General features: G+C 61.7%; 135 protein-coding genes and 2 tRNA genes (2 of these 137 running past the window's edge). 44 read left to right on the forward strand and 93 right to left on the reverse strand.

Annotated features, from left to right (window positions below):
• Both HY247_03085 and HY247_03090 read right to left on the reverse strand, forming a co-directional pair.
• Positions 1-784: the beginning of a hypothetical protein gene (locus tag HY247_03085; protein ID QQG49309.1), read on the reverse strand. 5,240 nt of this gene lie to the left of the window's left edge; 784 of the gene's 6,024 nt are visible here — the first part of the coding sequence; it begins with the start codon at positions 782-784; its stop codon lies beyond the left edge, outside the window.
• 4 nt (positions 785-788) lie between these two features.
• Positions 789-1,418: a hypothetical protein gene (locus HY247_03090; protein ID QQG49310.1), complete on the reverse strand. Its 630-nt coding sequence runs from the start codon at positions 1,416-1,418 to the stop codon at positions 789-791.
• A gap of 169 nt (positions 1,419-1,587) precedes the next feature.
• Between HY247_03090 and HY247_03095 the strand changes: the two genes are divergently transcribed.
• From HY247_03095 to HY247_03130, 8 genes are all read left to right on the forward strand, one after another.
• Positions 1,588-2,037: a hypothetical protein gene (locus tag HY247_03095; protein ID QQG49311.1), complete on the forward strand. Its 450-nt coding sequence runs from the start codon at positions 1,588-1,590 to the stop codon at positions 2,035-2,037.
• A 142-nt stretch (positions 2,038-2,179) separates the two neighbouring features.
• A complete protein-coding gene (locus tag HY247_03100) occupies positions 2,180-2,611 on the forward strand; it encodes a type IV pilin N-terminal domain-containing protein (GenBank protein QQG49312.1) in 432 nt (143 codons plus the stop codon).
• 177 nt (positions 2,612-2,788) lie between these two features.
• Positions 2,789-3,334 carry a hypothetical protein gene (locus tag HY247_03105; GenBank protein QQG49313.1) on the forward strand — a complete coding sequence of 182 codons (546 nt, stop codon included), beginning with the start codon at positions 2,789-2,791 and terminating at the stop codon, positions 3,332-3,334.
• A gap of 79 nt (positions 3,335-3,413) precedes the next feature.
• A complete protein-coding gene (locus HY247_03110; GenBank protein ID QQG49314.1) occupies positions 3,414-4,058 on the forward strand; it encodes a hypothetical protein in 645 nt (214 codons plus the stop codon).
• Between the two features lie 54 nt (positions 4,059-4,112).
• On the forward strand, positions 4,113-4,550 hold the full coding sequence (locus HY247_03115) for a hypothetical protein (GenBank protein ID QQG49315.1): 438 nt from the start codon (positions 4,113-4,115) through the stop codon (positions 4,548-4,550).
• Positions 4,551-4,605: 55 nt separating this feature from the next.
• On the forward strand, positions 4,606-5,070 hold the full coding sequence (locus HY247_03120; GenBank protein ID QQG49316.1) for a hypothetical protein: 465 nt from the start codon (positions 4,606-4,608) through the stop codon (positions 5,068-5,070).
• 118 nt (positions 5,071-5,188) lie between these two features.
• On the forward strand, positions 5,189-5,557 hold the full coding sequence (locus HY247_03125) for a hypothetical protein (protein ID QQG49317.1): 369 nt from the start codon (positions 5,189-5,191) through the stop codon (positions 5,555-5,557).
• 79 nt (positions 5,558-5,636) lie between these two features.
• Complete coding sequence (locus tag HY247_03130; GenBank protein QQG49318.1) at positions 5,637-5,978, forward strand: hypothetical protein; 342 nt, start codon at positions 5,637-5,639, stop codon at positions 5,976-5,978.
• A 14-nt stretch (positions 5,979-5,992) separates the two neighbouring features.
• Here the strand turns inward: HY247_03130 and HY247_03135 are convergent, their stop codons facing one another.
• Positions 5,993-6,526, reverse strand: a complete 534-nt coding sequence (locus HY247_03135) for a hypothetical protein (GenBank protein QQG49319.1) — start codon at positions 6,524-6,526, stop codon at positions 5,993-5,995.
• Positions 6,527-6,684: 158 nt separating this feature from the next.
• Here HY247_03135 and HY247_03140 point away from each other — a divergent pair, with 158 nt between their 5' ends.
• From HY247_03140 to HY247_03150, 3 genes are all read left to right on the forward strand, one after another.
• The gene (locus tag HY247_03140) at positions 6,685-7,188 is read left to right on the forward strand and encodes a hypothetical protein (GenBank protein QQG49320.1); all 504 of its coding nucleotides are present in this window, start codon (positions 6,685-6,687) and stop codon (positions 7,186-7,188) included.
• Between the two features lie 78 nt (positions 7,189-7,266).
• A complete protein-coding gene (locus tag HY247_03145; protein ID QQG49321.1) occupies positions 7,267-8,049 on the forward strand; it encodes a 4-vinyl reductase in 783 nt (260 codons plus the stop codon).
• 51 nt (positions 8,050-8,100) lie between these two features.
• Positions 8,101-8,895, forward strand: coding sequence for a hypothetical protein (locus tag HY247_03150; protein QQG49322.1), 795 nt, complete (start codon positions 8,101-8,103; stop codon positions 8,893-8,895).
• Positions 8,896-8,942: 47 nt separating this feature from the next.
• On the opposite strand, the gene HY247_03155 is transcribed toward HY247_03150, so the two are convergent.
• Positions 8,943-10,337 (reverse strand): S53 family peptidase, encoded by a 1,395-nt coding sequence (locus HY247_03155; GenBank protein ID QQG49323.1) that lies wholly within the window; start codon positions 10,335-10,337, stop codon positions 8,943-8,945.
• A gap of 150 nt (positions 10,338-10,487) precedes the next feature.
• Between HY247_03155 and HY247_03160 the strand changes: the two genes are divergently transcribed.
• From HY247_03160 to HY247_03190, 7 genes are all read left to right on the forward strand, one after another.
• On the forward strand, positions 10,488-11,723 hold the full coding sequence (locus HY247_03160) for a translation initiation factor IF-2 subunit gamma (protein QQG49534.1): 1,236 nt from the start codon (positions 10,488-10,490) through the stop codon (positions 11,721-11,723).
• Positions 11,724-11,726: 3 nt separating this feature from the next.
• Complete coding sequence (locus tag HY247_03165) at positions 11,727-12,098, forward strand: hypothetical protein (protein ID QQG49324.1); 372 nt, start codon at positions 11,727-11,729, stop codon at positions 12,096-12,098.
• Between the two features lie 65 nt (positions 12,099-12,163).
• Entirely contained in the window at positions 12,164-13,672 is a 1,509-nt protein-coding gene (locus HY247_03170; protein QQG49325.1) for a right-handed parallel beta-helix repeat-containing protein, read from the forward strand.
• Positions 13,673-13,709: 37 nt separating this feature from the next.
• The gene (locus HY247_03175; GenBank protein QQG49326.1) at positions 13,710-14,525 is read left to right on the forward strand and encodes an NAD+ synthase; all 816 of its coding nucleotides are present in this window, start codon (positions 13,710-13,712) and stop codon (positions 14,523-14,525) included.
• A gap of 40 nt (positions 14,526-14,565) precedes the next feature.
• On the forward strand, positions 14,566-15,147 hold the full coding sequence (locus HY247_03180; protein QQG49327.1) for a DNA-directed RNA polymerase: 582 nt from the start codon (positions 14,566-14,568) through the stop codon (positions 15,145-15,147).
• Between the two features lie 3 nt (positions 15,148-15,150).
• The gene (locus HY247_03185) at positions 15,151-15,336 is read left to right on the forward strand and encodes a DNA-directed RNA polymerase, subunit E'' (GenBank protein ID QQG49328.1); all 186 of its coding nucleotides are present in this window, start codon (positions 15,151-15,153) and stop codon (positions 15,334-15,336) included.
• A 4-nt stretch (positions 15,337-15,340) separates the two neighbouring features.
• A complete protein-coding gene (locus tag HY247_03190; protein QQG49329.1) occupies positions 15,341-15,862 on the forward strand; it encodes a DUF359 domain-containing protein in 522 nt (173 codons plus the stop codon).
• Here HY247_03190 and HY247_03195 read toward each other — a convergent pair.
• Positions 15,848-16,114, reverse strand: coding sequence for a hypothetical protein (locus HY247_03195; protein ID QQG49330.1), 267 nt, complete (start codon positions 16,112-16,114; stop codon positions 15,848-15,850). The two genes, HY247_03190 and HY247_03195, sit on opposite strands and share 15 nt — an antisense overlap.
• Positions 16,115-16,126: 12 nt before the next feature.
• Positions 16,127-16,459, reverse strand: a complete 333-nt coding sequence (locus tag HY247_03200; GenBank protein ID QQG49331.1) for a hypothetical protein — start codon at positions 16,457-16,459, stop codon at positions 16,127-16,129.
• A gap of 109 nt (positions 16,460-16,568) precedes the next feature.
• Between HY247_03200 and HY247_03205 the strand changes: the two genes are divergently transcribed.
• Positions 16,569-16,907, forward strand: coding sequence for a hypothetical protein (locus HY247_03205; protein ID QQG49332.1), 339 nt, complete (start codon positions 16,569-16,571; stop codon positions 16,905-16,907).
• A 122-nt stretch (positions 16,908-17,029) separates the two neighbouring features.
• Complete coding sequence (locus HY247_03210) at positions 17,030-17,185, forward strand: 30S ribosomal protein S27ae (GenBank protein ID QQG49535.1); 156 nt, start codon at positions 17,030-17,032, stop codon at positions 17,183-17,185.
• Here the strand turns inward: HY247_03210 and HY247_03215 are convergent.
• From HY247_03215 to HY247_03245, 7 genes are all read right to left on the reverse strand, one after another.
• A complete protein-coding gene (locus HY247_03215; protein QQG49333.1) occupies positions 17,167-18,807 on the reverse strand; it encodes a hypothetical protein in 1,641 nt (546 codons plus the stop codon). The two genes, HY247_03210 and HY247_03215, sit on opposite strands and share 19 nt — an antisense overlap.
• Positions 18,804-19,490: a hypothetical protein gene (locus HY247_03220; GenBank protein QQG49334.1), complete on the reverse strand. Its 687-nt coding sequence runs from the start codon at positions 19,488-19,490 to the stop codon at positions 18,804-18,806. The genes HY247_03215 and HY247_03220 overlap by 4 nt, the downstream gene beginning before the upstream one ends.
• A gap of 41 nt (positions 19,491-19,531) precedes the next feature.
• Positions 19,532-19,990, reverse strand: a complete 459-nt coding sequence (locus tag HY247_03225; protein QQG49335.1) for an Lrp/AsnC family transcriptional regulator — start codon at positions 19,988-19,990, stop codon at positions 19,532-19,534.
• Positions 19,991-20,073: 83 nt separating this feature from the next.
• Positions 20,074-20,433, reverse strand: a complete 360-nt coding sequence (locus HY247_03230) for a 30S ribosomal protein S6e (GenBank protein ID QQG49336.1) — start codon at positions 20,431-20,433, stop codon at positions 20,074-20,076.
• 62 nt (positions 20,434-20,495) lie between these two features.
• Positions 20,496-22,289 carry a translation initiation factor IF-2 gene (infB, locus tag HY247_03235; GenBank protein QQG49337.1) on the reverse strand — a complete coding sequence of 598 codons (1,794 nt, stop codon included), beginning with the start codon at positions 22,287-22,289 and terminating at the stop codon, positions 20,496-20,498.
• Between the two features lie 29 nt (positions 22,290-22,318).
• On the reverse strand, positions 22,319-22,738 hold the full coding sequence (gene ndk / locus HY247_03240) for a nucleoside-diphosphate kinase (GenBank protein ID QQG49338.1): 420 nt from the start codon (positions 22,736-22,738) through the stop codon (positions 22,319-22,321).
• Positions 22,735-22,917, reverse strand: coding sequence for a 50S ribosomal protein L24 (locus tag HY247_03245; protein ID QQG49339.1), 183 nt, complete (start codon positions 22,915-22,917; stop codon positions 22,735-22,737). Before HY247_03245 ends, ndk begins: the two co-directional genes overlap by 4 nt.
• A gap of 138 nt (positions 22,918-23,055) precedes the next feature.
• On the opposite strand from HY247_03245, the gene HY247_03250 reads away from it, so the two are divergent.
• The gene (locus HY247_03250; protein QQG49340.1) at positions 23,056-23,784 is read left to right on the forward strand and encodes a hypothetical protein; all 729 of its coding nucleotides are present in this window, start codon (positions 23,056-23,058) and stop codon (positions 23,782-23,784) included.
• 123 nt (positions 23,785-23,907) lie between these two features.
• On the opposite strand, the gene HY247_03255 is transcribed toward HY247_03250, so the two are convergent.
• The 13 genes from HY247_03255 to HY247_03315 form a co-directional block, all read right to left on the reverse strand.
• Entirely contained in the window at positions 23,908-24,126 is a 219-nt protein-coding gene (locus HY247_03255) for a 30S ribosomal protein S28e (protein QQG49341.1), read from the reverse strand.
• Entirely contained in the window at positions 24,123-24,503 is a 381-nt protein-coding gene (locus HY247_03260) for a 50S ribosomal protein L7ae (protein QQG49342.1), read from the reverse strand. Before HY247_03260 ends, HY247_03255 begins: the two co-directional genes overlap by 4 nt.
• A gap of 90 nt (positions 24,504-24,593) precedes the next feature.
• The gene (gltX, locus tag HY247_03265) at positions 24,594-26,315 is read right to left on the reverse strand and encodes a glutamate--tRNA ligase (GenBank protein ID QQG49343.1); all 1,722 of its coding nucleotides are present in this window, start codon (positions 26,313-26,315) and stop codon (positions 24,594-24,596) included.
• Positions 26,309-27,310 carry a polyprenyl synthetase family protein gene (locus HY247_03270; GenBank protein QQG49536.1) on the reverse strand — a complete coding sequence of 334 codons (1,002 nt, stop codon included), beginning with the start codon at positions 27,308-27,310 and terminating at the stop codon, positions 26,309-26,311. The genes gltX and HY247_03270 overlap by 7 nt, the downstream gene beginning before the upstream one ends.
• Before the next feature lie 55 nt (positions 27,311-27,365).
• A complete protein-coding gene (locus HY247_03275) occupies positions 27,366-28,076 on the reverse strand; it encodes an isopentenyl phosphate kinase family protein (protein ID QQG49344.1) in 711 nt (236 codons plus the stop codon).
• A 20-nt stretch (positions 28,077-28,096) separates the two neighbouring features.
• Positions 28,097-29,026 (reverse strand): mevalonate kinase, encoded by a 930-nt coding sequence (gene mvk / locus HY247_03280; protein QQG49345.1) that lies wholly within the window; start codon positions 29,024-29,026, stop codon positions 28,097-28,099.
• Positions 29,023-29,871 carry an AmmeMemoRadiSam system protein B gene (amrB, locus tag HY247_03285; GenBank protein ID QQG49346.1) on the reverse strand — a complete coding sequence of 283 codons (849 nt, stop codon included), beginning with the start codon at positions 29,869-29,871 and terminating at the stop codon, positions 29,023-29,025. The genes mvk and amrB overlap by 4 nt, the downstream gene beginning before the upstream one ends.
• Positions 29,872-29,880: 9 nt before the next feature.
• The gene (locus tag HY247_03290; GenBank protein ID QQG49347.1) at positions 29,881-30,573 is read right to left on the reverse strand and encodes a 30S ribosomal protein S2; all 693 of its coding nucleotides are present in this window, start codon (positions 30,571-30,573) and stop codon (positions 29,881-29,883) included.
• Positions 30,574-30,585: 12 nt separating this feature from the next.
• Positions 30,586-30,798 carry a DNA-directed RNA polymerase subunit N gene (locus HY247_03295; GenBank protein QQG49348.1) on the reverse strand — a complete coding sequence of 71 codons (213 nt, stop codon included), beginning with the start codon at positions 30,796-30,798 and terminating at the stop codon, positions 30,586-30,588.
• A 9-nt stretch (positions 30,799-30,807) separates the two neighbouring features.
• Positions 30,808-31,236 (reverse strand): 30S ribosomal protein S9, encoded by a 429-nt coding sequence (rpsI, locus tag HY247_03300; GenBank protein ID QQG49537.1) that lies wholly within the window; start codon positions 31,234-31,236, stop codon positions 30,808-30,810.
• Positions 31,236-31,676, reverse strand: coding sequence for a 50S ribosomal protein L13 (locus HY247_03305; GenBank protein ID QQG49349.1), 441 nt, complete (start codon positions 31,674-31,676; stop codon positions 31,236-31,238). Before HY247_03305 ends, rpsI begins: the two co-directional genes overlap by 1 nt.
• Positions 31,666-32,019 (reverse strand): 50S ribosomal protein L18e, encoded by a 354-nt coding sequence (locus HY247_03310; GenBank protein QQG49350.1) that lies wholly within the window; start codon positions 32,017-32,019, stop codon positions 31,666-31,668. Before HY247_03310 ends, HY247_03305 begins: the two co-directional genes overlap by 11 nt.
• Positions 32,016-32,654, reverse strand: a complete 639-nt coding sequence (locus HY247_03315; GenBank protein QQG49351.1) for a DNA-directed RNA polymerase subunit D — start codon at positions 32,652-32,654, stop codon at positions 32,016-32,018. Before HY247_03315 ends, HY247_03310 begins: the two co-directional genes overlap by 4 nt.
• A gap of 173 nt (positions 32,655-32,827) precedes the next feature.
• On the opposite strand from HY247_03315, the gene HY247_03320 reads away from it, so the two are divergent.
• From HY247_03320 to HY247_03335, 4 genes are all read left to right on the forward strand, one after another.
• Positions 32,828-33,529 carry a hypothetical protein gene (locus HY247_03320; GenBank protein ID QQG49352.1) on the forward strand — a complete coding sequence of 234 codons (702 nt, stop codon included), beginning with the start codon at positions 32,828-32,830 and terminating at the stop codon, positions 33,527-33,529.
• 288 nt (positions 33,530-33,817) lie between these two features.
• Positions 33,818-34,366, forward strand: coding sequence for a 30S ribosomal protein S13 (locus tag HY247_03325; protein ID QQG49353.1), 549 nt, complete (start codon positions 33,818-33,820; stop codon positions 34,364-34,366).
• 3 nt (positions 34,367-34,369) lie between these two features.
• Positions 34,370-34,945 (forward strand): 30S ribosomal protein S4, encoded by a 576-nt coding sequence (locus HY247_03330; protein QQG49354.1) that lies wholly within the window; start codon positions 34,370-34,372, stop codon positions 34,943-34,945.
• The gene (locus tag HY247_03335) at positions 34,946-35,353 is read left to right on the forward strand and encodes a 30S ribosomal protein S11 (protein ID QQG49355.1); all 408 of its coding nucleotides are present in this window, start codon (positions 34,946-34,948) and stop codon (positions 35,351-35,353) included.
• On the opposite strand, the gene HY247_03340 is transcribed toward HY247_03335, so the two are convergent.
• A complete protein-coding gene (locus HY247_03340; protein QQG49356.1) occupies positions 35,350-36,306 on the reverse strand; it encodes a winged helix-turn-helix transcriptional regulator in 957 nt (318 codons plus the stop codon). The two genes, HY247_03335 and HY247_03340, sit on opposite strands and share 4 nt — an antisense overlap.
• A 94-nt stretch (positions 36,307-36,400) precedes the next feature.
• On the opposite strand from HY247_03340, the gene glmS reads away from it, so the two are divergent.
• Positions 36,401-38,224, forward strand: a complete 1,824-nt coding sequence (gene glmS / locus HY247_03345; GenBank protein ID QQG49357.1) for a glutamine--fructose-6-phosphate transaminase (isomerizing) — start codon at positions 36,401-36,403, stop codon at positions 38,222-38,224.
• A gap of 33 nt (positions 38,225-38,257) precedes the next feature.
• Entirely contained in the window at positions 38,258-39,277 is a 1,020-nt protein-coding gene (locus HY247_03350) for a deoxyhypusine synthase (GenBank protein ID QQG49358.1), read from the forward strand.
• Here HY247_03350 and HY247_03355 read toward each other — a convergent pair whose 3' ends face one another.
• The 28 genes from HY247_03355 to HY247_03490 form a co-directional block, all read right to left on the reverse strand.
• Complete coding sequence (locus HY247_03355; GenBank protein ID QQG49359.1) at positions 39,278-40,483, reverse strand: adenylosuccinate synthetase; 1,206 nt, start codon at positions 40,481-40,483, stop codon at positions 39,278-39,280.
• Between the two features lie 10 nt (positions 40,484-40,493).
• On the reverse strand, positions 40,494-41,963 hold the full coding sequence (guaB, locus tag HY247_03360) for an IMP dehydrogenase (GenBank protein QQG49360.1): 1,470 nt from the start codon (positions 41,961-41,963) through the stop codon (positions 40,494-40,496).
• Positions 41,964-42,018: 55 nt separating this feature from the next.
• Complete coding sequence (locus HY247_03365) at positions 42,019-48,693, reverse strand: hypothetical protein (GenBank protein ID QQG49361.1); 6,675 nt, start codon at positions 48,691-48,693, stop codon at positions 42,019-42,021.
• Positions 48,694-48,968: 275 nt separating this feature from the next.
• Positions 48,969-49,637, reverse strand: coding sequence for a rhomboid family intramembrane serine protease (locus tag HY247_03370; protein ID QQG49362.1), 669 nt, complete (start codon positions 49,635-49,637; stop codon positions 48,969-48,971).
• Between the two features lie 85 nt (positions 49,638-49,722).
• Positions 49,723-49,835: transfer RNA gene (locus HY247_03375), tRNA-Ser, on the reverse strand.
• A gap of 35 nt (positions 49,836-49,870) precedes the next feature.
• On the reverse strand, positions 49,871-50,851 hold the full coding sequence (locus HY247_03380) for an RNA-guided pseudouridylation complex pseudouridine synthase subunit Cbf5 (GenBank protein QQG49538.1): 981 nt from the start codon (positions 50,849-50,851) through the stop codon (positions 49,871-49,873).
• A gap of 20 nt (positions 50,852-50,871) precedes the next feature.
• Positions 50,872-51,408, reverse strand: a complete 537-nt coding sequence (locus tag HY247_03385; protein QQG49539.1) for a cytidylate kinase family protein — start codon at positions 51,406-51,408, stop codon at positions 50,872-50,874.
• Between the two features lie 32 nt (positions 51,409-51,440).
• Positions 51,441-52,295 carry a DUF106 domain-containing protein gene (locus HY247_03390; protein QQG49363.1) on the reverse strand — a complete coding sequence of 285 codons (855 nt, stop codon included), beginning with the start codon at positions 52,293-52,295 and terminating at the stop codon, positions 51,441-51,443.
• Complete coding sequence (locus tag HY247_03395; GenBank protein QQG49364.1) at positions 52,292-52,897, reverse strand: adenylate kinase; 606 nt, start codon at positions 52,895-52,897, stop codon at positions 52,292-52,294. The genes HY247_03390 and HY247_03395 overlap by 4 nt, the downstream gene beginning before the upstream one ends.
• The gene (secY, locus tag HY247_03400; GenBank protein QQG49540.1) at positions 52,872-54,320 is read right to left on the reverse strand and encodes a preprotein translocase subunit SecY; all 1,449 of its coding nucleotides are present in this window, start codon (positions 54,318-54,320) and stop codon (positions 52,872-52,874) included. Before secY ends, HY247_03395 begins: the two co-directional genes overlap by 26 nt.
• 19 nt (positions 54,321-54,339) lie before the next feature.
• Positions 54,340-54,744, reverse strand: coding sequence for an uL15 family ribosomal protein (locus HY247_03405; protein QQG49365.1), 405 nt, complete (start codon positions 54,742-54,744; stop codon positions 54,340-54,342).
• Entirely contained in the window at positions 54,745-55,209 is a 465-nt protein-coding gene (locus HY247_03410; GenBank protein ID QQG49366.1) for a hypothetical protein, read from the reverse strand.
• 11 nt (positions 55,210-55,220) lie between these two features.
• Positions 55,221-55,847, reverse strand: coding sequence for a 30S ribosomal protein S5 (locus HY247_03415; GenBank protein ID QQG49367.1), 627 nt, complete (start codon positions 55,845-55,847; stop codon positions 55,221-55,223).
• Positions 55,847-56,425 carry a 50S ribosomal protein L18 gene (locus HY247_03420; GenBank protein QQG49368.1) on the reverse strand — a complete coding sequence of 193 codons (579 nt, stop codon included), beginning with the start codon at positions 56,423-56,425 and terminating at the stop codon, positions 55,847-55,849. The genes HY247_03415 and HY247_03420 overlap by 1 nt, the downstream gene beginning before the upstream one ends.
• Positions 56,425-56,859, reverse strand: a complete 435-nt coding sequence (locus HY247_03425) for a 50S ribosomal protein L19e (GenBank protein ID QQG49369.1) — start codon at positions 56,857-56,859, stop codon at positions 56,425-56,427. The genes HY247_03420 and HY247_03425 overlap by 1 nt, the downstream gene beginning before the upstream one ends.
• Complete coding sequence (locus tag HY247_03430) at positions 56,843-57,271, reverse strand: 50S ribosomal protein L32e (GenBank protein QQG49370.1); 429 nt, start codon at positions 57,269-57,271, stop codon at positions 56,843-56,845. Before HY247_03430 ends, HY247_03425 begins: the two co-directional genes overlap by 17 nt.
• A 3-nt stretch (positions 57,272-57,274) precedes the next feature.
• Positions 57,275-57,820 (reverse strand): 50S ribosomal protein L6, encoded by a 546-nt coding sequence (locus tag HY247_03435; protein QQG49371.1) that lies wholly within the window; start codon positions 57,818-57,820, stop codon positions 57,275-57,277.
• Positions 57,810-58,202: a 30S ribosomal protein S8 gene (locus HY247_03440; protein QQG49372.1), complete on the reverse strand. Its 393-nt coding sequence runs from the start codon at positions 58,200-58,202 to the stop codon at positions 57,810-57,812. Before HY247_03440 ends, HY247_03435 begins: the two co-directional genes overlap by 11 nt.
• Before the next feature lie 11 nt (positions 58,203-58,213).
• A complete protein-coding gene (locus tag HY247_03445; protein QQG49373.1) occupies positions 58,214-58,375 on the reverse strand; it encodes a 30S ribosomal protein S14 in 162 nt (53 codons plus the stop codon).
• Positions 58,372-58,899, reverse strand: coding sequence for a 50S ribosomal protein L5 (locus HY247_03450; protein QQG49374.1), 528 nt, complete (start codon positions 58,897-58,899; stop codon positions 58,372-58,374). The genes HY247_03445 and HY247_03450 overlap by 4 nt, the downstream gene beginning before the upstream one ends.
• Positions 58,896-59,621 (reverse strand): 30S ribosomal protein S4e, encoded by a 726-nt coding sequence (locus tag HY247_03455; GenBank protein QQG49375.1) that lies wholly within the window; start codon positions 59,619-59,621, stop codon positions 58,896-58,898. Before HY247_03455 ends, HY247_03450 begins: the two co-directional genes overlap by 4 nt.
• Positions 59,622-59,912, reverse strand: a complete 291-nt coding sequence (gene rplX / locus HY247_03460; GenBank protein ID QQG49376.1) for a 50S ribosomal protein L24 — start codon at positions 59,910-59,912, stop codon at positions 59,622-59,624.
• An 11-nt stretch (positions 59,913-59,923) separates the two neighbouring features.
• Complete coding sequence (locus HY247_03465) at positions 59,924-60,358, reverse strand: 50S ribosomal protein L14 (GenBank protein ID QQG49377.1); 435 nt, start codon at positions 60,356-60,358, stop codon at positions 59,924-59,926.
• On the reverse strand, positions 60,358-60,684 hold the full coding sequence (locus HY247_03470) for a 30S ribosomal protein S17 (protein QQG49378.1): 327 nt from the start codon (positions 60,682-60,684) through the stop codon (positions 60,358-60,360). Before HY247_03470 ends, HY247_03465 begins: the two co-directional genes overlap by 1 nt.
• Positions 60,681-60,914: a ribonuclease P protein subunit gene (locus HY247_03475; protein ID QQG49379.1), complete on the reverse strand. Its 234-nt coding sequence runs from the start codon at positions 60,912-60,914 to the stop codon at positions 60,681-60,683. The genes HY247_03470 and HY247_03475 overlap by 4 nt, the downstream gene beginning before the upstream one ends.
• On the reverse strand, positions 60,911-61,117 hold the full coding sequence (rpmC, locus tag HY247_03480) for a 50S ribosomal protein L29 (GenBank protein ID QQG49380.1): 207 nt from the start codon (positions 61,115-61,117) through the stop codon (positions 60,911-60,913). The genes HY247_03475 and rpmC overlap by 4 nt, the downstream gene beginning before the upstream one ends.
• Positions 61,074-61,748, reverse strand: a complete 675-nt coding sequence (locus tag HY247_03485; GenBank protein QQG49381.1) for a 30S ribosomal protein S3 — start codon at positions 61,746-61,748, stop codon at positions 61,074-61,076. The genes rpmC and HY247_03485 overlap by 44 nt, the downstream gene beginning before the upstream one ends.
• A 1-nt stretch (position 61,749) precedes the next feature.
• On the reverse strand, positions 61,750-62,211 hold the full coding sequence (locus tag HY247_03490) for a 50S ribosomal protein L22 (protein QQG49382.1): 462 nt from the start codon (positions 62,209-62,211) through the stop codon (positions 61,750-61,752).
• Positions 62,212-62,437: 226 nt separating this feature from the next.
• On the opposite strand from HY247_03490, the gene HY247_03495 reads away from it, so the two are divergent.
• Both HY247_03495 and HY247_03500 read left to right on the forward strand, forming a co-directional pair.
• Positions 62,438-64,165 carry an FAD-binding protein gene (locus HY247_03495; protein QQG49541.1) on the forward strand — a complete coding sequence of 576 codons (1,728 nt, stop codon included), beginning with the start codon at positions 62,438-62,440 and terminating at the stop codon, positions 64,163-64,165.
• A gap of 47 nt (positions 64,166-64,212) precedes the next feature.
• Positions 64,213-65,052: a succinate dehydrogenase/fumarate reductase iron-sulfur subunit gene (locus tag HY247_03500; protein ID QQG49542.1), complete on the forward strand. Its 840-nt coding sequence runs from the start codon at positions 64,213-64,215 to the stop codon at positions 65,050-65,052.
• 11 nt (positions 65,053-65,063) lie between these two features.
• On the opposite strand, the gene HY247_03505 is transcribed toward HY247_03500, so the two are convergent.
• The 11 genes from HY247_03505 to HY247_03555 form a co-directional block, all read right to left on the reverse strand.
• The gene (locus tag HY247_03505; protein QQG49383.1) at positions 65,064-65,243 is read right to left on the reverse strand and encodes a hypothetical protein; all 180 of its coding nucleotides are present in this window, start codon (positions 65,241-65,243) and stop codon (positions 65,064-65,066) included.
• 10 nt (positions 65,244-65,253) lie between these two features.
• On the reverse strand, positions 65,254-65,943 hold the full coding sequence (locus tag HY247_03510) for a hypothetical protein (protein ID QQG49384.1): 690 nt from the start codon (positions 65,941-65,943) through the stop codon (positions 65,254-65,256).
• Positions 65,944-66,004: 61 nt separating this feature from the next.
• Positions 66,005-66,427, reverse strand: a complete 423-nt coding sequence (locus tag HY247_03515) for an SUF system NifU family Fe-S cluster assembly protein (protein ID QQG49385.1) — start codon at positions 66,425-66,427, stop codon at positions 66,005-66,007.
• On the reverse strand, positions 66,424-67,638 hold the full coding sequence (locus HY247_03520; GenBank protein QQG49543.1) for a cysteine desulfurase: 1,215 nt from the start codon (positions 67,636-67,638) through the stop codon (positions 66,424-66,426). The genes HY247_03515 and HY247_03520 overlap by 4 nt, the downstream gene beginning before the upstream one ends.
• 39 nt (positions 67,639-67,677) lie before the next feature.
• Entirely contained in the window at positions 67,678-67,986 is a 309-nt protein-coding gene (locus HY247_03525; GenBank protein ID QQG49386.1) for a Rieske 2Fe-2S domain-containing protein, read from the reverse strand.
• Positions 67,987-67,990: 4 nt separating this feature from the next.
• Positions 67,991-69,406 carry a Fe-S cluster assembly protein SufD gene (gene sufD / locus HY247_03530; GenBank protein QQG49387.1) on the reverse strand — a complete coding sequence of 472 codons (1,416 nt, stop codon included), beginning with the start codon at positions 69,404-69,406 and terminating at the stop codon, positions 67,991-67,993.
• A gap of 20 nt (positions 69,407-69,426) precedes the next feature.
• Positions 69,427-70,839, reverse strand: a complete 1,413-nt coding sequence (sufB, locus tag HY247_03535; GenBank protein QQG49388.1) for a Fe-S cluster assembly protein SufB — start codon at positions 70,837-70,839, stop codon at positions 69,427-69,429.
• Between the two features lie 47 nt (positions 70,840-70,886).
• The gene (gene sufC / locus HY247_03540) at positions 70,887-71,663 is read right to left on the reverse strand and encodes a Fe-S cluster assembly ATPase SufC (protein ID QQG49389.1); all 777 of its coding nucleotides are present in this window, start codon (positions 71,661-71,663) and stop codon (positions 70,887-70,889) included.
• 137 nt (positions 71,664-71,800) lie between these two features.
• Positions 71,801-74,368 (reverse strand): hypothetical protein, encoded by a 2,568-nt coding sequence (locus HY247_03545; GenBank protein QQG49390.1) that lies wholly within the window; start codon positions 74,366-74,368, stop codon positions 71,801-71,803.
• A gap of 111 nt (positions 74,369-74,479) precedes the next feature.
• Positions 74,480-74,884, reverse strand: a complete 405-nt coding sequence (locus HY247_03550; protein QQG49544.1) for a GAF domain-containing protein — start codon at positions 74,882-74,884, stop codon at positions 74,480-74,482.
• 112 nt (positions 74,885-74,996) lie between these two features.
• Positions 74,997-75,692 carry an aquaporin gene (locus tag HY247_03555; GenBank protein QQG49391.1) on the reverse strand — a complete coding sequence of 232 codons (696 nt, stop codon included), beginning with the start codon at positions 75,690-75,692 and terminating at the stop codon, positions 74,997-74,999.
• 105 nt (positions 75,693-75,797) lie between these two features.
• Here HY247_03555 and HY247_03560 point away from each other — a divergent pair, with 105 nt between their 5' ends.
• Positions 75,798-77,432 (forward strand): TCP-1/cpn60 chaperonin family protein, encoded by a 1,635-nt coding sequence (locus HY247_03560; protein QQG49392.1) that lies wholly within the window; start codon positions 75,798-75,800, stop codon positions 77,430-77,432.
• Here the strand turns inward: HY247_03560 and HY247_03565 are convergent.
• Both HY247_03565 and HY247_03570 read right to left on the reverse strand, forming a co-directional pair.
• Positions 77,429-78,382, reverse strand: a complete 954-nt coding sequence (locus HY247_03565) for an ornithine cyclodeaminase family protein (protein QQG49393.1) — start codon at positions 78,380-78,382, stop codon at positions 77,429-77,431. The genes HY247_03560 and HY247_03565 overlap by 4 nt on opposite strands.
• Before the next feature lie 6 nt (positions 78,383-78,388).
• A complete protein-coding gene (locus HY247_03570) occupies positions 78,389-78,631 on the reverse strand; it encodes a hypothetical protein (protein QQG49394.1) in 243 nt (80 codons plus the stop codon).
• A gap of 56 nt (positions 78,632-78,687) precedes the next feature.
• Between HY247_03570 and HY247_03575 the strand changes: the two genes are divergently transcribed.
• The 4 genes from HY247_03575 (at position 78,688) to HY247_03590 (ending at position 80,615) form a co-directional block, all read left to right on the forward strand.
• Positions 78,688-78,960 (forward strand): hypothetical protein, encoded by a 273-nt coding sequence (locus HY247_03575; GenBank protein ID QQG49395.1) that lies wholly within the window; start codon positions 78,688-78,690, stop codon positions 78,958-78,960.
• 72 nt (positions 78,961-79,032) lie between these two features.
• On the forward strand, positions 79,033-79,416 hold the full coding sequence (locus HY247_03580; GenBank protein ID QQG49545.1) for a DUF371 domain-containing protein: 384 nt from the start codon (positions 79,033-79,035) through the stop codon (positions 79,414-79,416).
• Between the two features lie 2 nt (positions 79,417-79,418).
• The gene (locus HY247_03585) at positions 79,419-80,363 is read left to right on the forward strand and encodes a hypothetical protein (protein ID QQG49396.1); all 945 of its coding nucleotides are present in this window, start codon (positions 79,419-79,421) and stop codon (positions 80,361-80,363) included.
• Positions 80,364-80,387: 24 nt separating this feature from the next.
• Positions 80,388-80,615 (forward strand): hypothetical protein, encoded by a 228-nt coding sequence (locus tag HY247_03590; GenBank protein ID QQG49397.1) that lies wholly within the window; start codon positions 80,388-80,390, stop codon positions 80,613-80,615.
• Here HY247_03590 and HY247_03595 read toward each other — a convergent pair.
• The 5 genes from HY247_03595 to HY247_03615 are packed head-to-tail and all read right to left on the reverse strand — an operon-like array spanning position 80,605 to position 86,384.
• Entirely contained in the window at positions 80,605-81,381 is a 777-nt protein-coding gene (locus tag HY247_03595; protein ID QQG49398.1) for a glucose 1-dehydrogenase, read from the reverse strand. The two genes, HY247_03590 and HY247_03595, sit on opposite strands and share 11 nt — an antisense overlap.
• A 4-nt stretch (positions 81,382-81,385) precedes the next feature.
• Positions 81,386-81,895 carry a HEAT repeat domain-containing protein gene (locus tag HY247_03600; GenBank protein ID QQG49399.1) on the reverse strand — a complete coding sequence of 170 codons (510 nt, stop codon included), beginning with the start codon at positions 81,893-81,895 and terminating at the stop codon, positions 81,386-81,388.
• Between the two features lie 44 nt (positions 81,896-81,939).
• Positions 81,940-83,085, reverse strand: coding sequence for a PLP-dependent transferase (locus tag HY247_03605; protein QQG49400.1), 1,146 nt, complete (start codon positions 83,083-83,085; stop codon positions 81,940-81,942).
• An 8-nt stretch (positions 83,086-83,093) separates the two neighbouring features.
• Positions 83,094-84,167 carry a cysteine synthase family protein gene (locus HY247_03610; protein ID QQG49401.1) on the reverse strand — a complete coding sequence of 358 codons (1,074 nt, stop codon included), beginning with the start codon at positions 84,165-84,167 and terminating at the stop codon, positions 83,094-83,096.
• A gap of 42 nt (positions 84,168-84,209) precedes the next feature.
• Positions 84,210-86,384 (reverse strand): hypothetical protein, encoded by a 2,175-nt coding sequence (locus HY247_03615; protein QQG49402.1) that lies wholly within the window; start codon positions 86,382-86,384, stop codon positions 84,210-84,212.
• 127 nt (positions 86,385-86,511) lie between these two features.
• Between HY247_03615 and HY247_03620 the strand changes: the two genes are divergently transcribed.
• Positions 86,512-87,099, forward strand: a complete 588-nt coding sequence (locus HY247_03620; GenBank protein QQG49403.1) for a hypothetical protein — start codon at positions 86,512-86,514, stop codon at positions 87,097-87,099.
• On the opposite strand, the gene HY247_03625 is transcribed toward HY247_03620, so the two are convergent.
• The 3 genes from HY247_03625 to HY247_03635 all read right to left on the reverse strand — a co-directional run bounded on the left by HY247_03625 (position 87,028) and on the right by HY247_03635 (position 89,341).
• On the reverse strand, positions 87,028-88,500 hold the full coding sequence (locus HY247_03625; GenBank protein QQG49404.1) for a glycosyltransferase family 39 protein: 1,473 nt from the start codon (positions 88,498-88,500) through the stop codon (positions 87,028-87,030). The genes HY247_03620 and HY247_03625 overlap by 72 nt on opposite strands.
• 50 nt (positions 88,501-88,550) lie before the next feature.
• Positions 88,551-88,676, reverse strand: a tRNA-Lys gene (locus HY247_03630).
• A 26-nt stretch (positions 88,677-88,702) separates the two neighbouring features.
• The gene (locus HY247_03635; GenBank protein QQG49405.1) at positions 88,703-89,341 is read right to left on the reverse strand and encodes a hypothetical protein; all 639 of its coding nucleotides are present in this window, start codon (positions 89,339-89,341) and stop codon (positions 88,703-88,705) included.
• Between the two features lie 119 nt (positions 89,342-89,460).
• On the opposite strand from HY247_03635, the gene dph5 reads away from it, so the two are divergent.
• Both dph5 and HY247_03645 read left to right on the forward strand, forming a co-directional pair.
• Positions 89,461-90,501, forward strand: coding sequence for a diphthine synthase (gene dph5 / locus HY247_03640; GenBank protein ID QQG49406.1), 1,041 nt, complete (start codon positions 89,461-89,463; stop codon positions 90,499-90,501).
• Entirely contained in the window at positions 90,501-91,100 is a 600-nt protein-coding gene (locus tag HY247_03645) for an FAD synthase (GenBank protein QQG49407.1), read from the forward strand. Before dph5 ends, HY247_03645 begins: the two co-directional genes overlap by 1 nt.
• Here HY247_03645 and HY247_03650 read toward each other — a convergent pair.
• A complete protein-coding gene (locus HY247_03650) occupies positions 91,097-91,723 on the reverse strand; it encodes an RNA-binding protein (GenBank protein QQG49408.1) in 627 nt (208 codons plus the stop codon). The two genes, HY247_03645 and HY247_03650, sit on opposite strands and share 4 nt — an antisense overlap.
• Positions 91,724-91,807: 84 nt before the next feature.
• On the opposite strand from HY247_03650, the gene HY247_03655 reads away from it, so the two are divergent.
• Genes HY247_03655 through HY247_03665 form a run of 3 tightly spaced genes read left to right on the forward strand, consistent with a single transcriptional unit; the run spans position 91,808 to position 93,195 of the window.
• Positions 91,808-92,737: a DMT family transporter gene (locus HY247_03655; GenBank protein ID QQG49409.1), complete on the forward strand. Its 930-nt coding sequence runs from the start codon at positions 91,808-91,810 to the stop codon at positions 92,735-92,737.
• Positions 92,738-92,788: 51 nt separating this feature from the next.
• Positions 92,789-93,049 carry a hypothetical protein gene (locus tag HY247_03660; protein QQG49410.1) on the forward strand — a complete coding sequence of 87 codons (261 nt, stop codon included), beginning with the start codon at positions 92,789-92,791 and terminating at the stop codon, positions 93,047-93,049.
• The gene (locus tag HY247_03665) at positions 93,046-93,195 is read left to right on the forward strand and encodes a hypothetical protein (protein ID QQG49411.1); all 150 of its coding nucleotides are present in this window, start codon (positions 93,046-93,048) and stop codon (positions 93,193-93,195) included. The genes HY247_03660 and HY247_03665 overlap by 4 nt, the downstream gene beginning before the upstream one ends.
• Here the strand turns inward: HY247_03665 and HY247_03670 are convergent.
• The 11 genes from HY247_03670 to HY247_03720 form a co-directional block, all read right to left on the reverse strand.
• The gene (locus tag HY247_03670; protein QQG49412.1) at positions 93,187-93,546 is read right to left on the reverse strand and encodes a hypothetical protein; all 360 of its coding nucleotides are present in this window, start codon (positions 93,544-93,546) and stop codon (positions 93,187-93,189) included. The two genes, HY247_03665 and HY247_03670, sit on opposite strands and share 9 nt — an antisense overlap.
• Before the next feature lie 68 nt (positions 93,547-93,614).
• Positions 93,615-94,097, reverse strand: coding sequence for an acyl-CoA thioesterase (locus HY247_03675; protein ID QQG49413.1), 483 nt, complete (start codon positions 94,095-94,097; stop codon positions 93,615-93,617).
• A gap of 75 nt (positions 94,098-94,172) precedes the next feature.
• Positions 94,173-95,165, reverse strand: a complete 993-nt coding sequence (locus HY247_03680) for a threonine/serine dehydratase (GenBank protein QQG49414.1) — start codon at positions 95,163-95,165, stop codon at positions 94,173-94,175.
• Positions 95,153-96,178: a flap endonuclease-1 gene (locus HY247_03685; GenBank protein ID QQG49415.1), complete on the reverse strand. Its 1,026-nt coding sequence runs from the start codon at positions 96,176-96,178 to the stop codon at positions 95,153-95,155. The genes HY247_03680 and HY247_03685 overlap by 13 nt, the downstream gene beginning before the upstream one ends.
• 40 nt (positions 96,179-96,218) lie before the next feature.
• Positions 96,219-96,464, reverse strand: a complete 246-nt coding sequence (locus HY247_03690) for a hypothetical protein (GenBank protein QQG49416.1) — start codon at positions 96,462-96,464, stop codon at positions 96,219-96,221.
• 75 nt (positions 96,465-96,539) lie between these two features.
• Positions 96,540-96,824 carry a hypothetical protein gene (locus HY247_03695; GenBank protein QQG49417.1) on the reverse strand — a complete coding sequence of 95 codons (285 nt, stop codon included), beginning with the start codon at positions 96,822-96,824 and terminating at the stop codon, positions 96,540-96,542.
• A 9-nt stretch (positions 96,825-96,833) separates the two neighbouring features.
• Entirely contained in the window at positions 96,834-97,016 is a 183-nt protein-coding gene (locus tag HY247_03700) for a DUF1610 domain-containing protein (protein ID QQG49418.1), read from the reverse strand.
• 111 nt (positions 97,017-97,127) lie between these two features.
• Positions 97,128-97,778: an AbiV family abortive infection protein gene (locus tag HY247_03705; GenBank protein QQG49419.1), complete on the reverse strand. Its 651-nt coding sequence runs from the start codon at positions 97,776-97,778 to the stop codon at positions 97,128-97,130.
• Entirely contained in the window at positions 97,775-98,845 is a 1,071-nt protein-coding gene (locus HY247_03710; GenBank protein QQG49546.1) for an IS1/IS6 family transposase, read from the reverse strand. The genes HY247_03705 and HY247_03710 overlap by 4 nt, the downstream gene beginning before the upstream one ends.
• 598 nt (positions 98,846-99,443) lie before the next feature.
• Entirely contained in the window at positions 99,444-99,902 is a 459-nt protein-coding gene (locus HY247_03715) for a hypothetical protein (GenBank protein ID QQG49420.1), read from the reverse strand.
• Between the two features lie 193 nt (positions 99,903-100,095).
• Positions 100,096-101,235, reverse strand: coding sequence for an NAD(P)/FAD-dependent oxidoreductase (locus HY247_03720; protein QQG49421.1), 1,140 nt, complete (start codon positions 101,233-101,235; stop codon positions 100,096-100,098).
• 51 nt (positions 101,236-101,286) lie between these two features.
• On the opposite strand from HY247_03720, the gene HY247_03725 reads away from it, so the two are divergent.
• From HY247_03725 to HY247_03735, 3 genes are read left to right on the forward strand one after another with little or no spacing between them, the layout of a single operon-like run.
• The gene (locus HY247_03725) at positions 101,287-101,634 is read left to right on the forward strand and encodes a peptidyl-tRNA hydrolase (protein ID QQG49422.1); all 348 of its coding nucleotides are present in this window, start codon (positions 101,287-101,289) and stop codon (positions 101,632-101,634) included.
• Entirely contained in the window at positions 101,631-102,899 is a 1,269-nt protein-coding gene (gene truD, locus HY247_03730) for a tRNA pseudouridine(13) synthase TruD (GenBank protein ID QQG49423.1), read from the forward strand. Before HY247_03725 ends, truD begins: the two co-directional genes overlap by 4 nt.
• Before the next feature lie 38 nt (positions 102,900-102,937).
• Positions 102,938-103,933, forward strand: a complete 996-nt coding sequence (locus HY247_03735; GenBank protein ID QQG49424.1) for an NAD(P)/FAD-dependent oxidoreductase — start codon at positions 102,938-102,940, stop codon at positions 103,931-103,933.
• 3 nt (positions 103,934-103,936) lie between these two features.
• Here HY247_03735 and HY247_03740 read toward each other — a convergent pair whose 3' ends face one another.
• The 3 genes from HY247_03740 to HY247_03750 are packed head-to-tail and all read right to left on the reverse strand — an operon-like array spanning position 103,937 to position 106,525.
• Positions 103,937-104,398, reverse strand: a complete 462-nt coding sequence (locus HY247_03740) for a 50S ribosomal protein L15e (GenBank protein QQG49425.1) — start codon at positions 104,396-104,398, stop codon at positions 103,937-103,939.
• 41 nt (positions 104,399-104,439) lie between these two features.
• Entirely contained in the window at positions 104,440-105,351 is a 912-nt protein-coding gene (locus HY247_03745) for a hydroxyacid dehydrogenase (GenBank protein QQG49426.1), read from the reverse strand.
• Positions 105,352-105,355: 4 nt separating this feature from the next.
• Complete coding sequence (locus tag HY247_03750; protein ID QQG49427.1) at positions 105,356-106,525, reverse strand: FAD-dependent oxidoreductase; 1,170 nt, start codon at positions 106,523-106,525, stop codon at positions 105,356-105,358.
• Between the two features lie 53 nt (positions 106,526-106,578).
• Between HY247_03750 and HY247_03755 the strand changes: the two genes are divergently transcribed.
• On the forward strand, positions 106,579-107,784 hold the full coding sequence (locus tag HY247_03755; protein ID QQG49428.1) for a redox-regulated ATPase YchF: 1,206 nt from the start codon (positions 106,579-106,581) through the stop codon (positions 107,782-107,784).
• Here HY247_03755 and HY247_03760 read toward each other — a convergent pair.
• Both HY247_03760 and serS read right to left on the reverse strand, forming a co-directional pair.
• Positions 107,764-108,387, reverse strand: coding sequence for a 30S ribosomal protein S3ae (locus HY247_03760; protein ID QQG49429.1), 624 nt, complete (start codon positions 108,385-108,387; stop codon positions 107,764-107,766). The genes HY247_03755 and HY247_03760 overlap by 21 nt on opposite strands.
• Before the next feature lie 34 nt (positions 108,388-108,421).
• Positions 108,422-109,213: the 3' portion of a serine--tRNA ligase gene (gene serS / locus HY247_03765; protein QQG49430.1), read on the reverse strand. The gene runs 489 nt beyond the window's last position; the window shows 792 of its 1,281 coding nt (coding positions 490-1,281); its start codon lies beyond the right edge, outside the window — the gene reads right to left on this strand; the stop codon is at positions 108,422-108,424.

Below are 109,213 nucleotides of genomic sequence, written 5' to 3' on the forward strand. Positions count from 1 at the left end.
AGGCGACCGCCGCAGAGTCAGGCACGATTCCGTTGACAACAGTGACCGAGCTTACGATTATGGGGGTCCCGGTGCAAATGGGGCTCGAGGGATTGAAGTATTCGTAGGTTACTGTGCCGCTCGCGGTCGGCGTGACGCCAGCGAGGACCGATTGGTCGAAGATCGCATTTCCGGGGAACGCGTAGCTGGCGTTCAGGGTCCCGATTATCCCAGGGAGGACCGGCGAGTGCTCGGAGAAGTTCGAGCCGACCCCCTGAGTCGTTGTGAATACGTTTCCGGTCTTAGTGATGACCCCCAGCGTGTAGCGACCATCAGCGAGGGGCGCATAGTTGGTGTCGAAGAGTATCTGAGAGCCGGCCCCGCTGACGTCCAGCGCGAGCGGTATGGAACCATTGAAAGCAGGCGCAGAGTTCGAGCTGAATGGGCTCATGATAGTCTGCGTGGTCAGCATTGCGGTAGCGTTCGGGACCAGGTTTCCGTTCGGGTCTGCCACGAAAGCTGCTATCAGGTCGAGGGGTGCGCCGCCGGTGTTGTTCACCCAGACCTTGAAGGTGTTGGACCCGGTCCCGTTGAGCCCGAGCTGTCCCGACACGGAGACGGACTCTCTGCTCTTGTCCTGGTTGAATATCTGATTTCTCTCTTCGGCCTGGCTGAACTGGCCATTGAGTGTGTTCGAGAAGAGGAGGAAGCCGAGGCCTGCGGTGAAGATCAGCGCGAACATGATTATCGCCGCGATGATCCCCGAGATTGCCTTCTGCCTGCGCCTGCCCCTTAAGAGTCTCAATTTCTTAGACCTTCAATTTCGGAAAGCTCAGGACGTATCCGTAGCCCCCGCTGATGGTGACAGTGAAGGAACTTCCGCTGTCGAAAGCGTAGTCGTTCGGGCATCCTGCGGCAATCCCTGGAATGTCAAATTTGAAGTCGGTCAGAACGTTGATCGGGAACGTGGTCACCGCAAGAGGTGTACGCGATATGGGAAATGCGGGAGGCGATATCCAGGTCTCGTAGAGCGAAAGGTCGCTGATAGGCGCGCTGGTTTCACAAAGGACGACGTTGTTGGCGTTCGTGACGATGATGCTCTTCTGGCCAAAGTTGACGACCGACTGCACACCGGAGAGCTTGCCCGAGATTAGGACGCTCGTGATGTTGAGGGCGACTTTTCCGTTGTTGTAGATCCAGAGGTTCAGGGAGTTCCCGGCGGTCGTGTTGGGGAATGAGGAGAACGGCACGACGAACTTCTCGCGGAGCGCGTTTATGTTACTCCCTACGCTGGCGCCGAGCTGGCTCCCGCTGGTTGCCAACTGGCCGTTGACGAACCCGATGGCTGCGACGCCGCCAATCAGAGTTATCGCGATGGTGATGAGGGAGGCGAACAGTTCGGAGAGCGCCCTCCTCTCGGAGGAGTGACCTAGCTTCAATACAGTCTGTTTTTTCTTCTGCCGCCCTTTTATCTATTTAATCGTTATGAGTTGATGTTAGTGTTTAGTGTTCCATCAGAGGGTAAGTTCGCCCCGATATCATGGCAATTTATGCGAAATCTGATTCGAGTTCAGCTTAAAAATCGCAACTCAGCTGCATGATACGTCGATGCAACTCCGGCGGGGCAATAAGAGGCGAGGAGTCGCCGAGCTGCTGTCTGAAGTGATTCTGATAGCAATCACTATGATTTCGGCCGCCGCAGTTTCTGGTTACTTCTACACAAGCCTGAATTCTTACCAGAACGCCGCCCAGGTCAGCGCGCTCGTATCGTCGTGCAACTGGATGACTGGCGTCTGTAGTCTGAGTCTGACAAACACCGGCACGATCGACACCAATGTGATTTCTGGCTCCGGGTGCGCGAGCCTCGACTTCTCGGGGGTCAAGGTGATGGCGAGTTCGTGCGCCGCGACAGGAGGGTCCATCAAGAGCGCGAAGACCACCATGGTAGCGGCGAATTTCGGAGGTCCGCTGAGTCCGATACCTCACGCAGGGCAGAGGTTGACCGGGTCGATCAGCCTGACGAACGGCGCAGTCTTGTACTTCGCCGGCACTTTCTAGGATTGTGGCCGGTCGCCCGGCTTCCGGGGTCGAGGGTCAAAGTTGCCATGGTGAACTTTTGTAGACCCCCAAAATCGTATCATGTGAAGATTTGTCATCCATAATGGTTATTAGGAACTTTTCAGGCCCCTTTTTTCATAAGATGAACATACGCAACAACAGCGACAGAAAAGCCATCTCACCAGTCCTAGCAACAGTCATCCTCATTGCAATCACCCTCGTGGCTGCAGTGGCGATCGCAGGTTTCGTCTTCGGGCTCTTCGGCTCGTTCACGAACACCGCACAAGTCTCAGCGAGCAATGTCTCATGCGATGCCGCATCGGGACGCTGCACAGTGGGGCTTCTGAACACAGGAACATCCAACACATCAACTACAGGCTCTTGCAGTGAAACGTACAGCGGAGCCACTCAGACCTCGAACAACAGCACACAAGCAGTCGTAACGGCGGGTGCCGGAGCGGTATCCTTCACCTGCTCGTTCGCATGGGTGCCCGGAACCTCCGGTTCTCAAGTGACAGGGTCGATTTCCCTAACTAACGGCGGAAACGTCCTGTTCTCGGGATCGTTCTCCTAGACACACAATAGATGGTAATTGGCGCACAGCCTAAACAGGCATGTGCGCACTTTCTTATTTTGAAGGAAAAAGAAGAATGTTCTCACTCCCCCTCTTGACCATCGAACTTCCCCCGAGCCCGAGTTAGGACTTCGAATAGAGTAAAATACGCCTCCCATTCACGCGGACAGACTATTCATGGGAAAAGACGACCTACCAGGTTCTCCTATAGAAATCGACTCGGAGGCGGGCGTGATTCAGGAGAAGCCGCTGGAGTCCAGGGTGATGACGATTAGCGCCCAGGGGTGGGCCAACGTCAAGGTCGAGCTGGACAGCACCTTCATGTCGGGAGCCGCGATCATCATGCAACGCATGGGCTACAGCTATGGCAGGTACATCGCCAGGATTGCCAAGCAGAAGGCCCAGAAGACCAAGAAGGAGGTCAACTCGAAATCGGTCTTTCAGGTAATCCTTGACGCGGCGAAGGCCCATGGGTGGGGACAGTTCAGTCTGAACAGCGGCAACTTCGAGACGGGGGTGGCCTCCATCGTGGTGAAAGACTGCTTCTTCTGCCTGTTTGACAAGAAAGGAACTGTCCCTCGGTGCAACTATCTGGTTGGAGTGGTAGGGGGAGTTGCCGACGAATTGACTGGGTTCTCGCACCGCGTGGGAGAGGGGCGGTGCGCAGCCAAGGACGACGGGCTCTGTGAAGTGAAGGTCGAGCGAGTCACTGCGGCGAGCTAGCGCACTGTTGGCCTTCGAAACCCAAACACGGATTCCTGGTTCATAACCCATTATAACGCCGGAGAGCTCTCGTGCTCTCATGATTCAGGAGCAAAGAGGAGAGGCGCCGGAGCCCCCCGACGCTTTTCCCGAGACCCTGGGCCAGATACAAGGCGAGTATCTGCACCTGAGGGAGCTGATGGAGAAGGAGAGGAAGTACACGCAGAGCCTCGCGGAGCTGATAGGCGCGGTCCAGCAGGAGGTCGACGCCCCGATCCCGCTGAGCAGGGGCGCGTTCGCCAGCGTCCCGATCGACGTGAAGTCGGCGTTCCTACTTCCCGACGCGAACGTCCTCGTCGTCGACTCGTCGGGTGGTAAGGCTTCCAGGCCTCTGAAGGCGATGCCAGTGGAGGTTATCATGGCAGTCGCTCACGAGAGCACGGCCGAGCTCAAGAGGCTCCTTGGAGACCGGCGGAGGGCGCTCGCGAAGAGAGTTCAGATGCTGGAGAAGGTACTGGACGAGCTCGGGAAGATCAAAGAAACGATGAGGCCGGAGACAGCCGCCCGAGCGGAGCCGGAACCCGAAGTGCATCACGATGCAGTGCAAGAGGAAGCCCCGGTGGTCAAGACAGACGCGAAAGAGAAGCAAGTGGCAGGGGCCGACTACAGCTACACCGGGTCCTTCGAGGAGAAGCGGCAGGCGCTAAACGGCAAGCAGTTCCCGTTCACAAACTCGACAACCTAGGACTCCGCGAGGTAGGTATATCTTGGAGCAGGTCGCGTCAGTGACCGCACCCCGTTGAGTTCAGTCAAACAGCGCTGGTCCCGCAGGTACCACGAAGTAAAGGAGAGGGACGAGCGCTGGATCAGTAGCATCGACATCAGGATGATGAACAGGGCCCTCGGAGTCTTGTTCGTCGCGTTCGTCTCCCTCAACTTCGTCGACGTCCTCACGACCCTTGCTGCCATCTCGAACGGGGGGGCCTATGCGGAGATGAACCCGATCGCCGCGGGGTTGTTCAGGCTCGGGTTCGGAGGATTCGTGCTCGCCCTCGGCCTGAAGTACTTCCCAATCGTTCCTCTTGCGTACGGGGTCTTCATCAAAGAGACCGCGGCCCGCTCCGTGCAGGTCCGCACTGTCAAGCTGGCCACGCTCTGCGTCCTCGGGGCTGCGGATGTGTTCTATCTGGCGGTCGCGATAAACAACCTGCTGAACCTGGCGATAGCCCTGGGCTGAACGCGTACACACAGAGGAAAAACCGTTATTAGGGAAGGACAGCCTAAACACGACTGTGATCCCTGAGATCTCTTTCGACACGTCCACCTCCATGCTGAAGTTCCATGCGACGGCCGACTTGAGGAGGTACCTGAAGAGGGCGCTGGAGGCGAACTTGAGAGAGATGGACAAAGTCAGCGACGTCATCGCGCTCGTGATGCGGGATGACAGGATCGACTCCGAGAGCCCGAGCGTCAAGGGCTGGGTCAAGGCCGGCACGGTCTTTGTCAACAAGAGCGACCCCGAGAAAGCGACTCTCGACGTTCTCTTCGCGCTGACCAGGGAGATCAAGCCGAGGATCGCCCAGATACAGGAAGCGTTGAAGGCGACGGAGAAACTGGAGTCCCTGGGCGTCGATGCGGAGGACGCCCTGCTCCTGTACACAAAGTTCGGCATGCCGGAGAGGTTCATCGTGATCAAGACTGATGCGCCCGAAGAACAACAGACTTTCGAGCTCAAAGCAAGCTACATCACGCAGTGATTGGCTCCCATCCGCTCAGTTGTTGCGAGATTGAACGGAAAACTGGCGCAGGCCTTGTTGATTTTTCTACGCGCTTCTCTCAGTTATTAACCGAACACCGAGATGAGTGAGGCGGGCATTGGTAGAGCTCAGGGTCCGATTGGAGAAGATCGAGGCCTCGAAGCTCGTCCCTGAGTCGACGCCCGACCAGGAAGTCGTGTACAAGGTCAACGTGTCTTTGAAGGAGGTCGAGAGGAATCCGGGCGATGTCCGGTTGGCCTTCTCTCTGGACGTGACGGCGCAACCTGCTGTGGCCAGGATCACCATGGTCGGCTCGGTCGAGATCGTAGGAACAAAGCAGGAGACTCAACAGCTCCTAACATCTGAGAACCCTAAGCTGGCCCCACCGATCCTTACGAAGGTGTATGAGAGGACCTATGGAACCCTGTACCTCATCTGCGATGCGCTTGAAGTGCCTCATCCGTTGCCCACCCTGCTGAGGGAGTGAGAGGCTAACCTGCCCTACTATTCCGATTTTACATGAACAAGCCTTAACTACCCCTATGTGCTTTCGTAAGGGTGCGAGCATGGCGACAATCCAGGAACTTTTCGAGGTGATTCCCCAGGGACCGCAGAGCAGGAGGTCCTCCATGGAGATCTTGTGTGACATACTCGAGGTCGTCTCCTCGGGAATGGAGAAGCCTACCCACATCATTTACAAGGCGAACATCAGCTGGAAGGTTCTCAACAACAGCCTGAAGACTCTGTTGTCGAATGGACTGGTATTCAGGTCGAACGAGGGGAAGCGCGACGTGTACAAGCTGACTGACAAGGGCTACGCGGCCCTGGGCTTGTACAAAGACCTCAAGACGAGGCTGGCCCATTCCGAAGGAGTCCTCCCCTCGCACACTTTCCATCACGTCTTCTGAGCAGCGGCAGGAACTCATCGCTTGCGGTAGAGTCCGTCTATCCTGTCCAGCCTGGGCTTTACGAAGGTGTTGACGCTGCTCTGAATGAAAGAAAGAGCCTCGGCCCTAAGGTCGGCTGCCATGGGAGAGGTGGCTGCAGGCCCGATCGCTAGGTCCTCTTCTCTGTCGCAGGCCGCGTGCACTCGGTCGATCGCCATGTAGATCTCCGCGAGGTCCTGGGAGAGCTCCGGCTTGAGCCTGAAGAGCATGCCCTGGTTCCTCAAGTTGTCGTAAGCGGTGGTGTAGAACCTTGGGATGGGGATGGCATAGGGACTTCCCACCTTCTGCTTCTCTGTGTATTCGACGATGGACTTCGAGAGCTGGATGTTGAGCCTCACCTCGCCCATCATCGCCGCCCTTGCGGTCCTGAACCTCCTGGAGCTCGAAGCCGAGAGCCCGGCCCAGAGCAGGAGTCCGAGAATCGCGATGATCGCGAGGTAGGGGACGACGTAAGTGTACAGATAGTTGATGACGAGGGAGATGAGCGAGTCCAGCGAGAGTGCCGCCAACGGACCCAACTCGCAAGAAGCGGTTAAAATGCTAGATGGAGCCGCAATCTACCTGGGGTCGCCTCCGTGTGACTATGTCCACATTGTATCATGAGCCGCGAGTTTCAAACGAAGGTAAAACGTTCATTAAAGGCCCTCCTTCGGCGGGGGCCAAGGCATTGGGTTTCAGCGTCCACAGCGTGGCGCTCTTCGCGAGCTTGCTCGTGGTAGAGCTGGCCCTGGTAGTGAGCGGAAACCTCTTCCTCCTTTCGATTGTCGTGACAGCCTCGGTCTTCGTCATGGGCACAAGGGCGGACTTCGAGACTTTGGCGAAGAAGTACGAGGATGCCGGACATCCGGCCGGTCCTTCAGGCTCCGTGGTGGGAGCCTCTGGAGTGAGCCACAGCTTCGCGTTCGTGGTCTCCTCCACGACGGGAGGTGTCGATGTGGTCTCCGATACGGCTCTTTCGGTGTCGGAAGTGGACGAGACGAAGGTCTTGGGGTTCTTCGCGAAGGTCTACGACGTGAAACCGAGGGCCGCGGTCCTCTGCGTGTCTCCGCGCCTCAATCCTGGAGCTGCCGACCTAGCAAGGCAGTACGGCCTGACTGTCATTGAGAACGACAAGCCGAGGGAGCTGGTCGGGATGCTGGGGAAGACGATCGACAAGATCCTTGGGCTCTAGGCCTGGTTCCGCTGAAAACTGCTTTTTCGGAAAGCGACAACCTTAGTTCTTAAATAACTTGGTCTCTCGCGAATGGTAGTGCCCATGAAAGGGGTGGAAAAGAGGGCTTTTCCTTACCACTACGCGCCCGGGAAGAGGCTCTTCCACATTGTAGCGAGGATGAGTGACGAACCTGGATCCTTCAGCTCGATCTTAGACCTGCTCGCGTCCCAGGTCGACCTGATAGGGACCGAGACCTACGGAGTCGATGAGGGGTCGGCTGTCTTCAGCGGGTTCGCAGAGCCGCTCTCGCCGACCCAGACGCCGTCCGAACTCGAGAAGGTCATCATGGGCTCCAAAGCCGCCCGGGAGGCAATGGTGACCGAGGGAAGCGATGGGATGCTCGTCGACAAGTTCCACACTGGTCTGGAGGTGGGGCCCCAGTCCCTGATGTACTTCCGCAGGGGCGCGATGTCCAAAGTCTTCGACAAGGTCGTCGAGCTCTTCGGGAGCGGCGGAGAGACGCTCCTCTACAACGAGGGAAACGCGATGGGCAGGGACAATGCGGCGGTCATGATCAATCTGATCGGGAAGGAAATGGTCAGAAGGCAATCCGACCAGCTGAGGTTCGTCCTCCAGGCCCAGGGTTGGGGCTCGCTCTCGGTCCCCCAGAGAGACCCCGCAGGGTGGTCGAAGGTCCAGGTGAACGACTGCTTCGAGTGCAGCGAGAGCGGCGGGAAGAGGCACAGCTGCAACTTCCTCCGAGGGTACCTCGAGGGCTCGGGCACGACCGTCTACGACGTCGAGATGCGGTCAGAGGAGACGAAGTGCATTCTCCGCGGTGATCCCGTTTGCGAGTTCGCTCTGGGCCCGAAGCGCTGAGGTTTCGTCCAATGAGCATAGGGGCGAGGAGCTCATGGGGGTACGATCTTCGTGACTGACCCTAGGCTGAAGGAGAGGCGCGCGGAGGTCTTTCCGTACCACTATGAGCCAAAGAAGCGGCTGGTACACATCGTCGTCAGGATATCGAACGAGCCCGGGTCGCTGGGAGCGATACTGGACCTGCTTGCCCACAAGGTCGACCTGGTGGGAACGAGCACGTACCTGACCCCGGAGGGAAGCGCGGTCTTCAGCGGGTTCGCGGCCGTGCTCGACAAGGGCGAGAGCGTAGAGAAGTTGAGAGAGATGCTGATGTCGTCTTCCAGGGCAATCGACGCGTATGTCGCGGAGGGAAGCGAGGGGATGCTTGTCGACAGCTTCCACACTGGAATCCGGATCGCGGACCAGGCTTACATGCGGTTCAGGCGCGAGGGCCTCTCAAAAGTCTTCGACAGGGTGGTCGAACTGTTCGGGACCGGCGGGGACACTCTGATTCACAGCGAGGGCGTGACGCTGGGGAAGGACAACGCGAAGGGAATCATCAAGCTGGTGGGGGCGGACATGGCGGTCAAGAAGACAGAGGACCTCAGGCTGGTTCTCAGGGCGATGGGCTGGGGTCACATCACCGTACCGGAGCTGGACGAAGATGTCAGAGGGGTGGTGCAGGTGGCAGACTGCTTCGAGTGCTGCTCGGGCTCAAAGGTCAGGGGCGGGTGCCACTTCTTCCGCGGTTACCTGGAGGGCTATGCCTCGACTCTCTACGGCCTCGACCTCACTTCCGAGGAGACGAGATGTACCTTGAGGGACGAACAAGTCTGCGAGTTCGTCATAAAACCGAGAGAGCCTTAGGCACCGGAAAATCAGGGAGGAGGGGGTTCGAACCCCCTCTGAATCTTCTATGATAGGTCTGATGTGAGGTTGGCGACGACTGGAGTGCCCCAGCCCGTCGTCTTGTCGTATCCTGCCCCAGCACTGAAGCCAGGTAGGACGCCGCCGAGCATGTTGTTGCCCAGCAGGATGTCATGGAAGTCGTTTGTCTTCTGCCCAGCGGTCAGCCCGTAGAGGGTCGGGTTCGCGAACCCGATGGACCCGAGCGATGCGATCGCCCTTGCCTGGTTCACTAACGCGAAGATGGCCGCCCACTGTGGGGAGCCTGCGCTGGTCCCGCCGACCACGAAGTAGCCCGCTGCGCTGAGGAAGGAGGCCTTGACCAGGACTCCGCCGTCGATTGCCGCATTGTACGCGACGTCTGGGGTCGTCCTGCTAGTGAGGCCTAGTCCGGACTGGTAGCCCGGCACTGAAGTGAAGAGTATGCTTGGAGCTCCGCCCGTGGCTGCCCCGAAGGAGATCTCGTTCCAGACCTGCTCACCGCCGTAGCCGACTGGTGTGCAGTTGGGAAGGGCCAACCTCGGGTTGGTGCATGGGCCGAGGTAGGTCGAGAGGCCTGAGGTGCAGGTCATGTTCGCCGCGCAAGGCGATAGGGTGCCAGTGGCGTTGTATGGATTGCCCATTGTGCCGCCCACGCCCGTGACGTATGGGTCGGAGGCTGGGAATAGGGCGTTGGTGAAGCCGAAGCCGTTGGAGCCGCCGCTGTCGCCCGCCGATGCAAGGACAGTGTCGTTCGCCGCCGCGGCTGCGATGTAGTTGAGGTGGGCCTGCATCACCTGTGCGTTGTTGTTGTGGACGTAGGGCTCCGGGATGCCGAAGCTCTGGGATATGATTGACCCTGGGTAGAGGGCGATCGCTGCCGCCTCGGCGTCATTGATGGCGTTGCCAGAAGAGGAAGAAGCGACGACCAGTACGATGTCGGCCTGAGGTGCCATGGCGTGGGCCCACTCGACGTCGAGCGAGGTCTCTACGCCCCAGCCGATGACGTCGTGCTTATAGTCACCTGGCGTAAATGCAGGACATCCGCCGTTTCCGCAGAAGACTGTGAACGACGGAGGTGCGGGAAGCCCGAAGTACGCGTCGAAGGTCGCCAGGTCGGCGGCTATCGTGGGACTTCCGTACGCATCTACGATGAGGATGGTCTGGCCGGACCCGTTGAGGCTAGAGGGGAAGTCGTAGGCCTTGCTGATGAAACTGGGAGAGTAGCAGACTATCTTGCCTCCGCCGGAGCCGCAGAGCGGTATTCCCTGAGGCGAGGTGCCGTCGGGGGTCGCTGCGGTCCACGTGACAAGGGGTTTGTAGTAGAAGGTGGAGCTTGATGAGCTCCCTGCCGCGAAGGCGAAGGGGCTCAGGAAGAGGGTGAAAGCGAAGATGAAACTTGCGATTGCAGATACTTTCTTCAAGTGTTTTTCGTCGACGGAACGAATCCAATTTCCTATATAAGAAAAGTGGAGCCTGTCTACTCAAAGCGGGCGCCGCGAATCGTGTCCAATGTTGCGCATCGGTTTAAATGCCGGCGCCATCGGGTCCGGAACAAGTTGTCTCAGACTGCAATTCAGCGACCCCTGATCCCGAGGCAGCCGGAGGTCAACATCGGGAGCGCGGGCCACGTGGACCACGGGAAGACAAGCACGCTGCAGAGCATCACAGGGGTTTGGGCGAGCGCCCACAGTGAGGAGCTGAAGAGAGGGATCACGATCAAGGTGGGATACGCGGACGCCGCATTCTACAAGTGCGCGCACACTCCAGCGCCAGCAGCGTACTCGACGAGCCCAAAGTGCCCGGTCTGCGGGAAGGACACCAAGCTCCTGAGGGCGGTCAGCTTCGTGGACTGCCCGGGGCACGAGAGCCTCATGACCAACATGCTCGCCGGGGCCTTCCTCATGGACGGGGCTTTGCTGCTGATAGCGGCCAACGAGCCGGTCCCCAGGCCCCAGACGAGGGAGCACCTCCAAGCCCTACAGATGCTGGGGATGAACAAGATAGTCATCGCCCAGAACAAGGTCGACCTAGTCACCGACCAGGAGGCGAAGAAGAATTACCAGCAGATAGAGAAGTTTGTGGAGGGGACGGTCGCGGAGAAGGCGCCCATAGTGCCGATATCAGCGCAGCAGAGGCTCAACATCGACGCGCTCATCGAGGCCCTGGAGGAGGTCATACCCACCCCGAAGAGAGAGGCGAGGGCCGACTCGCTGATGTATGTCGTCAGGAGCTTTGATGTGAACAGGCCGGGGGCGGACGTCTCGGGGCTTTCTGGAGGCGTCCTCGGCGGGAGCCTCACCAGAGGAGAGCTGGAAGTGGGAGATGAAGTAGAACTGAAGCCGGGGATGGTAGACGAGAGGAGCGGCAAGTTCGTTCCCGTGGTCACCAAGGTCTCCGGGCTGCAGACGGGCGCTGGGACCACGGAGAAGGTCGGCCCTGGAGGACTCGTGGCGGTCGGGACATACCTGGACCCCACGTTCACGAAGGGAGACCAGATGGTAGGGAGCGTCATAGGAAAGCCCGGGACCCTGCCGCCTACATGGGAACACGTTACACTGGACCTGGACCTGCTCGAGACGGCGGTCGGGTCCGCCGAGCTTGTCAAGGTGGAGAAGGTCAAGCCAGGAGAGGTCCTCAGGCTCAATCTGGGGACAGCCTCCGCTCAGGCCTCTGTGACCTCCGCGAGGAGCGATGTAATAGAGCTGGACCTCAAGAAGCCGGTCGCGGTCGAGGCCGGGATGAGAGCTGCGATCAGCAGGCGCATCGCGGAGAGGTGGCGCCTGATCGGCTCGGGCGTCCTGAAGTAGCGAATGCCGAAGGTCATCTTCGACAGCAGCTTCCTGATGGCAGTCATGGAGCGCCCCACGACATGGTACGAGGACCTTGGCACCATCTTGGGCAAGGTCGAACCGGTCATGCTCGACTGCGTCAGGGAGGAACTCCTCAAGATCTCCAACGGCGAAGGAAAGAGAGCAAGGTTCGCCTCGCTTGCCCTGGAAGTCTCACGTGGCTTCGCTCCCTTGCCCTGTGGGGGCGCGGAGGTCGACGACGAGATAGTCTCAGCCGCCCTCTCCCACGGGGCGGCGGTGGCGACCGTGGATGGGACCTTGATTCAGTCTCTGAGAAGCGCCAAAGTCAAGGTCATGAGCCTTGGCGGAGGCAGAGTCATCGAAAGGTCCTGACCGCGTGCCACTGTCGGAGACGTCGAAGGCACGCGTAAATAGCCCCAAGCGATACCTTCTGAAAGTTGTTAGGAAGGAGAACATTCGGGAACAGCCTGCCCGGACTGCTCTTGCTGACACTCCTCTTCGTCTCGGTGCTGGGCGTCTCCCCCGTGAGAGCAGTTGCGATCTCTCCACCTTGCGGGGCTACGCTCACAGGCTCCAACACCCTCGGTTCTGATGTCGGGCCGTGTTTCGGGAACGGTCTGATCATAGGCGGGAGCGGGACGACCTTGAACTGCGCGGGCCACACCATTTCGGGGGCAGGCTCGGGAGCTGGCGTCTGGATCGCGGACGTCGACCACGTCATGGTGAAGAATTGCGTCGTCACCGGGTTCTACACAGGGTACTATCTCTTCGATGTGTCCGCGAGTTCGCTGACCAAGGACAACGCGACCCGGAACGCCCAGGTGGGCTTTTCCACCTACTCTTCCCTTCAGAACGTCTTCAAGAGGACCGCTGCGACCAACAACGGAGGAGAAGGTTATTTGCTGTCCGGGTCCTCGAACGGCAACCAGCTGACGCAGAACTACGCCATCAACAACACTTGGTGGGGATTCTACTTCCAGACCTCTCACGGCAACGTGTTGAAGTCGAACTACGCGGTAGGCAACGGCCTTGACGGATTCATCTTCGACAACGCCCCGGAGATCGTAAAGAGCAACACGGCGATTGCAAACGGTGCGAGCGGGTTCCTGTTCTACAACGGAGGCGACAACTCCTTCCTCTCGGGGAACAGGGCCTTCAACAACTCAGAGGCCGGCTTCAAGGTCGTCGGCTCGGGCAACGTCACGCTGAGGAACAACTGGGCGAGCGGCAGCGCTGTGGGATACCGCCTCCAGAACTCTCCTGCGGCGACTCTGGCCAGGAACTCGGCGTCGAACAACACCAACGAGGGATACTGGCTCGACTCCGGCTCGGGCGGAGCGACGTTGGTGAAGAACACAGCGAGGACGACAGCTGGCTACGGCTTTGCAATCGGGAGTAGCTCGAACACTCTGGACTGGAACGTGGCAGAGAGGAACGGAGCAGCTGGGTTCTACCTCTATGGAACCGCAGTCAACAACACCCTCGAGAGGAACCTTGCAAGGTGGAACCTGGGCGACGGGTACTGGGTGGAGGGATCCTCGAATTCCTTCAGGATGAACATCGGCAGCGCCAACGGGGGCGCAGGGTTCTACCTCTTCAACGCAAGCTCCAACTATTTCTTCAGGAACACGGCGAACACCAACGCCGGCGCGGGGAACGTCACGGGGTGGGGATACTTCCTCGTCGGTTCTAGTGGGAACACACTCATCAAGAACACGGCTTACAACGACGGGTATGGGTTCTGGCTGGACCCCAACTCCCTGGGCAACAACGTCACGAGGAACAGCGTCAAGAGCTCGGGCCAGCTCCAGCTGAGGGGATTCTACGACCTCTCCACGGGCGCTGCGACCCTGGGCACGGCGAACTTCTATTCGATGAATGTCTGCAACAACGGCAAGCAGGCGACTTGGACCCCGAGCCTGCCGGACGTCTCTTCACCGTTCTAACAAGCTTAGTAGCCACCGAAATCTCGGGGCTGAGAGGATGATCATCGGCCCGCTTGCGTTCGACGCCGACAGCGAGAAAGAAAGGATAGCCTCGTTCGTTCGTCGAATCGTGCGCGGGGCCGCGGCGAAGGGAGTGGTCTTGGGTCTGAGCGGAGGGGTGGACTCGGCCGTAGCAGGGGCAATAGCGGTCGAAGCCTTGGGGAAGAAACGAGTCACCGGGCTCCTCATGCCCTCGGCGAGCACGCCGAAGGCGGACGTGGAAGACGCGAGGAAGCTGGCCAGGGGCTGGGGGATAAGATCCCACGAGATCCCAATTGGAGGGATTGTCGCCGCTCTGGAGGGGGCGTCAGACTTTGAAGGAACCAAACTCGCCAAGGCGAACCTGCAGGCGAGGGCCAGGATGACTGTCCTCTACTACTACTCGAACTCGAAAAACCTGCTCGTCTTGGGGACCGGAGACCGCTCTGAGGTGGAGTCGGGGTTTTTTACAAAGTGGGGTGACGGAGGCGTAGACCTCCTCCCGATCGCCCATCTCTACAAGACTCAAGTCAGGGCCCTCGGGAAGTCTATGGGCCTCCCGAAGAGGGTGGTCGAAAAGCCCGCGTCCCCTCAGCTGTGGACGGGACACAAGGCGGAGGACGAACTGCCGGCGCCCTACGAAAAGCTGGACCTCGTACTGTACTGCCTCTTTGATGAAGACTTGTCAAAGTCGAGAGTAGCCAAGAAGGCCGAGGTCCCCGTAGCCGTGGTGGAGGAAGCGCTTCGGATGAACAAGAGGTCCGAGCACAAGAGGCGGATGCCACCCTCCCTCTCCCCGGCCCAGAATTTTCGTCTCATCTCTACCAAAGATTAATATCTCCTACTCGAAGCGAGGTGCCGAATCCTGAGCATTCATGTTTGAGCTAGTCAACCTAGAGGATGTTGTGCGCGTTCCGCCCGACAAGTTCGGCTCGCCTCTCGAGAAGGTCGCCCTGGAGCTCCTGAAACTGAAGTACGAGAGCACAATCAACCCGGACCACGGATACCTGATCCTGGTGACCAAGGTCGAGGTCGACAAGGTCGGGAAGATCATAGCAGGAGACGGGGCAACCTACCACAGGGTCAGGTTCGAGGTCCTCAGCTTCTTCCCGCTGAAGCAGGAGCTCGTAGAAGGCGAGATTGTAGAGGTGACCGACTTCGGGGCCTTCGTCAGGATCGGCCCGGCTGACGCCCTCCTTCACCTGAGCCAGATCATGGACGACTATCTGACGAGCGACGTGAAGTCTGGCATCATCACCGCCTCCCAGAGCAAGAAGACCCTCAGGGTCGGGAGCAAGGTCAGGGTGAGGATCACGGCGGTGAGCCTGGGGCACGGGATCTCGATGGGGAAGATCGGAGTGACGTGCAGGCAGCCGTTCCTGGGCGCCCTGGAGTGGATCGACGAAGAGATCGTAAAGGCGGCAAAGGCGCGCAAGGTCGAGGAAAGGGCGAAGTAGGGCTTGAAGGAGCTGGCCTGCCGCAAGTGCAGGATGCTGACCAACGAGAAGGCCTGCCCCAACGACGGTTCCACGGAGCTGAGTAACGAGTGGTCCGGCCTCATCATAATCATCAACGCCGAGAAGTCCCAGGTCGCGAAGACCCTGGGCATAGCGAAGGCCGGCAGGTACGCCCTCAAGGTCAGCTGACCTCTTGCCGAAGGTCTACAAGCTCCCCAAGAGCCTCAGGTCGTCGCTCGCGAAGCCCCTGGGCCGACTCTTTGAGGCCGACGAGCTGACTGGGACCGCCTTCAAGAGAGCCGTGGAAGAGCCGGCGATGGTCATCACCGTGGGCGACAGGGTGACCGAGACCGTCTGGGGGATGGGCCGGGCGCCCGACCTCCAGGTCGTGGACTCGAAGGAGAACAGGGTAAACAGGGAGCCCCCGGAAGTCCCCTTCGCCAGGCAGGTCAATGTGAAGAACCCGGCCGGCTCGCTGTCGCAGGAGGCCATCGAGGGAGTCAGAGATGCCCTAGGAGGGAAGAAGCCCGCTCGCCTGTTTGTGGACGGGGAGGAGGACCTGCTCGCGATCCCAGTCATCGCGCTTGCGCCGGTCTCTGCGGTCGTGTTCTACGGCCAGCCGGGAGAGGGGATAGTCGCGGTGAGGGCAGACTCACTGTCGAAGTCGAGGAACAGGCGGATCCTGTCCGAGATGGGCGTCTCAGACCTTCGCTGAGCTGCTCGTCTCTCCGTCGGAGGGAAGTCGCCCCTCGGAGAGCGGGAGGCGTGCCCGTAGCTCTTTCATTATGAGCCAAGTTCCATCGCCGAAGATTGCCCTGAGCTTCTCCTCAAAAGAAGGGAGCTCAGGGGTCCCAGTGTAGAAGAGGACGCTTGCCATGCCTCCCCTTCCGAAGAGGTGCTCCAGAGCCGCCCGTGCTGCGGGCGCAAAAGCGTCCTTCTGGTCAGATTCTTGCCTTTTAGCGGCCAAGCCTCGCGCTCATCACTCTTGGCTCCCCTTCGGATTCCAGACCGAGTAGAACTCGAAGAAGCCGTAGAGGAGCAGGAAGACGAATCCGGCGTAGAACAGGAAGTCGACGGTGTCGAGCAAGGGGTCGCTTCCCGCCAGCCTGGCGATCTGACCCACCTGTCCTGCGGCGTAAAACAGGGGCGCCAACGCGATATCCCGCCATGGCTTCGCCATCAGGCCCCCGCTGAACTTCGCCCTCACCTGAAGCGCGAAGAATGAGGCACCCAGGGCCAAGACCACCAAGAGTATGTCCAAGAGCGCCGCGAAGGCGTCGAACACGGGGACGCATGGCTCATGCTTTTTCATAAGCTTTGGGGCCTTGCCGAAGGAGGAAGTCTGAGCTGAGGCCCTCGCAGTAACTGGACACCGTCTGGTCGAGCAAGTTAATATCCCCGAACAAAGCGGGGCGACCAAGGTGCAGGCACAGAAGAAATGGGACTCCAAGGTGCTCGACAGGTCGTACGTAGAGATGCCCATGGAGGGGAAGGCCGGAAGTGTCTCAAGAAAGGAGGCGATCGAGGCGCTCGCAAAGGAGATGGGCGTCCCCGCCGAGAACGTCGCTCTGGTGCGGATGGACGGGCAGTCGGGGACTACCGACGTGGTGGCGAAGTTCTACGTCTACGGTTCTGCTGATTCGAAGAAGAAGCTGCATCGCGGTTACCTTGACGAGAGGATGCTGACCAAGGAAGAACGAGAGAAGCTCAAGCAGGAGAGGAAGAAGGCGGCGGCCCCCGCCCCTGAGGCGAAGAAGTAGTGTCGAAGCAGCAGCCGGCTCCTCCGCCCGCGCCAGCGCCCGCCCCCGCGGCGGCCCCGGAAGCCCCCGTAGAGGAGAAGAAGCCTGAGAAGAAGGTCAAGCCGAAGGCGCCCAAGAGGAGGATCCAGGTCTACAAGCTCTACAAGGTCGACGGGGAGAACCTGTCGCGCCTGAGGAAGGAGTGCCCTAGGTGCGGCCGCGGCTACTTCATGGCACAGCACGAGAGCAGGCACACGTGCGGGCACTGCGGGTACACGACTTACTCGACCAAGGCATAGGCATAGGCGCCCATCGTCTCCCTGAGCATCTTCGCCATCCCGGGCGTCAGAAAGGGCTGGAAGGGCCTGTAGTACTTCGAGCTCATCGCCTTGGCCACGCTGGGTCTGTCGCCCCCCTTGACGTAGGCCTGGAGGAAGGACTCGGCGACCTTCCTCATCGCATCCTCCTTGACCGAGAGCTTGGAGGTGTAGTACAAGAACTCGGCAAGGTCCCAGGCCTTGTCGCCTGAGGGCTGGGCCTGCTCCAGGTCGGTGAGGTAGAGGCCCTTCTCGGACACGACCACGTTGCTCGCCTTCGCGTCACCAATCGCGAGCCCCTTCTCATGGGCGGACGCAAGGAGGGCCCCGTACGCAGAGACGTGGGCGAGCCCGTCCTCCTTTCCTTTGAAGACCGAGTCGATGACGGAGGCGAGGGTAGGGCCGGATACGAACTCCTTGACCAGTACTCGCTCTTCCGGTGCGACCGCCAGCACCGATGGAACGGAGAGGCCCGCGGCCTTGAGCCTGAGGGACATCCCATACTCCCTGTCCAGCCTCGCCATCGGAGCCATGCTGAACCGTTGCGTCGCGGAGGCCCAGATCCCGAGGAGGGCCCACTTCAAGGACCTCACGTCCGTGTAGGTCTTGACCACGACCGAAGCCTCGCGCCCCGAGTCCCTGAAGGTAAGGACCCGCGTGGTCGAGTAGGGCTCTCCGATGAACCTCTCCTTGGTAGAGTACCTGTCAAAGCCCAGGAGGCCCGCGAGCTGCTTCTCGAGGAGCGACGCGTCAGGGATGACCTTGCCCTCTTCAAGTCGGAGGAGAGACCGGGGACGCTCCAGCTCGAGCAGGGGCGGCGGATTCTCGCGCATTCTCTTGAGTTTGGACTGGGCCTCCCTCCTGAAGACTCCGAGCCCGACCCGACCTGCGTAACCGTGAATGGCGTATTGCGTCACGCCCCGCGTAGTGCCCGTGAAGATCGACTGCGCCTTCGTGAAGGCATCTCCACGGAGCTTCTCCGGGACAACCCGCACGCCGTCGGGCCCGACTTTCAGGAAAGCCCTCCCACTCAAAGAGGCCGCGGCCCCAGCGAAGCCGGCCATCGACTGGGCCCTGTTCTCGCTCCCGAGAGGGCAGGTGTAGGTCTGCACGTAGCTGTAGGTAGCGGGCGGGTAGAGGGCTGCCCGCCTGCTCAGCTTGTAGAAGAGGAAGTAGTCATAGGGGACGAGGAGGTGACGGGAGAAGTCGCCGTAGTCGGATGAGAGCTCCAGCAGGGCCTCCATCAGCACCCGCTTCTTGTACTCCAGCTCGACCGCCCTGAAGAGCTGTTCGTTGGAGATCGGCTCGTAGGCGTTGAGGAACCTTCCGGCCACGAACTCTCCCATGTAGGAGGTGCGTGCGTCCTCCCAGAGCAGCTCCTCGTCGACGATGAGCGCTGAAACGGGGACGGGGGAGTCCACGTACTTGTACCTGACACCCTCGCGGAACCTCTTGCAGACTAGTATCAGGTCGTAGTCGGAGTCTCCTCGCGCGTAGCCGGCGACCTTCGAGCCGTAGGCGCAGATGCCCGAGATCGAGGACTTGCCGACCAGGGCAGTGCCCAGCTTCGAGAGGGTCTCGCGCTCTTCTTCGGAGAGCCTCAATTCTTCATCTTCTCTTCGATGAGCGCAACCCTTGCCAGGACGGCGGGGTCGAAGCGGGCGCCGGACACGGACTCCATCGAGAGCCTGACGACGTTCTCCTCGGGGCCTACCCAGCGCAGGGGGAGGTTCTTCGAGATCCACATGTCGCCCGCCTTCTTGTTGAGGCTCTTGTCGTAGAGCCCGTCTTTGAACTTCCTGGTGACGAGGCCGACGAGGGCCTTTTCGGTGAAGACGAGCTTAGCCGGGACCGTCCGCTCGGAGTCGGCGAAGGAAGCCTCGTAGAGTGTCGTGGCGCGCGCGTCGCTGACCACGTTGGACCTGCTAAGCTTGCGGACGAGGTCCACATAGTGAGTGAACTCGTGCGCCGCCACGGCGTCGATCGTGCCCTTCGTCCCGAAGGCGACCAGCGCGGCGGCGAACTGGACCAGTATCGTGAGACCCCCCATGCCGGTGGTGGGAATGACCCTCGCGAACATGACTCCCATCTGGCCGTACTCGGCGCCGCCCTTCGAGACTGGCAGAGTCGGCTCGATGTAGTACGGAGGATACTTGATGCCGCTCGCTTTCTCCACCCTCGCGACCGCGGAGGCGACCAGCTTGAGCCTCAGGCGGACCTTCTTCGCCATCGGCTGAGGGACCTTCCCCTGGGCCACGGCCTGGTCGAAGAGGATCAGAGGGTCCAACTGGGCGCGACGGCCCCCAGATGCTTATGAGTCTTAGTCCGTCACTCTTTGATCTTGAAGGTCACGGGCGGAATCCGCTGGGAGACCTCCATGAATATCTCCGCGTGCATGACCCCTGGGATCTTTCCTATCACGTCGTAGACGGCCCGGTGGAGTTCGTCCAGGGACTGCCCCTTCAGGTTGGCGATAATGTCGAAACGCCCCGTCACCTCGCGGATGAGCCTGACCCCCTCGGTCTTCTCGATGTCCTTGAGGATGTTGTCCCTCTGCTTGGGGTCGATGTTTAGCCCCGCAAGGGCCCCGGCCCTCATACCGAGGGTGTCCTCGTTGACTATCACTGTGAACTTCTCTATGATCCCCCTGTTCCTTAGCCGCTTGATCCTGCTGTACATCACCGAAAGGTTGACCCCCATCTGCTTGCTCAGTCGGGGGACCGAGATCGAGGCGTCCGCGTACAGGGCTGAGAGAATCTTCATGTCCAAATCGTCGAGGCGGGCCATGTTTTTGACTTGGCTGTAGGGTTTCTTGGATATATTTCTACTTTCTTGAAGGAGTTCGAGGAATTGAGGTAGAGGGAACCGCTCTACGCGGTCTTGGCCGCTTGCTCGGTCCGCATCGCGTTGACCTGATAGACTTCCTCGGTCACCGTGTTTCCCCTCACCAGGCGCCTCTTCTTCGAGCCGCCCTCCTTTGATTTGTACCCCACGCCTGCGCTCATGAGGACGTAGTTCTTCCCGCCTCCGAGGACGTCGGAGCGCATCGGGAAGCCGGCCTTGTCGCTGCCGCCGGTGATCTTGATCATCCCGGTCAGACCCAGGAGGGTCGCGTCCACGACCTCCCCTATCTTGCGCCCCATGAGAGGCTGGGCGGTCGCGTCCTTGAGCTCTGCGACTTCAGACTTGCCCGTCTTCGGGTCGGAGAGCACCAGCTTGAACGAAGCCATTCCGGGCCCTCCGAATCCCGACCGGATATAAGCACTACCCGCCGCGACCGACTCGGGGGCGCCTAGAACCCGAACATCGGGTCCGAGGGGGACTTTATCCTCATGATCTCGTCCAGGGCCTCGCGCTCGTCCTCCGTGAGCGAACCCAGGAGCTTGGTCCTCAGGAGTCGGGCTTCGTGGCTCCGCGGGAGGGTGAAGATGGTGTCGTTCTCCTTGACCTGCCTTCCGAGGGTCGGCCCGTCGACGGAGATTGCTACCTTGTCCCCCATCTTCGCCTCGAGGATGCTCTTCCCCGAGTCCTGAATCTGTTCGACGGTCCCAAGCTCGACGCCCTCGGCCGACATCAGCTTGACCTTGGGCCTGAGGCGCCCGGCGAGGATTTCCACCCCGAAGACGGCAGGGTCGTTGCGCCTGAAGAACGATCCAGGGAGGGCCTTCAGCTTGCACGGGCGGGTCAGGTTTGAGAGGGCCGCGCGCTCGTCCGTCTCCTTCTTCGCCACCGACCAGTTGACGTAGTTGTCGATGACCTCGTAGATGATGCCCGAGACGAAGATCGGGACAGCGCCCACGAACTCCTTCGCTTCGGGGAGGACCTTGGCGTCGAACCCGAGGATCGCCCCGAGGTACGGGTCGTGGTCGCCGACGACCTGGGCGTCCACGATGTCGTTCTTCGAGATGTCCCCGATGTCTGCCTGCCTGACGGGGACGCCCCTCTCCTCCAGCATCCTCAGGACCGCCTCGAGGCCGCCCACGCTGCCCGCCTTCACTATGACCCCCATGTTGTCGGTCCTGACCACGATGTTCGAGAGCTCCTTCTCCATCTCCGACCTCAGGGCCTTGAACTGGCCGTCGGTCTTGAACGAGGCGACGGTGGTCCCGGCGACGACGCCTGCGAGGTCGACGCAGACCAGCTTGACCCCGGCCGCCGCGGTGACGGAGTCGACCTGGGTGAACCTGTCCCTCGGGTCGCGCATCTCGTCGAGGGGCTTGGGCATGAAGAGGCCCTTCACCTTCGACTTGAAGGCGCCGTCCTTCCTGACGAGTGCGATCGAGTCCCCTACTTTGAGCCTCCCCTCGGTGAGGATCACGTTCGCGGTCTCGCCGATTCCCACCTCCTCCTGCATCTCGAGTATGATCCCCCGGGCGCCCCTCGACTCCTCGGCCAGCTGGAGCTTTCCCTTCAGGAACTGCTGGGAGAGGCCGATGAGGACCGCGAGGAGTTCTGGGATTCCCAGCTTGCTGCGCGCGGAGATGGGGACGATCGTGACCTGCTGCTTGAAGTCCTTGACCCTGTAGTAGGCGTCTGACTGGAAGCCCAGCCTCGAAAGGCCCCCGACGACGTTGTAGAGCCTCTCCTCCAGCTCGTCGTTCCAGGAGGGTGGCTGCTCCTTGAAGACTGGGAGGAGCGCGCCCTGGCTCCCCTTCTTCCACCCCACTATCATGTCGACCTTGTTCAGAGCCACGAGGAAGGGCACTTTCCGCTGCTTGAGGATGTCGATGCTCTCGAGGGTCTGGTTCTCGAGGCCCTTGAGGACGTCCACTACCACGATGGCAAAGTCCGCGGCCGAGCCCCCGCGGAGGCGCAGGTTGGAGAAGACGGCGTGCCCGGGCGTGTCAATCATCAGGAGCCCGGGGATCTCCAGCTCCCCCCCCGCAAGGTCGAGGAGGGGCCCGCAGATCTGCTTGAGCGTCTCCAGGGGGAAGAAGGACGCGCCTATCTCCTGAGTAATCCCGCCCACTTCGCGCGCCTGGACGGCTGTGCCCCTAAGTCCGTCAAGCAAAGTCGTTTTCCCGGCGTCAACGTGACCCAGGACGACTACTACGGGCTGCCGCAGGTGCTGCTTCGAATCTGGCATGTAGGGCCAGGCCTCTTAGAATTGCGTCCTCACCCGGCTGTCCCGAAGAAAGCGGCCTGCTCCTTGGAGAAGCTCTCTGCGGAGTCTGAGGCGTGGATGACGTTGTCGGTCAGGCCAAGGCCCAGGTCCCCACGGACCGTCCCGGCTGCAGCCTCCCAGCTCTTGGTCGCACCGACCATGCGCCTCACAGTCGCGACCGCGTCCCGCCCCGAGAGGACGGCCCCCACGACAGGACCGGAGGAGATGAAGCTGACGAGCTCGCCGAAGAAGGGCTTGTCCTTGTGGACGCCGTAGAAGTTCTCCGCCTGAGACTTTGACATGGTCGTCATGTGAAGGCGCTTGATCAAGAAACCCTTGGCCTCGAACCTACCCAAGACTTCGCCGACCAATCCCCGCCTGACTGCGTCCGGCTTTACTACCACGAGTGTGTCTTCAGACCCAGAGCTCACTGGCCCTTCTGCCTCCTCGCCCACTTCAGTTTGCGAGAGTCCCTGCCAAGCTTGATGTCGTTGACCTTGCACTTGGAGGAGCAGTAGGAGCGGGTGGAGCCGTCGTTCTTCACGAAAAGGATGCCGGAGCCGAGACGGACCTCTTTGCCGCAGAAAGCGCATCTCTTTGGAACGTACAATTCAAACAACCTACCCCGTGTTTCTTTTCAACCCCTTTGGGCGTTCATATAAAAACTGTGAGAGGCCTAAGCGCCCAGACGAGTCTCACAATTTCGTCGTGCAGGGGCGTTAAGAATTCTCCTCTCTTCAGTCAACGATTGGTAATAGAGCTAGATTCTACACTATACGACAAGCCTGCTGGGGTCCTCGTCGACACCAAGCTCGCAAGATTCGCAGGCCTGGCCTACGGAGATGGCTATCCGCAGTGGGGCGAAATCAGGGTCGTCACTTCGAACCAAGAATTCAAGGACTCGCTGGTCGACCTTGTGAAGCGAATTGCTCTGGAGAACAGGATTGGCTGGCGAGCGTACACGAGACCTCGAAACATATCTGACAACCCCCAACATACGGTTGCTCTGGATTCTACGCTCATAAGGCGAGCCTTCTTCGATGACATGATGCAGCCAAGGTATGACTCGATGCATTCTGTTGCGATGGAAGAGGATCTGGCGCCACACTTCCAGTCCGGAATCAGCGATGCCGAAGGAAGCCTACTTCCGCCTGTCCCAATCGAGTCACCCCACGGTAGGATTTTCGCGATGGTCAACTCGGACAGGCGGCTCCTGGGCATATCCAGACTCTCCTTGGTTTCCCAGATCAGGCTAGAGCCCAGTTCGGTGAGGACTCGACTGAGCAGCCACAGAGGACGCAAGCATGAAACTCACGGCGTGACCATCGTTACGAGGAAGAACTCCTACTTGATTGAGATCCTCTCTGGAGGGAAGAAGAAATGGCTCGAAAGGGTCGGCACTTTGTTGAAGCATCCGCAGAAGTCAAGGGTCGCCGCGGATCTTCTGAGGACGTATGATCAAGGAGCAGGTAGATAGCTAGTATTGAGACTTCGCGGAGACACCAAAACTGAAAATCAGCTTTTTGTCGTCTCTTGGGAGCCTTCCGGTCCTTGAAAGTCAGGATGAGGCCTATTCTAGCCTTAGATTAGCGAAATAAGCTCATTTCAGCTTCCGAGCTTCGCGTTCAGTTTCTCTTAAAACTAGCACGTCCGCGAGCCGAATGGGTCCTTTTACGTTCCTAGTGAGAATCCGGCCCTTCTCCTTCCCTTCCAGAATCTTGACCCTGACCTGAGTAATCTCCCCAGCGACCCCCGTCCTTCCGACGATCTGGACGACCTCAGCCGGGGTTAGGCTCTCGACTTCTTTCTTGCTGCTCATGCGGCCTTGTTCAGCCTCGCCAGCTCCTGGGTCACCTGCTCGAGGATCTGGGCTCCTTCGCCAGCTTCGATGACCGCTGCTGAGGCGGTCGAGACGTCAATCCCGATGGCTGGGCCTATCTGGTCCTTGGAGGGAACGAACACGTAGGGAATCTTGCGCTCTTCGCAGAGTATCGGAAGGTGGGCAACGACCTCGGGCGGCGTGACGTCCTCGGCGATGACTACCAGCTTAGCGAGCCCGCGCTCGATTGCCTTCGTGGCCTCGTTTGTCCCTCTCCGAACCTTTCCGGAACGAGATGCCTGTCGAAGGACCTCGTAGGCTGCCTCAGAGACTTCCTTAGGGGTGTCGACCTTGATGTAGTACGGCTTGGGGGTCATCTTGCATATCTCCCAAAAGTCGGGGTCTTTGGGGCGTAGATAAACCTTGACCGGGTCTGATGGCGGTTGGGCCTCTGTGAGCTGGATTCCCTAGCCGCTGAGGACCAAGACCCCGGGCGAGTCGACCCTGGCGAACCCGATGCGGGGGAGCTGCACCACTTCACCGACCTTGAGGCTGGAGTAGGCTTCCTCCGCGAAGCCTCCAAGTACCTTGAGGCTCTCCTTGTCGAAGTTTCCAGCGTCGTCGAATAGGGCGCCGGGCGAAAGAGCCCTGACCTCCTCGTGGTCGGGCGTCACCCATTGGAACTTCCTGGTGCCGTCGATGAGCTCGTCGCCTGCGTAATCCCCTGTGGCTTTCGCTCCCGAAGATTTCAGCTTGACGTTGTAGAGGTCCATGAGCCTGAAGAGAGTCCCCTCCTTGATGGCCGCGAGGTCGGGCTTGGCGACGAAGAAGACCCCACGAGTGGGTATAGTCCTGGACCCGAGGTCGTTCTGCGGGTGGAAAGAGATGTTGGCGTCGCGCTCGGGAGCCCCTTGGACGGTGAGCTCCACCGGGTCTGGGACGAAGAAGATTCTCTTCGAGACTGGGTCGAGGAGTTTCCTGTTGAGGGACAGCAGGATGCTCCAGTCGTACTCGTGCTCGGACTTCGTGTACCCGACGAGCAGCGTGAACTGCCTGATCGCCTCGGGGATGATACCCCTCCTCTTGACCCCCTCCACGGTGGGCATGCGGGGGTCGTCCCAGCCCGTGACGAGTTTCTGCTCGACCAGGGGGCGGAGGAGGCGCTTCGACACGGGCGTCCCCTTGAAGTTGAACCTCGAGAACTGTATGACCTCCGGCGTCCTGAGTCCGAGGGCCTCCCTGAGGAGCTGCTGCAGCTCTGTCCTGAACTCCGAGCTCCTGAGGATGTGAGTGATCCCGCAGACTTCATCCTCCACTGCGTTGGCGAGGTCGTAGGTGGGCCACAGGGAGTACTTTGTCCCCGTCAGAGGGTGAGGATGGTCGATGGTCCTGAAGAGGTTGGTGTCCCTGAGGGAGAAGTTGAGGCTCTGCATGTCGCCCTTGAAGCGGATCACGTACTCTCCCTCTTTGTGCTTCTTGGCGAGGAGCTCGTCCCAGGTTCTCAGGCTCGCTTCGGGGGGAGTCTCGCGGTGCTCGCATGCCTTGCCCTCGAAGCGTAGCTGCTTGACTCTCTCGGGCGGACAGGAGCAGGCATAGGCGTGCCCTGATTCGATTAGCTTCTTGCCGTGCGAGTAGACGATCTCGAGGTCGTCGGAGACGTTCTTCTCGTGGTCCCACTCGATTCCGAGCCACTTCGCGCCCGACCTGAAGCTGTCGTAGTAGAGAGGCTGGACCTTCCGGGGGTTGGTGTCCTCGAAGCGGAGCCAGAGCTGTCCGCCGTACATCTCCTTGTAGAGGAAATTAATGGTGAAAGCCATGGCGTGCCCGATCGTCATGAACCCGGATGGCTCGGGGGGGAGGCGGAAGGCGGTCTTCCCCTTGACCGCGTTGGGGAGGGGGTCGAGGCCCGACCTGGTCTCCCTCTGGGCAGGCTTGTCCGCTTCCGGGTACTTCCGTGCGAGGAGCTCGGCCTGCTGGGCCGAGGACATCGAGTTGACCTGCTGCACCGAGGCCTGGGCGGCCTTCGCCACTGCCCCAGAGTTGGACCTCAGGTCTGGGAACTCTGCGAGGACGCGCCCGATGACGGCTCCCACCTCGGCCTTGCCGGCGTGCTTGGTTGCGTTGAGGAGGGCCCCCTTCTCGAGGGCCGCGAGGACTTCTTCCCGCAGCTCGGACTGGCCCTTTACCATTCCCGATCGACCGCGAACCTCGCGAAGGAGCCGAGGAGGGCGGCCGCCTCCCTGTCCGCCGACCAGTCGACCGTCCCTAGCGACGCCGTCGCCTCCTTCATCAGCTCTGTGGCGCGCTTCCTGGCGTAGCCTACGGCGTCGTGGCTCTCGATCAGCTGCAGAACATAGGAGACCTCCTCGGGGGTCTTGTCAGCCCTCTCCTTGTTCATGATCTCGGTCAGCCGAGCCCTCTCTGACGGGGAGGCGACCTTGAGGAGGTGCAGGAGTATGAGGGTCCGCTTCCCCTCGAGGAGGTCGTCGGAGGTCGCCTTGCCATACTTCTTCTGGTCGCCGACTATGTTCAGCGCGTCGTCCTGGATCTGGAAGGCGACCCCGAGCTTGATCCCAAAGTCCTCCAGCGCCTCAAGGGCCTCGGGGCCCGCGCCTGCGACTATCGCGCCGAGCCTGCAAGGAGAGGCGACGGTGTACCACGAGGTCTTTTTCCTGCACATCTGGAAGTAGTCGGCCTCGGTCAGGTCCCAGCGGCGGTTCCTCACCCAGCCCAGCTCCATGTGCTGTCCCTCTGTCGTCTCGTTGACCATCCTCGCGAACTCCTCCATGACCCTGAGAGTCGTCTCCATCCCGACCCTGTCCTTGTTGAGGAGGAGGGCCCCCCACATGCGTGCGTGGAGTGCGTCCCCGGCGTTTATTGCTAGGGCGTCGCCGAACTTGCGGTGGAGGGAGGGCTCGCCCCTGCGGAGTTCGGAGCCGTCCTCGATGTCGTCGTGTATGAGTATCCAGTGCTGGAAGAGCTCGATGCAGGCAGCTGTGAGGAGTGCGGAGTCCTCGGTCCCACCCGCGGCGCGGCAGGTCGTCACGCAGAGGAAGGGGCGCATCCCCTTGGCCGGCCGGGCAGGGTAGTCGCGCATCATTCCGTAGAGGAGGTCCACCTCCTTGACCGGGCTCGACTTTGGAAGAAGGTCGGTGAGGATGAGCTGGTCCACCCGCCCCTTCACTCGCTTCATCTCTGATTGGAGGTCGCTCATGAGGGAGGCACCGGTCGGCTCGGGGTCAGGATCGGACCACTGTCCCGTAGAACTCGAGCCCCTTCAGGGCCTTCGAGAACTCGTTCCTGCGATAGCCTGAGACGAAGCAGACCTTGGACCCAAGCGTCGCGAGGCGGGCCGCCACGTCAAGCTTCAACTTCATCCCTCCGGTCGCGTCGTCGCCCGCGTCGACCTTCATCTTCCGGATCTTGGAGGGGGAGAGCTCGGGTATGATCACGCTCGTGTTCTCCTCGTAGACTCCGTCCACGTCGAGGGCGAAGACGCACCTCTCAGGGAGGAGGCTCTTGGCCAGCTCGAGGACGATTAGGTCCCCCGACAGGATCCTGAACCCGTTCCCCGAGGTCGTCACGTCCCCGAAGGTAAGGGGGGTCATCTTCTTCTTGAGGAGGTCCCTCAGCCACTTGGCCAGCTCCGCCTTCCCGGCCCTGCCGGCGGCGTCGAAGGGGGAGAAGGGGTAGGGGTTGACCTTGAACTCCATCATCGTCCTGCAGACCAACTGGTTGAGCTCGTACATCGCAGCCCTGGTCCTGGCCACGCCATGGGGCGAGGCCTCCGAAGGGGTCGAGGAGATCCCGTGCTGGTGGGCTAGGACGTGCCCGAAGGAGCCGCCTCCGTGGACCACTACGACGTTCTCGTCGGAGGAAGCTATCTCCTCGGAGAGGGCCGAGACGACGTCCGAGCGGTAGGAGTAGGGCTTGGACTTGTCGGTTATCACCGAGCCACCCAGCTTGGCGACTACCGTCTTAGCCAGCTCTGGACACCCCTGACCGGAATCTCCGTCTTGAACGCGTCAAATCCTCGCGCGGTGAGGCCCGAGATTATGCTTTTTTCCTTTCCTTTGGGCGCGACCGCGACCGCGCTCCCGCCCCCTCCGGCGCCGGTCAGCTTGGCGCCGTAGGACCCGAGGGAGAGGAAGAGGTCCACGAGCCGGTCGAGCGAGGCGTTCGAGACCCCCATGGTGGAGAGGACAGCGTGGTTGAAGGAGAGGAGCCGGCCGAGGGACTTGATGTCTCCTTCGCGGAGCTTCTGGGCGGCCAGGAGGCTGATCTCCCCGGCTGACTCTGTGAGGCCTGCGAAGAGGGCAGGGAACATCTCCCTGACTGCGGAGACCCTGCTGATCTGGCGCTTCGTGCTCCTTGTTACGCCAGTATAGGCAACGAGGAGAGACCTGGGGGAGTCCAGACGGACCGGCCTCGGCTTCTCGCCCGGCCTGAAGAGGAGGACGCCTCCCCGCGAGCAGATCGCGGGGTCAATGCCCGAGGGCTTGCCGTGCACCTCCTTCTCGCCTATCATCGACCAGCGGGCGGCTTCGTCGGGGGTGAGCCTGATTCCCTGGAGCTTCGCCACCGCCGCTGCGACGGAGACCAGCGTCGAGGCTGAGGAGCCCAGGCCCGCGCCCTCGGGGATCTCTGAAGAGATCGACACCGAGAGGCCCGTGGGGAAAGAGTGCTCGCGCGCCATGGCCTCGACGACCTTGTACGCGGGAAGGAGAGGGGCGCGGCGGGGGCCCGGGAACCTTGTCGAGTGGATGTGGAGCCTGTCAGCCTTCGAGACCTCGACATGAGAGCGCCTTGAGACCGCGGCTGCGAGTGCCCAGGCGCCGTGGACTACGAAGTGCTCGCCGGTGAGGATGACCTTGGCGGGAGCTTCGGCGATGGCCATCATGATGCTACGAATCTCAATGAACCGTACCCCACGACCTGATGCTTGTCGCCGGTCGTGTCGCCGCTGGTCGCGTACTTGAGGAGCTCCCCCCTCTTGAGGCCTAGGGCCCGGGCCAGGGAGACGACGGTCGCGATCGGGCCATACCCGCAGGCGGTCACCTGGAGCTCGGCGAGGGTGGAGTAGAAGCCGTCGAGGTCCAGCGCGCAAGCCTCCTCGAGGAGGGCACCGTCCTTTCGCCTCGCGGACTCGTCCGGCTCGTAGTGCGTCAGGTCGGAGGAGGCGACGATCACAGGCCTCCGCCCTTCGACAGCTGCTTGGAGGCCCCTGGCGACCGACTCGGCCGTGGCCTGGTCCTGGAGGAGCATGGAAACGGGGAGTAAGCTCACCGCGTCCCCGAAGATGTGCTGCAGGAACGGAAGCTGTACCTCCAGCGAGTGCTCCATCCTTTGCGACTCCGGCTCGAAGGAGACGAGGTCGCAGGCGTCGGCGAGCTTGGAGGCGGCCTCGGTGTCGACCCGAAGGGCCCCCAGGGGCGTCTCCCAGAGACCGGACTCGAAGGTCGAGACCCCGCTCCCCACTCCGTAGTGGTTTGGCGCGACGACCACTAGGAGGTCTGGGTCCCTCAGAGAAGAGGCGTGCAGGTAGCTGTGCGCCGCGATCGCGCCCGAGTACTGGTATCCGGCGTGCGGCGATACGACGGCGACCGCGTCAATCTTGGCAGGATCGTCCGGCGGGAGCCTTCCGGGCCCTAGAGGGGAGAGGTATGACTCCTTGATCATCGTGGTCAGCTCGGAGGGGTCGGAGGGATAGAATGAACCGGCGACCGCAGGCTTCCGGGTGGGCAAGCGTGGCCGCTAGTCGCGGCGTTCGGATATACGTTCCTCTAGGATCTCGGCCTTCTGCTCTTCGTCGATCTTGGTCTCGAAGTCCTCTATCGAGTACTTCATCGGCGCGTCAGGGGCCAGCTGGCCCGCGTTGACGAGAGTCGACCTTGCGAGCAGCCAGAAGATGGCCGCGATGGCCTTTCGTCCCCTGTTGTTTCCCGGTATGACCAGGTCGACGTCGTCGGTGATGTTGTCAGTGTCGCAGACTGCGATGACCGGGACTCCCAGCTTGCCGGCTTCTACTATCGCCTGCGTGTCGGACATCGGGTCGGCGACCAGCACCAGCTCCGCGTCGAGATGGCCGGGGTAGAGCGGGTTCGTGAAAGTCCCTGGCATGAACCTCCCGATCCTCTTCATCGCGCCAGTCGCCTCGCAGAACTTCTCGACCGCCATGGTGCCGTGCTCCCGGCTGGTGTAGACGACAGTGTTCTGGGCGCCGATCTTCGCGATGAACTTCCCCGCGACCTCTATGCGGTCGAGGGTCTGAGGGTAGTCGATCATGTGGAGCCCGTCGGGCCTCGGCTTCGCTGTGAATTTCTCCATGCTCTTCGTCCGGACCGGGGTCCCGATCCTGATGCCGGTGGCAAGCAGGGCCTTCTCTGAGAGGTTCCCCGCAACGATGGTGTCTTCGGAGCCCGCCTCGTCGTCTTCGAACTGGGACATCGACAGATCGCCCTACTGGACGTCCGCCTTGCGGCTGAAGAAGGGCAGGACCTGGTCGATGACGTCCACTGATGAGATGAGCATCCTTCGGCAGCAGTATCGTTTGAGCCCGAGGTCGTCGAGTACCTTGGCCGGATCTTCGCCCGACTTGGTCCTGGATTGGAAGGTCACGAACTTCTCGCCGATAAGGCGCCCGCAGGTGAAGCAGCGGATAGGGATCATCATGCTCTCAAATCACCTGTAGCTCTTCTGTCTCTTGCGGCGCGCTCCCGGTCCGCCGAACTTCTTGGGCTCCGCCTGTCGCGGGTCCCCGGAGAGGAGATACTTGTTGAACGCGTTCATCCTGTCCTTGTACTCACTGCCCCTGACTTGGTCTACGTAGGCCCTCGCTATCGCCATGGCCGCTGCGTCGGCCTGGCCCATGAAGCCTCCGCCAGAGACGCTGACGTCGATATCGTACTTCTCCCTGAGCTCCGAGACGACGGCGATCGGCCCGAGGAGGTGGAGGCGCGCAGGCTCGGGTTCCCACAGTTCGACCGGGGTGCCGTTGACTCGGACCCTTCCGGCCCCGAGGGTGATTGCGGCCGTGGCCCTTGCGGTCTTGCGGGCACCTGAGTAGAGCTTGGGGGCCTTCTTAACCGCGGGCTTCGCTGAGGCGACCACTAGTCGTTCCACCCCAGGCTCTTGGAGAGCTCCTGCATGGTGACGTACACTGGGATCGGGCGCGACGCCGTGGAGTCGGGGAACTGCATCAGCTTCGCCGCGTCGACTCCCTGCGGGACGCCGATGTATACCCTGAGCCTCTTCATGGCCAGGCTGCCCTTCGGCTTCTTGCGGGGGACCATGCCCCTGACCATCCTACGTAGGATGTTGTCAGGCCTTCGGGGGTGGATGGGGCCGTAGATCGGGTTGACCCTGCTTGCGATCTCGAGCTTCTCCTTCCACTCGTTGATAACCGCGGTCCTGGAACCGGAGAGGAGCGACTTCTCTGCGTTCACGACCACCACTCTCTTCCCCGAGAGGATCAGCTTGGCCACCTTGGAGGAGAGGCGCCCCGCGATCTGGTTGGTCGCGTCGACGTAGGTCGTGCCACTACTTGACAAGCTTGACTCCGCTGCCCTTCGGGTACTTCTTGATGAACTGCTCAACAGTGAGGGCCGTCCCTCCCGCCGACTCGATCTTTGACTTCGCGCTGGAGGAGAAGGAAAAAGCGCCCACGACCACCTTCTTGTCGATGCTGCCGAAACCGAGGACTTTGCCGGGGACGAACAGAGCGCCGTCCTGGGCGGCGATACGAGAGAGGCGTCCGAGGTTGATCGCTACGCGGTTCTCCGTCGGTCCTGAGAGGAGGCGAGATGCTACGCCCCAGATCGGGGCCTTCTGTTCCTTGGCCGCGCGCTCGAGCATCACCGAGGCGTATCGCAGAAGCGGGTTTGCCGAGGTCATGACGAGCCTGCCGCGACCGAGACCTGTATCTGTTTTAGCTTCTTCTCGAGCAGGTCGATTGCCTTTAGGACTATCTTGCCCGCGGGGAGACCCCCGGCTGACTCTACCATCAGGTTGTAGGTGCCTTCGTTCTTGCCGTCGGTGAGGACTGCGACCGTGCACGGCTGCCACTTCGCGTGCTCCTTGCCTCTTCCGAGGCGCGCGTAAGCTTCGAGCTTGACAGACTGCCCCACGGCGAGCTTCACGAGGGGTATGCTCTCGCTGACGGGCCTGACTTCCCTGTCCTCTGAGACCAGGTCGCCCGAGGTTACTATCGTGATCTTCTCCTTGCCCTTGGCGTCGAGGACGAAGAGGACCCGGCACTTGTGGCACCCGAGGGGGTTGCCGCAGTCGCAGTCCTCTGGAAGGTTGTATCTTTCGAGGTCGGTCCTGATCGGGACCATGCCGAGGCGGTGGGCGAGTATCTCGTCGTAGAGCACTGAGGAGTTCTCCAGGATCACCACGTCGTCTATCGCCATCGCGGGTACCTCTGCGATGCAAAAGCGCCTAACGGCGTTGGCATAAGAGCGGTCGATTCCTTCCAGTTGGAGGGTTACAGAGTCCGTAGTCTCTTCTAGGAGCTTGACCTTAACCATCGACCACACCTGCTAGGTTGCAATATTTGCCCATGAGACGTACCGCTTCTAGCTTGCGGTTTCTTTTCTGGTTAAAAAGGTTTGGAAGGCGATTGGGGCGTTTCAACCCCCCGTCTGCCCCCAGACCGTCGTCCGCCCAACCCTTAACACAAGGCAAGCATCCTCGGGGGCCGATGAAGCGAAGGGGCATCTCCAAGGGGAGGGCGGCCCTTGCAGGGCTCGCAGTCGTGGCAGTTGTGGTCGCGACTACGGCTTACCTGGGATACTACTATGGCCTCGGCGGCGGACCTGCGGCATCGGGCGATAGGTTCCAATCCCTTCAGGGCAAGTACTTGGAGTACAACTTCTCTTCCGGGCAGGGCGGGTCGATGAGATGGGAGTTCAGGTTCTCGCAGGTCTCCGCGGACAGCGTCAACCTGACGAACAAAGTGACCGGGCTCTTCCACGCAGGCACTTCTGACAATTCAGTGAATGCGACCAACTGGTTCGTTGTCGGGACGGACTCGCGGCTGGTCGAGAAGGCGGACGTGAGGTACAGCGGACCGTGGTTCTTGGATCCCTCTTCCCCGGACTTCATCAACAGCTCCTTCTTCCTGTGGATTCCGAAGGGCCTGGGGATCTCTTCCAGCGTGCCCATCGGCTTTGGATACGATACTGGGCAAAAGTCAGAGAGCGTCCCGATTGTCGCGCGCGACACGTTCGTCGTCGCAGGGCACCAGTGTGTGACCCTGAGGGCGGAGTTGGACCGGACCGGCGCCTTTGGAAGCGAGAGATGGATCTTCTGGTACGATGAGTCCTCCGGGTTCCTGGTCAAGTTCCAGTTTGGGACGCAGTCGCTCGAACTGGTCGGCGGGAATGCGATCTCCAACCCCTAGGCCGGAGGCGCCATCAGCCCCGACGGGTCGGAGAGGCTGCAACAGAAACGGCTTGACTGACCTTGTGTGACGCAAGTCCGAGTACAGCCTCCGAGAGGACCATGATGAGGGTCCCAGCGACGAGTAGCGGTATCGTCAGCTGCGGATGCAACAGCGACCGACGTAGGGCGAGCAACTGGTTAGGCACTCTTGAACAAGCCCTAACCCCACAACGAAGGCCCCAACAAGAATGAACAAGGCCGCGGCGGTCTGGACCGTCGACCAATTTGGCATCTCCGCCGTCCCATGATGAGAGCCCTTCAAAACTTATATCCCAAAGCGGTCGGGCAGGTTTGGAAATTGTCGACCGCGGCTGAGTTCAGGCATCTCGTGAGGATCGCAGGGAAGGACCTCGAAGGTGGAAAGAAGCTAATCATAGCGCTCTCGGACCTGAGAGGCGTAGGGTACAATTTCGCGAACGTTATCACCAAGAGTCTCAGCCTCGACCCACGGGTAAGGCTCGGGACGCTCTCAGACGAGCAGATCAAGGACGTGGAACGCGCGATTCAGGCCTCTTCGCAGGGGCAGCTGCCGCAGTGGTATTACAACAGGAGGAACGACCCGGAGACCGGGGAGACGAAGCAGCTCCTGGGGTCCGACCTCGACTTCATCCAGAGGAACGACATCGAGGACGAGAGGAACATCCAGAGTTGGAAGGGAGTAAGGCACAGCCTGGGTCTGAAGGTCAGGGGCCAGAGGACGAGGACGACCGGCAGGAAGGGAAGGACCGTCGGGGTCAGGAAGGCCACGCTGGTCGCGGCCGCAAAGGCTGCGGCGACGGCTAAGGAAGAGAAGTAATTCTTGGGAGACCCGAAGAAGGCGAGGAAGCAGTACAACAGGCCGCGCAGCCCTTGGCGGGCTGACCAGTTGGCCCAGGAGCTGTACCTCGTCGGAACCTTCGGACTCAGAAACAAGAGGGAACTTTGGAAGGCTCAGACGCAGCTAAGCTCCGCCAGGAAGCAGGCGAGGACCCTCCTTGCGGCGACCGAGGCCGTCAGGCTGCGCGAAGAGAAGAAGCTCCTCGACAGTCTTTACAAGCGCGGGCTCGTGACCGAGGGGGCTTCGCTGGACGACATACTCAGCCTGACGGTGGAAGATATGCTCGCCAGAAGGCTCCAGACGCTCGTGTTCAAGAATGGGATGGCCCTATCGCCCCTGCACTCCAGGCAGCTGATAGTCCACGGGCATGTCGCCCTGGGGAAGAGGACGATCACCATCCCCGGGTATGAAGTTCGGCACAAGGAGGAGGCGACGCTCATGTTGCTTATGCCGAAGAAGGAGGCGCCCGCGGCACCGGCACCCGCCCCGTCCGAGGGACCCGCTCCCAATCCCGAAGCGGAGCCGCAGGCGGCGGAGCAGAAGGCAGAGGCGAGCTAGTTGGCCACCGAGGAAGAGGTCCTGACCGAGAGGTGGGGCGTAGTGCACGTCTACTCCTCCTACAACAACACGATAGTACACATCACCGACCTGACCGGGGCGGAGACGATCGCGTTCTCCTCCGGCGGCAGGCACGTGAAGGCTGACAGGTTCGAGTCGTCCCCCTACGCTGCGATGCGAAGCGCCTCGGCCGCATCAGAGGTGGCCAAGGGCAAGGGGATTACTTCGGTCCACATCAAAGTCAGGGCCGTCGGGGGGACCGGGCCCAGGACGCCGGGGCCTGGAGCCCAGGCAGCGATCAGAGCCATCGCGAGGGCCGGGTTCAAGATAGGCAGGATTGAGGACGCGACCCCAATTCCGCACGACACAACAAGGAAGAAGGGCGGCCGAAGAGGAAGAAGGGCCTAGGCCCGAGCCTGCCTCAAGATCTCGACTGAATCGACCTTTCCGTCGCCGTCTCTGTCGGCTCCCCTGAGCACAGAAGCGTAGTCTCCGTCCCTGTACTTTTGGAAGAGCGAATCGGCGAAGTTGCAGATCCCGATGATGGCCGCCTTTGTCCCCGCGCCCGTGAGGCCAGCCGCCAGGATGCATGTCCGTTGGCTATCCCACGGGTTCTTGACCTTGGCCACGACGCAGTCGAGCTCTGAGGAGTATGTGGCGCCCCTGTCATCGACTATCGAGCCCCAGAAGCCGCCCGCCTTGAATCGTATCGGCAGGCTGGGGTTCAGCTCCTCGGCCACCACGTTCGTCCTCGGGCCTCCGACGATTACGAGGTTGTGCCCCAGGAGCTTCTCCGCCCTGAGGTCGACGTCGAGCTTCACTGGAAAGGTCTGGGGGAGCGAGACGAACTGGCCGAGTGCGAACCCGAGCTGCACGGCGTAGTGCCCGTCCCTCGCCTGGGTGCCGGTCGCCCCGTGCTGGAGGGGGGAGCCGACGACGATCCATCCGTCGAAGACCCCGGAGGAGAAGAACTCCCTGAAGAACCGGCCCAGCGACTTGGACCTCGAGGACGACTGCAGGGTCGGCATCGACTCCCCCTCCACAGGGAATTCGACCGCGTACCCGTCCGCGGAGAGGGCGTAGTGGTTGGCCTCTCCCCCGCGGATCGACTCGCTCTTCACCCGGGCGATCAGGCCCGCCTTCTCGAGCCTGCCGATGTGGTAGTACACCGTCTGGTGGTGGACGCCCAGGGCGCGGGCGACCTCCGCCGGGTACTTTGGCCCGCCCGCCAGGAGCTCGAGAATCTTCTGACCCACCTTACTGGAGGCGGGACGGAAGCCGTCAGGCCTGTCTGCGACCAGGACTCTCTTGGCGAGGCCGTCTCCTCCCTTGGGGTCGAAGAGTAGTTTTTCCTTGTGCACACCGGCTGAAGGGCCGGACCACTAATAAACGGTTTTGCATGGTTTCGAGGACAGCGGGACCTTTCAACCGCGCCAGATGCACAGGTGCCTATGCATGGTCGAGGAATCCCTTTTGCTGGGGTTATTACACAGAGGAGGTTCGCGAAAGGGCATGTGCGGAATAGTCGGATGCGTGTCTGACGAGCCGGTCGCGGGGCTTCTCCTCGACGGTCTGCGGAGAGTGGAGTATCGCGGGTACGACTCGGCAGGGATGGCCACGATAAGCGGCTCGATGCTGAGGGTAAGGAAGGGAGCCGGGCGCGTCGACGAGATCGAAGGAAAGCACGCCCTCTCCGGCCTAAAGGGCTCAATCGGGATAGCACACACCAGGTGGGCCACGCACGGGGGCGTCAGCGACAAGAACGCGCACCCTCATGCCTCTTGCAGGGAGGCGGTCGCTGTAATCCACAACGGCATAATCGAGAACTATCGGCCGCTCAAGAAGGCCCTGACGCGAGGGGGCCACAGGTTCAAGAGCGAGACTGACACGGAGGTAATCTCGCACCTGATCGAGTCAGAGTACCAGCGAGTCAAAGACCCGCTCAAGGCGACCCTGGCGGCCACGAAGAAGCTGAAGGGACAGTACGCGATTGCGGTGCTCTTCCAGGACAGGCCGGACGTGATCATCGGCGCAAGGAAGGACGCGCCGCTCATCGTCGGGGTGGGGGACGGGAAGATGTTCCTCGCGAGCGACGTTCTTGCGTTCATAGAGCACACCGACAGGACCATCTTCCTCGACAACCACGAGGTCGTCGAGCTGACGAAGGACGGCGCCAAGATCATCGGGCCGAAGGGCAAGGAGGTCAGGCGCAAGCCGACGCAGGTCGCCTGGGAGCTCTCGGACCTGTCGAAGACGGAGTACGCTCACTACACTCTCAAGGAGATCAACGAACAACCTCAGACCGTAGTGGCGGCTTCGGTCCAGGAGCAGGGGAAGGTCGAGCAGTTCGCTTCTGCCATCAGGAGGGCGAAGTCACTCTTCATCACCGCGTCGGGGACGAGCTATCACGCGGGCCTTCTGATGAAGTTCAGGCTCAACAAGGAAGCAGGGATCAGGTGCGACGTAGTCGTGGCCGGGGAGCTCAAGGAGCACGCGGGGTTCCTCACCAAGGGGTCGGTGGTAGTTGTACTCTCCCAGAGCGGTGAGACGGCGGACGTGATGGAGGCGGTCAAGGTGGCACGGAAGAGCGGGGCCCGCGTCCTGTCGATCGTGAACGCGGCCGGCTCGACCCTCGCCAGGGAGAGCGACGTGGTCCTGCTCCTCAACTGCGGGCCCGAGGTCGGGGTCGCGGCGACCAAGAGCTTCACCGCCCAGGTGGTGGTCGCGAGCTTAGTGGTGGATGCGGTCCTGGGCAAGAAGCGCCCCAACGGTATCCACGAGCTCTCGGAGGCGGTCAAAGTGGCGCTGGGCACCGAGAAGGAGGTACTGAAGCTCGTGAAGCTCTACTCGGAGAGGCCCGACTTTTACTTCGTCGCCAGGGGCTACGAGAGCCCCGTCGCGATGGAGGGGGCGCTGAAGCTCAAGGAGCTCTCGTACATCCATGCGGAGGGGATGCCTGCGAGCGAGCTCAAGCACGGTACCCTCGCGCTCATAGAGAAAGGGACCCCGGTAGTGGTCATCAACCCGTCAGGAGACACGCATGCAGACTCGCTCTCGAGCGCCGAGGAGCTCAAGGCTCGCGGAGCGGAGGTAATCGGGGTCTCTGACGAGAGGGACCAGGTCTACGCCCATTTCCTCAAGGTTCCCAAAGTCCAGCCGAAGTACATGCCAGTCGTGGAAGCGATACCCCTCCAACTCTTGGCGTATCACTTCGCGGTCGCGCGGAGGAACGACCCCGACTACCCCCGGAACCTCGCGAAGTCTGTCACTGTCAAGTAAAGCAATTAAGCGGAACCTGGAGGACCTGCGGGCGTGACGTCAAAGAAGAAAGTCCTCTCGAAACCAGTCTCGACTATCCAGGTCGGAAGGAAGAGCCTGTCCGCATTGCTGGACCAGATGTCGCAGACGGGCTTCCAGGGCAAGAAGCTCGGCGAGGTCGCAAAGATCTGGGCCGAGATGGCCCGCCAGAGGGACCTGACGATATTCCTTGGACTGACCGGGTCGCTCAGCACCACGGGTCAGTGGAAGATCATCCGGTGGCTCATCGAGAAGAGGTACGTCGACGTCCTGGTCAGCACCGGAGCGAACATCTCTGAAGACATTCTGGAGGCCCTCGGCTACCACTACTATCAGGGGACTTGGCTCGCCGACGACGAGAAGCTCCTTAGGCTCAAGGTGGACCGGTTCTACGACGTGTACGCGGACGAGCTACAGTACCGGAAGCTCGAGGAGACGATCTACAAGTTCGCCTCGACCTTGGACCCCAAGAAGACCTACTCCACCAGGGAGTTCCTTCACCAGTTCGGGGAGTATCTTTCGAAGAGAGGAATCGACAGCATAGTGGCGGCGGCGTATGAGAACAACGTCCCGATCTATTCGCCTGGCCTGATCGACAGCGGGTACGGCGTTGCCCTGAGCCTGCTCAAGAGGCAGAAGGGGAAGCTGATCAGGCTGGACCAGACCAAGGACATGGAGGAGCTGGCGCAGATCGCAGAGAGGACAAAGAGGACCGGAGTCGTCTACCTTGGGGGAGGGGTCCCGAAGGACACCATCCAGCTGGCCACGATAATCAAGTCGCTGGCGAAGGGCGGGGAGGAGGAGACTCCGCACGAGTACGCTATTCAGATCACTGCGGACTCTCCCCAGTGGGGAGGCCTCTCAGGCTGCACCCTCGAAGAGGCTATCTCCTGGGGGAAGATCTCCTCTGAAGCCAAGAAGGCGACGCTCTACGCGGACATAACCCTGGCACTGCCTCTCGTGGCCCACGCGATCAACGAAAAGGTCGTGAAGAGGAGCTACCCGCCCGACCTGCGCTGGGTCTTCAAGGAATAGTCACAGGTTCAGGGTCGCTGAGCGGTCCTCGCCGTAAGAGAGGAGAGAGACCTTCACTCCTGCCTCCTCGCGGATCAAGTCCAGGAGGGCCCTAAGTGGCCCTCGCGATGGGTCTTTGAAGTCGCCCTCGCCAATCGGCTCCAGCGTCTTGTAGACAGGCTCGGCGTCATCGACGGAGGCGAGGAAGTCGAAAAAGTCCGAGGATTCCTTGCCGCCCGACCTGTAGGCCGTGCAGGCTTCGAGCTCGCCGAGCCCGGCGAGGACGTCGACCTTCGTCAGGGCTATGCTGGTGACTCCGCTGAGCCTGGCTGCGTACTTTACGGCGACGAGGTCGAGCCACCCGATCCGGCGGGGCCTCCCGGTGGTCACGCCGTACTCCTTCCCCTTCTCCCTGATACTATCGGCGAGTGCTCCCCTGAATTCGGTCGGGAACGGGCCTTCTCCGACCCGAGTGGTGTAGCACTTTACAACCCCGACCGAGCCTGGAGGGGCGGCCCCGACCCCAGTGCCGACGGGCGCGTAGGTCGCGAGGGTCGAGGAGCTTGTCACGAAAGGGTACGTCCCGTAAAGGAGGTCCAGCATCGCACCGTGGGCCCCTTCGAAGAGGACCCCCTTGTCCCTCCCTGCACTGGCAACCTCCCCAGCAACGTCCCCCAGAAGCGGCCGGAGGAGCTCCCTCGAGGACTCGAGCCAAGGTCCGAAGCCCTTGGTAGAGATGCCAAGGCGCTCGTAGAAAGTCGTCAGGTGAGAAGCCTCGAAGGAGTCTGAGAAGAGGTCCACGGCCCGGGGCGTGAGCCTGAGCGCCCTCATCGCGTAGGCGGGGCCCAGGCCCATCTTTGTTGTCCCGAGGGGCTGGCCGGCCCTCAGCCCCTCCAGGAAGGAGTCGAATTCCTTCTCCATCGGGGTCACGAGGGAGCAGCGAGGGTCCACGACGAGGTCCGGCTTGAAGCCCCTCTGCGAAAGCAAGTGAAGCTCCTCGGCGAGGACCACGGTGTCGAGAGCCACTCCGGCGCCGATCAGCAGCCGCTTTGACCTGAGCGCGCCCGAGGGAATGAGGTGAAACTTGTACGCCTGTCCGTCGAGGACGATTGTGTGCCCCGCGTTGCTGCCCCCGTTGTACCTCGCGACCGCCTCGAACCCCTCCGAGAGGTAGTCGACGACCTTCCCCTTGCCCTCGTCGCCCCACTGGAGGCCCACGACTGCCAAGCTGGGGACCCTACATCACCCTCTTGATGTCGTGAGGGTGGCTCTCCTTTACCCCAGCGGGCGTGATTGTGATGAACTCGGCCTTCTTCTGAAGTTCTGAGATGCTCCTCGCGCCTGAGTAGCTCATGCCGGACCTCAGTCCCCCGACGAGCTCCCTGACGACCTCCTCCACCTTCCCCTTGTAGGGGATGAGCCCCTCGACTCCCTCAGGAACGCTCTCCTCGATGACTTCCTCTATCATCTCGTCGTCCAGCCGCTCTCCTCCCTCCCTCACCTTGCGGCCCACGCTCGCGGCCAAGGAGGCCATTCCGCGGGTCAGCTTGTACCTCACTCCGTCCCTGAGGATCGTTGGTCCTGGGCTCTCTTCTGTCCCGGCGAAGAGGCTCCCAATCATCACGGTAGAGGCACCGGCTGCGAGGGCCTTCGTGACGTCCCCTGGGTTCCTGATCCCCCCGTCCGCGATGACGGGTACCCCAGCGTCCCTGGCGGGCCTCGCGCTGTCGAGGACCGCCGTGAGCTGAGGGACGCCCGAGCCGGTCACTATCCTTGTGATGCAGATGCTGCCCGAGCCGACCCCCACCTTGACTGCGTCGGCGCCCGCCTTGATCAGGTCTGCCGAGCCTCTGGACGTTGCTACGTTTCCTGCGACCACGTCGACCGAGGGGAACGCGCGCTTGACCTCCCTCAGGGTCTCGATCGCGAGCGTGGAGTGCCCGTGGGCTACGTCCACGACCAAGGCATCCGTCCCCGCGTCGACGAGGCGCCCTGCCCTCTCCATGTGGTCCCCCCGAACCCCGATCGCTGCGGCGACCCTCAGGCGCCCCCTGGAGTCCTTGGTCGCGTGGGGGAACTGTTTTCTCTTGAGGATGTCTCTCGAAGTGATGAGCCCCGCCAGGCGTCGGTCGCGTCCGATCAGGGGAAGCTTCTCCACCTTGTGGTCCCTGAGGAGGCTCTTGGCCCTCTCAAGGCTGACGCCCCGAGGTGCAGTGACCAGGTCCCTGAACGGCGTCATGACTTCCTTCACAGGCCTCCGCATGTTGTCCTCTAGGATGATGTCTCGCCTTGTCACCAGGCCCAAGACTCGTTTCTTCCCGTCGACCACAACGAGGCCGCCGACGTTCGCGCCGCGTATCGCCTCTGAGGCGTCGCCGACCGTCGCCTCAGGCCCCAAGGTCATCGGGTCCTCGATGACCACGCTCTCCGAGCGCTTCACCTTGGTGACCTCTGAGACCTGTTCGGAGACGCTGAGGAACCTGTGGATGACCCCGATGCCCCCGAGGCAGGCAAGCGAGATTGCCATCGAGGACTCGGTGACAGTGTCCATGTTGGCGCTTACGATCGGGACGGAGAGCGGAATGTTGCGAGAGAAGAGGGTTCTCGTGTCAGCGTCTCTCCGGGAGGTGACCGAGGAGTGCTTGGGTGAGAGGAGGACGTCGTCGAAAGTGAGGGCGACCCTGAAGGCCGCTTCGGGACCCTTCACTTGACGTCAGCTTCAGTTCTGGGCTTATAGCGTTTGTGGAGGCGCCGCGAACCTTCTACGAGAGGGCGACCCTGACGACAAGCGGAGACGTCGCCGCTGTCGAGGTCTTGCCGAAGTAGCTGGCCGAGGAGGCCGTGACTCCGCCGAGGAGGCGGAAGGTCCCTGTGCTGGAGAAGGACCAGTCAAAGGACAGGGAGATTGTGTGCGAGGCTCCGGAGTCTACGTGGCCCAGGGACAGGTCGAACCATGACCTGCTGAACGTGAGGGAGCCGCCACAGGCAGAGACGGTCATCCGCATCTTCGGCAGGGCATCGCCCGACCAGACGGTCGTGCCGTCGCAGGAGATCCTGAAGTTCGAACCGGCCGACGCCTTCATGACCGAGCCGCGGACGTGCACTTGGTCAAGGACGGTGCGTGCGGCGAATGAATAGCTCGCCGCGTAGGAGCCCACTTGGCCAGGGGCGAGCCTTGTAGGCCCTGATAGGGAGAAGCGAATCGTCTGGGGGATGGAGTAGTGCGCAGTCAACGTGACGGGCCCGCTGAGGGTCACCGAAACGAAGCGGCTCGTCGAGTTCCAACCGTTGGAGGTCCAGCTGGTGAAGTAGGCTCGGTCACTGGTCGGCGACACGAACGGACCCCTCTTGGCGGTCAGGGAGAGGGTGCTCCCGGCGTTGTACCATCCGGGGGAGCCCTGGAGCAGGGGCCTGCTGGTGACCCAGCTGGGGTCGGACCTTACGGTCAGGAGGAACTGCTTGGACCAGAGGGCGGTCTGCTGGACAGGTCCTCCTAGAGTGGCAGCGCCGGATGCGAGGGAGCCGTTGTACCCACCGGCAGAGTAGCTGGTCCACCCGAGGAAGAGGTACCTGGTGCCGGATCCGGTGACCACGATTGACGTCTGGAGCGCGAAAGAAGCGCGGGACCCTGAGTCGTACCATCCGTTCCCGACTGCGCTCCCGTGTGAGGTCGTGATTCCGAGGTAGTACTGCTGGCGATAAGTGGCCGTGACTGTCGCGTTCTCTGTGACTTCGGAGGGCCTGTCGTCGGCCGAGAAGGCGCACCTGCCTCCTTGGCCGTTAGAGACTGCGGTCGGGTAAGTGCCAGTAGGCGCATCGCCGGACTGGACCCACTCGGACTCTGGGAGGGAAGCGCTGAAGGCGCAACCGGCTGCCTGGTATTCCACGAGGAAGCACGTCGAGACGCAGCCCTCTGTAGCGTAAGTGGCAGTGACGTTGGTGGGCTGTGATACAAGGGAGGGACGGTCGTCCCCGATGAACCTGCAGGTGACCCCGGCGCCGTTCGCCGCGCTCGTCGGGAAGCCGCCGGTCGCGGAAGAGTTCTCGTCAACCCACTCGGGCCCGGGGGTGCTGACCGGGAACGGGCAGCCTGTCGTCGAGTAGGTGACGTAGTTCTGTTGGACCCACGCGGCCGACTCGGAGATGGGCCCGGTCATCTCAAGCGAGGAGGAGAGGGAGGTCCCGTTGAAGCCTCCCTCGGAGAAGCTCGTCCAGACGACGAGGGAGTAGCGGGTCGTGGAGCTCTGATACTCGGGCGAAGTCGCGCCGAAGTCGGCGGCGGACCCGCTTTCGTACCAACCCTCTCCGCTCGGACTTCCGTGGTCTGAGGAGACTGTCAGGAAGAAAGAAGTGTCGTAAGTTCCGTTGACTGTGATGGGGGCCTCCACGGGGCTCGGCCGGTCGTCGGCCACGAAGGTACACCTGGTCCCTGCGCCATCGTCCGACGTGGAAGTGAATAGTAGGGTCGAGTTGTCACCGGAGTAGACCCACTCCGACTGTGGGACCGAGAGGTCCACCGCGCAGCCCGTAGCCGCGTACGCAACTAGATACTGGGTCGACCAGGTCGCGGACTGCGAGATTGGGCCGGAGAGCGTGACCTGGTGAGAAAGGTCAGTGCCGGTGTAGGAGCCGGTCCCTGAGCCTTCCCAGCCTTCAAGGAGGTGCCTGGTCCCCGAGGATGGGTACTCGATGGTGGCAGCGGTCCCGAAGGTGGAGGAGGATCCGGAGTCGAACCAGCCTCCGCCGCTCGCTTCGCTGAAGGAAGTTGTGACGTTGAGGTAGTACTGCGTCCTGTACGACGCGGAGACGTTCGTAGCGCTGGTCACAGACAGCCCAGAAGAGCGGTCGGTCGAAGTCAGCGCATACCTGACCCCCGTCGTTCCTTGTACCGTCAAAGGAAAAGCGAAGGTGAGCGTCGACCCCTGGTCGGCCCAGAAGGAGATCGGAGTCTGGCCAGAGGAGGGGCTGCCTGCGGAGTAGTCCACGACCGGCTGCTCTGCTGACCCTGACTGTCGAAGCATGACTTTGAACTGGGTCGTGAAGGAGGCTGAGGCGGACTTCGCAGAGTCCACCAAGACTGTTGTGGAGGGAGAAGAGGATGTGGAAGCGCCCGACCAAGAGGAGAAGACGTACCTGGTAGCCCCTGAAGTCACCACGCTGTCTACTTCTATGCCGGCGCTGCCGCCCGCCTGAACCCAGCACGTCTCAGTAGATCCTGAGGTCGAGCACGATGAACCCCCTGAGACGGCGCCGAGGTGGGAGATGCCGACGAGTGCGGGAACCGAGATTGAGAGAGCGTACTGGTGGGTGAAGGCAACCGCGAGGGTAGAGTACCCGGAGGAGGTGCCCGAGAGGGTCTGGGCGGAAGACCACCTTTCGGTGAGCGACGGGGCTGTGATCGGACTCGAGACTGTCCAGTCGGTGCCCGAATCGAGCCATGTCTCCATCGACCCCGCGGAAAGAGATCTTGAGACCCCGGCCCCCATGGAAGTGTAGGAGAGAGACGGAGCGGTGGTCGGAGTGCTCGAATCTGAGGTGGAGTAGGAGGTCTGGAGGACGTACTGGTGGAAGAATTCGAAGGAGTAGGTAGCGGAGGACGACGCTGGGACGGCCGGAAGGTCTGCCTCCCACCTCTCAGTGGACCCTGAGCCCTGCAGGGGGTTGGTTACCGATATGCTCCCCGAAGCGTCGAACCAAGTGGAGGTGGGACTGCCGGTCACGGACTGCGAGTAGGAGGAGCCGAACCGAAGGCCCGACGCGTCGGGAGCTCCGGGAGACCCGCCGTCGGACACCGAGTAGGAGAAAGTCTGAGAGTACTGGTGGAAGTAAACGAGGGACGAAGTCGCGCCGGCAGACGTCACTTGAGCGTACGAACACGTGCCTGCGGCCCCGCAGGCCCACCGTGCATTGGAGGAGGCGCCCGCGATGGTCTGAGGACTGCTAGGGATGCTTCCATAATCCGCATAGGCCTGGCAAGAAGCAGAAGTGGAGCCCGAAACTACAGCGATGCTGCACAAGGTCGACCCGGCACCAAGGTACATGCCGGAGACCAAGAGAGGCCCGAGGCCGGGATCGAAGAGAGGTTGTGCGCCCGGGGTCGCCTCGAAGGTCTGGCTCAGCTGGGCGTAGTAGCTCACTGACTGCGAGCCACTCGAGGTGACTGAGTCAGTCGTGCACGGAGAGCACATCCATCTCTCATCCGAGGGCGGAGAGGAGAGGACGATGCTGAAGGACCCTGCTCCGGCGTGGTCGACGTAGGCTGAACACCCATCCGAGGCGTCGCCTGAGACTGTCGAGATGGAACAGAGCGACGTAGTAGAGCCGAAGCTGCTCCCGGTCACGGTCGCACTCATGTCTGTCTTGTCAAAGTAGGCAAGGGCCGCCGCAGAGGCTGTCCATGTGGTGCTCCATTGTTTGTACGAGTCGCAGTTGTTTGTGTTGCCTCCGCTGGTCTGGGTGAATGAGCATGCGACTGAAGACTGCCAACGGGAGCCCGACGGCGCCCCGGAAGCGGCCTGGGCGACGGACACGCCTGTGTTGTAATCAGAGTACCCGGTGCAGGAGGCTGATGAGGAGGCGGCCGAGGCAACGGTGCAGACTGTGCCCGAGGCCCCTAGGGAAACGCCCGTCACCGCCCAGGACATCCCGGTGTCGAAGGAGGCTTGCGCCCTCGCGGATACCTGGTAGGTATTGGAGAGCTGCTTGTAGTAGTCCCCGTTCACCGTCGAGCCTCCAGAGGTGACCGAAGGCGTCGGGCAGGACGCGCACACCCATCGCACGTCCGAGCCAGCCCCGCTCATCGTGGCCGAGAACGCTATCGACCCGGAGGCGTCCGTGTAGGCGGAACAGGAGCCCGTGGCCTGGCCGCCGGAGGGAGAGATAGCGCAGACGGTGGAGGTCGACCCCAGCTGGTTCCCGGTTATCAAAGTGGAGAGGCCCGAGTCGAAGGTCGTCTGGGCCCTCGCGGTCGCCTGGAAGGTGTTGGAATACTGTTTGTAGAAGTCGGTGTTGTACGTACTCCCGCCCGCCGAAATCGATGAGGTAGAAGAGCTCCCGCCCGCCGAGTTGATCCACCTGGAATTGGAAGGAGAGCCGCCGATCGTGGCCGCGATGCTCGCGGGCTGCCCGGTGTCCGAGTAGCCCGAGCAGGAGGCAGTCGACTGCCCTGACGTTACTGCTGCGGTGCAGACGGTCGCAGAGCTGACCCCAAGGGAGGTTCCGGTGAAAGAGAAGGCAGAGAGCCCAGAGTCGAAAGAGGTCTGCGCTCGAGCAGTGAGCTGGAAGGAGTTGGACCACTGCTTGTAGTAGTTGACGTTGACCAAGTTGTTCCCGGATGTCTGAGAGGAGGTGGTGCAGGACCCGCAGATCCACTGCGAGTTGGACGGTGCTCCTGCCATCGTCGAATCGAAGGTAGCCGACTGTGCGTTGTCGATGTATCCAGTACAGGAAGTGGTCGCGGGGGTCCCTGAAGTGCTCAGGGTGCAAATCGTAGCACCCGCCGAGCCGAAGACTCGGCCCTTCACAAGGGAACTCAGCCCATTGTCCAACGTCGACTGCGCCTTCGCGGTGGCTTGCCAAGTCTCGGTCCACTGTTTGTAGTAGTTCACGGCCACCGTGGTCCCGCCCGAAGACACCGCTGAGGTGGAACAGGTAGAACACGCCCATCGGGAGTTGGCCGGGGACCCTCCAATCGTGCCAGGGAATGAGCCCGATTGGGAGTTGTCGATGTACCCTGAACAAGTGTCGGAAGAGTGACCGCTGATGGGAACGATCGAACAGATGTTCGCTGAGGTCCCCAGGGAGGTGCCCGTCACCGTGAGGGAGGAGAGGCCGGAGTCAAACGTTGACTGCGCGTTGGCGGCCGCGGACCAGGTCGTGGACCACTGCTTGTAATAGCTCACGGTCTTCGTCGTGCCGCCTGAGGTGATCGACCCGAAGTTGCACGTAGAGCACTTCCATTGTGAGTTCGCCGGCGGGGTGCTTATCGTGGTGGAGACTGACGGGGCGTTGGAGTTGTCTACGTAGCCGCTGCAGGTGTCGGACGAGTGGCCGCTCGTGGGGGTGACCGTGCAGACGGTCGCTGACGAGCCTAGTGAGGTTCCAGATATCGCGACGCTCGAGAGTCCTGAATCGAAGGTCGACTGGGCAGTGGCCGACAAGCTGAAGGTGTTGGTCCACTGCTTGTAGTAGTTGCAGACGTCGGTGTTCCCGCCCGTTGTGTCTGAGAAGGAGCAGGTGCCCGACCTGAGCCACTGGGAGTTCGCCGGAGCGCCGCTCAGAGTGGAGGGAAAGTTGGAGACGGCGCGGTTGTAGTCGGACCAGACGTTGGACAGGGTCGAAGAAGATGATCCACCAGTGATCGTCATGCTTCCGAGGCTCGTGCCCGCGCTCCCTGCGACTGTGCCCTGCACGGTTATCGAGCCGAGACCGGAGTCGAAGGTCGACTGGGCATTGGAGGTCGAGGAATAGGAGTTCCGAAGCTGTGCATAATTCGTGAAGGACCACGAAGGAGAACACGTGCCGGTCGTGCAGGAGGTCACGCTTGCAGTGGTGGCTCCCCCGGAGAACCTGTCCCTAGTGTTGGTGGCGTCAGAAGGCTCGGTCGCAGTGAGGGAGGTGGAGGGGGCGAGCAGGATGTTGTGGGAGGCTCCGTCGCACAAGAGGGTCTTGGGAGTCGGGCTTCCGCCTGAGAGGGCGAGCGTAACCTGCGCCGCTGAGTTGTCCATGGTGCACGCGGACGGCTGGGTCACCTGGAACTTGTAGACGACCGCGAGCTCAAGCCATCCCCTCGTCCCGGTGTTGTCGTTGGTCTGTGACCCGATCGAGAGGGCCGCGGTGTTGCTTCCCAGGGCAGTGTTGGCAGAGTATTCGTCGTATTCGTTCTGGTTACGCACAGTAGCGTTCCTGCAGGTGGAGCCAGTGGAGAAGTCCGTGCCCTTCGCGGTCCCTGCTGTGTAGGAGGCGCTGGGCGTGATCGACTGGCTGGAGCCGCAGGTCTGATAGGCGGAGTAGACGTAGACAAGGTCTCCGGAGGACGGTGTGAAGGAAGTCACGGAGGAAGAGATTGTTCCTGAGGTGACTGTGCCTGTCCCCGAGGAACTGGTTCTCAAGACGTCTGAGGCGCCGCTGAACTCCAGGCAGGTGAACCATGCCACTGTGGGCGCGGAACTGAGAGTGATCGTGATTGTGTCGGCCCCGGAAGCGTGGGTCTGCTGGGCCGAGTAGATGTAGCCCACGAAGTTGGTCGTGGCCCCGCTCGTGGTCGCAGTCTTGTCCTGGGCGAAGGAGTTGCCCAGGGTGTCAGTGACCGAAGTGACAGTCACGCTGGTCGGATAGTAAGAGAAGGAGACTACCAACAGGTTGTTCTGAACCGGGTTGATGGTGTAGGCGCATGTGGGGGTCGACGAAGTGGAGCTCGCGCCAGCCTTTTGCTGCACAAAGGCTGAGGTTGCTCCAGCTGGCGGAGGCGAAACAAGAGCGAGAGCAAGGCCAAGCAGGAGCAAGGCTAGGACGAAGGTACCTGCCCTCGGCCTGATCGAACGAGAACTTGCAGAACTTACGCTGGCTCTCTCACCACGCATGGTTACACGCAATTACGATTGTGCACATTTGGGCACCCTTGTTAAGTTCTCCTACGTTTGGGTCAACTCGATTGGATTTATTTTCGAATTTACCTGGATAACCCGCCACTTCTCTATGGTCTTGCCGTCCCCTAGTTCTCGGGCTCAAGCCTGCCGCGCAGAAGGCGCACTGCCCCCGCTATCGCGAGGCCAGAGACGAACCCGCCTATGTGGGCTGCATAGGCTACCCCGGTGTCCACGCCTCCGGAGGACAATAGCAACTGCAGGAGGAACCAGCCGCCGATGAACCAGTAAGCCCGGACGGGGGCGATGAAGTACCCCAGGAGAGAGATGACCTGGGCCTTCGGGTAGAACACGAGGTAGGCGGCCAGCGCCCCGGAGATCGCACCCGAGGCCCCGACGCCGGGGATGTAGATGTCCGGAGGCCCTGTCGCCGCCGAGATGTACACCTGGGCCAGGCCCCCGATCACCCCCGCTGCCAAGTAGAAGGCCAGGTACTTCACATGGCCGAACCGGTCCTCCACGTTGTCGCCGAAGACGAACAGGAACAGCATGTTTCCGGCCACGTGCCAGAATCCGGCGTGGAGGAACTGGGAGGTGACAAGGGTCGCAAGGCTCAGTATCCCGACCCCTCTGAAGGCCTGGAGGATGAAGTAGGGGACGACCCCGAAATTGATGAAAAGATAGTAGGTCGGCTCGGCGGAGAAATTCCCTGTGAGGACCAGCTCAGCGACGAAGATGATCAGGTTGAGCCCTATGAGCCCCCAGTTGATCCAAGGCCGCGTGCCCGGCCTGTTCATGTCGTAGAGTGGAAGCAGTGGATTGGAGCCTCACGACGGAGGGCTTAGTGGATGGTATTACTCCTTTCGCGGTCTCATGTCAAGGCGCCGAGGGTGGGATTTGAACCCACAACCCGATTTCTCGAGACAGGCTCGCCGGCCGATGATTTTCCAGGCTTGCGCGCTATTCTGCGCCCTACCAGGTTAGGCGACCTCGGCGTTCCTAACCCGGATGACGGGCGCTTAAAACCTCGCTAAGCTCTGGGGGCCTTGACTGGAGGCTGCTTCTTCCAGCCCTTCGGATAGGTGCCTCTGCGCATGACAACCCTCTCCGTGGTCGAGGCAAGGCCCCTCTTCATCGAAGCGATCTCGTCCGTCGTGAGGAGCGCCTTCCCCACGGCGACCAGCTCCATCTTCGGCGACATAATCGCGAGAGGGTCGTCCTTCGAGACGCCCTTGGAGACGGAGAGGATCCCCGGGATCCCCACTCTTGCCCCGTGGCAGACCGCGTCGACCGCAGAGTCTCTTACGACCATTCTCTTCGTCGTCCCAAGCGAGCTCTCCACGGGCTTGACCAGCCGCCTCAGGGGGGCCTCGTCGCCCATCTTCAGCCGGAAGGCCGCGTCGTTGAGCTGATGAAGCGTAACGAACCCTGCGCCTTCTTCCAGCGGCCCGACCTTTGTCCGCCTCAGCTCGACCATGGTGGCACCGACCCCGAGGACCTCTCCCATGTCGTAGACCAGCTTCCTGATGTAGGTCCCAGACTGGCACAGGCACCTGAACATGTGCAGGTTGCCGTGGGACTCTGTCAGCTCCAGTTCGTAGACCGTCCTGGTCCTGACCTGCCTGCTGACCGAGGAGCGCTGGGGCGGCCTCTGAAAGATCTCGCCCGTGAACTCGGCCACTACTGATTCGAGCTGCTTCTTCGGGACTGACGAGTGGATGCGGAGGGCGCCCCTGTACTCCTTTGGGAAGAGGAGCAGCAGGCTCAGGGCTTTGGTCGACTGGCCGAGTCCGATGGGGAGAAGGCCCGAGACCCCGGGGTCGAGGGTGCCGCTGTGCCCTGCCTTCTCGACTCCGAGGAGGCGCCTGACCCAGGCGACGACTTCGTGGCTGGTGGGGCCCCTCGGCTTGTCGAGGGGTATCAGGCCGTAGTCCAGGAGCTCCTTGACCGGGCGCTCAGAAGGCGCGAACCCGTGGGTGGGGTCGCTCGGCTCTTCGTCGAGGACGAGCATGTTCCCCTGGATCAAAGCACTCAGCTCCTCCTGCTCTTCACGTACTCGAGGATGATCTCCGCGACCTGCGCCTCGTCGATGGTGTCGGTGTCGACCACGAGGTCGAAGGGCCCCAAGTCCTTGCCGAACTCGATCGAGTAGATCTTCTTGTACAGCTTGTAGTTCTCGGTGTCGCGGACCGAGAGGACGGACCTGCACTCTGCCACCGAGAGCCCGTCCCTCTTCGCCATCCTGGCGGCCCGGCTCTCAACGCTCCCCGAGAGCCAGACCTTGACCCCGTCCCCCGTGAGCCACGGCACCGGATAGCTGGTGATCACTACGTCGCCCTTCTTAGCTTTCTTCAGGAGCCGCTCGTCCACTTCCTTGTCGAAGCTCGAGGAGCGCTTCCTCTCCTGCAGGAACTTCATCCCCTCGCCCTTGTCCCACCAGTCCTCGCCGCCGGTGCTGTACCCTTCTTCGGCTGCCATCTCCTTGAGCACGTCTCCCCCTCCCACCATCTGCAGTGAGAGCTCCGAGGCAACCATCTTCGACACGGTCGTCTTCCCGACCGCCGGCATTCCAGAGATGATTATGGCCTTCAAGGTCGAGCCTAGGTCGTTGTGCGAAGGAGCTTGCTCAGGATGCCCGAGAAGGTGAAGGAGCTGAGGATGTACCACCAGAACAGAGCCATCGTCCCGTTCGGGTTGACGAGGTAAGGTATCGGATAGGGCGAGAAGGCCACGGTGACGTTGAGTCCCCCCAGGAAGAAAGCCATCAGGTAGTAAACGCCCAGCAGCGGGACGATGGTGATCCCGGTCACCTTCAGCCGGGCGGTCTGGATCTTGCTCTGGGTCTGCTTCATGGCCAGATCTCTGCGCGCGAGCTTCTCGAGCCTCGCCTTGTCCTTGGCTAGCGTGGCTTCTCTCTTCTCTTTGTTGTAATCTGCAAGCTCGGCCTTCATCTTCCTTTCAGCGTCGAGGTTGACGAAACGCCTGGTGACGAACTGGGTCACGAGCCCCAGGCCGACGGAGGTGAGCGTCACGATGAGCGTGGACTCCGGCGGCCGGATTCCAGGTATTGAGAAGTGTGCCAGGGTGGTCCGCACGGTGTCGTTGACCGCCACGAGGTGTGGGCCGACCGAGGACTGGGGGACTATGAAGGTGCACCCAGCGAGGGAGCCCTTCGGGTCGGTCTTGCACGTGCCGGAGAGCGAGAGCGAGGCGTTGTCGTAGGTCGCGGTTACTGTCTGGTTGGGGGCCAGCTCCTTTCCTCCTATCGTCACTATCGAGCCAGCGAGGTCGGTTGAGGGAGCGAGCGAGACGGCTGGTCCGGGGAGGGCCGGCGGGAATAGGTACGGGACGATGACATAGTTGGCGAGGAGGGCGACGCCAACGACTCCCACCAGGAGGAGCGCGAGCCCGGGGCGCCTCTGGCCCTTGGGAGCCCTGGAATTCTTGGAGCTCATCTGGACATTGCCTCCTTCAGCACCTTCGCCACGCTACCTGCTGCGTCGGCGGACCTGCCCGAGTCGTTCCTGAGCATCAGCATCGGCGCTCCAGTCACGGTTGAGGTAATTGCTACGAACTGCCTGGCGAGCGCCAGGTCAGCCTCTATGTCCGCCTTGCGCGCCTCGTCCCTCCTCCTCGTGCCGTCCTTCAGCCTCCGAGCGAGCACCTCGTCCGGGGTCGCCTCCAAGAGGACGATGTGCGTGGGCTTCAGAGCGACCGCGATGTCGAAGGGGATCCCCGGCCAGAAGCCTTCGGGGGTGCGTATGAACACGTGGGTGTCGATGAGGACGACCTGCTCCCTCATCTTGGAGATGCGGACCGCGGCCAGCTTCTGAAGGCGCCGCTGCTTCTCCACCGGGAGCTTCCTGAGGTCGTCCCTTTCCGTGGCCCAGCCGAGGCGCTTTGCTTCCGCCGTCATCTCAGAGCCGAAGTTGGCGACCCTGGACCCCTTGATCATCTTGAGCAAGGCGCCCACTATGGTGGTCTTGCCGACTCCTGGTATCCCTACGATGACCGCCCGCAGCCTCACTGGCCTAGCCAGCTCCGATGAGTCCGGCAAGGGTCGGAGAGACCTCTTCCACCTGCTCCTTGAGCAGGTTCTGGTAGTACTGCAGGATGATGTCGCACATCAGGAGTATGCCTATGCCCGAGCCGAAGACCCCGAAGAGGTCCGAGACCCCGGCCACGAGGCCTATCATTATGCCTCCGATTATGGTCAACGTCGGGATGTACCTGTTGAGGACCTGCTCTATCGAGAGGCCGGTCCTGCGGAACCCTGGGACCTGGACGTTGGCGTCCATCAGGTTCTTCGCCACCGCCCTCGGGTTGAGGCCGCCGATCTCGACCCAGAGCCGGGCGAAGAGGACCGCCATGCCGACCAGGTAGAGCAGGTAGATCGCCGCGTGGATTGGGTTCGTCACAGTGTCCTCGACCCCCTGGGGCGCGGTCATGTAGTAGACGAGGCCCCCGTTAGGGAACTGACTCTGGGTCCCGTTGACTGCCGCCGGCCAGCTCCCGATGTACTTCAGCCACCACGACGGGTTGGAGCTCTGATAGTTGTAGAGGATCCTCGTGAAGAAGGTGATGTTCGCGCTGAGCGCAGACACGAGGATGACCGGAATGTTGGAGACGTAGAGGAGCTTGATGGGGTAGACTCCTTGGAAGCCTCTGTACTTCACGGAGGTGATCGGGAGCTCGATCCTGATTCCCTCGATGTAGACTATGACCAGGAGCATCACCAGGGTAAGGGCGAATGTGAGGAGGCTCGGGTAGCGAAACTGCCGGACGAGGATGTCGGAGACGTTGTTGCTGAAGAGGGAAGAGAGGAGCGCTGGGAGGAAGCCGAAGATCTCAGGAGGCTGTCCGATCGTGATGGGGGAGAAGGTGTACCACATTACTGTCTGGCAGACTCCCGCCAAGATGAAGAGGCTGACGCCGCTCCCCAGGCCCCATCCCTTCTGAATCATCTCGTCCAGGAGAAGGACGAAGAGGCTCGCGATGAAGAGCTGGATGAAGATCACGATGTCCTGGTTGGGAGTGAGGCAGTTGCTCGTGACGGTGGCGCTGCAGGGGAAGCCGAGCGCACCGCCGAGTATGTAGGCGAGGGACTCGCCCACTATCACTATCAGAGTGAGGAACTTCGTCGCGGAGCCGAAGATCGCCCTGTCAGCAGGGTCGTTCATCTTCAGCTTGATGATGTCGCTGCCCACGAGAAGCTGCAGGATCAGGCCTGAGGTGACGATGGGCCCTATTCCCAGCTCCATCAGGGTTCCCTGGGTCGAGGCGAAGACGACCCTGAGGAAGGCTAGCTGGTCCTGCTGGTGCCCCGGCCCGCCGAACCCGTAGAGCGGGGTCGTCGCCATTACAAGGTAGGCGATGAGCGCGAAGCCGGTCCAGATGAAGCGCTCGTTGAGGCTGGGTTTGCGCTCTGGTTTGGGGATCTCCGGCAGCACGGTCCCTACGTTCTTGATGAACTCGCGCATCGAGGCCAATGGACGCGCCCTACCCCTCGACCGCTAGCTTTCCACCGGCGGCCTCTATCTTGGCCTGAGCTCTCTTTGTGAAGTACCCGACCTTGACTTCGTAGGCGCCTTGGACCGCGCCGGACCCCAGGAGCTTCTGGAAGCCCAAGGAGGTCAGGTCGAGGCTCTTTCCGCCCCTCGCGAGCGAGTCGAGGTCGCCTACGTTGACCCAGGTGGTCGGCTTCGCGTAGTATCCTGGGGGCCTGAACGGGTCCCTCCCGAAGTGGTCGGGGTCGTACTTGATCAGCCAGCTCCACTTGTGCTTGTGGAGGCCCGCGTTTCCGTGGCCGCCCTGCTTTCCCGAGTGGCGGTGTTGCCCGATCTGCCCGTATCCGTGGGTCCTCATGCCCCTGTACCTTCTTGCCTTCCTAGCCCTGGTCGGCAACTACATCATCCTCCTCACGATCTCTTCGAGCTTGGGGTTCTTCCCGAGGATCCCGTTCTCGGAGGCCTGGCGCCTCATGGACCTCCTGAACCCTCCCTTGGGCGGGGCGAGGCGGAAGTATGGGCGGATGCCTCCCACGGCCGTGAGCCTGAGGCCTTCCTTTAGCATGCGCCCGGCCATCTCCTCGTGGCTCTTGAACCCGAGCTCCTTGAGCGAGGCGGCGTCCAGCTCCTTGGTCTCGGTGACCATCCCGCGCTTCTTCAGGAGGGAGGCGAGGAAGTCGGCATCGAGGTCTGACCACGCCACGAAGTCTTTGCAGAGCTTGAGCATCCCGACTGTGTTCGGGTCGTCGGTGACTACCGACGCTGAGAACCTTCGGGCAACCTTGAGCTCCTCGAGGGCCTTTCTGACCGGGCCCGGGGAGTTGATCGCTCCGTGGAGGTTGAGCACGAGGAGGAGAGCCATCCATCCATCACCTATACGTTGAGCCCGTGCGACATCCGGAAGGCGTCGTAGGCTGCGTTGGCTAGGGAGGACATGGTGTTCGTTGAGCCGAAGGTCCTGATCCACGCGTCCTTCACGCCCGCCAGTTGGAGGAGGTTCTTCAGGGCGGGCCCCGCGACGAGACCGAGGGCTCGCGGCCCGGGGATCACTTCGATGGTGACGCTCCCTGCCTTTCCCTTGATCTTGTAGGGCACAGAGTGCATCCGGCCGCATCTGCACTCCCAGCTGCCGCATCCGAGTTTGACAGGGATTATGTTGAGGAGGGCTTGGCTGGTCGCCTTCTCGATGGCCTCTCGCGTCTGCATCGCCTTGCCCTTGCCGACGCCGAACCAGCCGGCGCCGTTGCCGACAGCGACCACCGCCGAGAACCTGGTCAGCTCGCCGGCGTCCGTCTGCTTCTGAACCACGCTGACTCCCACCACCTCGCTCCTGAGCTCTGGGAGGAGTTTCTTGACGATCTCCGCCTCGCGGATCCTGAGCCCGTTCCTGAAAATCTCGTCCAGAGTAGTGATCTTGCCTTCGTTGACCTGGGCTCCGAGCTTGGTCCTCGGGACCCACGGGCGCTCTTCCTCCTCCTGTGCTCGCCTGTAGGAAGACATCACTTTCCTACTCCTATGGCCGACTTCGCCTTCTCAAAGGCGGCCGGGTACTCCTCCGGGGTGAAGCCCGCCTTCAGCAGGCCTGAGAAGGCCTTCTTGTAGGAGTCCTGGTTTTCCTTGGAAAGCTTCGACGCGTACTCCGCGATCGACTTGCCGCTTATCCTGTCCTCGGAGGGGAAGGCATCCTCCCCTGCGGGTATCTCGACGCCTGAGTCGATCACTCCCTTGAGGAAGGCCGAGACCCTCGCACCCTTGATGAACGGGACCAGGCCGTTGTAGAGCACCGCCTCCTTGACCCCCTTGGAAAGCGCCTTCTTGCCGGCGAGCATCCCCAGGAGGTAGCACGCAGGTGTTGACTTTGTGGAGCCCTTCCACCCGATCTTGGCGAGCTCCCTCGAGTGCGAGGAGGAGACCACCGCATCCCCTTCCACTCGGGGCGTCACGAATTGAGACGAGACGTGCTTGTTGGAGAACCTCACGACTAGGAGGGGCTTCGAGGAGGTGATTGCCTTCCGGCGCGACCGATAGTCGGTGACGCCCTCCCGTCTCCGCCTCAGGACAGGGGCATGGGCCTGCATTACTTCTTGGCCTCCTTCATGAGGTCCAGGAGGTGCTTTACCCCCCTGACCTGGCCGCCCTTGACCTGCTTGTAGAGGCTCTTGTAGGCGTCCTGGCTGAGTTCCTTCCTCTCCTTCGCGACCTTGAGTCTCCATCGCAGGGCGCGGACCTTGATGATCCATGCGTCCTTGCGAGGGTTCCTCGCCTTGGCCGCGCCCTCTGTGGACCCAGAGCCGCGGCCCCTCTTGAGCTTGCGCATGGCGACCCGATGGCGCCCCCTGGAGACTCCCTTCTCCGGGGCTGCCCTTATCGCTCCGAACCCGATGAGCCCCCGTATGGTGCTACGGGTGATCGCATCCTGAATCAGGTCAGAGTACTCCTCGTCGAAGATGACCCTGTCTAGCCCGACGCCGAGCACAGAGGCTGCGATCCTTCGCTTACTCCTTAGGTTCAATTATCCTCAACCCTGTCGGATTCACGACCCTGATCCCGAGCTCCGTGGCCCTCTTCAGGATGGTGTCCCTCTTCTTTGCGCCTACGGTGCGCCCGATCCGCGCTACGTCCCGTCCGGGAACGAGGTCGTCTAGGTCTGCCGGCCTTGAGACGAGAGCCTCGAAGTGGCCGCTCGGGTGGAGCCCCCGGGACTTTACCGGGCCCCTATACCCAACTCTGACCAGCTTGGGCCAGCCCTTGTCCTGGCGCCGCATCTTGTTGTCGATGCCCTTGGGCTTTCTCCACTCTGGGTGTATCCTGCCGTACCTCCAGCTCTCCTGTCTGATGAACTTGGGCCTTGTCGAGGAGACCAGCTTGCGCTTGGCGACGAGCTCCTTGAGCCCCTTCTCCTGCGACTGCTTTGACTTTGGCAATTTCTACCAGCCCTCCTCCTTTTGGTAGATATACACGCCGTCGAGGAAGACCCTCTGGTCCTTCCTGCGGATCTTGGTGGCAAGCTCCACGTTGGCGGCTGTCTGCCCGACGTCTTCCACTGAGACCCCTTTCACGATGATGTCGTCGCCCTCTATCGTCACCTTGCAGGAGCCGACGACCTTTGAGACCCTCGGGGACCTCTCGCCCACGAAGTTCTCCACGTGGATCTCGTCGCCCTTGGTCTTGACCGAGATTGGGAAGTGGGCGTAGACGACCTTGAGCCTGTAGGTGTACCCCTTGGTGACCCCGGTGACCATGTTGTTGACCAGGCTCAGGACAGTGTTGATGATCACGTTGTCCTTCTTCTTCTTCGAGAAGGGCGAGAAGAGGACCTTTCCGTCCTCTACTGCGATGTCCACGTTGACCTTGTCGAAGTGCTTGTGTGCCTCCCCCAGCTTTCCCTTGACGGTGAGGGTCCTCCCCTTGAGGCTCGCTGTCACCCCTTCTGGGAGCGAGACCGCGGTCTGCTGTAGCTGCTTAGTAGACAAAGCCTATGAGCCTCCCGCCGATCTTCTTCTCCTGGGCCTCTACATGGGACATCACTCCCTGCGGCGTGGAGATGATCAGCGTCCCGACCCCGACTGCGGGGAGATACCTGTGTTCCCAGTCGACGAGCTTGAGCGACCTGACCGGGAACCGGGGGGAGATCACTCCGCAACGGTTGATCCTTCCAAGCAGCTGGACCTTGAGCTTGCCCCCCACCCCGTCGTCGATGTGCTCGAATTCCCCCACGTACTTCTTCTTCTGGAGGACCTTCAGGACCTCCCTCGCGAGGTTCGAGGACGGTATCACGATCGCCTCCTTCTTGTGCCTCATCTCCGCGTTCTGAAGGCCTGCGAAGAGGTTCGAGAGTATGTTTGTGGCTGCCAACTTCTATTCCCCTAATCGTACTTCCTGAAGCCGAGCTTCTCGGCTACCTCCCTGAAGCACTGCCTGCACAAGACCAGGTCGTAAGACCGGATGACTGCCCCGTACTGCCCGCACCTCTTGCAGTAGTGGGTCGACTTGCCGTACTTCCTTACCTTTGTATGCCGTTCTTTCATGAAACAGTAACCCCGAAGTTGTTCCTGAAGTAGTCGAGGGAGTCCTCCCTCGACACGCGGTGGGCCTTGCCCACCTTGGAGGTGCGCCTGCTCCTCCTGGAGACGCTGTAGCCTGGCCTCTCGAGGAGTATCGAGACGTTCATCCCGAGGATCCCGATCTCCGGGTCGTAGCGGATTCCGGGGATCTCGATGTGCTCCTTGATCCCGAAGGACACTGAGCCTCTGCTGTCGAAGCACGACTCCGGGAGCTTCTTCTCTCTGGCAGCGAGCAGTTTCTCGATCAGGGCCTGCGTCTCCTCTCCCCGCACCGTGACCACGACCCCGATCGGCTCGCCTTTGTGGATGCCAAAGTCTCTGACGGCCTTCTTGGCCTTCGTCTGGCTGGGCTTCTGACCCGTCACCTGTTGGAGGACCTTCTTGCCCCTCTCGATGGCCTCGCCTGACTTACCGAGACCGATGTTCAGGACGACCTTGCCGACCTTGAGCTTCCTCATCGGACTCTCCTGGACGGCTTTCTGGCTCAAGAGGCGGCCCCCACGGTGATCAGCGGCTCTTCGGTCCCGACGGGGAAGACCAGCCGGGAGGGGATCTCAGCCTCGCCGCTGGGGAGGGATATCCTGACCATCTTCTCCCTCGAAATCGTCCCGTTCTTCACTTCTACTATCTTGCCCGTCTGTCCTGCCCGCAGCCCGGTGAGCACGAGGCCAATGCCTCCCTTTTCGAGGCGCGCCTGGCCGAGTACCTTCTGGGAGGGGACCTCGAGGAGGATCGCGTCGCCGGGAGACAGGTTGAGCTTGTCGTCCAGGACAGAACGGCCGTCGTGAAGGCCGTACTGGGTGTGACCCCCTCTCACCTTGGTCTTTGAGTGGATGCTGCAGAGCTTCTTGGCCGTCTCTGAGGAGGAGACCTTGGCAAGCACCAGCCCCTTGGGCGAGGGGACCAGGCGGTAGTCCACGCCTTCGAGCGGCACGCTGACGAGGTTGAAGAGCCCCACTGGGAAGCTGGGCGTCGACCTCTCGACACCGTCCACCTTCACCTTACCGGTCTTGACCATGTACTTCAGCTCCTTCGAAAGGGTGGCCATCGAGGCCAGGTCCCTGAGGACGACCCCGAGAGGGTAGGAGGTGGCAATCGGGTGCGGCCCGGGCGTGGGCTTGAACACGAAGCGCGGACCCTTCCTGGAGATGTCCCAGGAGCGGGGCGCCGCGACCCGCTTGAGCTTGTTGCGACCGCCTTTCTTTCCCAACTAGGCGCTTCCCTCCAGCCTTGCCTTGCGGGTCTTGTCGTCGAGCGAGATCGAGGTCAGGATTACCTTGGAGGAGTCGATGGGGACCGGCGAGGTGCCTCCCTTGATCTTCTCCCTGGTGACTCCCTCGACGTTGAGCTTGCCGTCCTTGGGGTGGACCCTCGTGACCTTGCCCTCGATGTCCTTGAACTCTCCCCTGACTATCCTGACGGAGTCCCCTGCCCTCGGCTTCGCTGTCCGTCGGCCGAACTTCTTCCTGAGGTCGTCGGAGAGGGTGGAACCGAACTTCATGCCCATTCCTCCTATATGATGATGGATGCCAGGTTGGCTATCCTCGGCCACTTCTCTGCGGCCTCGCTCGCGACAGGGCCCTTGATGTCCGTGCCCTTCAGGTCGCCTTCGGGCGTGATGATCACCGCGGCGTTATCCTCGAAGACTACTCTCTGGCCGCTGACCCTCCGGACCGGGTACTTCTGCCTGATTATCACTGCACCGAAGACCGTCTTCTTCAAGTCCGGTGGGCCCTTCTTCACAACGCAGACGATCGAGTCGCCGACAGAGGCTGCCGGGACCCTGCTCAGCCTGCCCTTCGCCTTCGTGACCTGGACGACCCTCAGGGTCTTCGCCCCCGTGTTGTCCGCGCACGTGATCACCGCGTAGAGAGGGATTGCGCGGGTGATGTAGTTCTTGAACTCCTCTACCCCCTTTGCAGAGACTGCACGAGACTTCGTGGACACTACTTTGCCCCCCTCGACTCGACGACCACGAAGGAGATCGTCTTGGAGAGCGGCCTGCACTCCGCTATTGTGACCGCGTCACCGTCGGCTACCGTTATGCAAGACGGAAGGTGCGCGCTGATCCTGCTGCGGCGCCTCTCCCCTCTGTTGTACTTCTTCACCATGTGGAGAAACCCCATCTCGACCACTACGAAGCCCTTGCCGGCCGTGGAGACTGCCTTGCCTGTGAGGAGGCGGCCGCGGACCTTGAGGCTCCCGTGGAACGGGCACCTCTCGTCCTGGCACGTCTTCTTGGGCGCGGCTATCTCGAGTCCTGCGGTGCTCATCCCGTCCGCCCCCAGCGGTCCTGCAGCCTGCCCATGATGGTCGAGCCTTCGACCGGCCCCTCGATGCCTGACAGGACGAAGAGGCTCCCCTTCTTCTCCACCATGAGCTTCCTGTCACCAGACTTTAGCAGGAGCGTCTTGGAGGTCTCGAGCACGACTGTGCCGGCGAGGCCCACCTTGCTCGGGTCCTCGGCCCTAGCGACCGAGACTGCGCGACCTATGACGTTCACTCGCCGATCCCCTTCTCGTGCATTATCGTCAGGACGACCGCGATGTCCTTCTTGATTCTCTGGATGTTGCCGACGTCCTTCTTGACGACGCCTCTCTGTGCGCCGCCGCGAAGCTTGGAGAGCTCCGACCTGAGGTCGAAGAGCCTCTGCCTCAGCTTCTCAGCGTCCTGCGTTCTCAGTTCCTTCGGCTTGAGTTGGGTCATTCTCTTTGTTCTCCTCTTGCTTCACGTCCTCCTTGAACTGGAAGTCCGGGGGGAGGGCGTCTTTGAGTGCGATCTTGACTTTGATTCCGTAGAGGCCCAGCTTCAGGAGGACGTCGGTCGTGGCCTCGCTCACTGACCTGGCGGCGGTGTCACCGCTCTTCGGGACGATCCCGGCCCGGTACTTTTCGCCGTGGGACCTGTCGCTCCTCAGCTTGCCTGCGACCGAGATCTCGACCCCTGCCGCGCCTGCTGCCATGATGTTGTTGACCGTCCACATCGCGGCGCGCCTGAACGCAGTTCCCCTTGAGACGATCTGGGCAATCCGTGCAGCCATGATTCGTGAGTTGAGCTCCGGATTCTCCACCTCGGTGACCGCAATCTGGGCGTTGGGGTACTCGAACCTGGCCGCGACCTTGTCCGTGAGGTCCTTAATCCCCGTTCCTCGCCTTCCGATTGCCAGGCCGGGCCGAGCGACGTAGACCTTGAAAGTGGTCCCCACCGGCGACTTTTGTATCTCCAGGCCCCCGTAGCCCGCGTCCCTCAGTTCCTTTTCGAAGAACTCGTCCATCACCGCAAAGGCGCTGGAGGTGGTGAGAATCGACTTGACTGTGGTTCTCTGCTGGACGGCCATCCTATACTTCCTTGCCTACGACTTCGATGTGTACCAGCTGGTGGAAGTTGGGGGAGCTGCGGCCGTACGCCCTTGGGTAGTAGTCCTTGATCGTCCTGCCGGCGTACCCTGCCGCGTGGATGATCTTGACCTTCTCCGGGTCGAGGCCCTTGAACTCCGAGTTCCCCTCGAGGTTCCTGAGGACGTCGAGGTAGGCCTTGGCCGCTTTCACCGGGTAGGAGCCTGTGGGGAATCCTTGGAGCTCGCTGCGGTGCCCCACCTTTAGCTTGTGGCGCCTGAATGCGATCGGCATCTTCTTGATTGCCACCTGCTCTAGGTGCTCTATTGCCTTCGAGACTGACATGCCTCTTATCGTGACTGCTATCTCGCGGGCGGCCTTGGGGGAGACGTTGACCTCTCTCCCGCTAGCCCTGACGTGTACCGCTGGGTCGAAACCCTCGAAACTGTAACCATACTGAGGCACTTTACCCCTCTCGTAGTCTTTCGCGCTTTGTCGAAGGCGTTAAAAGCTTTCTGAAGCGTCAGGAGAAAAATCCGACGGTAAGCCCTTGCCATCCGGGAGAGAATCTAACCAAACGAGTTTACCCGAGGGCCGATTCTGACGCGTCAATCTTATAATGCCTGAGAACGGGGTCCGAAAATCGTCTGGGACAGTCTGATTGTGGTCTTCAAAGCCTGAGAAGAAGCCGGTGGAGCTCTCTGACAGGTCCTTCGAAGAAAAGACCTGCGACGTTCTCATTATCGGGGCGGGCGGCGCCGGACTACGGGCCGCGATAGAGGCGTTTGACAAGGGCGCAACTACGCTGATAGTCTGCAAGTCCCTCATGGGGAAGGCGCACACGGTGATGGCCGAGGGAGGGATAGCGGCGGCCTTGGGAAACGTCGACGCGGAGGACGGGTGGGAGGTGCACTTCTCTGACACTGTCGTGGAGGGCCAGAACCTGAGCAACTGGCGGATGGCGGAGATCTTCGCGAAGGAGGCGATCGACAGGGTCTATGAGCTGGAGAGGTACGGCGCCCTCTTCGACCGGACAGGGGACGGGAAGATCAGTCAGAGGCCGTTCGGGGCCCATACGTACAGGCGCCTGTGCCACATAGGCGACAGGACGGGGCTCGAGCTGATCAGGACCCTTCAGGACCAGGTCATCGCGAGGGGGGTCCCGTTCATGGACGAGGTCGCGATAACTCGTGTGCTGAGGGACAAGGATTCCGGGCGGGCGGCGGCCGCCGTGGGGATCGACATCAGGACTGGCAGGCTTCTGCTCTTCAGGTTCAAGGCGGTCATTCTCGCCACAGGAGGGATAGGCAAGGTCTACGAGGTCACCTCCAACTCCTACGAGAGCACGGGAGACGGGATCGCGATCGCCTACCGGGCCGGGGCGGAGCTCATGGACATGGAGATGATGCAGTTCCATCCGACCGGCATGATATACCCGGCGGGGGTGAGGGGGATGCTGGTGACAGAGGCGGTCCGAGGGGAGGGCGGGGTCCTGACCAACGCGCAGGGCGAGCGGTTCATGTCGAAGTACGACCCCAAGAGGATGGAGCTCTCGGCGAGGGACGTCGTCGCGAGGGCGATCTACTCCGAGATCACAGGGGGGCGGGGGACGGCCAACGGGGCGGTCTACCTGGACATCTCGCACAGGGGGGAGGCCTACATCAAGAAGAACCTCCCGAGCATGTACGACCAGTTCTTGGAGTTCGCGGGGGTCGACATCACCAAGGAGAAGATGGAGGTCGCGCCGACGGTCCACTACCAGATGGGCGGGGTGAAGGTCGACCCGGAGACCTGCGAGACGACAGTGAAGGGAATGTACGCGGCAGGGGAGGTCGCCTGCGGCCTGCACGGGGGGAACAGGCTGGGCGGCAACTCGCTCTCGGACATCCTGGTCTTCGGGAGGCGGGCAGGGGGAGCGGCCGCAGACGCGGTGAGGGGGACAGAGGCAGGTTCTGCGCCGCAGGAGGCGGTCGAGGAAGAGGTGACGAGGATACTCTCGCCCTTCGGGGTGAAGGACGGCGCGAACCCGTTCCACCTCAAGGAGGAGATAGCTCGAAACATGTGGACGCACGCAGGGATCGTCAGGAATCAGAAGGACCTTGAGGCAGGAGTGGAGGAGCTCAACAAGATCGCGGAGCTGGCGAAGCGCGTCGGTGCAGTAGGCGGGAGGGCCTACAACCAGTCCTGGCTCGATTCGCTTCAGGTATGGGACATGATCCTTGGCTGCGAGGCACTTCTGCTGTCTGCGATTGAAAGGAGAGAGAGCAGGGGAGCCCACACGAGGTCCGACTTCCCTGAGAAGGACGACAAGTGGCTCGTAAACATAATAACCGTTGAGAGGGCCGGCCGCATGGTGCATGACCTCAGGCAGGTCCCCAAGGCCCCGGCGGAGCTGCAGGCTCTGATCAAGGAGGATTGAGTCTGAACCAAGAAGTCGTGACCAAGAGCCTCGAGAAGACTGTCAGGCTGAAGGTCCAGCGAAGCACAGGCGAGGACCCCGGCAGCGTCAGGTACGACACGTTCGAGGTCCCGAGGCAGCCCGGGATGGTGGTCCTCAACGCGATCCACTACATCCAGGCGAACCTTGATCCGTCTCTTTCCGCTAGGTGGAACTGCAAGGCCGGGAGGTGCGGCTCGTGCTCCGCCGAGATCAACGGCAGGCCCAGGCTGATGTGCAAGACCCCGGTCGAGAGCATCGAAGGCGAGATCACGGTCGAGCCCATGAAGGCGTTCCCAAGGCTGAGGGACCTCGTTACGGACGTCGGGGAGAACTGGAAGGTGGCGAAGATGATCCCTCCATTCACTCCACGGGAGTCGGGCGAAGGCGTGTGGCGATTCTATCAGCGCGACGTGGACAGGTCCAGGGAGTTCAGGAAGTGCATAGAGTGCTTTCTCTGCCAGGACGTCTGCCACGTCATCAGAGAGCACGAGGCCGAGTACGTGGGGCCCAGGTGGGTGGTCAAGGCGGCGTCCCTCGACATGCACCCAATGGACGGTCTAAACAGGTCCAAGTTCATGAAGGACGTCGGGGGGCTCGGGTACTGCAACATCACGAAGTGCTGCCAGGAGATCTGTCCGGAGCACATAGTCATCACCGACGACGCGATCATCCCGGAGAAGGAGAGAGTGGTGGACGTCCACTACGACCCTCTGCTGTGGTTGGTCAGGCACGTCCCCCGCAGCCAGGCCCAGCTGGAGGTCGTGATCAAGAAGGTGCTGAAGTACGTCTTCTGGGTCGCATTGGTGGCACCGGTGGTGCTGGTGCCCCTTTACTACCTGGCGAAGGTCTTCTTCCCTCTGCCCTAGAAGCTCAGTTGCTAGCGGAAGAGGACAGCTAGGACCAGAAGGGCGAAGCCTGACCCTTCTATTGCGGCGAGGGTCGTCGGAGGCGCCCCGATTGAGAACGCCTCTATCCCTCCGACCAGCATCACGACAAGACCGAGCAGGAAGAGCGGGTAGCGGGCCCTCTTGGGCATCCTCTGAGACTTTCCAATCAACTGCAAGCCCTCAGCAGAACGAGCATCCGAAGGCCGCCGCCCCACGGAGATAGAGGTCCGCGAAGATGATCGTCAAGAGGCTTATCCAGGCCAGTGCCTCGTGGCGCTTGTTGAGCCAGCTCTGCTTGTCGTACAGGTTCTTCCGCACGCCGCCCCCGTAGACGCAGCTGTAGCAGTCGATGTTCCCGCCGACCACGTGCCTGAATGCATGGCACGAGAGGGTCCACGCTGTGAGCATGAGGGCGTTGGCGAGCAGGACAAAGCTACCGAGACGGAGAAACAGAGAGCCTCCGAAGACCAGAGAGTGGTAGAAGTCGTAGTAGAAGAAAGGTAGGATCGCTATCCCTGCGTAGAGGAAGTACCTGTGGAAGTTCTCGAGTTGGAAGACCGCGTTCCGCTCGCCGGTGTAGTGCCTCCCCTGCCCCTCGCCCCTGTCAGGGTTCGAGCAGCCCAAGGGGTGCTTGAAGATGTGCCTGTGGTAGTCCTTTCTGTAGGCATAGCAGGTGAGCCTAAAGGCTCCAGGAAGGGGGACGATGAGGATCGTGGGGCTGTAGAAAGGGTCGATGTACCCGGCGAACTCGACGACAGGAAAGGCGAGCAGCGCCCAGAATCCCAGGCCAAGTATCCCGATGAACGAATAGAGCCTCCAGTTGGGCTCGAAGAGCTCGTACGGCAGCAGCTGCTTCCACTCGAGCTTCATGGCAGGAGGGCTCCTAGCGCGTGGCTCGCCGGGGCTGATAAAAAAGCAGTTGCGGCTACGCTCAGCCCATGCGGTCTGAGTCGTCGGCGTCTTGGTACTGAGCGCCGAGATATCCGTAAACGCCCGTTTTCAGGACTTTCATCCCGAGCAGCGCGCACTTGACGCGGGAGGGCCCCAGCTCAGGGTTGCCGAGCATCTTGAAGACGTCCTCCTTGGAGAGGACCTTGACCCAGTCGAGCTTCTTGCCCTTGGCCAACTCGGTGAGCATCGAAGCCGAAGCCAGGCTGATCGCGCACCCCTTCCCCGAGAACTTGATCTGGTCGATGCTGGAACCGTCCCCCACCTTGATCTGCATGTCGACTTCGTCGCCGCAGAGAGGGTTGGTGTCGTGAGACTCGATGTCGAACTTCTCGAGCTTCCCGAAGTTGCGCGGGTTCCTGTAATAGTCGAGGATCAATTCCCTGTAGATGTCTGCGCTGCTCATATCTTGAAGATCTGCGCCGCCTTCTCGAGTCCGGCCCGTAGGGCGTCGATGTCGTCGTTGGAGTTGTAGACATGGAAGCTGGCCCGGCTGGTCGCGGCGACGTCCAGCCAGCGCATCAGAGGCTGGGCGCAGTGGTGGCCAGAACGGATCGCTATCCCTTCTTCGTCGAGGATCGTGGCGAGGTCGTGAGGGTGCACGTCAGCGAGGTTGAACGATATCACGCCTGCCTTCTTCTCTGGGTCGGACGGGCCGTAGTGCTTGAAGCCCTTGACCTTCGCGAGCTCAGAGAGGGCGTAGCCGATGAGACGCCTTTCGTGGTCTCTGACCTTGCCCATCCCGATGGAAGTCAAGTAGTCTACGGCTGCCCCGAGCCCGATCGAGTCGGCTATGTTGACCGTACCTGCCTCGAACTTGTAGGGGACATCGTTCCAGGTCGAGTGGTCGAGGAAGACCTCGCGTATCATTTCTCCGCCGCCGTGGAATGGATCCATCTCCTCGAGGAGGGCCTTTCTCCCGAAGAGCCCCCCTATCCCGGTGGGGCCGAGCATCTTGTGGCCTGAGAATGCGTAGAAGTCGCACCCGATGGAAGAGACGTCCACTGGTAGGTGGGGGACTGCCTGGGCGCCGTCGACTACGGTGGTTGCGCCCGCGCTGGAGGCCTTCGCGCAGAGGGAACCCACATCGTTGGTGGTCCCGAGCACGTTCGAGCAGTGAGTAAGTGCCACGAGGCGAGGAGCCTCACGCAGGAGTTCCTCGAAGCTCCCGAGGTCCAGGGTCCCGTCCGGGTTGAGCTCCACGAACTTCAGCCTTGCCTCCTTGTGCTTTGCCAGGAGCTGCCAGGGGACGATGTTGCTGTGGTGCTCCATCATCGTTGTGACGAGCAGGTCCCCCCTCTGGACGAACTTCTCGCCCCAGGCGAACCTCACGAGGTTGGTAGCTTCGGTGGTCCCCCTGACGAAGACGAGCTCCTTCGCCGACGATCCTATGAACGCGGCTGTCTTCTTCCTCGCGCCCTCGTAGGCAGCAGTCGCCTCTTCCCCAAGTGTGTGGACCGACCTGTGCACGTTGGAGTTGTACCTGGAATAGTAGTCGTCGAGCGCCTGGATGACCTGCTTCGGCTTCTGGGTGGTCGCGGCGTTGTCAAGGTAGACCAGCCGCTTTCCTCTGACCTGCCTTCTCAGGATGGGAAAGTCGGCCCTGATCCTCTCCATGTCGAGGACTTCTGCCTCTAGCAAATGGTCATCGCCGCCCTAGACCTCGACAAAAATCGTCTCGCCGTCTATTTTAACATTGAAGCGCCTGAGCGGCTCGGTGGCCGGCGGGTTCTGGACCTGGCCAGTCCGCAGGTCGAACTGAGAGAGGTGGAGCGGGCAGACTATCCGCTCTTCGAGGACGAATCCGAGCGCGAGGTCGGTCTCTTCGTGGGTGCACGTTCCGCTGACCGCCGAGACCTCCCCTCCGATCTTCGAGAGGATAAGGTGGTTGCCGCCGATGTCCACCGGATAGATAGCACCCTCTGCCAGCTCTGAGTACTTCACCGCGGGCAGGAACTCGGGCACGAGGTCACCTTCGGTACTTGTAGTGGCGCTCGAAGATGTCCTCGGACTGCCTGACTTCGGGGGACGTTTCTCCGGTCTTCGCAAGAAGGGTCTCCCGGTCGACCATCCGCCTCTTCTCCCCCAGCCACTTGCCTTCGATCATGAACCTCGCGCCCTCGCGAGTCGACTCGATGGGGACCCTGGAGAGCACTGGCTCAAAGAATCCCAGAACTACCATCTTCCGGGCCTCGTCAGGAGGAAGACCCCTTGCCTCCAAGTAGAAGAGCTGCTCCTCGTCGATCTGGGCGACGGAGGCCGAGTGGGTCGCCTTTACTTCGTTGTTGTCGATCTCCAAGCCAGGTATCCCGTCCGACCTGGCGGAGCGGCCGAGGATCATCGCATGGTGGGCGAGGTAGGAGCGCGAGTTCTTTGCAGCGTTGACGATCTTGATCATGCCCTTGAAGATCGTCTGCGACTCCCCCTTGAGGACGCCCCTTGCCTGCGTGGAGCCGGTCGAGTCGGGCGAGTTGTGCCTGAGATTGGACTCGAAGTCGTACCTCTGCTTGGCGTCTGTGAAGAAGATCTCGAACCCCTCCGCCTGGGAGCCTCTGCCGTCGAGCAGGAAGTTCATCCTCGAGCGGGAGACCGAAGCCCCGAGCGCGAGGGCACTCACTGACGCCCGAGAGTCGTTGAGGGTCTGGATCGCTCGGTTGGACACGTGGACTGCCCTTTCGTCGAGGAGCTGGACCGACGAGAAGTCCACGTGGGACCCCGGCCCGGCGAGGAGCTCTACGTTGGAGGCCACGAAGGAGGGATCGGAGGAGCTCTTGGAGTAGAGCTCATCTAGGAAAACGAACCTGGAGCCCTCCTCGGCGACGAGGAAGCACTGGTCGACCACCGCCGAGGTGGGCGAGTCGAGCAGGACCATCCTCCTGAGTGGCCTTTCCACAGTCACGCCCTTGGGGACGTAGACGACTGTCCCGCTGTTGAAGAAGGCGTTCACGAAGGCGGCGTACCTGTCATCCGCAGACCTCACGAGGCGCCCCTCGAAGAGCTTCTTGACGAGCGGCTCGTTCTCCGCCATGGCCTCGTGGAGGGAGAGGAGCTTGACGCCCTGCGAGTCGAGGTCCTTGTCCACCTCTGCGTGGACCTGCGTGTGATTGCCCTGGAGGATGATGTTCCTCTCCCCTCCTGTCAGATACCCCTGGAAGAATGCGCGGAAGTCCAGCTTTGAGCCCGTGCCCTGGACCGAGAACTGGCCGAGTTCGAAGTCGCTGATTCTCGCGTACTTGGTGTACAGTGGGTTCTTCTCGGGAGGAAGGACGGCGAACTCCTTCAGCGAGTCGAGCCTGGCCCTGGCGAGCCACTCCGGCTCTTGGAGGGAACTTGAAAGAGAGCGGACGAGAGATTCGTCGAAGGTGCCGGCGATTGCCTGGGTCATTGTGGCATGCTCCCGGGCGGCTAGCCCACGGCGTTGGTCATTTCGATCGACATCAGGCGGTTGAACTCGACGGCGTATGTCATGGGTAGCTCCTTCGCGAAGGGCTCGAGGAACCCGTTGACGACCATGCTCAGGGCGTCGCCCTCCGAGATCCCGCGGGCCATCAGGTAGAAGAGCTGCTCCTCCCCCACCTTCCCAACGCTCGCCTCGTGCGTGACTGTCGCATCGTCCTCCTGGATCTCCATGTACGGGTACGTCGCCGTGGTGCTCTTCCCATCTATCAGAAGAGCGTCGCAGCGGACAGTGCTCTTGACGTTCTTGGCCCCCTTCGCGATGTGGAGGAGGCCCCTGTAGGCTGTGTGGCCGCCGTCCTTCGAGACGGAGCGGGAGATTATCCTCGAGGTAGTGTCCCTGGCGAGGTGGACGGCCTTGCCCCCCGTGTCCTGGACCTGGCCTGCGCCTGCGTAGGCCACGGAGATGATGTCCGCCTTGGCCCGGGGGCCGAGTAGATAGATTGACGGATACTTCCTAGTCAGCTTTGACCCTCCGTTGAAGTCGACCCATGAGACTGTCGCCTCCTCGTGGGCGTGCGCCCTCTTGGTGACAAGGTTGAGCACGTCCCTTGACCAGTTCTGGAGGGTGGTGTACTTCACGAAGGAACCCTTGCGGGCAACGATCTCGACTATGGCGGAGTGGAGGGACTGCGATGAGTACACGGGCGCCGAGCACCCCTCGATGTAGGTCACTTCGCTGTAGGGCTCCCCGATGATGAGCGTCCGCTCGAACTGGCCCATGTTCCTCTCGTTGATTCTGAAGTACGCTTGGAGCGGAGTGGTGACTTTGACGCCCTCCGGCACGTAGACGAAGCTCCCGGCGCTCCAGACCGCCGTCTGGAGGGCGGCGATGTAGTTGTCCTTGTATGGCACGACCGTCCCGAAATACTTCTTCATGATGTCCGGGTACTGCTTCAGGGCCGTGACCGTGTCAGTGAAGACGACTCCCTGCTTTGCGAGGTCCCCCTGGATGCTGTGGTAAACGGCCTCGCTCTCGTAGATGGCGCCAACTCCCGCCAGGAACTTCTTCTCTGCCTCGGCGATTCCCAGCTTGTCATACGTCCTCCTGATGTACTCGGGGAGCTGGTCCCACGAGTCCGCTGCCTTCTTCGTGGGGCTCGCATAGTAGTAGAATGATTGGAAGTCGATGTCCGCCAGGTCGGGAGCCCACGCGGGCGGCTTCAAGTCCAGGAAGTACTTCAGCGCCTGCATCCTCAGCTGCTCCATCCAGGCGGGCTCGTCGTGGAGCCTCACAATCTCTTGGACGACCCTCTCGCTCAGGCCCTTGGTCCCTGCGACCGCATAGGAGTCGACCGGGTCGCTGAATCCGTACTTCTCCTTGTAGTCCTCTGTTACGATGTCTACCTTTGAAGCAGTCACTCTCTCATCCTCGAATATAACATAGGTTATTTTCCTCGTTAAAAGCGTTATGGGGCCTGAGGAGCCACCTGCTCCTCCCCCGCGTAGCCCTTGATCCAGGTGTATCCCCTCTCCTCGAGAAGCCTCGAGAGGTCCTCCCCTCCAGACTCGATGATCCTCCCCTGGTACATCACATGCACGAACTGCGGCTTCACGTACTTCAGTATCCTCTGGTAGTGGGTTATCAGGAGGGTCCCCATGTGCGGCCCCGAGACCTTGTTGATTCCCTCCGCGACTATGCGGAGCGCGTCGATGTCCAGCCCGGAGTCGGTCTCGTCGAGGACCGCGAACTTCGGCTGCATCAGGGCCATCTGAAGGATTTCCGCGCGCTTCTTCTCCCCTCCGGAGAAGCCCTCGTTCAGGTACCGGGTCAGGAAGGCTTCGTCCATGCTCAACATCTTCAGCCTCTCGGCGACGGTCTCTTTGAATTCGAAGATGGTCGGCGCTTCGGTTCCGGCCGGCCTGGAATTGTTGAAGGCGGCCCTGAGGAAGGAGAACATGCTCACGCCCTGGACGCTGACAGGGTACTGGAACGCGAGGAAGAGGCCCTTCCTGACCCTCTTGTCAGGGGTAAGGCCGATGATGCTCTCCCCATCGATCAGAACGTCGCCGGAGGTGACCTGGTACTTCGGGTGCCCCATGAGCGTGTAGGCGAGGGTGCTCTTGCCTGAACCGTTGGGCCCCATGAGCGCGTGGGTCTCACCCTGCGAGACCGCGAGGTCCACGCCCTTCAGAATCTCCTTTCCATCCACCGAGGCGCGGAGGCCCTTTATCTCGAGCTTCATTCGAATGAGAGCGAACGACGTTCAACCGTATTTAAGGGTTATAACATAAGTTATACCGCGACCGCGATCTGGCGTCTGATGGCCGAACTTCCCGCGATTCGACTGGTCCGGCGCAGAGAACAGGCGAATCAGTTACTCTAGCTGACGCTTATCGATACCGGCGCGGTCGTGACTGTCTCTGGGCTCGCCGAGGAGTCCGTGACCGTGAGTTCGAACTGCCAGGTGCCTACCTCCCCCAGGTTCCCCGTGGAGACCGCGTACAGAGTGGACTCGTTGCACGAGAAGGAAGTCCCCAGGTTTTGGAACGAGACGTCGGAGGGACCTTCCACAAGCCACTGACAGGTGAAGGGACCCGTCCCGCCGAAGATGTCCGAAGTCATGAAGATGACTGCGCCGTGTCCGCTCGCCACCGAGGAGAGGCTCGTGTCCACAGAGGGAGCGACGAGCGCTGGGTTCACCGCCACTGGCTTGGTCAGGGAGATCGCTGACGAGGGACTCCCCGCGGAGTCGGTGACGACTGCGCAGAACCAGGTGTCAGAAGAGATGGTCGGCAGGTCGCTGAAGTGGACCGAGAGTGCGGTCCCATTGCTCGAGTCCGCTAGGGTCGAGGAGTCGGAACAGGAGCTGGTTGAGCTGGAGTACACTGCTACAGAGTAGGGGGAAGTCCCTCCGGTCCAGGAAACGGTGACCGGGACCGACTGGCCCGTGTCAATGCCCGACGGAGCGGAGAGGGCGGGAACGTGCAGGGCGGCATTTACGACGACTGTGATCGGCGCAGAGGCGACGGTTGGCTTGCCGTCTGCGGAGTCGGCCACCTGGAGCTTGAATTGCCACGACCCGGTCGATGAGAGGCCGCTCAGACCGAGGCTGGGCGAGCCAGAGCACGGGAAGGCAGTCTGGGCGACGAAGGAGGATGAAGCAGGCGACTTCTTGAGCCACTGGCAGGTGTACGGCTCGGTCCCTCCGCTCAGCGGGCCGGAGGTCGAGACTGAGGAGTTCTGACCGAGGTCCATGACGGGCGGCGCTGCCACGAGGGACGGGGCGCCGAGAGGCGGGTTGACTGTCACGTCCGCAGAGGGCGAAGAAACAGCGGCAGGGATGGCGGAGTGGTCCACGATGATCGCGCAGTAGGTGGTGTCCGCACTCAGGGTCGGCAACCCGATGAACTTCGCCTTGAGTCCGCTGACGCTCTTCGTGGCCACGATCGGGGAACTGACGTTGCAGGAACCCGAACTGCTCGCGTGGAGCACTACTGTGTACTTCGGGATCCCCCCGCTCCAGCTGACGAAGGCGTTGACTGACTGCCCGCTGTCAATCACTCCGGAGGACAAGGTCAAGGCGGGGGAGGTGAGCGCCGTGTTGACCTTCAAGGAGGCAGGCTTTGAGATGACGTTGACAGGGGTGTTTGAGCTGTCGGTCACGGAGAGCTTGAACCTCCAGACCCCCGTGGGGCCCAGGGACCCGGTCGACTGGCCGAAGAGTGAGGGCCCGCACAAGAACGGACTGCCGAGGTCGGAGTATACTCCCGCGCCGGGTGCCTCCACGAGCCACTGGCAGGTCAGCGGGGCAGTCCCGCCCACCGCCGCAATGTTGGAGGTGTAGACGGTCGGGGACTGTCCCGACTCGATTACCTTAGCGGAGACGAAGACCTTGTTGACTTTGAGCGGAGCGTTCACTGAGACTGTCACCGGGCTTGACTGGATCGTGGTCGGGAGCCCCGCGCTGTCGGTCACGCTCAGTTCGAACTGCCAGCTCCCTGCCTTTGTAAGTGCCCCGGTCGGGGTCGAAGGCAGGGATGACGTATCGCAGGAGAAGGCGCCGCCCAAGCTGGTGAACGAGGTGGCTGCGGGGGCCTTCTTGAGCCAAGAACAGCTGTAAGGTCCGCTTCCCCCCGAGAAGGGCGAAGTCGTGGAGATCGTGAGGCTCTGCCCAACCACGACCCCTCCAGCGGATGCTGAGACTACTGGCGCGCCCAAGGCTGCGTGGGCGACTACCCCCGCGCTCAGTGAGGAGGTGATGGCAGGGACTCCCGAGTCATCAGAGACAGTGGCGCAGTACCAGATGCCCATCGTGACGTTCGTGTTGAACAGGACGGAGACGCTCCAAGACGACGATGTCAGGTCGGAAGCCGAGGAGACAAGGGTAGAGTTCGAGTCGCAGGCTGCCGACCCACTGCTGTAGAGCGAGGACCCGAAGGTGGAGGTCCCGCCGGTCCATGACACTACGATGCTGGCACTCTCGCCCGAGTCGAGGACGTTCGGATTGGCTGTTACGAGGGGCGTCCCGAGCACACGGTTGACCGTTACTGACGCGGCGCCGGAGACGACCGTCACAGGAGACGGTGAGCTATCGGTCACCTGGAGCTCGAAGCGCCAAGTACCGACGGTCGAGAGAGGCCCTGTGGAGGTCGAGGGCAGGGTGGTGGTGTCGCAAGAGAACGCGGAGTTCAGGTTTGAGAATGAGCCAGCTCCGGGGGCCTTCGACAGCCACTGGCAGGTATAGGGGGAGGTCCCTCCGGCGAATGCGACCGCCGTCGAGAGAAGCTCGCTCTGGCCGCTGTCGATCGTTCCGGGGCTGACCCCTATCACAGGGGGAGACAGGCTCGCGTCTACGGGCGCCAGAGGAATAAGCAGGACCAGGAAGAGGAGGAGTGAGAGGGCAGCGAAGGGCGCCCTGCGGGCCCTGTGGAGTCCGTTGTTCGGCACGCTGTCACCTGCTCGTCGGGCCGGCAGCCTCCTCTCTTAAGTCTGCCAAGAGGCGTAACTGAGCCTAGACTCACGATCTCCTATTTCGTCCGTAGGGCCTTCCCTCTTCTGTTACGAACCGGAGGCCTTCTTGGCGACAGCCTCGAGGAACTCCCTGTCCAGGGAGGAGAAGGCGCCGAGCTGGTCGCTGTCGATGTCGATTTCACCCACGACCCGGCCGTCGCGGAAGATGGGGACCACGATTTCAGCCTTGGTCGAGAGGAAGCACTGCAGGTACCTGGGGTCCTTGCTCACGTCCGACACGATTTCCGTCCTCCCTGCCTTGGCGGCGAACCCGCAGACCCCCTTTCCGATGGGTATCCGCGTGTGCTCGGTCGCGGCGGGGCCCGCCCAGGCGTCCAAGACGAGGTCGTTCCCTTGGACCATGTATATCCCCACCCAAGAGTAGGACGGGACGTTCCTGTTGAGCTCCTTGACGATGGCCTCTCTGGCCTCCTTTCCTCTTGCGGCCTTCAGGGTGGATTCAAGCGTCGAGAGGACACTTTTTGCCTGCTCTCTGCTGAGTCGGACTGTCGAGGCCTTCAATTCGGGGCGCACTCTCGCCTTGCGGTATTTATCTCCGATGTGGCTATGGCGTCCGTTCGATGCCGAATCTGTATGCCAGGGCCGCGGCGACCGAGCCCAGGACCGGACCCACCAGGTAGACGAACCAGTAATAAGGGAGGAAAGAGCCTGCGATCATTGGGCCGAACGCGCGCGCTGGGTTCATCGCAGCGCCGGTCAGGGCTCCCCCGACCAGTACGTCCGCGAGGACCGCGAGTCCGATTCCGAGCCCCCCGATCTTAGGAGCTCTCTCGTCGACGGCGGTGCCGTAGACGGCGAAGACCAGCACGAAAGTAAGGAGCGCCTCAATGGCGACACCCTGGACTACTGCGACCTGTCCTGAGAGTGTGGGGGCTCCCCAGTGGGCAGCGCTGCCGAGCGAGGACGGAAAGGAGAGGACGAGGAGAAGGCCCGCTGCCGTCGCCCCGGCGAGCTCAGCAACTACGTACGGGACGAGGGCGTTCAGCTCCAGCTTGCGGCCCACTACCAGCCCGACCGCGACCGCAGGGTTGAGGACCCCGCCGGAGACTCCCATGGTCGCCGAGACGGCCATCGCCAGGCCCAGGCCGTTCGCGAAGGCTGCGATCAAGATGCCCGAGGAGAGCGCCTGTCCGCCGAGAGCCTGGGCCCCGACTGCCGAGCCTGCTCCGACGAGCACGAAGACGAAGGTCCCGAGGAACTCAGCTGTGATTCTTCTTGACAGAGGAGCCCGAGACGACATCCGAAGTTCCGGTCGCGCTTCGAAGTCCACTTAAGAATTTCCGGAGGTCGCTAAAGTTCGAGAATGGTTTATATACACAACCTCAGGTTGTATACCTCGAATTACATGTCTCAAGGGACACCAGTCATCATCCTGAAGGAAGGTTCGGGCGAGTCCAGAGGTAGGGAAGCCCAAAGGAACAACATCTCGGCTGCGAAGCTGATATCGGAGATAGTCAGGACGTCGCTCGGCCCGAGAGGGATGGACAAGATGCTCGTAGACTCGATGGGGGACGTGACGATCACCAACGACGGCGCTACAATGCTGAAGGAGCTCGACATTCAGCACCCGGCCGCAAAGATGATGGTCGAGATCAGCAAGGCGACAGACAATGAAGTTGGGGACGGAACCACGTCGGCGGTCGTAGTCGCTGGTTCGCTTCTCGAGAAGGCCGAGGACCTGATTGGGAAGGAGGTGCACCCGGTCGTCATAGTCGAAGGATACGCGAAGGCGGCAGAGAAGGCGCAGAAGGTCCTCGAGGAGATGGCGGAGAAGGTCGACCCCGCCAGCAGGGAAGACCTCATGAAGATAGCAAACACGAGCATGATGACCAAGCTCGTTAACGAGGACTCGCCCCACCTCTCAAGGGTGGTGGTGGACGCGATTCTCCTCGTGGCCGAGAAGAGGGAGGCAGGGTACAAGGTCGACATCGACAACGTCAAGGTCGAGAAGAAGCCGGGCGGAGCGCTCACCGACACGAAACTCGTGCAGGGAATAGTCTTGGACAAGGAAGTCGTCCACTCCGGGATGCCGAAGAGGGCGGACGAAGCGAAGGTGGCCCTCATCAACTCCGCCCTCGAGATAGAGAAGACCGAGTTCTCGGCCGAGATAAGAATCAACGACCCGACGCAGATGCAACAGTTCATGGACGAAGAGAGCAACATCCTGAGGGGCATGGTGGACAAGGTGAAGTCCGCCGGTGCTAGCGTCCTCGTCTGTCAGAAGGGGATCGACGACCTGGCGCAGCACTTCCTGGCAAAGGCGGGCATCCTTGCGGTGAGGCGGGTCAAGGAGAGCGATATGACCAAGCTCGCGAAGGCGACCGGGGCAAGGATCGTCACCAACCTGGACGACCTCTCGGGCAAAGACCTAGGATACGCAAAGCTGGTCGAGGAGAGGAAGCTCGAGGACGACAAGTGGGTCTTCGTAGAGGGGTGCAAGAACCCGAAGGCGGTGACAATCCTAGTGAGAGGCGGGACGCAGCGCATCGTGGACGAAGCTGAGAGGGCGCTCCACGACGCACTCATGGTGACCAAGGACGTCGTCGAACTGCCCGCTGTGGTTGCAGGCGGAGGCGCCCCAGAGGCAGAGGTGTCCTTCCAGCTGAGGTCGTGGGCTCAGAAGCTCTCAGGCCGAGAGCAACTCGCGGCTCTGAAGTTCGCGGACGCCATGGAGAGCATCCCGCTGACCCTGGCCGAGAACGCCGGGATGGACCCTATCGACACTCAGGTCGACCTCAGAGCGAGGCACGGAAAGTCGAAAGAAGGCAAGTGGTACGGAGTCGACGCGCTTAACGGCAAGGTCGCCGACATGTACGCGAAGAACGTCTGGGAGCCCCTCGCGGTGAAGCTTCAGATTCTCAGGGCTGCCACCGAGGCCGCATCGATGATCCTGAGGATCGACGACGTGATCGCGGCCAGCAAGATGAAGGCACCTCCGGGCGGCGGCGGAGGCATGGGCGGCATGCCCCCGATGGGCTAAAACGTCGGAAAGCCGAGACTGGCTTCTGGAAAACCGCCTAACTTCACTGCCTTGTCATAGACCACGCTCGCGACTGCCACGTCCTCCAACGCGGCGCCTCCGGACTTGAACATCGTCTTGCCCTTTGGCTTGACCCTCCCTGAGATTATTTCCTTCAGTTCCACCGCCTTCCCCCAGTAGAATGTGCCCGCGGCTTCGGCCTGAATCAGGTCCCCGTACTCGGTCTTGGCCTGGGGGAGGTCGTCTACGGCTATGGTCTCGAAGGTGCCGACAGCCCCGGCCGTAATCTCCGAGTGCTCGGGATTGTTCCCCCCACAAACGTTGATGTGCGATAGGTCCTCGACTGCAGTCTCCTCGACGAAAGGGACCGCGGCGGACGTGATCGTGGACGCGACCTGGACCCCCCTCATTGCCCCTGAAGCCGTCAGGGCGGCCTCTGCGTCGATGCCGAGGCCCGAGAGCTTCCCTGCGAACGCCTCACGGTGCCCGGGGTTAGGGCTCCAGACCTTGGCCCGGGTCAGACCGACGGCCGTCTGAATCGCAATCACCTGGGTGAGCGCCTGCCTGCCCGACCCTAGGACCGCAAGAGTGGGGTTCCGGCTCGGGTGCATGTGCTTCGTGGCGACTCCCGATGCTCCTCCGGTCCTGAACCTGCCAAGGACGTCGGCACCCATGACCGCGAGGAGCTCGGAGTCCTTCGAGTCGAAGAGCAAGAAGACGAACCTGGTCCCCTTCGCAGAGCTCAGGTAGCACTTCAGGCCCGACCTCCCAAGGTACGGGAGAGAAGCGTGCATCGCGTTGATCACTGCCCCCGGCGCCCTGGACCTCGTTCGGGGCGAGTTCACCGCCTCTCCTGCGGACTCCCGCCTGAAGGCCTCCTCGAGCGCGGGAACGACCTCCTTCATGTCAAGGAGGGCCTCGACCTGCGGCTCAGAGAGTAGGAGCGTCAACTGGACTTAGGCTTCTTCCTTCTTCTCTTCCGTCTCCGGATTGCCCCAGCGGCCTACCTTGGGGACGCCCTTGGTCCTGAAGAGTGCCATGCCCTGTTGATACCTCTGGAGCTCGACCTCCAAGAACCTGATGTCCGACGCCAGGGATGCGAGCTGCTTCTCCTTCCCCGACTTCCCGGTCAGCTCCGCGACCTTCGCTTTTTTCTCCTGGACCATTCCCGAGATGAGTTCCTCGTACTCGGTGGTCATCGCAGAAACCCGGCGGCCTGTCGAAACTATAAAGGCGTTGTCGATTAGCGGTCGTCATGCGGCCGCAGCTCTTGGTGGGCGGTCTCCTTGTCGGGCTGATGGGAGCCTCCTTCTTGGTCCTCGAGCTGCCCTTCGTATATTTTTGGGGGATACCGTTTTTGATTGGGGGGAGCCTGATGGCCCTCGCGAGTCCCTTCCTCTCGGAGACCCACGGGCCGGTCAAGCCGCCAGAAGGGTACAAGTTCTGCGTCTACTGTTCCAACCAGATGCCGGCGGAGGCGGAGAGGTGCCAGCACTGCAACGGCCTTCAGCCCAGGGAGGGAAGGTAGGTGGAGGAGCTCGCGGCGAAGCCTGCGGGTCTGAGGGTCGCGCGGGACGTGGTCTACTTCAGGGGACACCCGATGGTCAGGTCGCTTCATCCGACGACGATCGAGGTCACGGCCGATGAGCACCTGACAGAGAAGGGGGACTGCATCGTGGGGGTCGGGGCCACGAAGGGATGCGCCCAGCTGGACGAGGCGGTGAAGTCCGGCCTGAGGAGGCCCGGCTCAAGGGTCAAGGTCACGTTGAAGGTCGGTGGAGCTTCGTTCGTCGTGCGAGCAGGGGGCGACCCCGGCCTGGAGCTGACGCACCCGGGGGAAATCGTCATCAGGAGGAGCGGGTTTCTTAGCCCGAGGACTGTAGCGGTCGGAGCGGACGCTGCGGCGGCCGACATCCCGCGCGAGATGGTCCGGGCACTCTCGAGGGCCGACGCGAGGGGCGAGCTCGAGATCGAGGTCTCCTGAAGATGGGGAAGTACAGCTCCACAGGCTACACGATGCAGGCGCTGGTGAAGTACCACGGGCTCAAGGACTGGAGCCTACGGCTCCCCTATCACGACAGCATCTCAGTCAACACGACCTCGATGATGACCGAGGCCCAGATATCGGACGAAGCAAAGGGGGGAGTCTTCATGGGAGGCAAGCCAGTGGTCACGGCCAATTCTAGGCTCGAAGCAGTTGTGGGGAGGATCAAGCCCGGCGCCAGGGTCGAAGACTTCCGCATAGACAGCAAGAACCTGCCAAGGGGAGAGGCGAAGGGCGTGGGATACTCCTCGTCCGCAGGTGCGGCCCTTACCCTGCTCTGCCACAAGCTCCTGGTCGGGGGAGAGCCTGACTTGAAGTCCCTCTCCAGGACTGCGAGGCTCTTTGCAGCCTCCGCGGCCAGGTCCCTCGTGGGCGGATTTTCGAGGCTCTACGCCGGGGACGACGACGAGGGGACCTACGCGGAGAAGTTCGCGGACGCATCAGACCTGGACCTGAGGATGGTCATAGTCCCCCTTCCCTCCAAGGTCAGGACAGAGGAAGCCCACAAGGAAGTGCTCACCTCCCCCTTCTTCGATGCGAGGGTCAGGTCCGCCCAGAAGCGATGCGACGAGATGGAGAAGGCGATCCGTGGCAACGACATAGACGCAGTGGGGGTCTTGGCCGAGAGAGACACCTTAGAGCTCCACAGCCTCACGATGACCGGCGAGAACAGGCTTGTGATCATGACGGAGGACACCATCAGGATAATCAGCAGGGTCAGGGAGCTGAGGAGTCAGGGGGCGAAGGCGTACTTTTCGATGCAGACGGGGCCCACGGTCTTCGTGAACACCACGGAGGAGCACGAGAAGGCCGTCAAGCGAGCAGTTGAGAAGATGGGATACAGAGCCTACCTGTCGGGCGTCGGGCCAGAGGCCAGGCTCGCCTGAAAGCGGGGAAGTGATGGACCCGGAATGAAGACGGTCAAGGAGTACCTGGTGGAACTTGAAAGAAACAAGGAGGGGAGGCCCGAGCAGGTCAGGGACGGGCTTGAGATCTACATCGAGCTGTGGAGGAAGACGATCCTGAGGGGAGTCATAGCTGACTCTGACCGTGTAGAGGACGCCCTCGAGAAGATAGAGAAGGCCGGCGGGCTCTACACGGCAGCCGAAGGGCCCACGGACGCAGCGCCTACCGGCTGACCTCGCCGCCGTCGACGACGAGGACCTGTCCGGTAATGAAGCTCGAGTCATCGCTGGCCAGGAACAGAGCGACCTTGGCCACCTCCTCCGGGGAACCGAAGCGCCCTAAGGGGATCGCGGCCCTGTAGGACTCCAGCTGAGCCTTGGCGAGCCATTCGACCCATATCGTTTCGATTGACCCCAAGGCCATGCAGTTGACCCTGACCTTCGGCGCGAGCGTCCTCGCGAGCATCCGCGTCATGGAGATGACCGCGCCCTTGGCAGAAGCATAGACCAGGCCCTCAGAGTCGCCAGCGAGAGCGGGAGTTGATGCGATGTTGACGACCGCTCCCTTCTTCATGATCTTGGCGGCCGCCTGGGTGCATAGAAATGTCCCGAACGCGTCGACTGCGAAGACCCGCCTCCACATGTCGAGTGTGATCCTTGAGAGGGGGACGTTCCAGATCCGCCTGTCCGACAGGCCCGCCGCGTTTACCAAGACATCCAGCCCGCCGAGCTCACTCCAGACCTCGCGGAAGAGGCGGGACACGCTTTCAGGGTCTGAGACGTCGGCGTGCATCGCCGTGGCGGTCCCTCCAGACCTCCGGATCTCCCGGGCCACCCTGTCGATGTGCGGGTCTCCGGCCCTGTGGGCTATCACTACCTCGGCCCCCTCCGAGGCGAGCTTGCGCGCGATTGCCGCGCCGATGCCCTGAGAAGAGCCCGTCACGAGGGCGCGCTTCGAAGAAAGCCTCGAACCTCGAGCTGCAGGACTGTTCTTCCGCAAGGAGCTAGGGCCTGGGAGCGCGGTCGCGGGCGGTGGAGCTCGCTGAGTACTTCTTCAGGAACTCGATGTTGAAGAGGGATGCCTTTGCTGAGTTCCGGACCATCTCGTCGGGGTCGTCCAAGGCCTTCTTCAGGACCTCCTCCGAGTCTGCGGTCCCTATGGACCCGATCGCGGCGGCGGATTCGTGCCTGACGATGGGGTCGCGGTCTTCGCGGACTGCCTTGGCCAGCGCTGCGTTGCCCGCCGGGAGGCCGATCTGTCCGAGGGAGAAGGCAGCCTCGTGCCTGACCAGAGGGTCGGGGTCGTTGAACAGGACATCGGCGAGGGCCGGGACAGATTTCTCCGCTCCGACCTCGGCGAGTATGCACACCGCGTGGACCCTCAATACGAGGCTCGGTTCGTTCTTCAGGACCTCGATGAAGTAGGACTCGTCCTTCCGGCCCCACGCATCCTCCATCCCTCTCATCACGTCCATGCAGTGGGCCTCGTCGTCGACTATGACGCTCGTGTACAACGTTTCGGGTGCCAGGGCTTCGGGCTATAAAGTGAACTGCGGCACTACGTGAGCGCGGACCTCAGGTCGGCCAACAGGTCGACCGCGTCTTCGATGCCCACAGAGAACCGCACGAGGCCCTCGCCGATGCCGATTTCCCTCCTGCGCTCCGGGGTCAGGCTGGTGTGGGTCATGGTCGCAGGCTGCTCGACAAGAGACTCCACCCCCCCGAGGCTCTCGGCCACCGAGAAGAGCCGAAGTCTTCCGAGGAACTTGCGGGCCGCGGCCCCTCCCCCCTTCATCTCCGCTGACAGCATCCCGCCCCCAAGCCGCATCTGGGCCTTGGCGAGGCGTCTCTGGGGATGGCTGCTCAGTCCCGGGTAGTGGACAGACGAGACCTTCGGGTGCCTCTCGAGGAACTCGGCCACCTCCTGCGCGTTCTCACTGTGCCTCTCCATCCTCAAGTGGAGGGTCTTGGCACCTCTGAGGACGAGGAAGCAGTCGAACGGAGAAGGTACTGCCCCGAGCGCATTCTGGTTGAACTTCACCGCCTCGTAGACCCTGGGGTCAGAGATGGCGACAGCACCTCCCACTACGTCGCTGTGCCCACCGATGTACTTCGTGGTGCTATGGACGGCCGCGTCCGCCCCTAGCGCAATGGGGTTCTGGAGGTAGGGGCTCGCGAAGGTGTTGTCTACGACCGTGGCCGCCCCCCTCTTCCGGGCGAGACTTGAGATCTTGCGTATGTCCGCAATCCGCATCAGAGGGTTCGTGGGGCTTTCGAGCCAGACGACCTTCGTCCTACCTCGAATTGCGGCCTCGACTGAACTCGGGTCCCGGGTGTCGACGTAGGTTGTCCCCACTCCGAACTTCCTGAAGGTCGTCTCGAAGAGTCGGACTGTGCCCCCGTAGAGGTCCTTCTCGGCAACGATGTGGTCACCCTTCCTGAGGATTGAAAGCAACAGTGTGGTCTCGGCCCCCATCCCAGAAGAGAATGCGAGCGCGTGGCGCGCCCCTTCCATCGATGCGATCCTCTGCTCAAGTGCCGTGCGCGTCGGGTTTCCGGTCCTGGAGTACTCCAGCCCTGCCGTGGGCTTGTCCGCGAACCGGCGAGCAAAGGTTGCCGAGAGGTGGATGGGGACAACTACGTCTCCGCTTAGCGGAAGCCCGGGCTCCTCGCCCGCGTGGACCGCCCTCGTGCCGAACTTCATGGACCGGGTCAGGACTTGCGCACCTTATCACGTCTGCGGTCTCGGCGAGCCGACCCGGCCCTGCTGTGTCCGGTCCTCCTTCGAGCCGGCCCGGGGGCCTGCGACTCTGTCTTGAAGCCGTTCTTCCTCATCCATGAATCGTTGAAGACCTTGTTGAGATAGCTGCGACCTGTGTCTGGGAGAATGACGACGACGAGCTTGCCAGGGCCCAACGAACGCGCGGCCTTGATCGCCCCTACGACGGCGGCCCCCGACGAGGTCCCGGCGAGTATCCCCTCCTCCCTAGCGAGGCGCCTGGTCATGATCATCGACTCCTCGTCGGTGACTTTCACGAACGAGTCGACTACCTCCATGTCGAGCGTCGTCGGAAGGAAGTCCTCGCCTATCCCTTCTATCTTGTACGCCTTCGGGGCCGCCCTCTTCCCTCTGTGGAGAGCAGTGAGAATCGAGCCCTGGGGGTCCACGCCCACCACTCGGACCGAAGGGTTCCTCTCCTTGAGGTACCTGCCCGTCCCGCTGATCGTCCCGCCAGTCCCGACCCCGGCGACCAGCATGTCGACCTTCCCCTTGGTCTGACTCCAGATCTCAGGGCCGGTGGATTCGTAGTGGGACCTCGGATTCGCCAGGTTCTCGTACTGGTTGGGCATGAACGATTGGGGTGTCTTTCTGACGATCTTCTTCGCAACTTCGACGTAGTGCTCGGGGTCGCCGGGGGAGACGTCCGACCGCGTCACTACGACCTTGGCGCCCATCGCCCTGAGTAGGGAGACCTTGTCGGCGCTCATCTTGTCTGGGACCGTGAAGACCAACTTGTATCCTCTCAACACAGCCGCCATCGCCAGGCCCATTCCGGTGTTCCCTGAGGTGGGCTCCACGATTGTCCCGCCGCGGACAAGCAGGCCTTTCCTCTCCGCTTGCCTGATCATGGAGATTCCGATCCTGTCCTTGATACTCCCTCCCGGGTTGAAGAACTCGAGCTTGGCCAAGATCCTTGGCTTCAGCCCAGCCGTCACCCTCGAGAGTCTGACCATCGGAGTCTCTCCGATGAGCCCCAGGATATCCTCCGCAACGCGGCCGGCCATGTTGTCAGAGTCCCCGTCGGCCGAGTGTGATAAAGTGCCCTCTCAGCCCGAAATCCAAGCGACCGCATTCGGGAGGAAGTTGGTGATGTAGACCTCCTGGTTGACCGGGTCGTACGCTAGGTGGGTGGGAGTAGAGCCGACGCCGTAGGAGTAGACCACGTCGTTTGTGCTCGGAATCGCTGAGATGCAGATCTGGTAGTAGTCAGCCAGGTAGATGTATCCGTTGTGCGGGTCGTAGACCATCTTAGGCAGGTCGCCGACCCAACCGATGGGGAGGACCGCGACCACCTCGTTGCCGCTGGAGATCGCAGTGATCTGGCGGAGGTAGGAGTCGACGACGTAGGTGTCCCTATTGGATGGGTTGTAGATCAGACTCGAGATGTCCCAGGTTAGCGAGATATTGGCCACGACAGAGTTGGAGCTGGAGATTGCGGAGAGATTGGACAGCCCGGGAAGCGTGACATAGGTCTCGTTGTTGGCGGGGCTGAACGCGAGGGCGGTGGGATAGGGGTTGTTGGTCTCGTTGCCGATGATCTGAGTGAAGTTCAGAGTCGCGACTACGGCATCGGCGGCGGAGATGCTCACCACGGTGCCCCCAAAGTAGTCCGCAACGTAGACCTGGTGATTGACGGGGCTGTAGGAGAAGGCAATGGGCTTCACGAACCCAGTGATGTTCGATACGACAGCGTTGGTGCTGTTAATCGCGTACACCGAGCCGAGAGCCCCGATGTACATTTCCTGGTTCCAGGGACTGTACCCCATCCGTACACTTCCTGGCTCCACGGTCGTGTCTTCAGTCCGCCCCCCCGGATTCTTCATTGAGTAGTTGCCCACTATGGTGTTGGAAGTGGAGAGAGCGATCACGTAGTTCGAGTCCGGGCAGGCAGCGAAAACCTCCTGGCTCCCCGGGTCATAGGCAAGCTCACGCGGCCCGTCGCAGATCGTCACGGTCGCGACCACGACGTTGCTGGAGTTGATTACGCTGAGGGAAGACTCTCCCCAGTTGGCAACGTAGGTGTAGTTGTTCGCGGGGTCGAAGACGATGCCGAGTGGCCGACTGCCGACGGATATGGAGTGGAGCGAGATCCACAGGTCAGAGATGGATGAGACGGCGTCCGACCCGTGGTCGACGACGTACACCCTCCGGTTGGCAGCGTTGAACGACGCCGCGAGAGGATCTGCACCGACCGAGAACGTAACGGTGTAGAGTAGGCTGGATGCAACTGCCGTGACACTCGAATCGTTGCGATTGAGGACCCAGACCTCGCGGTGGAGTGAGTAGTACGTCATGCTGGAAGGCCCGACGCCCACCGCTATGGTCTTGACGACTAAGTTGTACTTCGAGATCACAGTGACTTCTGCTGATCCATAGTTGGAGACATACATCTTGCCGTTCGAGGCGGAGTACAGCAGGCCCCGCGGGCCCAGCCCGACCGCAATCGTCGTAATGAGGGGGAGCGCATTGTTGGCCTTGAAGACCGAGACGGTCCCGTCTCCTGCATTGGCCACGAAGATCTCCTTGTTCGCAGCGTCGAACGCTATCGCTCTTGGGTCAGAGCCGACGGCAGCTGAAGCGGTGGGCACAAACCTGTAGATGGAGGTGACAGTCATCGCATCGTGACTGAGCGCGAAGACATGACCGTTTCCAACAGCAAGCGCGGTGGGCCGGGAAGACAAGTGGATCGTGAGTGTTACTGTTAGAGCCTTCCCGATGACAGAGATCGTGTTGTCGTCTCGGTTGGCCACGTAGGCGTACGAACTGAGGACTGCGATGTCCGACGGATGGGAGCCTACTGTGACCGTGGCGACGACTGACAGGAGGCTGGGCGAGATGACGCTGACAGTCCCGTCGCCCTGGTTCACGACAAAAATCATTCTATGGTTATTGGGGCCCACTCCCAAGGCAATCGCCACGGGCTCCGACCCGACGGTGATGTTCGCGACCACCTTATCGTACTTGTTGAACACCGTCACCGTTCCCTCATCGTGGTTGGCGACGTAGGTGTACCCTTGGAAGGCGAGCGTCGCGACGGGCCCAGCCCCGGTGGGAAGCGTGGTCACGAACTTGGGCGAGAGTGGTGTGTACGCCTGGACTTGGAGGGAAGGAAGGACGAAGGCGATCAGCATAACAACGAGAAGTGGAGCAGAGAAGGCCCGCGTCGCTCGCGCCCGGGGGGCGCGGCGGCCCATCGACCCTCCGTCCCGTGCGGGGGACATGTGATTGCTTTTTGGGAGTCCGGATACTTAATGGTTCTCGGAGGAGGGGGAGAGGACGCGCGCAGGCTGCGAGCCCGGGGGCCCTGGACAAGCTATATCCTAGAGTCTGACCTCCCTGCGGGTGGTTGTGAGCCTTAACGAGAGGAACTCAGCAATCATAGTGATTCTGCTCGGTCTGACCGTCTTCGCCCTCGGAGCCTTGGCGCTGAGCATCTGGGCTCTCCTCGGGATCGCGATCGCCTCGGCCTCGGCCACAGTGTTCACCTTCAGAGCCTTCGGCAGGCGGGTACTGCTTGCAGCGCTCGTTTCATCGGTATTTGGAGCAATGGTCGCCTGGATTGCAATGAGGACGATGATGCGACTGGTCGCGGTCAGTTCGGGGATCTCCCTGACCCTGACCGCAGGAGGGACCTTGGCGATCCTGGGAACGGCGCTCTTGATGGGAATCCTCCCGGGAGTGGGACTAGTGCACTTCAGGGCCAGGTTCGGCACGTCGATCTGGACGAGCATCGCGTACGGGTGGGTCCTTTCGATTCTGGGGGGCGTCCCGATGGCCCTGCTCCTGTCGGCGGAGATTATTCGAATCGCGTCAGACCCGGCGATTCCGGTCGCGTTCCTCCTCGAGGTCCCGATCCTCTTCGCGTTAACTGTGGACCTGTCGCTCAGGGGTCTGGGGCGCTGGACCCGGCTGGGCGCTCCGAGCTTCCGCGGCTGATCGCTTCGAAGGCCCGCTCCCCGAGATTGAAAGCGCTCCGGTGAACAAGGGAGCGAGGCCAACGGCCCCTAGGACTACCCCTATCACGACCCACGCGGCGGGGCCAGACTGGCTCGCCCACCAAGGGTCCAGCTGAAGGGCGAAGATGGCCGGCACGACGTCCTTGACGAAGGGAGAAGAGAACCACATCTGGTCCGGGGGGACGGCCCCCACAAAGGAGGCGAGGCCGCTGAGGACGACCCCTGCGAGGTAGAGCAGGTACACGAGAGACCTGCGCAGGGCCGATCTCAGGGTCTCGAGTATGAAGCCCGCGGGGATCAGGAGCAGGGGGATCGCAGCAACGAGGAAACGCGGGCCGTAGGAGTTCCCGGCTGTCGGCGCGTACCACATCGAATATGGGACGAAGATGCAGAGGAACAGCACCAGGAGCATTGCGACCCTGGAGTCGAACTTCGACGGCCTCAACGAGCCAAGGAGTCCTACGACGCCCACCAGGAGCACGGGGGAGTACACGAAGATGCCTCTGAGGGGCGTGAAGAGGTTGAGGTAGGCACCGTCGAGGAGCGGGAAGCTGAACGCCCCTAGGACCCCGGCACCTCCGAGATACACCTGCTCGGACGCGGCGAACGGGTTCCCGAAGCTCGCGTAGTTGTAGGCGAACAGCAGGAGGACCCCGGCCGCGGAGGCCATCGTGAAGAGGACCCCCCTCTCGAGCCTTGCGGCCCTGGGCCCCTTCGAGCCCAGGAGGAGATATCCCAGGATGGGGAAGATCAGTATCCCGTCGACATAGTCGACGGTGAGGGCGACCCCGACCGAGACCCCGCACAAGAGAGCGTCGCGGGAAGGATGGCCGGGCTCGCCCTTGGAGGCGGAGAGCAGGAAGTAGACCGAAGAGAGGACGAACAGAGCGGACACGTCGCTCTGGAAGAAGAAGGTGGCGAAGGGCCAGCTGATCGTCGAGAAGGCGTACGAGAAGGCGACGAAGGCTGCCGCCAGCTCCCCGAAGAAGAAGTCCTTCCCGATCCTGTAGAGGACGAAGGCCGCCAGGGAGTTGGCGATCGCGACGAAGAGCTCCGAGGTGGGCAAGACGTACCCGAAGACGGCGAACCCGCCCTGCAAGTAGAAGCCAAGGGCGACGAAGGGGAAGGCGAGTATCGCAGCCCCCGGGGCGGACGCCGAGTAGTACGACCCGTTGTAGGCGAAGATGTCCACCGAGTTCTTCTGGAAGTCCCCGACCTGCCCGATCGCGAAGCTGTGGTGAGCGTAGATCGCCCAGTCCAGGTCGATGAGGCTCGACGGGTGGTCGGTGGCCCAGAACCCGTTGAGGGTGACGAAGTAGACAGCCAACGGGAGGAGGAAGACGAGGAGGGGGAGTGGAAGGAGCGGATTGGTGTTCTTCACTTCATCCGACCTCTAACTGAATGGTTTGGCGATTTAAGGCTGAGAGAGAGCGGGCCCGGTGGGATTCGAACCCACGACATGCTGGTGACTCCGGTCGGGCATAAGAGCCAGCCGATCTAGGTAGTCCTCTCTAACCTGGCTTCTCGCAGGATTTTCCTGCTCTGAGCCACGGGCCCACGCACGAAGAGCCTTCGATAATTGGTTAAAGCGTTATCGGTGGCGGAGTGGACTTGTACCTCGGTCCGATGACCTCCATGAATTTGGCTATTTCTAGTTGAGAAGTAACCCTCAGAGTGTAGACCCCGTGCTTCTCGGTGAGCCTGTTGCAGAGTATACCGAACCTTATCAGCTCGTCATGAATCTGGTTCATCAAAGTCTTGAGCTTCATTCGTATCTGCAACGACAGTAGGTTATCGTAGACCCTTGCATGTTGGTTGTACGCCTTAGAATATCGTCGATAGAGCGATCCTTCCGCATGATAGACCCCTCTAATGCATCGAGAGGTGTATCCTTTCTTGAATATGACTCTTGGTATCATCGCGTCTGCTTTCTTCCCGATTGGTAGGCCCAGCCCCGAGAGATATGTGACGAGCTCTTTGTCGTTGATGTGATATCGCGTTGTGTTGTCATTTCGCAAGTACAAACGACCACTGACGCCGAAGGTCGTTTCCATCGTTGGTTTTACGAACTCTTCGTAGTACCAAAATTCTGACTTGTGGGCAGTGAACGCCACGACGTTTGACTCATGCCGTCCGTGAAGTCTCCGACTCAGGCATCCGTCTCCAAGATGAAGCCCGATTACCTCGGCGAGGTCAGGCGTAACGTCCGGGGGCACGTTCAATGACCGAAGTTGAACATAGCTGAATTTCAAGAAGCGCGAGGTCCTGATGGGTGAAGGGGGGGAGAGTTCTGAAACTTCTTCAGCATTGATATACCGACGTTGGTTCTCAGTCGGATGAGATGGCCAGACTAACCTTCGTCGGCCTCGGATTGGGCCCCAGGGGCATAAGCCTCGAGGGCGTCGAGGAGCTCCGAACCGCGGACGTCGTCTACCTAGAGTACTACACGACCCCCCACGAGCCGACCCTGCTCCGAGAGCTGCAGAGCGCGACCGGGGCCAAGATCACGGTCGTCGACAGGGACTTTGTCGAGGACGGAAGGAGGATCCTCGAAGAGGCGGGCACGAAGAAGGTGGCTCTCGCGGTCCTGGGGGACCCGATGATCGCGACCACGCACGACGACCTGAGGACGAGGGCGATCAGGGCTGGCGTGGAAACCACTGTCGTCCACTCGGCCAGCATAGCGTCGGCCGCGGCCAGCGCGTCAGGCCTTCACTACTACAAGTTCTCGAGGACCACGACCGTCACCAGGGAGTCGGTCAACAAGCTCTCTCAGGTGTACCACCTGCTGCACCAGAACCTCCTCGAGGGGGCCCACACTCTCCTGCTGTTGGAGTACGACCAGCAGAGCGGCGAAGGGGTCTCGCCGGCGGACGCGGTCGCGGGGCTCCTGCTGGCAGAGGCGAACTTCAAGCGAGGAGTGGTGACCGAGGAGACCTTCGGCCTGGTGGAGTCCAGGCTGGGGAGGGAGAACTCTGCCATGGCCGGTGGGTCGTTCGCTGAGCTGGGGAGGAAGGAGTTCGGGGATTCGCCCCACTCCCTTGTCGTGCCTGGCAAGCTCCACTTCACAGAGGTCGAGTCGGTCTCGGCGATCTTCTCCCTGGCCCCGGAGAGCGTGCGCGGGAACTCGGACTCGGTCCTCAGGACAGCGCAGAGCCTCGTTCCGAAGTACGTGGAGAAGACGAGGAAGGCGCTCTCAGGCGCGGCATCGAAGCTGGGCCCGTCGTATTCAGCTGTGTTGGAGAACGCGGAGCTCTACCTGAGGGACGCGGAGAGGAACCTCGCGGAGGGGGAGGACGAGATCGCGATGCTCAACGTGGGCTACGCAGAGGGGCTTCTGGACGCGCTCGGCTTCGCCGGCCTGGTCAAGGTGGAGTGGTGATGGAGAGGAAGCGCATGCTCGCCTCGGTCTTTGCGCTGAGGGTCGCAGGCGTCAGGGCGTCAAGGGAGGCGGTCGCGAGGAAGCTGGGAGTCGAGGAAGAGGACATTGTAGGGCCCCTGGCGGAGCTCGCAAAGTCAGGGCATCTACGCGCCTCCAGGGGAGGGCTCGCACTCACTGAGAAGGGGAGGAAGGCGATCAGGGTCGTCTTCATCGGAGGAGGGTTCGAGCTGATACACCACGGCCACCTCCATACGGTGGAGAGGGCGAGGGCCCTTGGGGACGCCCTGGTCGTGTCGGTCGCGAGGGACAGCACGATAAGGAAGAGGAAGGGGCGCGAGCCGGTCGCCGACGAGAGGCAGAGGGTCAGGCTACTGGAGGCCCTGAGGTCAGTGGATGCGGCGATACTTGGCGTCGAGGGCGACATCTACGAGACGCTCGAGATGGTGAGGCCCGACGTCGTGGCGCTCGGGTACGACCAGTATCACATGGAGCGGGAGGTGGCCTCGGAGGCGAGGAAGAGAGGGATGAAGGTCAGGGTCGTGAGGCTGGACTCCCCTTCCCCTGAAGTGAAGACGAGCTCGCTCCTCGGCAGGTACTAACGCCGCCGGCCGAGCTTCTTCTCGAGGCGGGCCATCGCCTCGTTAACAGAGTCGCGCCGCGTCTCCTCGGTGAGCAGGCCCCTCGTGTCCTCCACGAGCATGCGGGCCACGTCTATCTTCCTCCGGGCCCCGTTCGCGACGTGGTCGTATACCGCCAGGGGAGAGCAGCTAGAGTAAAGGTCCTCCATGACAGCGAAGTACTTTCTGGCCCTCGGAAGGTCGCTCTTCATCACGGAATCGAGCACGAGGCGCTTGAGCTCTCCCACTGTGTCGAGCAGGCCCAGGAGATACGCTTCGGGAGAGGCTCCGAGGGACTCGCGAGAGGGAACCTTGCTGCCCTGCGAGAGAGCGACGACGGATGAGGCCTCGACGAACTCCGCCTCGGGGGAGACGATGTACCGCGAAAGGGGCCCGGTCCCCTTTGCCTTCAGCTCTGCGAGCATGGATGAAGCGTTCGCAAGTTCCTTCTTGGCTTCCCCGAGCTTTCCCGTGTGTACGCTGATTATCGCCCGGGAGGAGGCAGAGATCACGTCCCTTGTGTCCTTGAGGACCCTGTCTCTGCGCTCGAGCTGGTCAGAGAAGTGGTGCTCCATTTCCTTCAGGGAGCGCCTGAGAGCGTCCATTTGCGAGGCGCCCGCGGGACCGGCAGTCATAAGCCTACCGAGACCGCCGAACGCTTATCAGCGGAACGACGGCCCGGGCCTTGATTGGACGGGACCGCGAAGGCGCTCGCGCAGACGGCTCTCGCGGGGGCGCTGTGGGGGACCTCGTTCCCTGTCGTTGCGTTCGGGATCGGCGAGGGCCTGGACCCCCTGAGCTTCGTCTTCTTTCGCTTCGCGGCCGCCGCGCCGCTGATGGTCGCCGCCTCGGCCCTCCTGGGGAAGAGGGTATGGCCGCTGCTCAGGTCGAGGGGGGTCTGGGTGGTCGGCGGGCTCAACGCTGTCGGGTTCTTCTGTCAGTTCGTAGGGCAGGCACACACGAGCGCGTCCCTGGCCGCGCTCCTGGTCAACCTCTCAGTCGTCCTCGCGGCGGGGGGAGGGGTGCTCTTTCTTGGAGAGAGGCTGGGCGTAGCCAAGGCGGCCGGGGTGGCGCTTGCGTTCGGGGGAGCGTTTCTGCTCACTACTGAAGGGGACCCGGGCTCCGTGGGGGGTGGCGAGCTTGTGGGAGTTGCGCTCTACCTGGTCGCGGCTGTGTCGTGGGCCGGGTACATCGTGTACTCGAAGAGGGAGACTGACAGGTTGGGCTGGGACCCGGTCGCGGTCTCTGCCTGCATAGTCCTGGTCACGGCCCTTCTCGCGCTTCCTCTGGCCCTGGCGGGCGGGCTGCGCTGGCCGAGCGGGACGGAGGCCTTGGCGGTTGTCGCCTACACGTCGGTATTCAACACGGCGCTGCCCTTTGTGCTCTACCAGTCCGGGCTGAAGCGACTGCCTGCGGGGACTTCTGCGGTGGTCCTGGCGGTGGAGATCGTCGTGGCGGTCGCGATATCCGTGGCCTTCCTGGGCGAGAGCCTGGGGACTGCGGGGGCGGTAGGAGCCGTGGCGGTATTGGTTTCGATTCTGTTGGTCTCAAGGGACCAATTGGGCAGCAAGAGCTTATCCGTTCGCGAAACCGACGCGGTGGGAGTAAGGGAACCTTAGCTGTTGGTAGTGAACCGATATAGGAAAGGCCGAGAACGCGAGTATCGTACGATGGAGATACTGAAGCGAGAGGGTTGGATGGTCTCGAGGAGCGCGGCATCTCACGGGGCCGTCGATGTCTTCGCAGCAAAGGGCGGCAAGATGCTCCTTGTCCAAGTCAAGAGCGGAAGGGCGAGGGTCCAGAAGGCCGAGCTGGAAGAGCTGGTCGAGTGGGGGAGGAGTTCAAACGGGGACGCGGAGGTCTGGCACTTCCGCAAGGGAGGGAAGCTTGAGAAGAGGAGGGTGCACGCCTCGAAGGGGGGAGGGGCGTGAAGGCGAAGTGCTACTTCTGCGACACAGAGCTGGAGGTCGTGCTGCACACCTACAGGGTCGGACCGAAGGAGGAGCCGGTCTGCGAGGAGTGCCACTCCAAGACCGTCAACAGAAGGGCGGCGAAGGAGAAGGAGTCGTCAGGCTGAGGCGCACGCGCGCTTTAGCTGGCGGATGAGCGTAGAGCACTCGGTGAAGCGTTCGTCGTCGGCCCCGCGCTGGTGGCAGTCGAGGGCCCGCTCGTACTCATCGAGGGCTGAAAGGGCCTTGAGGGCCGGAGTCGCGCTGGGCTCCGAGAGTATCAGGCGTCCGGCCGTCTCGTACCAGTCGGCTGCGTCCTCGTACTGCTCGAGCTGGAAGAAGCACCGCGCGATCGACTCGCAGACCGAGACCTTGTGGATGGAAGAGGTGAACGCTTCGAACTCTTCCTTGAGCTCGTAGACGGCGGCGTTGCCGCTGCGCATCTTCTGGACGCCGAAGAGGGCAGAGAAGTCGGTCATCGGGAGTGGCTCGCGGGACGCGGGTTTGAGGTGCCTACTCTAGAAATCTTGAGCCTCGAATCAACGGTCTAGTGCTCGGTCATGACCGCGTCCTCTGCCTCCCTGAGGCGGCGCCGGGCCAGGGCCTGCTGGAACCGCTTCTTCTCGGCCGCTGTGCTCGGTAGGAGCTTCGGTATCGCGGTCGGCCTGCCCTTGGCGTCCAGGGCGACGTAGGTCAGGTAGCAGGAGCCTGTGTGGGTAGACTTGCGCGTGGTCGGGTCCTGTGCCTCGATGCGCACCCCGATCTCCATGGAGGTCTTGCCGACGTAGTTGACGGTGCCCTTGAGGATGAGGAGGTTTCCGACATAGACGGGGGCGTAGAAGTTCATCCGGTCGATGGAAGCGGTGACGCAGTTGATCCCCGCGTGACGCCATGCGACGATTGCCGCGATCTCGTCCATGTAGCGCATGATCGCTCCGCCGAAGACGTTGCCGAGGACGTTCGCGTCGGTGGGCATCATCAAGCGGGCGGTGCTCATTTCAGACTCGGAGGGGCGCTTTCCTGGGAGCATCGAGTGGGAGCGGAGGTCCGAGGTTCATAAAGGTGAATCTGCCACGACTGCTCTCAGGCGGACGGAGGACCCAGGCTATTGTTGAGACTCCTTCTCCTTGAGGATGGACGAGAGAAGGGAGAGGGATACGTTACCTCCGCTGACCACGAGTACGAGCTTGGACCCGCCTTCTCCGCGGAGGGAGCCCTTCATCGCTGCGAGGGGGGCGGCCCCGGCAGGTTCGGCCAGGACGCGGGCCCTCGAGAGGAGGTCGTACATAGCGTCCCTGATCTCGGCGTCGTCCACGAGCCCTACCTTCGCGACGTGCTTCATGACTGCCTCGAGGGTCAGGGTGCCGGGGATCGAGGCCTGCATTCCGTCGGCGATTGTAGGCTTCGGGACGACCCTGGTGGGCCTTCCGGCGCGGATGGACTCGAGCATCGAAGGGATCGCAGTCGTCTCGGCCCCCAGCACCGTCACTTTCTCGAGGGAGGCCTTCAGAGCTATAGCGACTCCGGAGATCAGGCCCCCGCCTCCTATCGCGACCACAGCGGTGTCGAGGTCGGGGAGCTGGCGGGAGATCTCGAGCCCGCAGGTGCCCTGCCCTGCTATTATCACCGGGTCGTTGAACGCGTGAATCAGAGTCAGCTCCCTCTTCCGGGACAGGGAGGCGGCGTTCTCGGCCGTCTCGTCGTACCCCGAGCCGAACCTCACCACCTCGGCCCCCTGCTCCTCGATCGCGCGCAGCTTGGAGGGGTTTACGTTCTGAGGGACGCAGATGGTCGAGGAGACGCCGAAGAGACGCGATGCGTAGGCTACCGCGAAGCCGTGGTTCCCGGAGGAGGCAGTGATGACGCCTCTGCGGAGGCTCCCCTGGTCGAGCGTCAGGAGCTTGTTGACCGCTCCGCGGATCTTGAAGACCCGGATCGGGTGGAAGGTCTCGAGCTTCAGGTGGACCTCCCTGCCCAGGAGCTCCGAGATGCCGCGAGAGTGCTCGAGGGGAGTCTGCGGCACGTGCGGCCTGATCCGCGACTCGGCCTCCTCGATTTCCTTGAGGCCTGGGAGACCGGCCCCGCTCAGCCGAACCACTTCTCGAGGCTCTCTGTCTGGGGTGGGGGCTTGTCCTGGACCCTGGCGATCGCAGACTCGACGCGGTCGCGGGAGAAGGAGTGCTGGCCCACGAGGTAGGAGACGACCCTGGACCGGTCCATCGGCTTCCACTCGGGCTTGACCCCCTTCACCGAGGGAGCGTCGAGGTAGAGCTTCCGTATCTCGGGATAGGGCACCCCTCCCAGCTTGTCCTTGAGCTCAGAGATGTCCTCGAGGCGGGCGTACTTCTTGAGGTACTTGAGGGCCGTGACAGGTCCGACGCCATCGAAGCCGTCCGGGTTGAAGTCGGTGCCGAGGAGGATTGCGAAGTCGACCAGCTGCTCCCTGGTCAGTCCCGTGGAGGAGAGCACGTCCGAGAGCTTGATCCGCTCTGGCTGAACGTTGATGACTATTCCCTTGCTGGGGAGGCGCCTCTTGCCGGAGATCGTCACGTTGCGGACGAGGACGGGCGCCCCGAAGACGAGAGAGTCGTGGTCCTGGGATGCGACCGCGTTGACTGTGCCCTCCGTCGCCATCACCGACGCCTGGGCCTCGCCTTCGGAGGGAGCGTCGACCCATGGGATGCCCATCGCGTCGAGAAGCTCCTTGGCGTCCGCGACCATGTCCCTGCGAAGGACAGTCGACGCCTCTGCAAACTTTCTGGCCTGCGGCAGGTCCCCGGCCTGGAGCGCCTTCAGGTACTGGTCCTTTGCCTCGCTCCTTTGGGCAGAGCGGCGCCTGATCTCCTCGGTCTTGAGCTCGGGAGGCTTCCCGTCGAAGACGTAGACGAGCTTCATCCCGAGCTCCATGAGGTTCACGTTGCGGTAGAAGAGCCCGGAGATGTGGGACGTGACCCGGCCATGCGAGTCCTTCAGGTGCCCCCCGTCCATGCCGCGGATGATCGCGAGGAACTGGTAGAGCGTGTTGTACCCGTCTACTGCAAGCTTCCAGCCGCTGAGGTCTTCGAGCTGGATCTTCTCCCGGGGAATCGAGCCGCTGAAGTCTACGCCCATCTGGGGCCACGCGGCCCCCCGGCGCGATTTATCCCTTGGTTCACTCGTTGAGCCGGGTCGCTCGGACTTCGCCAGGGTTCTCCCTGGCTTCGATCCTCCTCTTGTCCTTGGAGACCCATCGGATGGTGATCAGTCCGATGATCTCGAGCTGCATCAGTAGCTTGTCGCGCTCGTCGGGGGAGCACTTGCTCCCGTTCTTGTTGAGCGCCTCGAGGAGGTCTTCGTCGGTAGTGCTGCCCTTCGCCTTTATCCATTCGAATGCGGCGTATCGCAGAGGGTATCTCATCAAAGGTCACTTCGGGTAAGAAACGGTGTTGGAAGGTGGCGCCTGTGCGCTATAAAAGGTGTGCAGGACGGCGATTCAGGTCGGGATCTTGCTAGACATCCGGCTCACTCCGAGGAGTTCGGACTGCCCGACGAGTGGGGCCTTCGAGACCACGTCCTCGATCTTGTCTACCACGCCATCCTCTTCGGGCACCACGACGTCCACTATCACCGCTGAGAGACCATAGGCTATCGGCTCGATCCTCTGGTTGCGGATAGAGGCCCCGGGCGGGAGGGAGCTCGCGACCGAGTCGACGATCTTCTGGTGCTCAGTAGTCGTGTCTTGAGGTAGGAGCTTGAGCCTGATAACGTAGGAGCCCACGGCGAGCCCCTAGGGTCCTTCGAATCCGCAGTTGGAGCAGGTGTACACGCGGGAGAACTTCCTGCACTTCTCGCACCGCCAGATCAGGGTCTCATGGCACTTTGGGCAGTTGAACTTGGTGGCCCGTTCCGCCGGCTTCACCGGACGGTTGCAGGAGGTGCAGAGCGGGAGCGTGACGGTCGCCTGAGACATTTCTTTTCGACCCTCCTTGTCCCGGCAGATATAGATTGCTGAGAAGGGTTCTGTCCAAACGGGGGGAGTCCATCTCTCTGTCCATCATCGGGAGATGCTGGGACATCGGTTTCAAGGCCTCTTCTCCTCCGCCCGTCGCTTCCTCTCTCTGTCCAATTCCCTCGCCCAAGTTCCGTATCGTTCTTTGCTGACCATGAGGTTTTTCTCGACGCTCAGAAGGAACTCCTCGAGTATCATGAGTAGTTCCTCCTTCATCGGCTCCGAGATTTCTCTCTTTGGCTTCTTCAGCGAGGCCTTGCTCCCCTTCGTTCCCACATAGACGGAATCCTGCCTTCTTACTTCCATGTTGGTTATCAGGTCGATAATGTGCCCCTTCCCCTTGAGATTCACCTTGTCCGTGTTGTAGGTATCTCTCAGGATTTTGTCCACTTCGAGGGCTTTTGCTTCTCCTCCTTCGGCCTGCGCCGCTTTGAGGAACAGAAAAAGGGCGAAGAGATTCTGCTTGCTCTTGTGCGAGGTCATTATCGGCCACGGCTTCTTGCCGTCGACTTGCGCTATCAGTTCCTCAGGTTTAGCGCTACCCTTCGATACCATGTCCGCAAGTTGGGCCTTCATCAGTTCCTCAATAGATGCCACAGCGAGCGTGAACGCCCTCGGCGAACCCCTCTTCATCAGGAGCCAAGCCTCGTCGCGAAGTTCCGCCGCATTGAGGTAAGCCTCCTTCGCAATCTCCCAATAGTCTGTTTCCGCATCCTTGGTCAATGACACACCTCTCGGTCGTGGGCCGCGTTCTGAATGACTGTCTCCCATTTGTTCCCCCCCTCAATCGAAATCCCCGCCGCCTCTGCGGGCGTCTTGCCCTTCAGGGCCATATGGGGCCTGAAGTAGTTGTGGTAGAGTTGGATTCCCTTCAGTATCGGGGAGTCGGCCCTCTTGACCCCGCGCATGACCTTCTCACGGTCTCTGAACTCTCCGTTTAGCCGTTCCATCTTGTTGTTGTTATGGTCGCCCTTCAGAGTGATGTGTCGGATGTGGACGGTCTTGGGCTGGTTCGGGTTGTAGATGTTGCGATACTCCCTCTTCCAAGCGTCGTGATAGGCTTCCATCCCGTCCGTGATTATCGTCTGAGGCTTCTTCCCCATCAGGTCGCGACTTCTCGCGAAGAGGCTTCCCGCGTCGTGCCTTCCCTTCGTGTCAGCGACTTCCTGAGCAATCCAGAAGCGGGTCTCGTCGTCCATCGTGGCGAAAAGATACTTCGTGTTGCCGCTAATCTTCAGATAGACCTCATCCGCCCTCCATGTGTCTGAGACCTGAGGGGTGATTTGACTCAGATACTTCTCCATCAGGGCGACATACTTCGCAATCCAGTTGTGGATTGTCTGTGGGGACCTGATTTCGACTCCCTGAAGCAAGAGGGCCTTCTGTGTAGTCCTCAGGCTCTCGCCTGAAAAGTAGAGTTGGAGGGCAGTGGTGATCGCCTGAGGAGTCGCCTTCATCCCCTCGAAGCCGATGTTTCGGGCGAACCTCTTGCCGCACGAGCGGCACGAGAAACGTTGGATGTTCCCGTTCTGGTTGTGCCTGAGGCCGTCCTTGACTACCTCGACAGAGGCACAGAAGAGGCACGACTGGTAGTCAAGGGGCACGACCCTCTTGGCGTTCTCTATTCTCCGCCTAATCTCAAGAGAGAGTTCGACCGCGAAGATGTGCTTACACTTCTGCTCTCGGTGGATGAAGTCGGGGCAAGCGCAAGTCCAGCCGAGTTCTGTCGAGAGGACTTGGTATTCCCCATTCCCCGACTGGCTCTTGACGCGATACTCGTTCTGGTCTATCCTTCGGACGTTGAACTCGACCTCTGCGATTGTCTGCCCCTTCATCCTGCGAGAATCAAAAACGGGAGTGGTCATCGGTCGGCCAACTCCCAGTCGTTCTGACGGGCCTCTGAGTCCTCGAAGGATTCGCCCATCTCCCTTGCGTCGATTTGCGCGGGTGTCATGTGTCCATAGGTGTATATCCGCACCTATATTAGCATTGTCCCTATTGACACCTATACGCACACAGTTAAATACGAATGCTGAGGGGGAGAATGCCGATGCAGAAGCGGTATAATGTCGCCATGACTGAGGAGTTGGAACGGAGGCTTGAAGCCGAGCGGAAAAAACGGGCTCTTGATTCGATTCCTGAGACAATACGGTATATCGTAAGTGACTATCTTGCGAAGGTCTGACGCTCGAAGTTGAAGCATAGTTATGACTAAATAACGGAGTGAGGGGCTCAATCATGTTGCGGACACGCGGAGGACGGTCAACCTTCGGAGGGCTATTCGGTATACTACTCTTCATGGTTCTCGCGGTGGCGATCTTCCAGATTCTCGGCCAGACGTTCAACTCCTCGTCTTTGACGGGGGCGGGAACCAACTTCCTCGAAGTGCTATTCATTATGGTGATTGTCATCTTCCTCATGAGACTTCTCGGAGGTGGGGGAAGAGGCGGAGTCTGACTTCGCCTTTCTTTTTACGACCAATTCTTCGACCCAATCCTTGACCAATTCTTCGAAGACGAAAATATAGTATCCTGACGCCGCGAAGATAGAGAGTGCAACGAGCGCCGTGATGAAGGCATATGGTGAGATGTCAACAGTCGAGAATATCCCCGCTCCTTCTACCATCACCCAGTCTACGAGCGCAATCACGCCAGACACGACCGAGAAGTATCGTATTCTCCTCAGAACGCGATAGGGGTATCGAGCATCTTTCTCGGGCTTTCCGCGTCTCAACATGGCGTCATGGACGTCCTTGGACTTGTCATGATACTCATGGGGAAGGAAGAATGCCGTCAAGACCATGATTCCAGCCCACCCGAAACCGAAGGCCGTAGCGTCGAACTGCATTAACGCCAGCAACGCGAGCACCCCGATGATATAAGCCCCCACCGAAATTTCTTGGGTTTCACGCTTCCCTTCATGGCTATGGCGAATCTCCTTAAGAGAGGAATATCGCAATCAGGCCCATCTCCCGATGATGGACAGAGAGATGGACTCCCCCCGTTTGGACAGAACCCTGAGAAGGAGAGGCGCTTTGCGTCTAGGCCAGGACTGAGCGGAGCTCGGTGGCTGCGACGACCCTTGCCACCCGGAGGAGCCCGGGGAGGCCGAGCGCAGCAAGGAGGGCGGAAGCGTGGAAGTCGAAGTCTGTCTGCGAAAGGCGGAGCATCAGCTTTGGGGTGGCCATCACGTCGACCAGAGATTCGAGGTCCTGGTTGGAGAGACGCTCGAAGAGCCCTCTGAGCCTGCGCATGGTGCGCATCTCCTTGAGGAAGCGAGAGTCCCACTCCCGCTGGTAGTTCGCCAGTGCCGAAGGTCGATCGGTCTTGATGCTCTCCGCACACCATCGGGCCGCCGCGACGGCACCGGCCACGGAGGTCATTATCCCCCCCGCCGTTGTCGGCTTGACCTGGCCGGCTGATTCGCCGACGAAGATCCTGCGCCTCGTGACAAAGCTGGAAATCGGGCCTCCCACGTAGATCGGGGCGGAGACCCTGCGGAGTATCTTGGAGGGCCTGCTGGAGAGGAAGGCGTCGAGGGCCTTGAAGGGGTTGACGCCACGCCCAGCCGCACCGACCTTTGCCCTGTGGTTACCGAATGGAATCACCCAGGCGAAGAACCCCGGATATTTCGAGGCGTCCGGGTAGACTTCGACGACCCTCTCCCTGACCCAGTCTCCCTCTATCTCGTACTTCGCAGCGGGGAGGATCCCGGACCTCGGGCTGGAGGAGGGGCCGGTCGCGTCGACGTAGTACCTGGCGGAGAGGCTCTCGCCCGCTTCGACTTTCACGCCCTCGGCGGTCGAGGAGACTGAGGAGACCCTCGAGCCCGTCCGGACCTGGGACCCGGCTGACGCAGCCTCTTCGGCGAGCTGCTTGTCGTAAGCGCTCCTGTCTAGTACGACGACGTCGAGGGCGGTCGCATTGACGGCAAAGCGGCGGCCTCGGGGCGAGGTGATCAGCGCAGACGAGATGCCGTTCTGCACCACGTCCGGGGCGGGCGGGTGCCCGAAGAGCTTCAGGCCGCGAAGACTGACGAGTCCGTCGCACTTCTCGGGCTCGCCGACCTCGGGGTGCTCCTCGAGCACGAGGACGGAGAGGCCCCTGCGGGAGGCTTCGGACGAGAAGGCGAGCCCGGCGACGCTCCCCCCGCCGACTATGACGTCGAAATCGGGGCGCAATTTCGAAGGACTCTGCAAAGGCTTATTCACAGTCGTAATAAAGTGGACGAGATGAAACAGGCAGTAGTGGTGAGGACAGACATCAAGATGGGCAAAGGGAAGATTGCGGCGCAGGTCGCCCACGCATCTCTCGCCGCGGCGGAGGAGGCCATGGGCAGAAGGTCGGCATGGTACGAGGCCTGGAAACAGGGAGGTCAGGCCAAGGTGGTGCTGAAGGCGCAGGGAGAAGACGAGCTTCAGGAGCTCTTCAGGATGGCGAGGGCAGCGAAGCTCCCTTCGGCGCTCATACAGGACAGGGGGCTGACACAGGTCGAGCCTGGGACGGTGACGTGCCTGGGGATCGGGCCAGGCCCTGACGAGGAAGTCGACAAGATCACCGGGAAGCTCAAGCTCCTTTGAGAGGGGCCCCATCCGCCGACGCTGCCGTCGGCATGGAGGTCTATGTCACGGACGGCGCTCCGTGCACTGGCAGGGCCAAGGCGCTGGACTCGGACTTCCGAGTCCAGGAATACCTAAGCCTCGAGGGACTGCAGTCTGAGAGAGGCGAGGGGTACGTCCCTCTCTACAGGGTCGAGAAGAGGGGGATTGACACGATGCACCTGGCGAAGGAACTCGCAGCTGTCCTCAAGAGCCGGGTCAGCTACGGAGGGCTCAAGGACAAGAGGGCTCACGCGGTCCAGTACATCACTCCAACCAGCTCGAGGGCCCTTAGCCCTGCGAGGGCGTCGTCAGAAGGCTGGGAAGCCACGCTGGAAGGATTTCTCCCACGGCCGCTGTCCCGCGGACAGGTCGTAGCGAACTCTTTCGAGTTGATCCTCAGAGACTGCTGCAGCGAGGTCGGGGAGAGAGCGAACGACGCGCTTGAAACCTCTGCGGGCCACAGGCTTCCCAATTTCTACGGACACCAGAGATTCGGGCTGAGGGGGGTAGGTACGCACAGGGTGGGGCGGGAGATCGTGAAGGGGAGATTCGAGGAGGCCGTAAGACTGCTCCTCTGTGAGCCTCGGGAGAGAGACTCATCTGAAGCCGGCGAGGCGAGACAGGCCTTCAGGGAGGGGAGGTATGAGGAAGGGGTCGGGCTACTTCCGAGGGGCCAGGAGGAAGAAGCGAGCGTCGCACGCGCCCTCGCCAGAAGGCCAGGCGACTGGATAGGGGCCCTCAGGAGCGTCCCGGTCAAGCTCCGGAGGCTCTACGTCCAGGCCTACCAGTCGTATCTCTTCAACAGGACCCTGAGCAGGGCCCTCAGGAGTGGGCTGGACATCTCCTCGTACGAATCGGGAGACAACTGGAGCCGGCTCGGTGAGGACGGGCTTACGCTGTCTCGCGTCGGCGGGGTCAGGGACCCTCCGGAGCAGGGGGCGGTCCCGATGGTCCAGATCCCTGGATTCGCGATCAGGGACTACGGTTCGCGGTTCGACGCCTGCCTCAAAGAGGTCCTGGAAGAGGAGGGAGTCACGGGCGGAGAGTTCTACGTCAAGGAGATGCTGGAGGCGTCGGCCGAGGGAGGCTTCAGGGTCCCCCACCTCCTGGTCGCCGGTACTTCGGCAGAGTCCGGTCCGGGGACAGCGACCCTGAAGTTCACGCTGGCCAAGGGACAGTATGCGACCGTCTTCATCAGGGAGGTCCTGAAACCGGCAGACCCCGCAAACGCCGGTCTCGCCTAGAATCCTTATACGCCGTTTTCAGATGGCAACCTCAATCCATGTCCGAGGAGGTCTTCGACCTTACGATCGTCGGCGCGGGGCCGAGCGGCTTGTTCGCGGCCTTCTATGCGGGGCTGAGGCAGATGAAGACGAAGGTGGTCGACGCCCTGGAGGAGCCGGGAGGACAGGTGGCCGTCCTTTATCCTGAGAAGTACATCTTCGACGCCCCCGGATTTGCGAAGATCCTGGCGAAGGACCTGGTCAAGAACCTGGTGGAGCAGGCCTTCCAGTACAGCCCCACGGTCGTCCTGGGCGAGAGGGTGACCGCGCTCCAGAAGAAGGACGGGATCTTTGAGCTTGGGACCGACAAGGGGACAAAGCATCTGAGCAAGGCGGTCCTCATCGCGGCAGGAGTAGGGGCCTTTTCACCGAACAGGCTGGAGGCCCTGGGTGCGGCAGACTACGAGGGGAAGGGAGTCTATTACTTCGTGAAGGACAAGAGCGTCTTCAAGGACAAGAGGCTCCTGATCGTTGGAGGAGGGGACTCGGCGGTGGACTGGGCCTTGAACATCAAGGGCCTCGCGAAGAAGATCACTCTGGTCCACAGGAGGGACATCTTCAGGGCGCACGAGCAGAGTGTCGCGGACCTGCTGAATTCTGAGGTCGAGATGAGGCTCTTCTATGAGGTCAAGAGCGTCTCAGGGGACGGCGCTAGAGTCACGGGAGCGGTAATCTTCGACAACAGGTCGAAGGTCGAGACGACCATAGAGGTCGACGCGATCCTGGTCAACATAGGGTTCAGGGCAGACCTCGGTCCGATAAAGGACTGGGGGCTGCAGATCGACGGGAGGGAGATCTCTGTCAACGGCAAGATGGAGACCAACATCCCGGGTGTCTATGTGGCGGGAGACATCGCGGGACCGATGGACGGAGTGAAGCTCAACCTGATCGCGACCGGGTATGCGCAGGCGGCTCTTGCGGTCAACGTGGCGAAGGCGTACATCGACCCGAACTCTAAGATCTTCCCAGGCCACAGCAGCGAAATGAAGAGATAGGACTCAGGTCGTAATGCCGAGGACGCGCCGGTAGTTGTAGTCCTTCCTCACGGCTGGGTGGAGCGGGTCCACTAGGATGCACTCGAACCATGCGTGGATGCCATCCTCCCAGACTGGGTAGGACCCGAGGAGCTTCAGGTTCGGGTGGCGCTGGGAGACTCTCCTCTCGGCTACCGCCTGGGAAGAGACAGCGGACTTGATCTTGAGGACTCCCATGTGCTTGGGCCTTCTGCCTGAGGTGGGGCGCTGCTTCCTCATCCCTCCTCTGGAGACCCTCGCGCGAACGACCACGACGCCCTCCTTGGCCTTGTAGCCCAGGGCGCGCGCCCGGTCGAGGCGCCACGGGCGGTCGACTCTTAGCATGGCCGGCTCCTTCCGAAGGTCTACGGCCCTCTCCCTGATGTTGGCAGCCTTCTCGTGGAAGATGCTCTGCCAAGTCTTCGCGATCTGCCTGTACATGGGCATCTGAGCGCCTCGAAGGCGGTGGCCAAATAAACGTTCTCGGCCTAGGTGCCGGAAAAGAAGGCCGCTACCTTCTCACCGATGTACCTGACCGCGCTCCCCTGCGCTTCCTGGGTCTGGCCCCCGACGTGCGGGGTGAGGATGGTCCGGGGGGCGGTGAGGATCGCACCAGAAGGGGGCTCCTGTTCGAAGACGTCGAGCGCGGCGCCCATGATCTTGCGGTCTTCGAGGGCCTTCGAGAGGGCGGCCTCGTCGACCACCCCTCCGCGCGAAGTGTTGACCAAGAAGGAGGTCGGCTTCATCTTCGAGAGCCTGGCAGAGTCGACGAGGTGCCTGGTTTCCTCGGTCAAGGGAACGTGGAGGGTGATGTAGTCTGCGCTCCCGAAGAGCTGGTCGAGGGTTGCGAGCCGGGCGCCGACGCTTGACAAGGCGTCCGGCGGGATCGGGATGACGTCGTAGACTAGGACGGGCATCCCGAGGACGTGCGCGATCTCGGCGATCCTCCTGCCAATCCTCCCAAAGCCGACGACTCCCAGGGTCTTGCTCTTCAGCTCGGTCCCCGTCAGTGAGTTCTTCTCCCACCCCCCTGACTTGGTGGACTTGTCGGCGTCCACAAGATGTCGGGAGAGGGCGAGCATCAGCGCGACGACGTGCTCAGAGACAGCCTCGACGAGGGACTCGGGACTGTTGATGACTTTGACCCCCTTTGACTCGGCGTATCCGACGTCTATGTTGTCCAGGCCGGTCCCCGGGCGCGCGACCAGCTTGAGGCGCGTCGCCTTGTCGAGGACCTCCCGGTCGACCTTCGTCCTGCTCCGGACCAAGATCGCGTCGAAGGTGCCGGCGATCCCGAGGAGCTCCTCGTGCGAGATTGTCGGGCGATAGTCGACTTCGACCTTGGGGCCGAGGCCGAGCTCGTTGACGTCGATCTGGTCGCAGATCAGTAACCGTGGCATTGCTTCAGGCGCTCCGGCGGATGCACTGCCTCGCCGCCTCAGCGACGAGCGATATATCGGTTGATTGGACCTGGTCCAGTTCTGCGAGTGCACGGACGTCTTGTGGCTGTGCGGAGGCAAGGGCCACCGCGGCGTGCGAGCCAGGGCTCCCGCCCACCAGTTGCAGGCCCAACAGGCGCAGCGACCTGCGCTCGTAGAGGACTGAACAGACTTCCGGACCTTCGCCCGTGACCGTCCGCGAGGCGTCGAGGCCTGCCCAGGTCGCCTCGTCGTGGGTCAGCCCCGCGACGGAGACCGGGACCCCGAAGAACTCGAAGCTCTCGGGGGGAGGCGAGGTTAAATGCGCGTGCCGACCGGCAGCGTTGGCCCCTGCGACCCGGGGAGGCGAAGGGGCCGATCCTGCGGGCGTGCCGGATGCGAAGGCCCCCGGAGAGTAGGCGGACGAGCCCCCTGCCGCGAACAGCCCGGGCGTGTCGGAGGCCTGGGACGAGTCGACGAGGATGGCTCCCCTCTCTCCGACTGAGGCCTCGAGCAGGGGCGGGTTCGGGACCGTGGAGGGGAGGGCGAGGAGCAGGTCGCATGGGAGGAGCTCCCTTGTGGAAAGCAGGACGACCTGGACCCTCGAGCTTCCGAGCGCGGCCGCGACCTGGCCGCGGGCAAGCCCTAAGCTGTGTTGGCTCGCGATGCCAGCCAGAGCCCCGGCTCCTTCGGCGCAGAGCCTACGAAGACCGATGGGAGAACCAGTGACGAGGGTCACTTTCGAGCCTCCAATGACGAGTCCGGCCGCGAGTGCGAGCGCCTCGGGCCCCTCCCCCTGGACGACCACGCGGTCCCCCGGAGGGGTTTCGTCCGGGCCAGCGTCGCCCGTCAGGAAGACCCCGGGCTTGGACGACCCTGGAAATCGCCTTACCCTCTTCTTGGTTCCGGTCGAGACCACCACGGCGTCGTAGTGACCCCGGGACCGGGATGTGGAGACTGCGCGGGCTCCGTTTACAGAGATTACCCTCGTTCCCCACGAGACGGACCCTTCGAGCGACCCGAGGAATCGGGACAGACCTCCTGCTTCGGGGAGGGGCTCGGCCTCGAAGACTTCGACCGCGGCGCCCCTCGCAGACGCTTCGACGGCGGCGGCAGTGCCCGCCTTTCCTGCCCCGACGACTGCGACTCGCCGCATGTTACTGCGAGAATTCGCTGAGGGTTATAACGGGGACAGGGTCCGGACCGCCCGTGATCGTGGGGGTCGTCGGCAAACCTAATGTCGGCAAGTCGACCTTCTTCGCGGCCGCGACGATGAAGGACGTTCCCATCGCGGACTATCCTTTCACGACGATCCAGGCGAACGTAGGGGTCGCTTACCTGAAGACGAAGTGCGTGTGCAGGGAGCTCGGCGTCACTGACAAGCCAAGAAACTCGCTCTGCGTCGATGGGTCCAGGCTCATCCCGGTCAGGCTGATCGATGTCGCGGGACTCGTCGAAGGGGCCTCGCAGGGAAGGGGCCTCGGGAACCAGTTCCTCGACGAGCTAAGGCAGGCGGACGCCCTGATCCAGGTCGTCGACGCCTCAGGCTCGACAGACCTCGAAGGGAAGAAGGTCCCGGTCGGGAGCCACGACCCGAGCCTGGACGTGGAGATGGTGGAAAGGGAGTTCGACCTCTGGGTCTTCGGGCTCCTCAAGAGGGACTGGGAGAAGGCCTCACGCCTCGTCGAGCAGTCGCGAGGGAAGGCGGTCGACCATGTGGCAGACAGGCTCTCTGGGCTTTCAGTTTCCGCGGCGGACGTCGAGGAGGTCGTACTGAGGATAGGCCTGAGGATAGAGAAGCCCAGCGCGTGGACGGACGCTCAGCTCATGGAGCTGGTGGTGGGGGTCAGGAAGCTGACGAAGCCCTCGCTCGTGGCTGCGAACAAGGCCGACCTTCCAAGCGCCCAGGGGAACGTGGAGAAGCTCAAGGCCACGGGGAGGAAGGTCGTTCCCTGCGCCTCCGAGGCCGAGCTCCTCCTGAGGAAGGCCGCCGAGCACGGGCTCGTTAGATACGCGGCTGGGGACGGCACCTTCTCGGTGGACGACCCTTCGAAGCTCAGCCCCGCCCAGTCCGGCGCCCTAAAGATGGTGGATGAGAGGGTCCTGAAGGTCTACGGAGGGACGGGAGTCCAGACGGCCATCAACGAGGCCTTCTTCTCGCTTCTGAAGGCGATAGTGGTCTTCCCGGTCGAAGACGAGACGAAGTTCTCAGACAAGGCCGGGAACGTGCTCCCGGACGCTTTCGTCATGAAGGGGGGCTCGACCGCTCTGGACCTTGCTCGGGCCGTGCACACGGAGCTGGCCGAGAGCTTCCTCTACGCGGTGAATGCCAGGGACGGGAGAAGGCTTGCGGCCGACCATAGGCTCGAGAACAGGGACGTGATCAGGATCGTCTCAGGCAGCAAGCGGGGCTAGGGCCTCGGCTCGCTTGGCTTCGGGCCTGGAGATCAGCTTGCTCTTTCGCACCCCCACGTGCCTCAGGTGCGTGACCTTCTTCGCCTCGTTGTAGACGTCCGACGCCACCTTCTGCAGGACGAGTTCCTGAGCGAAGCCTTCGTAGTTCATCCCCCCTGCCTTCTCCGCGATTACCTTGTCCATGACGATGCGGAGGTCGTGCTTCTTGGAGCTGTTCATCTTTCCTTGAGACAGGGCCATGCAGTAGACTCTCACGACGTATCCGTCCTTGGTCGTGTAGTCCTTGATGAAGTCAGACATCGAGGAGCCGCGCCTGATCAGGCTCCTAAGGAATTCTCTCGAGTATTCGTGGCCCTTGAAGACCGTGTGGGCGGTCTCCCCTTCTACCCGGTCGATCTGGAAGAAGAGCTTGAACGCGTAGTGCTGGGGGTCCTGCTTCAGGATGTCGTAGAGCGTCGTCTCGATGACCCTCCCCGTGGGCTTCTCGATGTCGGTGAGCGGGACCCTAGCGATCGGAGCGTTGCCGAACGAAGCAGAGGCAGTGACTGTGACCCAGGTCTTCAGCTTCCACTTGTCTCTGACCTTGGCGACCTTCTTCGGCAATCTTGGACGACCCGACTCTTTCGGGCTTATAACCTCACTGCCGTTTGAGCGAGGTCGTCCCGCCCATGTAGGGGTGGAGGACCTTTGGTATTGTCACCGAGCCGTCAGCCAGTTGGAAGTTCTCGACGAGGGCCACGAGGGTCCTGGTCACGACGGCCGTAGAGTTCAGGGTGTGGACGAGAGAGGTTGGGTCGCTCTGCTTGTCTCTGTACCTGATGGCGAGGCGCCGCGACTGGAAGTCGGTCACGTTGCTGGCCGACCCCATCTCCCTGTACTTCCCCTGTCCCGGCAGCCAGGCCTCGATGTCGTAGGTCTTGGCTGACATGAATCCGGTGTCCCCGCTGCAGAGGGTCACGACGCGGTGGGGGATGCCGATGGCCCTGTAGATCTCCTCGGTGTTCCCTATCAGCTCCTCGTGGATGGCCCAGCTCTCCTCAGGCCTGCAGAATGCGACCTGCTCGACCTTGTAGAACTGGTGCACTCTGAAGATGCCCTTGGTGTCCCTCCCGTGGGCCCCGGCTTCAACTCTGAAGCATGGCGAGAGGCCTGCATAGCGCATGGGGAGGCCCTTCGGCTCGAGGATCTCGTCGCTGTGCATCGCGACCAGCGAGTGCTCGGAGGTGGCGATCAGGTTGAGGTCCTCGCCCTCTAACTTGTAGATGACCGGACCGAAGTCGTCGATGTTGACCGCCCCCTCGTATGACGCTCGGTTGAGCATGAAGGGCGGCTCCACCGGCGTGAAGCCCTTGGCGGCCAGGAAGTCGAGGGCGAAGCGCATTATCGCGTGCTCGAGCCTGACGGCGTCGCCCTTCAGGAAGGAAAAGCG

The organism is archaeon, assembly GCA_016432545.1.
Classification (GTDB): domain Archaea; phylum Thermoproteota; class Nitrososphaeria; order Nitrososphaerales; family Gagatemarchaeaceae; genus UBA183.

What these genes read in the sequence shown, in the direction of transcription:
- HY247_03095 (QQG49311.1), top strand. Translation starts at nt 1,588, where the DNA reads ATGCAACTCCGGCGGGGCAATAAGAGGCGAGGAGTCGCCGAGCTGCTG.
- HY247_03100 (QQG49312.1), top strand. Translation starts at nt 2,180, where the DNA reads ATGAACATACGCAACAACAGCGACAGAAAAGCCATCTCACCAGTCCTA.
- HY247_03105 (QQG49313.1), top strand. Translation starts at nt 2,789, where the DNA reads ATGGGAAAAGACGACCTACCAGGTTCTCCTATAGAAATCGACTCGGAG.
- HY247_03110 (QQG49314.1), top strand. Translation starts at nt 3,414, where the DNA reads ATGATTCAGGAGCAAAGAGGAGAGGCGCCGGAGCCCCCCGACGCTTTT.
- HY247_03130 (QQG49318.1), top strand. Translation starts at nt 5,637, where the DNA reads ATGGCGACAATCCAGGAACTTTTCGAGGTGATTCCCCAGGGACCGCAG.
- HY247_03165 (QQG49324.1), top strand. Translation starts at nt 11,727, where the DNA reads ATGCCGAAGGTCATCTTCGACAGCAGCTTCCTGATGGCAGTCATGGAG.
- HY247_03175 (QQG49326.1), top strand. Translation starts at nt 13,710, where the DNA reads ATGATCATCGGCCCGCTTGCGTTCGACGCCGACAGCGAGAAAGAAAGG.
- HY247_03180 (QQG49327.1), top strand. Translation starts at nt 14,566, where the DNA reads ATGTTTGAGCTAGTCAACCTAGAGGATGTTGTGCGCGTTCCGCCCGAC.
- HY247_03200 (QQG49331.1), bottom strand. Translation starts at nt 16,459, where the DNA reads ATGAAAAAGCATGAGCCATGCGTCCCCGTGTTCGACGCCTTCGCGGCG.
- HY247_03225 (QQG49335.1), bottom strand. Translation starts at nt 19,990, where the DNA reads ATGGCCCGCCTCGACGATTTGGACATGAAGATTCTCTCAGCCCTGTAC.
- HY247_03230 (QQG49336.1), bottom strand. Translation starts at nt 20,433, where the DNA reads ATGGCTTCGTTCAAGCTGGTGCTCTCCGACCCGAAGACGGGCAAGTCT.
- infB (QQG49337.1), bottom strand. Translation starts at nt 22,289, where the DNA reads ATGCCAGATTCGAAGCAGCACCTGCGGCAGCCCGTAGTAGTCGTCCTG.
- HY247_03255 (QQG49341.1), bottom strand. Translation starts at nt 24,126, where the DNA reads ATGAGCAGCAAGAAAGAAGTCGAGAGCCTAACCCCGGCTGAGGTCGTC.
- HY247_03260 (QQG49342.1), bottom strand. Translation starts at nt 24,503, where the DNA reads ATGACCCCCAAGCCGTACTACATCAAGGTCGACACCCCTAAGGAAGTC.
- gltX (QQG49343.1), bottom strand. Translation starts at nt 26,315, where the DNA reads ATGGTAAAGGGCCAGTCCGAGCTGCGGGAAGAAGTCCTCGCGGCCCTC.
- mvk (QQG49345.1), bottom strand. Translation starts at nt 29,026, where the DNA reads ATGATGGCCATCGCCGAAGCTCCCGCCAAGGTCATCCTCACCGGCGAG.
- HY247_03290 (QQG49347.1), bottom strand. Translation starts at nt 30,573, where the DNA reads ATGTCCCAGTTCGAAGACGACGAGGCGGGCTCCGAAGACACCATCGTT.
- HY247_03295 (QQG49348.1), bottom strand. Translation starts at nt 30,798, where the DNA reads ATGATGATCCCTATCCGCTGCTTCACCTGCGGGCGCCTTATCGGCGAG.
- HY247_03310 (QQG49350.1), bottom strand. Translation starts at nt 32,019, where the DNA reads ATGACCTCGGCAAACCCGCTTCTGCGATACGCCTCGGTGATGCTCGAG.
- HY247_03315 (QQG49351.1), bottom strand. Translation starts at nt 32,654, where the DNA reads ATGGTTAAGGTCAAGCTCCTAGAAGAGACTACGGACTCTGTAACCCTC.
- HY247_03320 (QQG49352.1), top strand. Translation starts at nt 32,828, where the DNA reads ATGAAGCGAAGGGGCATCTCCAAGGGGAGGGCGGCCCTTGCAGGGCTC.
- HY247_03325 (QQG49353.1), top strand. Translation starts at nt 33,818, where the DNA reads ATGAGAGCCCTTCAAAACTTATATCCCAAAGCGGTCGGGCAGGTTTGG.
- glmS (QQG49357.1), top strand. Translation starts at nt 36,401, where the DNA reads ATGGTCGAGGAATCCCTTTTGCTGGGGTTATTACACAGAGGAGGTTCG.
- HY247_03370 (QQG49362.1), bottom strand. Translation starts at nt 49,637, where the DNA reads ATGAACAGGCCGGGCACGCGGCCTTGGATCAACTGGGGGCTCATAGGG.
- HY247_03380 (QQG49538.1), bottom strand. Translation starts at nt 50,851, where the DNA reads ATGCTCGTCCTCGACGAAGAGCCGAGCGACCCCACCCACGGGTTCGCG.
- HY247_03385 (QQG49539.1), bottom strand. Translation starts at nt 51,408, where the DNA reads ATGCCGGCGGTCGGGAAGACGACCGTGTCGAAGATGGTTGCCTCGGAG.
- HY247_03390 (QQG49363.1), bottom strand. Translation starts at nt 52,295, where the DNA reads ATGAGCTCCAAGAATTCCAGGGCTCCCAAGGGCCAGAGGCGCCCCGGG.
- secY (QQG49540.1), bottom strand. Translation starts at nt 54,320, where the DNA reads ATGCGCGAGTTCATCAAGAACGTAGGGACCGTGCTGCCGGAGATCCCC.
- HY247_03410 (QQG49366.1), bottom strand. Translation starts at nt 55,209, where the DNA reads ATGGCTCTCCTCCTCGTGCTCAACCTCCACGGAGCGATCAACTCCCCG.
- HY247_03415 (QQG49367.1), bottom strand. Translation starts at nt 55,847, where the DNA reads ATGTCTTCCTACAGGCGAGCACAGGAGGAGGAAGAGCGCCCGTGGGTC.
- HY247_03420 (QQG49368.1), bottom strand. Translation starts at nt 56,425, where the DNA reads ATGCAGGCCCATGCCCCTGTCCTGAGGCGGAGACGGGAGGGCGTCACC.
- HY247_03445 (QQG49373.1), bottom strand. Translation starts at nt 58,375, where the DNA reads ATGAAAGAACGGCATACAAAGGTAAGGAAGTACGGCAAGTCGACCCAC.
- rplX (QQG49376.1), bottom strand. Translation starts at nt 59,912, where the DNA reads ATGAAGTTCGGTTCCACCCTCTCCGACGACCTCAGGAAGAAGTTCGGC.
- HY247_03470 (QQG49378.1), bottom strand. Translation starts at nt 60,684, where the DNA reads ATGAGCACCGCAGGACTCGAGATAGCCGCGCCCAAGAAGACGTGCCAG.
- rpmC (QQG49380.1), bottom strand. Translation starts at nt 61,117, where the DNA reads ATGACCCAACTCAAGCCGAAGGAACTGAGAACGCAGGACGCTGAGAAG.
- HY247_03485 (QQG49381.1), bottom strand. Translation starts at nt 61,748, where the DNA reads ATGGCCGTCCAGCAGAGAACCACAGTCAAGTCGATTCTCACCACCTCC.
- HY247_03510 (QQG49384.1), bottom strand. Translation starts at nt 65,943, where the DNA reads ATGAAGCTCGAGTGGAAGCAGCTGCTGCCGTACGAGCTCTTCGAGCCC.
- HY247_03515 (QQG49385.1), bottom strand. Translation starts at nt 66,427, where the DNA reads ATGAGCAGCGCAGACATCTACAGGGAATTGATCCTCGACTATTACAGG.
- HY247_03520 (QQG49543.1), bottom strand. Translation starts at nt 67,638, where the DNA reads ATGGAGAGGATCAGGGCCGACTTTCCCATCCTGAGAAGGCAGGTCAGA.
- sufD (QQG49387.1), bottom strand. Translation starts at nt 69,406, where the DNA reads ATGACCCAGGCAATCGCCGGCACCTTCGACGAATCTCTCGTCCGCTCT.
- sufC (QQG49389.1), bottom strand. Translation starts at nt 71,663, where the DNA reads ATGAAGCTCGAGATAAAGGGCCTCCGCGCCTCGGTGGATGGAAAGGAG.
- HY247_03555 (QQG49391.1), bottom strand. Translation starts at nt 75,692, where the DNA reads ATGTCGTCTCGGGCTCCTCTGTCAAGAAGAATCACAGCTGAGTTCCTC.
- HY247_03560 (QQG49392.1), top strand. Translation starts at nt 75,798, where the DNA reads ATGTCTCAAGGGACACCAGTCATCATCCTGAAGGAAGGTTCGGGCGAG.
- HY247_03570 (QQG49394.1), bottom strand. Translation starts at nt 78,631, where the DNA reads ATGACCACCGAGTACGAGGAACTCATCTCGGGAATGGTCCAGGAGAAA.
- HY247_03575 (QQG49395.1), top strand. Translation starts at nt 78,688, where the DNA reads ATGCGGCCGCAGCTCTTGGTGGGCGGTCTCCTTGTCGGGCTGATGGGA.
- HY247_03580 (QQG49545.1), top strand. Translation starts at nt 79,033, where the DNA reads ATGGTCAGGTCGCTTCATCCGACGACGATCGAGGTCACGGCCGATGAG.
- HY247_03585 (QQG49396.1), top strand. Translation starts at nt 79,419, where the DNA reads ATGGGGAAGTACAGCTCCACAGGCTACACGATGCAGGCGCTGGTGAAG.
- HY247_03590 (QQG49397.1), top strand. Translation starts at nt 80,388, where the DNA reads ATGAAGACGGTCAAGGAGTACCTGGTGGAACTTGAAAGAAACAAGGAG.
- HY247_03605 (QQG49400.1), bottom strand. Translation starts at nt 83,085, where the DNA reads ATGAAGTTCGGCACGAGGGCGGTCCACGCGGGCGAGGAGCCCGGGCTT.
- HY247_03610 (QQG49401.1), bottom strand. Translation starts at nt 84,167, where the DNA reads ATGGCCGGCCGCGTTGCGGAGGATATCCTGGGGCTCATCGGAGAGACT.
- HY247_03615 (QQG49402.1), bottom strand. Translation starts at nt 86,384, where the DNA reads ATGTCCCCCGCACGGGACGGAGGGTCGATGGGCCGCCGCGCCCCCCGG.
- dph5 (QQG49406.1), top strand. Translation starts at nt 89,461, where the DNA reads ATGGCCAGACTAACCTTCGTCGGCCTCGGATTGGGCCCCAGGGGCATA.
- HY247_03645 (QQG49407.1), top strand. Translation starts at nt 90,501, where the DNA reads ATGGAGAGGAAGCGCATGCTCGCCTCGGTCTTTGCGCTGAGGGTCGCA.
- HY247_03650 (QQG49408.1), bottom strand. Translation starts at nt 91,723, where the DNA reads ATGGACGCTCTCAGGCGCTCCCTGAAGGAAATGGAGCACCACTTCTCT.
- HY247_03660 (QQG49410.1), top strand. Translation starts at nt 92,789, where the DNA reads ATGGAGATACTGAAGCGAGAGGGTTGGATGGTCTCGAGGAGCGCGGCA.
- HY247_03670 (QQG49412.1), bottom strand. Translation starts at nt 93,546, where the DNA reads ATGACCGACTTCTCTGCCCTCTTCGGCGTCCAGAAGATGCGCAGCGGC.
- HY247_03675 (QQG49413.1), bottom strand. Translation starts at nt 94,097, where the DNA reads ATGCTCCCAGGAAAGCGCCCCTCCGAGTCTGAAATGAGCACCGCCCGC.
- HY247_03685 (QQG49415.1), bottom strand. Translation starts at nt 96,178, where the DNA reads ATGGGCGTAGACTTCAGCGGCTCGATTCCCCGGGAGAAGATCCAGCTC.
- HY247_03690 (QQG49416.1), bottom strand. Translation starts at nt 96,464, where the DNA reads ATGAGATACCCTCTGCGATACGCCGCATTCGAATGGATAAAGGCGAAG.
- HY247_03700 (QQG49418.1), bottom strand. Translation starts at nt 97,016, where the DNA reads ATGTCTCAGGCGACCGTCACGCTCCCGCTCTGCACCTCCTGCAACCGT.
- HY247_03715 (QQG49420.1), bottom strand. Translation starts at nt 99,902, where the DNA reads ATGCAGTTCGACGCTACGGCCTTCGGTTTCGGGTGGGCTGGAATCATG.
- HY247_03725 (QQG49422.1), top strand. Translation starts at nt 101,287, where the DNA reads ATGAAACAGGCAGTAGTGGTGAGGACAGACATCAAGATGGGCAAAGGG.
- HY247_03735 (QQG49424.1), top strand. Translation starts at nt 102,938, where the DNA reads ATGTCCGAGGAGGTCTTCGACCTTACGATCGTCGGCGCGGGGCCGAGC.
- HY247_03740 (QQG49425.1), bottom strand. Translation starts at nt 104,398, where the DNA reads ATGCCCATGTACAGGCAGATCGCGAAGACTTGGCAGAGCATCTTCCAC.
- HY247_03745 (QQG49426.1), bottom strand. Translation starts at nt 105,351, where the DNA reads ATGCCACGGTTACTGATCTGCGACCAGATCGACGTCAACGAGCTCGGC.
- HY247_03750 (QQG49427.1), bottom strand. Translation starts at nt 106,525, where the DNA reads ATGCGGCGAGTCGCAGTCGTCGGGGCAGGAAAGGCGGGCACTGCCGCC.